The organism is Micromonospora sp. NPDC048040 (genome assembly GCF_055587185.1).
Map to the genome: position 1 here is coordinate 110,503 of NZ_JBVJGT010000005.1, position 111,202 is coordinate 221,704.

At 74.1% G+C, this 111,202-nt stretch carries 108 protein-coding genes and 2 pseudogenes (2 of these 110 running past the window's edge); 55 read left to right on the forward strand and 55 right to left on the reverse strand.

Annotated elements, in window-relative coordinates; translation table 11 throughout:
• A protein-coding gene (locus ACZ6O2_RS08505) for an ATP-dependent DNA helicase (RefSeq protein WP_466022442.1) crosses the window boundary here: on the reverse strand, positions 1 to 319 show its 5' portion. 1,874 nt of this gene lie to the left of the window's left edge; only the first 319 of its 2,193 coding nucleotides appear in the window; it begins with the start codon at positions 317 to 319; its stop codon lies beyond the left edge, outside the window.
• Positions 320 to 456: 137 nt separating this feature from the next.
• Between ACZ6O2_RS08505 and ACZ6O2_RS08510 the strand changes: the two genes are divergently transcribed.
• A complete protein-coding gene (locus tag ACZ6O2_RS08510) occupies positions 457 to 963 on the forward strand; it encodes a DUF402 domain-containing protein (RefSeq protein WP_350706906.1) in 507 nt (168 codons plus the stop codon).
• A 119-nt stretch (positions 964 to 1,082) separates the two neighbouring features.
• Here ACZ6O2_RS08510 and sigJ read toward each other — a convergent pair whose 3' ends face one another.
• The gene (gene sigJ / locus ACZ6O2_RS08515; RefSeq protein WP_350706908.1) at positions 1,083 to 2,048 is read right to left on the reverse strand and encodes an RNA polymerase sigma factor SigJ; all 966 of its coding nucleotides are present in this window, start codon (positions 2,046 to 2,048) and stop codon (positions 1,083 to 1,085) included.
• A gap of 392 nt (positions 2,049 to 2,440) precedes the next feature.
• On the opposite strand from sigJ, the gene ACZ6O2_RS08520 reads away from it, so the two are divergent.
• Together ACZ6O2_RS08520 and ACZ6O2_RS08525 are read left to right on the forward strand one after the other, a co-directional pair.
• Entirely contained in the window at positions 2,441 to 3,067 is a 627-nt protein-coding gene (locus tag ACZ6O2_RS08520) for a DUF47 domain-containing protein (protein WP_350706910.1), read from the forward strand.
• A gap of 4 nt (positions 3,068 to 3,071) precedes the next feature.
• Positions 3,072 to 4,076, forward strand: a complete 1,005-nt coding sequence (locus ACZ6O2_RS08525) for an inorganic phosphate transporter (RefSeq protein WP_350706912.1) — start codon at positions 3,072 to 3,074, stop codon at positions 4,074 to 4,076.
• A gap of 57 nt (positions 4,077 to 4,133) precedes the next feature.
• Here ACZ6O2_RS08525 and ACZ6O2_RS08530 read toward each other — a convergent pair whose 3' ends face one another.
• On the reverse strand, positions 4,134 to 5,102 hold the full coding sequence (locus ACZ6O2_RS08530) for a Gfo/Idh/MocA family protein (protein ID WP_350706914.1): 969 nt from the start codon (positions 5,100 to 5,102) through the stop codon (positions 4,134 to 4,136).
• 71 nt (positions 5,103 to 5,173) lie between these two features.
• Here ACZ6O2_RS08530 and ACZ6O2_RS08535 point away from each other — a divergent pair, with 71 nt between their 5' ends.
• Positions 5,174 to 6,007: an NUDIX hydrolase gene (locus tag ACZ6O2_RS08535; RefSeq protein WP_350706916.1), complete on the forward strand. Its 834-nt coding sequence runs from the start codon at positions 5,174 to 5,176 to the stop codon at positions 6,005 to 6,007.
• Positions 6,008 to 6,175: 168 nt separating this feature from the next.
• Here ACZ6O2_RS08535 and pstB read toward each other — a convergent pair whose 3' ends face one another.
• From pstB to ACZ6O2_RS08570, 7 genes are all read right to left on the reverse strand, one after another.
• The gene (pstB, locus tag ACZ6O2_RS08540) at positions 6,176 to 6,952 is read right to left on the reverse strand and encodes a phosphate ABC transporter ATP-binding protein PstB (protein ID WP_350706918.1); all 777 of its coding nucleotides are present in this window, start codon (positions 6,950 to 6,952) and stop codon (positions 6,176 to 6,178) included.
• 20 nt (positions 6,953 to 6,972) lie between these two features.
• Positions 6,973 to 8,061, reverse strand: a complete 1,089-nt coding sequence (pstA, locus tag ACZ6O2_RS08545) for a phosphate ABC transporter permease PstA (RefSeq protein WP_466022443.1) — start codon at positions 8,059 to 8,061, stop codon at positions 6,973 to 6,975.
• Between the two features lie 76 nt (positions 8,062 to 8,137).
• Positions 8,138 to 9,229: a phosphate ABC transporter permease subunit PstC gene (pstC, locus tag ACZ6O2_RS08550; protein ID WP_350706922.1), complete on the reverse strand. Its 1,092-nt coding sequence runs from the start codon at positions 9,227 to 9,229 to the stop codon at positions 8,138 to 8,140.
• Between the two features lie 54 nt (positions 9,230 to 9,283).
• The gene (pstS, locus tag ACZ6O2_RS08555) at positions 9,284 to 10,390 is read right to left on the reverse strand and encodes a phosphate ABC transporter substrate-binding protein PstS (protein ID WP_466022444.1); all 1,107 of its coding nucleotides are present in this window, start codon (positions 10,388 to 10,390) and stop codon (positions 9,284 to 9,286) included.
• A gap of 394 nt (positions 10,391 to 10,784) precedes the next feature.
• Positions 10,785 to 11,711 carry a mycothiol synthase gene (gene mshD, locus ACZ6O2_RS08560; protein ID WP_466022445.1) on the reverse strand — a complete coding sequence of 309 codons (927 nt, stop codon included), beginning with the start codon at positions 11,709 to 11,711 and terminating at the stop codon, positions 10,785 to 10,787.
• Between the two features lie 118 nt (positions 11,712 to 11,829).
• Positions 11,830 to 12,726, reverse strand: coding sequence for a polysaccharide deacetylase family protein (locus ACZ6O2_RS08565; RefSeq protein WP_466022446.1), 897 nt, complete (start codon positions 12,724 to 12,726; stop codon positions 11,830 to 11,832).
• A 102-nt stretch (positions 12,727 to 12,828) separates the two neighbouring features.
• Positions 12,829 to 13,548 carry a winged helix-turn-helix transcriptional regulator gene (locus ACZ6O2_RS08570; protein ID WP_357457563.1) on the reverse strand — a complete coding sequence of 240 codons (720 nt, stop codon included), beginning with the start codon at positions 13,546 to 13,548 and terminating at the stop codon, positions 12,829 to 12,831.
• Positions 13,549 to 13,792: 244 nt separating this feature from the next.
• Here ACZ6O2_RS08570 and ACZ6O2_RS08575 point away from each other — a divergent pair, with 244 nt between their 5' ends.
• The 6 genes from ACZ6O2_RS08575 (at position 13,793) to ACZ6O2_RS08600 (ending at position 18,275) form a co-directional block, all read left to right on the forward strand.
• Positions 13,793 to 14,854, forward strand: coding sequence for a hypothetical protein (locus ACZ6O2_RS08575; RefSeq protein WP_350706928.1), 1,062 nt, complete (start codon positions 13,793 to 13,795; stop codon positions 14,852 to 14,854).
• 82 nt (positions 14,855 to 14,936) lie between these two features.
• On the forward strand, positions 14,937 to 15,725 hold the full coding sequence (locus tag ACZ6O2_RS08580) for an LmeA family phospholipid-binding protein (RefSeq protein WP_466022447.1): 789 nt from the start codon (positions 14,937 to 14,939) through the stop codon (positions 15,723 to 15,725).
• A 136-nt stretch (positions 15,726 to 15,861) separates the two neighbouring features.
• Positions 15,862 to 15,939, forward strand: a complete 78-nt coding sequence (locus tag ACZ6O2_RS08585; protein WP_311202345.1) for an Ms5788A family Cys-rich leader peptide — start codon at positions 15,862 to 15,864, stop codon at positions 15,937 to 15,939.
• 209 nt (positions 15,940 to 16,148) lie between these two features.
• Complete coding sequence (locus ACZ6O2_RS08590) at positions 16,149 to 16,997, forward strand: sulfurtransferase (RefSeq protein ID WP_350706932.1); 849 nt, start codon at positions 16,149 to 16,151, stop codon at positions 16,995 to 16,997.
• A gap of 3 nt (positions 16,998 to 17,000) precedes the next feature.
• A complete protein-coding gene (locus ACZ6O2_RS08595) occupies positions 17,001 to 17,324 on the forward strand; it encodes a DUF1416 domain-containing protein (protein ID WP_350684595.1) in 324 nt (107 codons plus the stop codon).
• 96 nt (positions 17,325 to 17,420) lie between these two features.
• Complete coding sequence (locus ACZ6O2_RS08600) at positions 17,421 to 18,275, forward strand: hypothetical protein (protein ID WP_466022448.1); 855 nt, start codon at positions 17,421 to 17,423, stop codon at positions 18,273 to 18,275.
• A gap of 9 nt (positions 18,276 to 18,284) precedes the next feature.
• Here ACZ6O2_RS08600 and ACZ6O2_RS08605 read toward each other — a convergent pair whose 3' ends face one another.
• Genes ACZ6O2_RS08605 through ACZ6O2_RS08615 form a run of 3 tightly spaced genes read right to left on the reverse strand, consistent with a single transcriptional unit; the run spans position 18,285 to position 21,148 of the window.
• The gene (locus ACZ6O2_RS08605; protein ID WP_466022449.1) at positions 18,285 to 20,342 is read right to left on the reverse strand and encodes an amylo-alpha-1,6-glucosidase; all 2,058 of its coding nucleotides are present in this window, start codon (positions 20,340 to 20,342) and stop codon (positions 18,285 to 18,287) included.
• A complete protein-coding gene (locus ACZ6O2_RS08610) occupies positions 20,339 to 20,719 on the reverse strand; it encodes an SCP2 sterol-binding domain-containing protein (RefSeq protein ID WP_466022450.1) in 381 nt (126 codons plus the stop codon). The genes ACZ6O2_RS08605 and ACZ6O2_RS08610 overlap by 4 nt, the downstream gene beginning before the upstream one ends.
• Positions 20,720 to 20,773: 54 nt before the next feature.
• Positions 20,774 to 21,148, reverse strand: a complete 375-nt coding sequence (locus ACZ6O2_RS08615; protein WP_350706940.1) for a DsrE family protein — start codon at positions 21,146 to 21,148, stop codon at positions 20,774 to 20,776.
• Positions 21,149 to 21,160: 12 nt separating this feature from the next.
• Between ACZ6O2_RS08615 and mtfM the strand changes: the two genes are divergently transcribed.
• A complete protein-coding gene (gene mtfM / locus ACZ6O2_RS08620; RefSeq protein WP_267897534.1) occupies positions 21,161 to 21,265 on the forward strand; it encodes a small membrane protein MtfM in 105 nt (34 codons plus the stop codon).
• Between the two features lie 182 nt (positions 21,266 to 21,447).
• Complete coding sequence (locus ACZ6O2_RS08625) at positions 21,448 to 22,041, forward strand: heme-binding beta-barrel domain-containing protein (RefSeq protein ID WP_350706942.1); 594 nt, start codon at positions 21,448 to 21,450, stop codon at positions 22,039 to 22,041.
• Between the two features lie 25 nt (positions 22,042 to 22,066).
• On the opposite strand, the gene ACZ6O2_RS08630 is transcribed toward ACZ6O2_RS08625, so the two are convergent.
• Positions 22,067 to 22,915: an aminotransferase class IV gene (locus ACZ6O2_RS08630; protein ID WP_466022451.1), complete on the reverse strand. Its 849-nt coding sequence runs from the start codon at positions 22,913 to 22,915 to the stop codon at positions 22,067 to 22,069.
• Between the two features lie 149 nt (positions 22,916 to 23,064).
• On the opposite strand from ACZ6O2_RS08630, the gene ACZ6O2_RS08635 reads away from it, so the two are divergent.
• The 4 genes from ACZ6O2_RS08635 (at position 23,065) to ACZ6O2_RS08650 (ending at position 26,591) form a co-directional block, all read left to right on the forward strand.
• A complete protein-coding gene (locus tag ACZ6O2_RS08635) occupies positions 23,065 to 23,493 on the forward strand; it encodes a Fur family transcriptional regulator (RefSeq protein ID WP_350706946.1) in 429 nt (142 codons plus the stop codon).
• On the forward strand, positions 23,490 to 24,602 hold the full coding sequence (gene ygfZ, locus ACZ6O2_RS08640) for a CAF17-like 4Fe-4S cluster assembly/insertion protein YgfZ (RefSeq protein ID WP_466022452.1): 1,113 nt from the start codon (positions 23,490 to 23,492) through the stop codon (positions 24,600 to 24,602). Before ACZ6O2_RS08635 ends, ygfZ begins: the two co-directional genes overlap by 4 nt.
• Positions 24,603 to 24,694: 92 nt before the next feature.
• Positions 24,695 to 25,537: a beta-keto acid cleavage family enzyme gene (locus ACZ6O2_RS08645; RefSeq protein ID WP_393457279.1), complete on the forward strand. Its 843-nt coding sequence runs from the start codon at positions 24,695 to 24,697 to the stop codon at positions 25,535 to 25,537.
• A 94-nt stretch (positions 25,538 to 25,631) separates the two neighbouring features.
• Positions 25,632 to 26,591, forward strand: coding sequence for an asparaginase (locus tag ACZ6O2_RS08650; RefSeq protein WP_466022453.1), 960 nt, complete (start codon positions 25,632 to 25,634; stop codon positions 26,589 to 26,591).
• A gap of 133 nt (positions 26,592 to 26,724) precedes the next feature.
• Here the strand turns inward: ACZ6O2_RS08650 and ACZ6O2_RS08655 are convergent, their stop codons facing one another.
• The gene (locus tag ACZ6O2_RS08655; protein ID WP_466022454.1) at positions 26,725 to 27,522 is read right to left on the reverse strand and encodes an alpha/beta fold hydrolase; all 798 of its coding nucleotides are present in this window, start codon (positions 27,520 to 27,522) and stop codon (positions 26,725 to 26,727) included.
• Positions 27,523 to 27,635: 113 nt separating this feature from the next.
• Here ACZ6O2_RS08655 and ACZ6O2_RS08660 point away from each other — a divergent pair, with 113 nt between their 5' ends.
• From ACZ6O2_RS08660 to ACZ6O2_RS08680, 5 genes are all read left to right on the forward strand, one after another.
• The gene (locus ACZ6O2_RS08660; protein WP_350706955.1) at positions 27,636 to 28,241 is read left to right on the forward strand and encodes a helix-turn-helix domain-containing protein; all 606 of its coding nucleotides are present in this window, start codon (positions 27,636 to 27,638) and stop codon (positions 28,239 to 28,241) included.
• A complete protein-coding gene (locus ACZ6O2_RS08665; protein WP_466022455.1) occupies positions 28,241 to 29,038 on the forward strand; it encodes a hypothetical protein in 798 nt (265 codons plus the stop codon). Before ACZ6O2_RS08660 ends, ACZ6O2_RS08665 begins: the two co-directional genes overlap by 1 nt.
• Before the next feature lie 71 nt (positions 29,039 to 29,109).
• On the forward strand, positions 29,110 to 29,424 hold the full coding sequence (locus ACZ6O2_RS08670) for a DUF2516 family protein (RefSeq protein WP_350706959.1): 315 nt from the start codon (positions 29,110 to 29,112) through the stop codon (positions 29,422 to 29,424).
• Positions 29,421 to 30,308: an alpha/beta fold hydrolase gene (locus ACZ6O2_RS08675; RefSeq protein ID WP_350706961.1), complete on the forward strand. Its 888-nt coding sequence runs from the start codon at positions 29,421 to 29,423 to the stop codon at positions 30,306 to 30,308. Before ACZ6O2_RS08670 ends, ACZ6O2_RS08675 begins: the two co-directional genes overlap by 4 nt.
• A gap of 11 nt (positions 30,309 to 30,319) precedes the next feature.
• Positions 30,320 to 31,057, forward strand: a complete 738-nt coding sequence (locus ACZ6O2_RS08680) for an alanyl-tRNA editing protein (RefSeq protein WP_350706963.1) — start codon at positions 30,320 to 30,322, stop codon at positions 31,055 to 31,057.
• Between the two features lie 45 nt (positions 31,058 to 31,102).
• On the opposite strand, the gene ACZ6O2_RS08685 is transcribed toward ACZ6O2_RS08680, so the two are convergent.
• Together ACZ6O2_RS08685 and ACZ6O2_RS08690 are read right to left on the reverse strand one after the other, a co-directional pair.
• A complete protein-coding gene (locus tag ACZ6O2_RS08685; RefSeq protein WP_466022456.1) occupies positions 31,103 to 32,005 on the reverse strand; it encodes a GNAT family N-acetyltransferase in 903 nt (300 codons plus the stop codon).
• Positions 32,006 to 32,364: 359 nt separating this feature from the next.
• Complete coding sequence (locus ACZ6O2_RS08690; protein ID WP_466022510.1) at positions 32,365 to 33,060, reverse strand: nucleotidyltransferase domain-containing protein; 696 nt, start codon at positions 33,058 to 33,060, stop codon at positions 32,365 to 32,367.
• Between the two features lie 77 nt (positions 33,061 to 33,137).
• On the opposite strand from ACZ6O2_RS08690, the gene ACZ6O2_RS08695 reads away from it, so the two are divergent.
• The gene (locus ACZ6O2_RS08695) at positions 33,138 to 34,052 is read left to right on the forward strand and encodes an SDR family oxidoreductase (RefSeq protein WP_350706967.1); all 915 of its coding nucleotides are present in this window, start codon (positions 33,138 to 33,140) and stop codon (positions 34,050 to 34,052) included.
• Here ACZ6O2_RS08695 and ACZ6O2_RS08700 read toward each other — a convergent pair.
• Positions 34,043 to 35,059: a helix-turn-helix transcriptional regulator gene (locus tag ACZ6O2_RS08700; protein WP_466022457.1), complete on the reverse strand. Its 1,017-nt coding sequence runs from the start codon at positions 35,057 to 35,059 to the stop codon at positions 34,043 to 34,045. The two genes, ACZ6O2_RS08695 and ACZ6O2_RS08700, sit on opposite strands and share 10 nt — an antisense overlap.
• 74 nt (positions 35,060 to 35,133) lie before the next feature.
• Between ACZ6O2_RS08700 and ACZ6O2_RS08705 the strand changes: the two genes are divergently transcribed.
• The gene (locus ACZ6O2_RS08705; protein WP_466022458.1) at positions 35,134 to 35,925 is read left to right on the forward strand and encodes an EI24 domain-containing protein; all 792 of its coding nucleotides are present in this window, start codon (positions 35,134 to 35,136) and stop codon (positions 35,923 to 35,925) included.
• Between the two features lie 16 nt (positions 35,926 to 35,941).
• Here ACZ6O2_RS08705 and ACZ6O2_RS08710 read toward each other — a convergent pair whose 3' ends face one another.
• The 8 genes from ACZ6O2_RS08710 to ACZ6O2_RS08745 all read right to left on the reverse strand — a co-directional run bounded on the left by ACZ6O2_RS08710 (position 35,942) and on the right by ACZ6O2_RS08745 (position 43,986).
• Positions 35,942 to 36,838, reverse strand: a complete 897-nt coding sequence (locus ACZ6O2_RS08710; protein ID WP_466022459.1) for a GNAT family N-acetyltransferase — start codon at positions 36,836 to 36,838, stop codon at positions 35,942 to 35,944.
• 1 nt (position 36,839) lies between these two features.
• Positions 36,840 to 37,253: a RidA family protein gene (locus ACZ6O2_RS08715; RefSeq protein ID WP_466022460.1), complete on the reverse strand. Its 414-nt coding sequence runs from the start codon at positions 37,251 to 37,253 to the stop codon at positions 36,840 to 36,842.
• 55 nt (positions 37,254 to 37,308) lie between these two features.
• Positions 37,309 to 38,316 (reverse strand): LacI family DNA-binding transcriptional regulator, encoded by a 1,008-nt coding sequence (locus ACZ6O2_RS08720; protein ID WP_466022461.1) that lies wholly within the window; start codon positions 38,314 to 38,316, stop codon positions 37,309 to 37,311.
• A 19-nt stretch (positions 38,317 to 38,335) separates the two neighbouring features.
• Positions 38,336 to 39,706: a GH1 family beta-glucosidase gene (locus ACZ6O2_RS08725; RefSeq protein WP_466022462.1), complete on the reverse strand. Its 1,371-nt coding sequence runs from the start codon at positions 39,704 to 39,706 to the stop codon at positions 38,336 to 38,338.
• Positions 39,703 to 40,536 (reverse strand): carbohydrate ABC transporter permease, encoded by an 834-nt coding sequence (locus ACZ6O2_RS08730; RefSeq protein WP_466022463.1) that lies wholly within the window; start codon positions 40,534 to 40,536, stop codon positions 39,703 to 39,705. Before ACZ6O2_RS08730 ends, ACZ6O2_RS08725 begins: the two co-directional genes overlap by 4 nt.
• Positions 40,533 to 41,543, reverse strand: coding sequence for a carbohydrate ABC transporter permease (locus ACZ6O2_RS08735; RefSeq protein ID WP_466022464.1), 1,011 nt, complete (start codon positions 41,541 to 41,543; stop codon positions 40,533 to 40,535). Before ACZ6O2_RS08735 ends, ACZ6O2_RS08730 begins: the two co-directional genes overlap by 4 nt.
• Before the next feature lie 76 nt (positions 41,544 to 41,619).
• Positions 41,620 to 42,924, reverse strand: a complete 1,305-nt coding sequence (locus tag ACZ6O2_RS08740; RefSeq protein ID WP_350706985.1) for an ABC transporter substrate-binding protein — start codon at positions 42,922 to 42,924, stop codon at positions 41,620 to 41,622.
• A 300-nt stretch (positions 42,925 to 43,224) separates the two neighbouring features.
• Positions 43,225 to 43,986, reverse strand: coding sequence for a maleylpyruvate isomerase family mycothiol-dependent enzyme (locus tag ACZ6O2_RS08745; protein ID WP_466022465.1), 762 nt, complete (start codon positions 43,984 to 43,986; stop codon positions 43,225 to 43,227).
• 70 nt (positions 43,987 to 44,056) lie between these two features.
• Between ACZ6O2_RS08745 and ACZ6O2_RS08750 the strand changes: the two genes are divergently transcribed.
• A complete protein-coding gene (locus tag ACZ6O2_RS08750) occupies positions 44,057 to 45,148 on the forward strand; it encodes a UDP-N-acetylmuramate dehydrogenase (RefSeq protein ID WP_466022466.1) in 1,092 nt (363 codons plus the stop codon).
• Positions 45,149 to 45,173: 25 nt separating this feature from the next.
• Here ACZ6O2_RS08750 and ACZ6O2_RS08755 read toward each other — a convergent pair whose 3' ends face one another.
• On the reverse strand, positions 45,174 to 45,971 hold the full coding sequence (locus ACZ6O2_RS08755) for a class I SAM-dependent methyltransferase (protein ID WP_466022467.1): 798 nt from the start codon (positions 45,969 to 45,971) through the stop codon (positions 45,174 to 45,176).
• A gap of 19 nt (positions 45,972 to 45,990) precedes the next feature.
• Positions 45,991 to 46,755 carry an SDR family NAD(P)-dependent oxidoreductase gene (locus ACZ6O2_RS08760; protein WP_350706993.1) on the reverse strand — a complete coding sequence of 255 codons (765 nt, stop codon included), beginning with the start codon at positions 46,753 to 46,755 and terminating at the stop codon, positions 45,991 to 45,993.
• A gap of 182 nt (positions 46,756 to 46,937) precedes the next feature.
• Here ACZ6O2_RS08760 and mshA point away from each other — a divergent pair, with 182 nt between their 5' ends.
• From mshA to ACZ6O2_RS08775, 3 genes are all read left to right on the forward strand, one after another.
• Complete coding sequence (mshA, locus tag ACZ6O2_RS08765) at positions 46,938 to 48,293, forward strand: D-inositol-3-phosphate glycosyltransferase (RefSeq protein WP_466022468.1); 1,356 nt, start codon at positions 46,938 to 46,940, stop codon at positions 48,291 to 48,293.
• A 73-nt stretch (positions 48,294 to 48,366) separates the two neighbouring features.
• A complete protein-coding gene (locus ACZ6O2_RS08770) occupies positions 48,367 to 48,945 on the forward strand; it encodes a type III secretion system chaperone family protein (protein WP_350706996.1) in 579 nt (192 codons plus the stop codon).
• A gap of 190 nt (positions 48,946 to 49,135) precedes the next feature.
• Complete coding sequence (locus ACZ6O2_RS08775; RefSeq protein ID WP_466022511.1) at positions 49,136 to 50,026, forward strand: hypothetical protein; 891 nt, start codon at positions 49,136 to 49,138, stop codon at positions 50,024 to 50,026.
• A gap of 447 nt (positions 50,027 to 50,473) precedes the next feature.
• On the opposite strand, the gene ACZ6O2_RS08780 is transcribed toward ACZ6O2_RS08775, so the two are convergent.
• Both ACZ6O2_RS08780 and ACZ6O2_RS08785 read right to left on the reverse strand, forming a co-directional pair.
• Positions 50,474 to 51,799, reverse strand: coding sequence for an MFS transporter (locus ACZ6O2_RS08780; RefSeq protein ID WP_466022469.1), 1,326 nt, complete (start codon positions 51,797 to 51,799; stop codon positions 50,474 to 50,476).
• 120 nt (positions 51,800 to 51,919) lie between these two features.
• Positions 51,920 to 53,302, reverse strand: a complete 1,383-nt coding sequence (locus ACZ6O2_RS08785) for an MDR family MFS transporter (protein ID WP_466022470.1) — start codon at positions 53,300 to 53,302, stop codon at positions 51,920 to 51,922.
• A gap of 151 nt (positions 53,303 to 53,453) precedes the next feature.
• Here ACZ6O2_RS08785 and ACZ6O2_RS08790 point away from each other — a divergent pair, with 151 nt between their 5' ends.
• Positions 53,454 to 54,221 (forward strand): phosphoglyceromutase, encoded by a 768-nt coding sequence (locus tag ACZ6O2_RS08790; RefSeq protein WP_350707001.1) that lies wholly within the window; start codon positions 53,454 to 53,456, stop codon positions 54,219 to 54,221.
• Positions 54,222 to 54,271: 50 nt separating this feature from the next.
• Here the strand turns inward: ACZ6O2_RS08790 and phoU are convergent, their stop codons facing one another.
• Positions 54,272 to 54,928, reverse strand: coding sequence for a phosphate signaling complex protein PhoU (phoU, locus tag ACZ6O2_RS08795; RefSeq protein ID WP_466022471.1), 657 nt, complete (start codon positions 54,926 to 54,928; stop codon positions 54,272 to 54,274).
• Positions 54,929 to 55,126: 198 nt separating this feature from the next.
• Here phoU and ACZ6O2_RS08800 point away from each other — a divergent pair, with 198 nt between their 5' ends.
• On the forward strand, positions 55,127 to 56,413 hold the full coding sequence (locus ACZ6O2_RS08800) for a sensor histidine kinase (protein WP_466022472.1): 1,287 nt from the start codon (positions 55,127 to 55,129) through the stop codon (positions 56,411 to 56,413).
• Between the two features lie 23 nt (positions 56,414 to 56,436).
• A complete protein-coding gene (locus ACZ6O2_RS08805) occupies positions 56,437 to 57,120 on the forward strand; it encodes a response regulator transcription factor (RefSeq protein WP_350707007.1) in 684 nt (227 codons plus the stop codon).
• 64 nt (positions 57,121 to 57,184) lie between these two features.
• Here the strand turns inward: ACZ6O2_RS08805 and ACZ6O2_RS08810 are convergent, their stop codons facing one another.
• A complete protein-coding gene (locus ACZ6O2_RS08810) occupies positions 57,185 to 57,994 on the reverse strand; it encodes a DUF3109 family protein (protein WP_350707009.1) in 810 nt (269 codons plus the stop codon).
• A gap of 74 nt (positions 57,995 to 58,068) precedes the next feature.
• On the opposite strand from ACZ6O2_RS08810, the gene ACZ6O2_RS08815 reads away from it, so the two are divergent.
• Positions 58,069 to 59,013, forward strand: coding sequence for a Ppx/GppA phosphatase family protein (locus ACZ6O2_RS08815; RefSeq protein ID WP_466022473.1), 945 nt, complete (start codon positions 58,069 to 58,071; stop codon positions 59,011 to 59,013).
• A gap of 61 nt (positions 59,014 to 59,074) precedes the next feature.
• Positions 59,075 to 59,881, forward strand: a complete 807-nt coding sequence (locus tag ACZ6O2_RS08820) for a sugar phosphate isomerase/epimerase family protein (RefSeq protein ID WP_466022474.1) — start codon at positions 59,075 to 59,077, stop codon at positions 59,879 to 59,881.
• 149 nt (positions 59,882 to 60,030) lie between these two features.
• Here ACZ6O2_RS08820 and ACZ6O2_RS08825 read toward each other — a convergent pair whose 3' ends face one another.
• Genes ACZ6O2_RS08825 through ACZ6O2_RS08835 form a run of 3 tightly spaced genes read right to left on the reverse strand, consistent with a single transcriptional unit; the run spans position 60,031 to position 62,063 of the window.
• Positions 60,031 to 60,603: a CGNR zinc finger domain-containing protein gene (locus ACZ6O2_RS08825; RefSeq protein ID WP_350707015.1), complete on the reverse strand. Its 573-nt coding sequence runs from the start codon at positions 60,601 to 60,603 to the stop codon at positions 60,031 to 60,033.
• Between the two features lie 19 nt (positions 60,604 to 60,622).
• A complete protein-coding gene (locus tag ACZ6O2_RS08830; protein WP_350707017.1) occupies positions 60,623 to 61,789 on the reverse strand; it encodes a glutathionylspermidine synthase family protein in 1,167 nt (388 codons plus the stop codon).
• A gap of 1 nt (position 61,790) precedes the next feature.
• Positions 61,791 to 62,063 carry a hypothetical protein gene (locus tag ACZ6O2_RS08835; RefSeq protein WP_350707019.1) on the reverse strand — a complete coding sequence of 91 codons (273 nt, stop codon included), beginning with the start codon at positions 62,061 to 62,063 and terminating at the stop codon, positions 61,791 to 61,793.
• 132 nt (positions 62,064 to 62,195) lie between these two features.
• Here ACZ6O2_RS08835 and ACZ6O2_RS08840 point away from each other — a divergent pair, with 132 nt between their 5' ends.
• Positions 62,196 to 63,116: a proline dehydrogenase family protein gene (locus ACZ6O2_RS08840; RefSeq protein WP_466022475.1), complete on the forward strand. Its 921-nt coding sequence runs from the start codon at positions 62,196 to 62,198 to the stop codon at positions 63,114 to 63,116.
• Here the strand turns inward: ACZ6O2_RS08840 and ACZ6O2_RS08845 are convergent.
• A complete protein-coding gene (locus tag ACZ6O2_RS08845) occupies positions 63,103 to 63,252 on the reverse strand; it encodes a hypothetical protein (protein WP_466022512.1) in 150 nt (49 codons plus the stop codon). The genes ACZ6O2_RS08840 and ACZ6O2_RS08845 overlap by 14 nt on opposite strands.
• Before the next feature lie 57 nt (positions 63,253 to 63,309).
• Here ACZ6O2_RS08845 and ACZ6O2_RS08850 point away from each other — a divergent pair, with 57 nt between their 5' ends.
• From ACZ6O2_RS08850 to ACZ6O2_RS08880, 7 genes and pseudogenes are all read left to right on the forward strand, one after another.
• The gene (locus ACZ6O2_RS08850) at positions 63,310 to 63,645 is read left to right on the forward strand and encodes a YrdB family protein (RefSeq protein ID WP_466022476.1); all 336 of its coding nucleotides are present in this window, start codon (positions 63,310 to 63,312) and stop codon (positions 63,643 to 63,645) included.
• A 119-nt stretch (positions 63,646 to 63,764) separates the two neighbouring features.
• On the forward strand, positions 63,765 to 65,255 hold the full coding sequence (locus ACZ6O2_RS08855; protein ID WP_466022477.1) for a hypothetical protein: 1,491 nt from the start codon (positions 63,765 to 63,767) through the stop codon (positions 65,253 to 65,255).
• A gap of 86 nt (positions 65,256 to 65,341) precedes the next feature.
• Positions 65,342 to 65,634, forward strand: a pseudogene (locus ACZ6O2_RS08860) (hypothetical protein); the annotation flags it as partial.
• 206 nt (positions 65,635 to 65,840) lie between these two features.
• Positions 65,841 to 66,050, forward strand: coding sequence for a helix-turn-helix domain-containing protein (locus tag ACZ6O2_RS08865; RefSeq protein ID WP_007465625.1), 210 nt, complete (start codon positions 65,841 to 65,843; stop codon positions 66,048 to 66,050).
• A gap of 219 nt (positions 66,051 to 66,269) precedes the next feature.
• Complete coding sequence (locus ACZ6O2_RS08870) at positions 66,270 to 66,371, forward strand: 30S ribosomal protein bS22 (protein ID WP_007465623.1); 102 nt, start codon at positions 66,270 to 66,272, stop codon at positions 66,369 to 66,371.
• Positions 66,372 to 66,491: 120 nt separating this feature from the next.
• Complete coding sequence (locus tag ACZ6O2_RS08875) at positions 66,492 to 67,565, forward strand: NAD-dependent epimerase/dehydratase family protein (RefSeq protein WP_466022478.1); 1,074 nt, start codon at positions 66,492 to 66,494, stop codon at positions 67,563 to 67,565.
• A gap of 257 nt (positions 67,566 to 67,822) precedes the next feature.
• A complete protein-coding gene (locus ACZ6O2_RS08880; RefSeq protein WP_393265031.1) occupies positions 67,823 to 68,704 on the forward strand; it encodes a lysophospholipid acyltransferase family protein in 882 nt (293 codons plus the stop codon).
• 18 nt (positions 68,705 to 68,722) lie between these two features.
• Here the strand turns inward: ACZ6O2_RS08880 and ACZ6O2_RS08885 are convergent, their stop codons facing one another.
• The 3 genes from ACZ6O2_RS08885 to ACZ6O2_RS08895 form a co-directional block, all read right to left on the reverse strand.
• The gene (locus ACZ6O2_RS08885) at positions 68,723 to 69,598 is read right to left on the reverse strand and encodes an HAD family hydrolase (RefSeq protein ID WP_350707028.1); all 876 of its coding nucleotides are present in this window, start codon (positions 69,596 to 69,598) and stop codon (positions 68,723 to 68,725) included.
• 120 nt (positions 69,599 to 69,718) lie between these two features.
• Positions 69,719 to 70,594, reverse strand: a complete 876-nt coding sequence (locus ACZ6O2_RS08890; RefSeq protein WP_350707030.1) for a DUF5667 domain-containing protein — start codon at positions 70,592 to 70,594, stop codon at positions 69,719 to 69,721.
• A 289-nt stretch (positions 70,595 to 70,883) separates the two neighbouring features.
• A complete protein-coding gene (locus ACZ6O2_RS08895; RefSeq protein WP_350707032.1) occupies positions 70,884 to 71,843 on the reverse strand; it encodes an ECF subfamily RNA polymerase sigma factor, BldN family in 960 nt (319 codons plus the stop codon).
• Between the two features lie 600 nt (positions 71,844 to 72,443).
• Between ACZ6O2_RS08895 and ACZ6O2_RS08900 the strand changes: the two genes are divergently transcribed.
• From ACZ6O2_RS08900 to ACZ6O2_RS08910, 3 genes are read left to right on the forward strand one after another with little or no spacing between them, the layout of a single operon-like run.
• Complete coding sequence (locus ACZ6O2_RS08900; protein WP_466022479.1) at positions 72,444 to 74,177, forward strand: AMP-binding protein; 1,734 nt, start codon at positions 72,444 to 72,446, stop codon at positions 74,175 to 74,177.
• Positions 74,170 to 74,421 carry a glutaredoxin family protein gene (locus ACZ6O2_RS08905; protein ID WP_350707036.1) on the forward strand — a complete coding sequence of 84 codons (252 nt, stop codon included), beginning with the start codon at positions 74,170 to 74,172 and terminating at the stop codon, positions 74,419 to 74,421. The genes ACZ6O2_RS08900 and ACZ6O2_RS08905 overlap by 8 nt, the downstream gene beginning before the upstream one ends.
• Before the next feature lie 60 nt (positions 74,422 to 74,481).
• Positions 74,482 to 75,132: an HAD family hydrolase gene (locus ACZ6O2_RS08910; protein WP_350707038.1), complete on the forward strand. Its 651-nt coding sequence runs from the start codon at positions 74,482 to 74,484 to the stop codon at positions 75,130 to 75,132.
• A gap of 9 nt (positions 75,133 to 75,141) precedes the next feature.
• Here ACZ6O2_RS08910 and ACZ6O2_RS08915 read toward each other — a convergent pair whose 3' ends face one another.
• Positions 75,142 to 75,795, reverse strand: coding sequence for a response regulator transcription factor (locus ACZ6O2_RS08915; RefSeq protein WP_350707040.1), 654 nt, complete (start codon positions 75,793 to 75,795; stop codon positions 75,142 to 75,144).
• Positions 75,796 to 75,820: 25 nt separating this feature from the next.
• Entirely contained in the window at positions 75,821 to 77,122 is a 1,302-nt protein-coding gene (locus tag ACZ6O2_RS08920) for a sensor histidine kinase (protein WP_350707042.1), read from the reverse strand.
• A gap of 461 nt (positions 77,123 to 77,583) precedes the next feature.
• Here ACZ6O2_RS08920 and ACZ6O2_RS08925 point away from each other — a divergent pair, with 461 nt between their 5' ends.
• The 5 genes from ACZ6O2_RS08925 to hemB are packed head-to-tail and all read left to right on the forward strand — an operon-like array spanning position 77,584 to position 83,320.
• Positions 77,584 to 78,354: a redox-sensing transcriptional repressor Rex gene (locus ACZ6O2_RS08925; protein ID WP_466022480.1), complete on the forward strand. Its 771-nt coding sequence runs from the start codon at positions 77,584 to 77,586 to the stop codon at positions 78,352 to 78,354.
• Complete coding sequence (locus ACZ6O2_RS08930; protein WP_466022481.1) at positions 78,351 to 79,745, forward strand: glutamyl-tRNA reductase; 1,395 nt, start codon at positions 78,351 to 78,353, stop codon at positions 79,743 to 79,745. Before ACZ6O2_RS08925 ends, ACZ6O2_RS08930 begins: the two co-directional genes overlap by 4 nt.
• Positions 79,742 to 80,737 (forward strand): hydroxymethylbilane synthase, encoded by a 996-nt coding sequence (gene hemC / locus ACZ6O2_RS08935; protein ID WP_350707047.1) that lies wholly within the window; start codon positions 79,742 to 79,744, stop codon positions 80,735 to 80,737. Before ACZ6O2_RS08930 ends, hemC begins: the two co-directional genes overlap by 4 nt.
• On the forward strand, positions 80,734 to 82,314 hold the full coding sequence (locus tag ACZ6O2_RS08940) for a bifunctional uroporphyrinogen-III C-methyltransferase/uroporphyrinogen-III synthase (RefSeq protein ID WP_350707049.1): 1,581 nt from the start codon (positions 80,734 to 80,736) through the stop codon (positions 82,312 to 82,314). The genes hemC and ACZ6O2_RS08940 overlap by 4 nt, the downstream gene beginning before the upstream one ends.
• Before the next feature lie 22 nt (positions 82,315 to 82,336).
• Complete coding sequence (hemB, locus tag ACZ6O2_RS08945; RefSeq protein WP_350707051.1) at positions 82,337 to 83,320, forward strand: porphobilinogen synthase; 984 nt, start codon at positions 82,337 to 82,339, stop codon at positions 83,318 to 83,320.
• Between the two features lie 477 nt (positions 83,321 to 83,797).
• Here the strand turns inward: hemB and ACZ6O2_RS08950 are convergent, their stop codons facing one another.
• From ACZ6O2_RS08950 to ACZ6O2_RS08960, 3 genes are all read right to left on the reverse strand, one after another.
• Complete coding sequence (locus ACZ6O2_RS08950) at positions 83,798 to 87,076, reverse strand: lamin tail domain-containing protein (RefSeq protein ID WP_466022482.1); 3,279 nt, start codon at positions 87,074 to 87,076, stop codon at positions 83,798 to 83,800.
• 97 nt (positions 87,077 to 87,173) lie between these two features.
• Positions 87,174 to 88,190: a GNAT family N-acetyltransferase gene (locus ACZ6O2_RS08955; protein WP_466022513.1), complete on the reverse strand. Its 1,017-nt coding sequence runs from the start codon at positions 88,188 to 88,190 to the stop codon at positions 87,174 to 87,176.
• A gap of 72 nt (positions 88,191 to 88,262) precedes the next feature.
• Positions 88,263 to 89,747 carry a lytic transglycosylase domain-containing protein gene (locus ACZ6O2_RS08960; RefSeq protein WP_466022483.1) on the reverse strand — a complete coding sequence of 495 codons (1,485 nt, stop codon included), beginning with the start codon at positions 89,745 to 89,747 and terminating at the stop codon, positions 88,263 to 88,265.
• Positions 89,748 to 89,785: 38 nt separating this feature from the next.
• Here ACZ6O2_RS08960 and ACZ6O2_RS08965 point away from each other — a divergent pair, with 38 nt between their 5' ends.
• Positions 89,786 to 90,007 carry an FmdB family zinc ribbon protein gene (locus ACZ6O2_RS08965; protein ID WP_350707057.1) on the forward strand — a complete coding sequence of 74 codons (222 nt, stop codon included), beginning with the start codon at positions 89,786 to 89,788 and terminating at the stop codon, positions 90,005 to 90,007.
• A 173-nt stretch (positions 90,008 to 90,180) separates the two neighbouring features.
• Positions 90,181 to 93,009, forward strand: coding sequence for an ATP-binding protein (locus ACZ6O2_RS08970; protein ID WP_466022484.1), 2,829 nt, complete (start codon positions 90,181 to 90,183; stop codon positions 93,007 to 93,009).
• A gap of 85 nt (positions 93,010 to 93,094) precedes the next feature.
• Here ACZ6O2_RS08970 and ACZ6O2_RS08975 read toward each other — a convergent pair whose 3' ends face one another.
• The 7 genes from ACZ6O2_RS08975 to arfA form a co-directional block, all read right to left on the reverse strand.
• Entirely contained in the window at positions 93,095 to 93,631 is a 537-nt protein-coding gene (locus tag ACZ6O2_RS08975) for a phospholipase (protein WP_350707059.1), read from the reverse strand.
• A gap of 176 nt (positions 93,632 to 93,807) precedes the next feature.
• Positions 93,808 to 95,469, reverse strand: a complete 1,662-nt coding sequence (locus ACZ6O2_RS08980) for a glycoside hydrolase family 10-like protein (protein ID WP_466022485.1) — start codon at positions 95,467 to 95,469, stop codon at positions 93,808 to 93,810.
• A 283-nt stretch (positions 95,470 to 95,752) separates the two neighbouring features.
• Positions 95,753 to 96,769 carry a glycoside hydrolase family 43 protein gene (locus ACZ6O2_RS08985; RefSeq protein ID WP_466022486.1) on the reverse strand — a complete coding sequence of 339 codons (1,017 nt, stop codon included), beginning with the start codon at positions 96,767 to 96,769 and terminating at the stop codon, positions 95,753 to 95,755.
• Positions 96,766 to 97,665 (reverse strand): carbohydrate ABC transporter permease, encoded by a 900-nt coding sequence (locus ACZ6O2_RS08990; RefSeq protein ID WP_350707064.1) that lies wholly within the window; start codon positions 97,663 to 97,665, stop codon positions 96,766 to 96,768. The genes ACZ6O2_RS08985 and ACZ6O2_RS08990 overlap by 4 nt, the downstream gene beginning before the upstream one ends.
• A gap of 10 nt (positions 97,666 to 97,675) precedes the next feature.
• On the reverse strand, positions 97,676 to 98,641 hold the full coding sequence (locus ACZ6O2_RS08995) for a carbohydrate ABC transporter permease (protein ID WP_466022487.1): 966 nt from the start codon (positions 98,639 to 98,641) through the stop codon (positions 97,676 to 97,678).
• 6 nt (positions 98,642 to 98,647) lie between these two features.
• A complete protein-coding gene (locus ACZ6O2_RS09000; protein ID WP_466022488.1) occupies positions 98,648 to 99,976 on the reverse strand; it encodes an ABC transporter substrate-binding protein in 1,329 nt (442 codons plus the stop codon).
• A 59-nt stretch (positions 99,977 to 100,035) separates the two neighbouring features.
• Entirely contained in the window at positions 100,036 to 101,550 is a 1,515-nt protein-coding gene (gene arfA / locus ACZ6O2_RS09005; RefSeq protein ID WP_466022489.1) for an arabinosylfuranosidase ArfA, read from the reverse strand.
• 137 nt (positions 101,551 to 101,687) lie between these two features.
• Between arfA and ACZ6O2_RS09010 the strand changes: the two genes are divergently transcribed.
• Positions 101,688 to 102,695, forward strand: a complete 1,008-nt coding sequence (locus tag ACZ6O2_RS09010; protein ID WP_357692710.1) for a LacI family DNA-binding transcriptional regulator — start codon at positions 101,688 to 101,690, stop codon at positions 102,693 to 102,695.
• 23 nt (positions 102,696 to 102,718) lie between these two features.
• Here ACZ6O2_RS09010 and ACZ6O2_RS09015 read toward each other — a convergent pair whose 3' ends face one another.
• From ACZ6O2_RS09015 to ACZ6O2_RS09025, 3 genes and pseudogenes are all read right to left on the reverse strand, one after another.
• The gene (locus tag ACZ6O2_RS09015; RefSeq protein ID WP_350707074.1) at positions 102,719 to 103,444 is read right to left on the reverse strand and encodes a methyltransferase domain-containing protein; all 726 of its coding nucleotides are present in this window, start codon (positions 103,442 to 103,444) and stop codon (positions 102,719 to 102,721) included.
• 151 nt (positions 103,445 to 103,595) lie between these two features.
• Positions 103,596 to 103,841 (reverse strand): annotated as a pseudogene (locus ACZ6O2_RS09020) (hypothetical protein); the annotation flags it as partial.
• A 38-nt stretch (positions 103,842 to 103,879) separates the two neighbouring features.
• Entirely contained in the window at positions 103,880 to 105,517 is a 1,638-nt protein-coding gene (locus ACZ6O2_RS09025) for an ABC-F family ATP-binding cassette domain-containing protein (protein ID WP_466022490.1), read from the reverse strand.
• A 174-nt stretch (positions 105,518 to 105,691) separates the two neighbouring features.
• Here ACZ6O2_RS09025 and ACZ6O2_RS09030 point away from each other — a divergent pair, with 174 nt between their 5' ends.
• From ACZ6O2_RS09030 to ACZ6O2_RS09040, 3 genes are all read left to right on the forward strand, one after another.
• Positions 105,692 to 106,462 (forward strand): ROK family protein, encoded by a 771-nt coding sequence (locus ACZ6O2_RS09030; RefSeq protein WP_350707078.1) that lies wholly within the window; start codon positions 105,692 to 105,694, stop codon positions 106,460 to 106,462.
• 94 nt (positions 106,463 to 106,556) lie between these two features.
• On the forward strand, positions 106,557 to 106,925 hold the full coding sequence (locus ACZ6O2_RS09035; RefSeq protein ID WP_466022491.1) for a tetratricopeptide repeat protein: 369 nt from the start codon (positions 106,557 to 106,559) through the stop codon (positions 106,923 to 106,925).
• A 195-nt stretch (positions 106,926 to 107,120) separates the two neighbouring features.
• Positions 107,121 to 107,375 carry a Smr/MutS family protein gene (locus ACZ6O2_RS09040; RefSeq protein WP_013736060.1) on the forward strand — a complete coding sequence of 85 codons (255 nt, stop codon included), beginning with the start codon at positions 107,121 to 107,123 and terminating at the stop codon, positions 107,373 to 107,375.
• Between the two features lie 21 nt (positions 107,376 to 107,396).
• On the opposite strand, the gene ACZ6O2_RS09045 is transcribed toward ACZ6O2_RS09040, so the two are convergent.
• A complete protein-coding gene (locus ACZ6O2_RS09045) occupies positions 107,397 to 109,772 on the reverse strand; it encodes a M28 family peptidase (RefSeq protein ID WP_466022492.1) in 2,376 nt (791 codons plus the stop codon).
• Positions 109,773 to 110,005: 233 nt separating this feature from the next.
• Between ACZ6O2_RS09045 and ACZ6O2_RS09050 the strand changes: the two genes are divergently transcribed.
• Positions 110,006 to 111,202 carry the 5' portion of a PP2C family protein-serine/threonine phosphatase gene (locus ACZ6O2_RS09050; RefSeq protein ID WP_466022493.1) on the forward strand. 48 nt of this gene lie beyond the right edge of the window, so 1,197 of the gene's 1,245 nt are visible here — the first part of the coding sequence; the start codon lies at positions 110,006 to 110,008; the stop codon falls past the right edge of the window.

A 111,202-nucleotide genomic window follows, 5' to 3' on the forward strand; every position in this document is an offset into this window, starting at 1 on the left:
GGTCGTGGTCGACCAGTTGGGACTGCAACGCCAGGGTGGCCGTGGAGACCACCACCGGGCCGTCCACGGTCAGCGCCGGGGTGAGGTAGGCCAGCGACTTGCCGGTGCCCGTGCCGGCCTGCACGAGCAGGTGCTCGCGCGCCTGCACGCACTCCTCGATGGCGGTGGCCATCTGCTGCTGGCCCGGGCGCGCGGCGCCGCCGGGCACCGCGCCGACCGCGGCGGCGAGCAGCTCCGCCCCGCTCGGCCGGGAGCCCCGCCGGCGGCCTCCGGTGCGGGGCGAGGGGGCAGCGGAACCGGTGGCGAGGCGCGGAGTCACCGTGCGACGGTACCCGCCGGCGCCGACACCGGCCGCGCCGATCCGGGCGTGGCGTCGTCACGGTACGGAATCCCACGGGCCGAGTCCGGTAATTTCCGTGCGGCGACCGATGGGCGGTATCGGTTAGGGTGCGACTCATGCCGAGCGACGTGGTCCGCGTGATCTACCGCAAGTACGACGGCAGCGCCCACCGCGACTACCCGGCCCGCCGGCTGGCCGAGGACGACCTCGGCGTCTGGCTCGGCGTCACCGAGGGCACGAAGTCGGTCTACCACGGCCGGCCGTCGGTCGAGCAGATCCCGTTCGTGCTCCTGGTGCCCCACCAGGGCTGGTGGACCGGCATGTTCAACCCGCCGCCGCGCACCAGCGAGGTCTACTGCGACATCGCCAGCCCGGCCCGCTGGGAGGACGACCACACCGTCCACCTGATCGACCTGGATCTGGACGTGGTGCGCCGCCGGGCCACCGGCGCGGTCGAGCTGCGCGACGAGGACGAGTTCGCCGAGCACCGGGCCCGCTTCGGCTATCCGGACGACGTGGTGGCGGAGGCCGAGGCGGCGGCCCGGTGGCTCCTCGGCGCGCTCGGCGACGGCACCGAGCCGTTCGCCACGTCGTACCGGAAGTGGCTCGCCCTGGTGGTCTGAGCCGGCGCGGCCGGGCGCGCCCGAGCGCCGCCAGCCGACGCGGCGGCCCACGGGGCACCGACGCGGCGTCCGGGCGTCGGTGACGCGGCGCCTGGATGTCGCCGCCGCAGCGCCGGGGGTCACCAGCGTGGCGGCCAGCCGTCGTCGGCCCCCAGCGGCGGCACGTCGCGCAGCTTCTCGGGGTTGAGCTGGTGGAAGATCCCGGTCACCCGGCCGCCGTCCACGGCCAGGGCGGCGACCACCCGCAGCGGCCGGCCGTCGGAGTGCACCGTCTCCATCTGCATCCCCAGCGTGCCGTCGACGAGCACCGGGCGGGCGCGCAGCGTGGCGCCGTAGCGGCCGGCCCGGCCGAAGAGGCCCAGGACGAACCGGGCCACGGCGTCGACGCCGACCACCGGGCGGCGGGCCGCCGGGAAGTGGCCGCCGCTGTCGCCGATGAGGACCACGCCCGGGGCGAGCACCCGCACCAGCGCGTCCAGGTCGCCCGACTCGACGGCGGCGACGAACGCGGCGACGACCCGGCGCTGCTCGGCCGGGTCGGCGGTGTCCCGGGGCGCGTCGGGCGCCTGCACCGCCCGGCGGGCCCGGGAGGCGAGCTGGCGGGCGGCGGCGTCGGTCGTGCCGAGCGCCTCGGCGATCCGGGGGAAGGGCACGGCGAAGACGTCGTGCAGCACGAAGGCGACCCGCTGCTCCGGCGTGAGCCGTTCCAGCACCACCATGAGCGCCGTGCCGACCTGGTCGGTGCGGACCGCGCGCTCCGCCGGGTCGGGCGCGAAGCCGTCGGTGCGCGGGCCCTGGTCGAGCGGGGTCACCACGGGCTCCGGCAGCCACTGGCCGGGGTACGCCTCCCGCCGCACCCGCGCCGAGCGCAGCACGTCCAGGCAGATCCGGGCGCAGGCGGTGGTCAGCCAGGCGCCGAGGTGCCTGATCTCGGCGCGGGCCGCCGGGTCGGCGAGCGCGGCGGCGTACCGTAGCCAGGTCTCCTGCACGGCGTCCTCGGCCTCGCCGCGGCTGCCGAGCATCCGGTACGCGACCGCCAGCAGCCGCCCCCGCTCGGCCTCGAACTCCGTCGCCAGATCCCGCACCCGAACCTCCCAGCACCGGCCTTCGCCCATTCTCCCGCCGCCCCGACCCACCCGCCGTCCCGCCTTGACGGGCGGACGGGGCGGGGGCTGGTACGTGCTGCCGGCGGACCGCTGGTGGTACCGCGACCGGGTGGTCGCGCACCTGCTCAGGGAGACGTTCGGCACCCCTCCATCGGGGGTATCCGCCTGCCGGTTTCGACGTCCGGCGGGAACAGGAGCGGCTGCTGGGATCTGAGGGAAACGTCGTAGGTGAACGACAGGTGAACGACCGATGAATGTGGCCTGACCAGGGGGAGGCCGCGGAATTCCCGCTTCCGTCGTTTCCTAGCATTCCCAGTCGGGCATCCCTCCGGGCGGCCGTACCCTTCCACCGACACGACGAGGTCCGTGCTGTGAAGTTTTCCTTCCGCCCGAACGAGGGCGCCTTCTACGAGCTCTTCACCAGGGCCGCGCAGAACCTGGTGAAGGGCACCGAACTGCTCAACGAGCTGGCCCTGCCCGGTGTGGAGGTGCAGTCGGTCAGCGAGCGGCTCACCGAGGTGGAGCACGACAGCGACCAGATCACCCACGAGCTCTACAAGAAGATCAACTCCACCTTCATCACGCCGTTCGACCGGGAGGACATCTACCGGCTCGGCTCGCTGCTGGACGACGTGATGGACCACCTCGAGGCGGTCGGCAACCTGCTCTACCTCTACGGGCTCACCAAGATCCCGTCGCTGCCCCGGGAGATGCACGAGCTGATCAACGTCCTCGACGCGCAGGCGAAGCTGACCGCCGAGGCCATGCCGCGGCTGAAGTCGATGAAGGACCTCGAGGACTACTGGATCGAGTGCAACCGGCTCGAGAACGACGGCGACCAGGCGTACCGGATGCTGCTGGTCCGCCTCTTCTCCGGCGAGTACGACGCACTGACCGTGCTGAAGATGAAGGAGGTCGCCGACGAGCTGGAGGCCGCCTGCGACTCCTTCGAGCACGTGGCGAACACCGTCGAGACCATCGCGGTCAAGGAGTCCTGATCCTGTGAGCCCCGAACTCATCGCCGTGCTGGCGGTGATCGCGGTGGCGTTGGCGTTCGACTACACCAACGGCTTCCACGACGCCGCCAACGCGATCGCGACCAGCATCTCCACCCGGGCGCTCACACCCCGGGTGGCCCTGGCCATGGCGGCGGTCGGCAACTTCATCGGCGCCCACTTCGGCGCCGAGGTGGCCAAGACCGTCGGCAGCGGCCTGGTGAAACTACCCACCGGGCAGGCCAGCCTCGGCATCGTCTTCGCCGGCGTGATCGGCGCGATCGTGTGGAACCTGATCACCTGGTACTTCGGCCTGCCGTCGTCCTCGTCGCACGCGCTGATCGGCGGACTGGTCGGCTCGACCGTCGCCGCGTCCGGCACCGTGCTCTGGAGCGGCATCGGGGAGAGCGTGATCATCCCGATGGTCCTCTCGCCGATGGTCGGCTTCCTGCTCGGTTACATCGTCATGATCGCCGTGCAGTGGATCTTCCGGAAGGGGCACCCCGGCAAGCTCAACCGAGGCTTCCGCTGGGCGCAGACCGCGTCGGCCGCCGCGATGTCGGTCGGTCACGGCATGCAGGACGCCGCCAAGACCATCGGCATCGTGGTGCTCGCCCTCTACGTGGGCGGCTACCAGGACGACCCGAGCTTCATCCCGGAGTGGGCGTTCTGGACCTCGGCGGCCGTGCTGGCCGCGGGCACGTACGCCGGTGGGTGGCGGATCATCCGGACGCTCGGCCGGAAGATCATCGACCTGAAGCCGCCGGAGGGTTTCGCGGCCGAGACCGTGGCCAGCTCGGTGCTCTACTTCAACGCGCTGGTCCTCGGCGCCCCGATCTCGACCACCCACACGATCACCTCGGCGATCATGGGTGTCGGCGCCACCAAGCGGCTCTCCGCCGTGCGGTGGGGCGTGGCCGGCAACATCGTCGGCGCGTGGATCCTCACGTTCCCGGCCGCCGGCTCGATCGGCGCCCTGATGTACTTCCTGGCCCGCCCGCTCTTCAGCTGACGGCCGACCCGGAGGGCCCTCGCCGACCGGCGGGGGCCCTCCGCGCGTCCGGGGGCGTCAGGAGTAGTCGACGCCGATCCGGGCGCGGATCCCGTCGAGCAGGGCCATCACCTCCAGGGTGGCCGAGTGCGGGACCAGGGGGCTCTCCGGCAGGCCCTCGGCCAGGCAGCGCTGGACCTCGGCGGCCTCGTACTGGTAGCCGCCGCCGACCAGCTCGCCGGTGATCGTCTCCGGCTCGGCGCCGGCCCGGTGCAGGGTCACCGAACCCGGGCGGAAGAACGGCTCCGGCAGGTCGATCCGGCCGGTGGTGCCGGTGACCGAGGCGACCAGCGGGGTCGCCCCGACCATGCCGCAGCTCAGCGTGGCGACGGCGCCCGAGTCGTACCCGAGGACGACGCCGGTGTTCTCGTCGACCCCCTCGGGGCTCAGCTTCGCCCAGGCCCGGACGTGGTCGGGCACCCCGAGCAGCAGGTGGGCCAGGCTGACCGGGTAGACGCCGAGGTCGAGCAGGGCGCCGCCGCCGAGGGTGCGGGCGCGCATCCGGTGCTCGGGCGGGAACGGCCCGGCCACCCCGAAGTCGGCCCGCACGCCGGTCACCGTGCCGATCGCGCCGTCCGCCACCAACTCGCCGAGGCGGCGTACGAGCGGGTTGGTCCGCATCCACATCGCCTCCATCAGGAAGACCCCGGCCGCCCGCGCGGTCTCGACCAACTCGGCGCTGGTCGTCAGGTCGAGCGTGAACGGCTTCTCCAGCAGCACCGCCCGGCCGGCCGCGAGACAGGTCAGGGCCGCCTCGTGGTGCGCGGCGTGCGGGGTGGCGACGTAGACGACGTCCAGGTCGTCGTCCGCGGCGAGTTCCGCCCAGGAGGCGTACGCCCGAGGCACGCCGTGGCGGCGCGCGAACCGCTCCGCGCTCTCGGCGGTCCGCGAGCCGACCGCCGTCAGCTCGGCGCCCGGCACCAGCCGGAGGTCCTCGGCGAAGCGGGCGGCGATGTGGCCGGTGGCCAGGATGCCCCAACGAGTCATGGCGGCCACGCTAGTGCGGATCACCGGACCGCAGAGCGGGCGATCCACCGGTCGGGAACTAGGCTCGGCGCATGACGATCCACGCCGACGGCTTCCCCGCACCCCCGGCGCTGGTGGAGCACGCCCGCCGGTTCCGCGCCGAGGGTGGCGTCCCGGCGGCGCCCCGGGTCGCGGCCACCGTGCTGCTGCTGCGCCCGGCCGGCGACGACTTCGAGGTGTACCTGATCCGGCGGGTCGCCGCGATGGCCTTCGGCGGGATGTACGCCTTCCCCGGCGGTGGGGTCGACCCCTCGGACTCGCAGGCGCACCTGGACTGGGCCGGCCCGACGCCGGCCGGCTGGGCCGAGCGGCTGGGGCTGACCCCGGCGGCCGCCCAGGCGGTGGTCTGCGCCGCTGCCCGCGAGGTGTTCGAGGAGGCCGGGGTCCTGCTCGCCGGCCCCGACGCCGGGACCGTCGTGGGCGACGTGAGCGGCGACGACTGGGAGGCCGACCGGGTGGCGCTGGAGCAGCGCCGGGCCGGCTTCGCGGACCTGCTCGCCCGGCGCGGGCTCACCCTCCGGTCGGACCTGCTGCTGCCGTGGAGCCGGTGGATCACGCCGGAGTTCGAGCCGCGCCGCTTCGACACGTACTTCTTCGTGGCCCTCCTGCCCGAGGGGCAGCGGACCCGGGACGTCTCCGGCGAGGCCGACCACACCCTGTGGATCCGCCCGGCGGACGCCCTGGCCCGGGCGGAGGCGGGCGAGCTGACCATGCTGCCGCCGACCCTGGTGACCCTGGCCCAGGTGGCGGCCGGCGGCGACCTGGCCGGCGTCGCCGCGGCGGCGGCGACCCGGGACGCCGCCACCCCGGTCACCCCGCGCCTCGACCTGCCCGACGACGGCGAACCCCGCTTCGTGCTGGCCTGACCGCCGTACCCGCGCCGCCGTCTGCCGGCGCTGCCGTGCGCCCCGGTCGGGGACGGTCGGGGCGGGAGTCGGCCGACGGCCGACGCGGTCGGGAGCCGGGCCGCAGACGCCGACGGCGCCCCGCCCGGGACGGGGGACGGGACGCCGGTGGGCGGGGACGGGGCCGGCTCAGCCGAAGCGGCCGGTGATGTAGTCCTCGGTCTTCTTCACCCCGGGGTTGCTGAAGATCTTCTGCGTGTTGTCGTACTCGATCAGCCGGCCCGGGTCGCCGGTCTTCTCGATGGAGAAGAAGGCGGTCCGGTCCGAGACGCGGGCGGCCTGCTGCATGTTGTGCGTGACGATGATGATGGTGAACTTGTCCTTGAGCTGGAACATCAGGTCCTCGATGGCCAGCGTGGAGATCGGGTCGAGCGCCGAGCAGGGCTCGTCCATCAGCACCACCTGCGGCTCGACCGCGATGGTCCGGGCGATGCAGAGCCGCTGCTGCTGACCGCCGGAGAGGCCGGCGCCGGGCTTGCCGAGCCGGTCCTTCACCTCGTCCCAGAGGTTGGCCGAGCGGAGTGCCTTCTCGGCCGCCTCGTCCAGGATCGACTTCTTGCGGACCCCGTTGAGCCGCAGGCCGGCCACCACGTTCTCGAAGATGCTCATGGTGGGGAACGGGTTCGGCCGCTGGAAGACCATGCCGATCATGCGGCGGACGGCGGTGACGTCGACGTCCCGGTCGTAGATGTCCTGGTCGTCGATGGTGAGGCTGCCCTCGACCCGGGCGCCGGGAAGCACCTCGTGCATCCGGTTGATCGACCGGAGGAAGGTGGACTTGCCGCAGCCGGACGGGCCGATCAGGGCGGTCACCGTCTTCGGCTCGACGGTCAGGTTGATGTTCTCGATCGCCTTGAAGCCGCCGTAGTAGGCGGTCACGTTCGAGGCTTCGATGCGCTTGGCCATGGTGGTGGTACCTCCGGGGTTCATCGGCCGAGCCGGTTGCGGCGGGCCAGCAGCTTCGCCGCGACGGTCAGGATCAGCACGAGGGCGACCAGGGTGAGTGCCGCGGTCCACGCCCGCGCCGGCGCGTACCGGGACGCGTCGCCCGCCTGCTGGTAGACGAAGAGGGCCAGCGACGACTGGTTGTTCTCGAACGGGTTGAAGTTGATCGCCGCGCCGCCGCCGGCGACGAGCAGCACCGGGGCGGTCTCGCCGGCCGCGCGGGCGATGGCGAGCATGACGCCGGTGACGATGCCCGGCAGCGCGGTGGGCAGCACGACCCGCAGGATGGTCTTCCACTTCGGCACGCCGAGGGCGTACGCCCCCTCGCGCAGCGGCGCCGGGACGAGACGCAGCATCTCCTCGGTGGAGCGGACCACGGTGGGCAGCATCAGCACGCTCAGCGCGAGCGCGGCGGCGAAGCCGGAGAAGCTCGGCCGGCCGTCGTTGAACCACGGCGAGACGATCAGCACCCAGAACGCCAGCACGAACAGGCCGGCGACGATCGACGGGATGCCCGTCATGACGTCCACGAAGAACCGGATCGCGAAGGCGAACCGGCCCCGGCCGTACTCGACGACGTAGATGGCGCAGAGGATGCCGAGCGGGACGGTGATCAGGGCGGCGATGCCGACCTGCTGCAACGTGCCGACGATCGCGTGGTACGCCCCGCCGTTCGGGTCGCGGGCGCCGATGTTGTTCATCGAGGTGAGGAAGAAGTCGCCGTCCAGCCGCTCGGCGCCCTTGCTGACCAGCGTCCAGACCACCGAGGCCAGCGGCAGGACGGCCAGCACGAAGGCGGAGTGGATCAGCGCGCTCCAGGTGCGGTTGCGCGCCGACCGGCGCCCCTCGACCGCGTTCGCCGCCGCGAAGAGGCCGACCAGGTAGAGCACCGCGCCGAGCACCACGACCAGTACCGGGCCGCCGATGCCGGCGCCGTACACGACCGCGGCGGCGACCAGCAGCGCGGCCGCCGCGACGGCCGGCGCGGCGTACTTCGGCAGCCGCCGGGCCTTCAGGGTGGGCGGCTGGGCCGGTGGGCGGGTGCGGTGCGACGTGACTGTGGTGCTCATGCCGCCACTCCGCTTCGCTCCGTGGCGCCATGAGGCACCGATGCGCTGTGACGATGGTTCGCTCGCTGACGCTCGCTCATGCGGCCGACTCCGTGAACTCCCGGCGGCGGTGGATGATCGCCCGCGCCGTGATGTTGACGATCAGCGTGATGGCGAAGAGCACCAGACCGGAGGCGATCAGCGCGCCCCGACCCGTGTCGTTCGCCTCGCCGAACGTGTTGGCGATGTTGGCGGCGATGGTGTTGCCGCCGCTCTCGATGAGGTTGAACGAGATGTTGAAGGTGATGCCGAGGGTCATCGCCAGGGCGATGGTCTCGCCGAGCGCCCGGCCCAGCCCGAGCATCACCGCGGCGACGATGCCGGGGCGGCCGTACGGCAGCACCGCGGTGCGGATCATCTCCCAGCGGGTGGCGCCGAGGGCGAGGGCGGCCTCCTCGTTGGCGGTCGGGGTCTGCAGGAACACCTCGCGGGAGAGCGACGTGATGATCGGCAGCACCATGATCGCCAGGACCAGCGCGCCCAGCATGATGGACTTCCCGAACGGGCCGTCGCCGCCGAAGATCGGGATCCACCCGAAGTACGTGTTCAGCCAGGTGGAGAAGTCCCGGACCGGGTTGATGAAGACGTCCCGGCCCCAGAGACCGAAGACCACGCTCGGCACCGCGGCCAGCAGGTCGATCAGGAAGCCCAGCGTGGTGCCGAGCCGGCGCGGCGCGTAGTGGGACAGGTAGAGCGCGATCCCCAGGGCCACCGGCACCGCCATCAGCAGGGCCAGGGCGGAGCTGAGCACGGTGCCGAAGGCGAGCGCCCCGATGCCGAACTTCGGTTCCGCGTCGTTCGGGAACCAGCCCTCGAAGGTCCAGAAGCCCTCGGTGTTGGCCCGCAGCGCCGGCACGGCCTTGGCGATCAGGAAGACCGCGATCGCGGCGATGATGACCAGGACGGCGACGCCGGCGGCCAGGGTGAGGCCACGGAAGGCCCGCTCTGCGCCGAACGCCCGGGCCCGGGGCAGCGCGCCGCCGCCGCCCAGCCCGGCTCCGCCCGGGATGCGGGTGCTGACTGGTGGCTCGGCCAGACGCGCCGAGGCACCGGCGGGCCGCTCGTGACCTTCGGTCACGCGGGTCCCGCCGGTGCCGGCGTCGGCCGAGCGCTGAGGGGTTTCACCCATCTGCTCGCTCGCTTCGAGTTGAGGTGGTGGTGGTGATGGTGTCGGTGAGGCGGGTCAGGCGAGGTTCTTGACCGCGGCCTCGACCTTGGTGCGGACCGACTCGGGCAGCGGGGCGTAGCCCAGTTCGGTGAGGTCGGCCTGGCCGGCGGTGCTGGCGGCGTGGCCGAGGAAGCCCTTGACCAGCGGCAGCTTGTCGGCGGGCAGGCCCTTCGAGCAGACGATCTCGTAGGTCACCAGGACGATCGGGTAGGCCCCGGCCTCCTTGGTGTTGTAGTCGATCTTCATCTTGAGGTCGTCGCCCTGGCCGACCACCTCGGCGCCGGCGATGGTCTTACCGGCCGACTCGGCGGTCAGCTCGGCGAACTCGCCGGCACCGTTGCCGATCTTGGCGGTCTTCAGGCCACCGTTCTCGGCGTACGACCACTCGACGTAGCCGATGGTGCCGTCCTGGTTCTTGATGGCGCTGGCCATGCCGTCCGACTTGGCCGCACCGGTGCCGCCCGGGGCCTTCCACTCCTTGGCCTTGCCGAAGGTCCAGTCGGACGCGGCGGTCTTGGAGAGGAAGTCGGTGAAGTTGTCGGTGGTGCCGGAGGAGTCCGAGCGGTGCACCGCGTTGATGGCGGTCGACGGCAGCGTGGTGCCCGGGTTGTCGGCCTTGATGGCCGGGTCGTCCCACTTGGTCACCTTGCCGGCGAAGATCTTCGCCAGGGTGGCCGGCTTGAGCTGGAGGTTGTCCACACCGTTGACGTTGTAGGCGATGGCGACCGGGCCGATGACCATCGGCAGGTTGATCGCGGCGCCGCCGACGCACTTCGCGTTGGCCTGCGGCTGCTCCTCCTCCTTAAGGGCGGAGTCCGAGCCGGCGAAGTCGGCGGTGCCGGCGATGAAGGCCTGGATGCCGGCGCCCGAGCCGGACGGCTCGTAGTTGATCTTCGCACCGGAGCACTTCTGCTGGTACGCCTTGATCCACTCGTCCATGGCGTTCTTCTGCGCCGACGAGCCCTGGGCGTTCAGCGTGCCGGTGGCGCAGTCGGCGGCGGCGGCCGACCCGGAGGCGGAGGCGCTGCTCGCGGGCTCGTTGTTGTCCGAGCCGCATGCGCTGAGAGCGAGCGTCGCGGTAAGAGCGAGGCAGGCGAGAGTGCCGTGCCGCTGGAGCTTCACCTGAGGGGTTTCCCTTCACGTCTGACTTCGCACCCGGATTGGGGGCCCGGGGTGCCGGCGCTGACCGGCTGGTCCAAAAGTTAGGAGTGCCAGGTAGCCGGTTCGCCGGTCGCACATGAACGCGAGGTGAACAGGTGCGGCAGTGCAGGTGACCGCTCGCTGAGGGTGAGTTGTCCGTTAAGTGAACTCGGATGCCCCTGTCGGAAGTATGGGCATTTTTCCGGTAGGCCGTTATCTGGCCGACGCGCTGCCGTTATCCGCCGGTGACCCGCCGGCCCGGCCGTGTCGGCCCGGCCGCCGGGTGTGCCGGCGCGGGCGTGCCGGCCCGGGCGTGCCGGCCCGGCCGGGTCGGCCCGGGGCCGTCGCCGGGGCGGCGGCCCCGGGCCGGTGTCGGTCAGGCCGACTGGTAGTTCACGTGCGCGGACCAGCGGGCGAAGCCGAGCCGCTCGTAGAGGGCCACCGCCGCGGTGTTCGACTCGTCGACGTAGAGCATGACCCGGTCCAGGCCCCGTCGGTCCCGCAGGTACGCCAGGCCGGCCGCCGTCAGCGCCCGACCCAGTCCGCCCCGGTGCGTCGCCGGGTCCACCCCGAGGACGTAGACCTCGCCGATCCGGGCCGAGCCGGGGCGCTCGTGGACCTTCGTCCAGTGGAAGCCGACCAGCCGGCCGGTGGCCTCCTCGACGGCGAGCAGGAAGCCGTCCGGGTCGAACCACGGCTCGGCGAGGCGCACCCGCAGGTCGGCGGGGGACCAGCGGCCCTGTTCGGGGTGCTCGGCGAAGGCCCGCGCGTTGAGGGCGAGCCAGGCGGCGTCGTCGTCGCCCGGCCGGAACGCGCGCAGCGTCACCCCGTCCGGCAGTCGGGGCTCGGGGATCGGCGCGGTCAGCGGCCGGCGCAGTTGCCAGAGCACCCGTGCCCGGCGCAGGCCCAGGTCGACGGCGAGCGCGGCGGCGGACGGGTGGTCGCCGTGCGCCCAGACCCGCAGCGGACCGCCGGCCGCCGCCAGCACGCCCCGGGCCAGCGCCCGTCCCGTCCCGCGCCGCCGGTACGCCGGGTGCACCGCCAACTCCACGCCGGTCCCGGCCTCGCCGTCGGTGGTGTCCAGGTGGGCGTACCCGGTCAGCGTCCCGTCGGCGGCCTGGGCGGTCAGGTGCACCGCGGCGGCGTCCGGGTCCCGCAGCCGGAGCAGGACGTGCTCGTCGAACGGGTCCGCCCCGTCGGCGTCGCCGGCGGCCCCCGCGAGGGCCAGCACGTCGGCGATCTGCGCGGGGCTGAGGCGGTCGGTCCGGGTCACCTGCTGGCTGGTCGGTGCGGCGCTGCTCATGTCGTCACCGTAGTCCGGTCGGCCGCCGGTCCCGCCGTCCTTCAGTCGGCCCGCCGGGCGGTGTAGCAGGGGTCACGTCGGCGGGCCGGGCGGGCGACCACGGGCGGTTCGCCGCGCCTCACGTCGCGCCGTTGGGCAGCGCCGCCAGCTTGAACCGGCTGGTCAGGGCCGGCAGGATCTCGTACAGCGCGTCCACTGTGCCCTGCCGGTCGCCGCCGGCGTCGTGCAGCAGCACGACCGAGCCGGGTTCGACGTTGGTGAGGACCATCCCGGCGATCCGGCTGGCCCCCGGCGTCTCCCAGTCCGCCGGGTCGACTGTCCAGTGCAGCGAGGTCATCCCGAGTTCCCGGGCCACGGACACCACCGAGTCGGTCCAGGCGCCGCCGGGTTGGCGGTAGTACGCGATCGGGGCGTTGGGCACCGCCGCCCGGATCGCCTCGCTGGTGCGCAGCAGGTCCGCCCGGATGGTCTCCGGCGACTGCTGGCCGAGGGTGACGTCGTGGTTCCAACTGTGGTTGCACAGGGTGTGCCCGTCGGCCACTATCGCCCGGATCAGGTCGGGGTGGCTCTGCGCGTTCTCGCCCACCACGCAGAAGGTGGCCCGGACGTGGTGCTCGCGGAGCAGGGCGAGCACCTGCGGGGTGTACTGCGGGTCCGGCCCGTCGTCGAAGGTCAGCGCGACCTGCGACGTGCCGCTGGTGGTCTGCGTTCCGTACGGCCCGTCGGTCGCGGTCGGGGTGCCGCTCGGGTCGGCCACCGCGGGCCCGGTGCTCCGGTCGTCGCCGGGCGTGGGCCGGTCGGGGTCGTCCGTCGGCGCCTGGTCGGCGTAGTGCTGGCCGGTGCTGGTCACGTCGGAGGCGGGCCGGTCGGGGATCAGGCTGCGGCCGAGCGCGTACGCCGTGCCGAGCAGGGCGATCACGATCAGCGCGACGATGCCGACGGCGCGCGCGGTGGAGGGGTCCCGGATCGTCGTGCCCGTCCGTGCCGAACCGTCGCCCCCGTGGTCGATGTGCACGCCGCCGCCCCCCTTTGTCAGCAAACCTGAGGGCCAGATTAGAACCGACAAGTCGGGCCAAAAGGGGCGTATGCGAAAGAGTCCCGGAAAGGGGGATCAGGGTCAGACGGGCAGCGGGGAGTGCTCCGACTCCGGCAGCGACCGGGACGGCGGCACGACGAACTTGTAGCCCACCTGCCGCACCGTGCCGATCATCGACTCGTACTCGGAGCCGAGCTTCGCCCGCAGCCGCCGGACGTGCACGTCGACCGTGCGGGTGCCGCCGAAGTAGTCGTAGCCCCAGACCTCCCGCAGGAGCTGGTCCCGGGTGAACACCCGGCCGGGGTGCTGCGCCAGGAACTTCAGCAGCTCGAACTCCTTGTAGGTCAGGTCGAGCGGCCGGCCCTTCAGCTTCGCGGCGTACGTGTCCGGGTCGATGGTGAGCTCGCCGGCGCGGATCGAGCCGCCGGCGCCGGACGTCGCGTTGCTCAGCCGGCCGACCGCCAGCCGCAGCCGGGCCTCCACCTCGGCCGGGCCCGCCGAGGCGAGGATGACGTCGTCGACGCCCCAGTCCGCGTTGAGCGCGATCAGCCCGGCCTCGGTGACCACCGCGACCAGCGGCACGCCGAGCCCGGTGGCGTGCAGCATCCGGCAGGTGGCCCGGGCCTCGCTCAGCTCGGAGCGGGCGTCGACCAGCACCGCGTCCGGGCTGGGGCCGGCCACCAGGGTGCGGACGTCGCGCGGCGCGGTGCGGACCGAGTGCGGCAGCAAATCGAGTGCCGGCAGCACGGCGGATGCTTCGCCGGCGCGTGCGGTCACCAGCAGCAGGATCTCCACGATCACCTCCGTCCCGGCGGCCGTCGGCCGCGCGCGACCAGCGCTTTCCGCAGGGGGTGTGGCGCTGATGAACTTGCGTGGGTCCCGGCGTCGCTGACGGGCGGGTAGCGGCTTGAGCGTAACTGATGGCCCCGGCGTCACCTCCGCGTCCTTTCCCGTTTGCCCGGCTTGCCCATGATCGCGCCTCAGGTTTTAACGTTGCCGAAACCGTGACCTCCGCGCCGGCCGGCCGGTCTGGCACGATCGGGGCGTGTTTCCCTCCAGCTCGCCCGAGACCGGCCGCGACCCGTGGTCCGACGGGCCCCGCCCGGGGCCGTCGGGCCCGTCCCGTGGCCAGCCGCCGGCGCCGCGCACCGGGCCGGCCCCAGACGACGACGGCGCCCGCCGCGAGCGCGGCGGACCGCGTCGCGCCCGTCGCGGTGGCGAGCCGCCGCGCCGGCCCGACGACGAGGCGGACGCCGAGCCGGACGAGGAGGTGATCGAGCCGGTCGAGGTGCGCCGCCCGCTCGCGCTGGCCGTCGCCGGGTTCGCGGTCCTGCTCGGCATCGGCCTGGTGCTCGGGGCGCAGACCTCCGGCCCGGGTCACCGGCTGCCGTTCGCGGGCATCGTCCTCGGCGTGCAACTGCTCTTCGTGCTGGCCTGGACGATGGCCATGCGGCCGCCGGCGCTGCTGCTGGTCGCCCTGGTCAGCGTGGCCGCCGCGGTCGCGGCCGACGCCGCCGCCGTGCAGACGGACGTCGCCGGGCTGGCGCCGCTGGGCTACGTCGCGGCGGGCGCCTTCCTCCTCGGGGTGCTCGGCCAGCTCGTCCGGCGGGTCGACCGCGTGCGGGTGACCGACTCCCTGGGCGGCACCCTGCTGATCGTGGTGGGCGTCGTCGCCTTCGCCACCCTGATCACGCTCAGCCGGATCCCGGCCGGCACCCAGGCCATCACCGTCTGCCTCACCGCCAGCGGGGTCGCGCTCACCGTCGCCCGGCTCACCGACGCGGTGGCGCCCTGGCCGCGGCTGGCGCCGCAGGTGCCCCGGGGCGCGGCCGGCGTGGTCGGCGGCGCCATGGTCGGCACGCTGGTCAGCGCCGCCCTCGGCAGTTACCTGGTGGCACCCTTCACCCCGACCAGGGCCGCGATCATCGGGCTGGTCGCGGCCGTCGCCGCCGTGCTGGCCGACCTCGCCGTGGGGTACGCGGAGGCGGGCCGGCTGATGGCGGGGGAGCCGCCGACCATGTGGGTGGCCCGGCACATGCAGGGGCCGCTCGGCGGCTTCGCCCTCGCCGCGCCGGCCGCGTACGCCATGTGCAAGCTGGTCCTCTGACGCGCGGTTGAGGATTTCCCCGTCCGGGTAACCACCGAAAGGCCGCTTCGCGGCACCCCGGGCACTCACGACAGGAGGCGGCGTGGCGCAGGATCACACGTACGAGGAGCGGCCCCGTCGACGCGGGCGCAAGGTGCTCGTCACCCTCGTCGTCCTGCTCCTGGTCCTCGGCGGCCTGCTCGTCGTGGCCGACCGGGTCGCGGCCGGGGTGGCCGAGCGCGCCATCGCCGACCAGGTCCGGCAGGAGGTCGCCAAGCAGGGGGCGCAGTCCTCGGCGCCGGAGGTCGAGGTCGGCGGCTTCCCGTTCCTCACCCAGGTGCTCGACGGCCGGTACGAGCGCATCTCCATCGGGCTGCGCGACGTGCAGGGCTCGGTGCAGGGTGACGTGGTCGCGCTGCCGAAGCTCGACGTGGACGCCCGCAACGTCCGCGCGTCGCTGGACACGATCCGCTCCGGGCAGGGTGACGTGGTCGCCGAGACGGTCGACGGCACCGGCACCATCAGCTACGACAGCCTCGCCAAGCTGCTCGACCGGCCCGGGTTGACCCTCGGCGAGCAGGGCGGCCGGCTCGCCGTCACCGCCCCGGTCGACATCCTCGGCCAGCGGCTCACCGTGACCGGCACCGCCGACATCACCGTCGGCAAGGCGGGGCAGGTGGCGCTGCGCTTCAACGACCTGAACGCCGAGGGGCTGCCGAACGTGCCGCTGGCCCGGACGATGCTCAACAACTACGCCAGGAGCATCTCGGTCGACGTGCCCCTGCCCGAGCTGCCGTTCCAGCTCGCCGTCCGGGAGGTCCGGCCGCTGCCCGAGGGGCTGGCGGTGACCGCGGACGCGAAGAACGTGCCGATCAACTCCGCCGTCGGCTGAGCCGCCGGCGGTCCGCCGGTCGGCGCGAGCGCGGAGGCGACGCGACCGGGGGTGACGGGCCGGTGGCGCGGCGGCGCGTCCCGGATGCTGGTCGGGCCGGTGGCGTCATCGGGCGTGGCTGGTAGGCTCCCTGCTCATGGGGACGCTCCTCACCAAACGGCGCGCGGTCGACCTGTGCCGCGTGGCCACCTGTCTGTGTCGCCCCGTCATCTGACGGCGGGGCTGTCCTCGGCTGCCTGACGCAGCCAGTGGCACTCAGGGTCCGCGTACCCCCGGTGCTCTCCCACCGAACGCCCGGCAGCGGCGCCGTCGCACGAACCCGTGATCCGTTTCCTCGCTATGGGTCCCGCGCGTGGTGCGACAGTTATGTTCATCGATCTCCGCGCGCTGGCTCACCATCCATCCTCACCAGGGAGTGATCTGATGAGTCGCGACACCGCACTCGTCTCGGCCGAGTGGGCCGAGAAGAACATCGACGCCCCGGGCGTCGTCTTCGTCGAGGTCGACGAGGACACCTCGGCCTACGACACCGGCCACATCGCCGGCGCGATCAAGCTGGACTGGAAGACCGACCTGCAGGACCAGGTGCGCCGGGACTTCGTCAACAAGAGCCAGTTCGAGGCCCTGCTCTCCGAGCGCGGCATCGGCAACGACGACACCGTCATCCTCTACGGCGGCAACAACAACTGGTTCGCCGCGTACGCCTACTGGTACTTCAAGCTCTACGGCCACCGCGACGTGAAGCTGCTCGACGGCGGTCGCAAGAAGTGGGAGCTGGACGCCCGCCCGCTGGTGACCGACGCGGTGACCCGCCCGGCGACGCAGTACGTGGCGCAGGAGCCGGACACCTCCATCCGGGCCTTCCGCGACGAGGTCGTGGCCGCGATCGGCACCAAGAACCTGGTCGACGTGCGCAGCCCCGACGAGTTCGCGGGCCGGCTGCTCGCCCCCGCCCACCTGCCGCAGGAGCAGGCGCAGCGGGCCGGGCACATCCCCACCGCGATCAGCGTGCCGTGGTCGAAGGCGGCCAACGAGGACGGCACCTTCAAGTCCGACGACGAGCTGCGCAGGATCTACGCCGCCGCCGGGCTGGACGACAGCAGGGAGACCATCGCGTACTGCCGGATCGGCGAGCGCTCCTCGCACAGCTGGTTCGTGCTCCAGGAGCTGCTCGGGCACCGCAACGTGAAGAACTACGACGGATCCTGGACCGAGTACGGCTCGCTGGTCGGCGTGCCGGTCGCGCTCGGCGACGAGCCCGGGGAGGCCTGAGCCATGACCGCACCCACCGCTGCCGGCTGCGCCGCTCCCGACCAGGCCGCCCCGCTGCCCGCGAGCCTCGACCTGGAGAAGGAGACCGTGATCACCGGCGTCGTCCGGTCCGACGCGGGCGAGGCCGTGCCGGGCGCGTACGTCCGGCTGCTCGACTCGACCGGTGAGTTCACCGCCGAGGTGGTGACGTCGCCGGCCGGCCAGTTCCGGTTCTTCGCCGCGCCGGGCACCTGGACCCTGCGGGCGCTCTCCCGGCACGGCAACGGCGACACCGCCGTGACCGCCGGCCGGGGCATCAACGAGGTCGCCGTCACCGTCGCCTCCTGACCCACGCTCTGATCGGCCCGTGGCCCGCCCCCCTCGCCGAGGGGGCGGGCCACGACCGTCTCCGGGCGCGTTCCACCGGCGTGACACGATGGCGTCGTGAACGGTGTCGTAGCGACGGGGCAGGCCCCGCCCACCGGTCCCGACCGGCCGGCGTCCCGGCGGTGGCTGCCCTGGCTGCTCGCCGCCACCGTGGCCTGGGCGGTGCTGCTGACGGTGCTCACCTGGACGTCGGTGCGGGACGACCCGCCGACCGTCCGGGAGCAGCGCAGTCTGGCCGAGGCCGGCCCGGTCGTCGACCGCGCGGTCGGCGAGTTGGTCGCGGCGGCCGGCGACACCGCCGTGCTGACCCCGCCCGAGATCGAGCGGGGCTGCCGGGTCACCCCGTTCGCCGACGGCGCCGTCCTGACCCGTGGGGTGGACGTGTTCGTCCCCGCCGGCCAGGAGCGGGCACTGCTGGAGCGGGTCGCGGAGCGGCTCCCGGGGCACTGGCGGGCCGGGGTCCGGGTGACCTCGGATGTCGGCCCGCGGCTGCGCGCCGACGCGGGCGAGTTCGTCACCGTCGAGGGCACGGTCGCCGGGGACGGCCGGGTCCGGCTGGCGGCCGACACGGGCTGCCGGCCGGTCGGCGACGGCTACGCCGCGCCGGCGACCGGCGCCACCGGCGCGGAGACCGAGGCCCTGGCGGCGGCGCTGCGGGCCCTCGGCGGCCCGGCCGGAGCGGCCCCCGAGGTGGTCGTCGCGCCCTGCCCCGCCGGCGGCGCCGCCCGCACCGCCCGCGCCGAGGTCGTCCCGGCCCCGCCGTCCCCGGCCGCCGCGCTCGCCTCCGTCGCCCGTGTCCCGCTGCTGAACACCTCCCAGGCGTACGCCTACCGGAGCGGCGGCGTCATGGTCGTCGCCGGTCTCTCGGGCGACCGGGTCGCCCTCTCCGCCACCACCGGTTGTCCGGCCTGAGGCCGACGGTCAGTGGCCGGGGGCGTGGTCGTGCGGGGAGCGGCTGCGCCCGAGCGCGTCGACGTGACCCCAGCGGCCGGGGATGTCGAGCAGCTCGACCCGCCCCATCCCCTCGGGCACGGCGGGATCGATGATCAGGTGCTCGCCCTGCGGCTCCAGCCCCAGCATCACCCGTAGCAGCAGCAGCGGGGTACCCGCCGACCAGGCCTGCGGGCTGCACGCGGTCGGGTACTCCACCGGGTACTCGGTGAGGCTCCGCTCGTAGCCGGCGAAGGCCTCCGGCAGCCGCCCCCCGAAGAACCGGGACGCGGCAAGCATCGCCTCGCAGATCTGGCTGGCCTCCCGGCGGAACCCGTACCGCCACAGGCCCCAGGCGATGATCGAGTTGTCGAACGGCCACACCGTCCCCACGTGGTAGCCGACGGGGTTGTACCGCCCCTGGTCGTCGGCGAGGGTCCGGACGCCCCAGCCGGAGAAGAGCCGCGGGCCCAGCAGGTGCTCGGCGACCCGGCCGGCCCGCGACTCGTCCACGATGCCGCTCCACAGCAGGTGCCCCATGTTGGAGCTGAGCGCGTCCACGTGCCGGCCGTCGGCGTCGAGGGCGAGCGCGTAGAACTCCCGCTCCGGGATCCAGAAGTCCCGGTTGAACCGCATCTTCAGCTCGGCCGCCTCCCGCTCCAGCCGGTCGGCGTACGCGGGGTCGCCCCAGAACGTCCGGGCCAGCCGCGCGCCGCGGATCTTCGCGTCGTACGCGTACCCCTGGAGTTCGCAGGTGGCGCGGGGGAAGCCGGGCAGCCGGCCGTCGTGGTAGGAGATCGAGTCCCAGGAGTCCTTCCAGCACTGGTTCTGCAGCCCCGTCTGCGGGTTGCGCGTCTGGTACCACAGGTATCCGGTCCCGAGCAGGTCGCCGTACGTGTCGATCCAGGCGAGCGCGGCGCGGGTCTGGGCCTCCAGCTGCCGCACCAGCCCGGCGTCACCGGTCCACCGCTCGTACTCGTCGAGCAGGATGACGAACAGCGGCGTGGAGTCCGCCGACCCGTAGTACGGCGAGTGGGGCTGCTCCTCGAAGCCCGCCGTCTCGCCGTAGCGCAGCTCGTGCAGGACCTTGCCCGGCTCCTCGTCCCGGAAGTCGTCGATCCGGTGACCCTGGAGGCCGGCCAGCATCAAGATGGTCGCCGGGATCAGCTCCGGCAGGAAGGGCACCACCTGGAGCGAGGTGATGATGCTGTCCCGACCGAACAGGGTCATGAACCACGGGAGCCCGGCGGCCATCAGCCGCACGCCGAGGGTGATCGACTCGTAGCGCAGCGCCGCCAGGTCGGCCACGCTCTGCCGGTACGCCCCGGCCAGCGGCTGGCAGTCGCAGCCGAGCTTCGGCGCCCGGGCGATCAGCTCGTCGTGCTCGGCCCGGATCGCATCCGAGGTGCGACTGCCGCCGTACAGCGGCAGGTTGGCCCGGATGTCCTCGCCGCGCGCCCCGTAGATGACGGTGGCCACCTTCAGCCGGGTGCGCCACTCGCCGTGCGGGCCGAGGCGGATCCGGAAGGTCATACCGGACACCTCGACGTGCGCGGGCGCGCTGGAGCTGATCACCGTCTCGCGGTGGAAGTTCTCCCGGCGGTAGGTGAGGCGCAGCTCGCCGTCGCCGACGGTGGCGGTGCTGTGACCGTGCTTCTGCCGGACGTGCTTGATCTCGAACAGGTCCGCGAAGTCGGCGCCCATGTCCAACCGGACGGTGAACTCCGTCTCCGTCCCGGCGTGGTTGAGCAGCGTCAGTTCCTCCTCGAAGCTGGCGCCGATGGACCGGCGCCGGATCACCGACACCTTCGCGTCCAGGTAGTGGGTCGGCTCGCCCGGGACGAGGAAGAAGCGGGTGCGGAAGGAATCCGCGTCGTCGACGCTGAGCGCGTGCAGCCGCTCGCCGTCGAGGGTCAGCACCCAGGTGGAGAGGAACCGGGTGTCGAAGGAGAAGAGCCCCGTCGGGAAGTCGAGGGACGGCTCGATGTCGCCGTGCCGGTCGCTGACCAGGAAGGTGTTGCCGTCCAGGATGCTGACCGACTCCCTCACCGCAGCCGTCCGGCCTGCTCGCGGGCGACCTCGCGGGGATCCCGGGTGCCGGGCGGGTCGGGGAAGAACCGGCGGAACGCCAGGAAGAGCACGACGTCGCCGCTGAAGCTGCTCTCGTTGCGCAGCACGCTCGAGATCGCCTGGGCCCGGCCGGTGACGAGCCGGTCGAACAATTCCTCGCTCGTGTACCAGATCGCGTCGGCCGGCCCCCGGTTGCGGCTGACGTCGATCGCGCCCGGCTGAAGCCGGACCAGCCAGTGCGCCGTCTGGTTGCCCCGGGCGAGGTCGATCTGCATCGTCCCGCTGACCGGACTGCGCAGCACCTGCGGGGCGCGCGCCGGCAGTGATTCGAAGAACCGCTCCGTCGCCTCGGTCACATTCCGAATCGTAGGCATCCGCCCGAAGTGTCGGGACGGTATCGAGGGGCGAGGTCAGTAGACCAGCGCCTGCGCCCCCTCGGCCATCGCCTCCTCGACGAAGACCGCCGCGCCGGCGATGCGGACGCCCGGCAGCACGTCGTCCGGGCCGATGTCCCGACGGGCGGCGCACTGGGTGCAGGCGGTCACCGTGCCGGTCGTGAGGATCACGTGCAGCAGCTCGGCCAGCGGGGCCGAGTGCGGCAGCTCGAACTCCTGCGCCCGGCCGGGCAGCGCGAACCAGGTCGACTCCCCGGTCAACCAGAGCGACACGTGCACCCCGGCGGCGGCCGCGGTGGCGGCGACGGTGAAGGCCTGGGCACACCGCTCGGGGGCGTCCGCGCCGGCGGTGGCCTTGACGACGAGAGTGCGGGCCATGGGGCCCAGCATAGGATGGTCGCGATGGTTACCGAGATCGGGTTCGTCAGCCTGCTGGTCGCCGGCCTGGGCGCGCTCGCCGGTGGCCTGGTCTACCTTGCCGTACGCATATCGAGAGGACGTTGGTGAGCGCGAGGAGTGAGCCGGTCTTGCGAGCCCCGCAGCCGCGAACGAAGGTGACACGGTGAGCGCGAGGAGTGAGCCGGTCCTGCGAGCCCCGCAGCCGCGAACGAAGGTGACACGGTGAGCGCGAGGAGTGAGCCGGTCTTGCGAGCCCCGCAGTCGCGAACGAGGAGAGGCGGAGTGAACCGGTGAGCGACGAGAACCCCCTGCAGCCGCCGCCGTGGCTGAACGCGCCGCCGGTCGACCCGTACCCCTACGAGGAGAGCCACGACCTGCGGGTCGGCCCGAAGCTGCACCCGTCGCTGGACGGCCTGCTGCCGTACGTCGGGGTGTGGCGCGGCCGTGGCCGGGGCGGCTTCCCGACGATCGAGGACTTCGACTACGCCCAGGAGATCCGGATCAGCCACGACGGCCGGCCGTTCCTGTTCTACGAGTCGCGCGCCTGGATCCTGGACGAGCAGAGCCGGCCGGTCCGCCCGGCGGGCCGTGAGGTCGGCTGGTGGCGGCCGGTGATGGACGGCGAGCGGGTCACCGACGAGCTGGAGGCGCTGATGACCACGCCGACCGGGGTCATGGAGCTGCACATCGGCAAGCGCAAGGGCACCCAGCTCGAGTTCGTGACCGACGCGGTGGTCCGGACGGCGACCGCCAAGGAGGTCACCGCCGGTCACCGCCTCTTCGGCATCGTCGAGGGCGCGCTGCTCTACGCCCAGGAGATGGCCGCCGTCGGTCACGGCCTCTCGCCGCACCTCTCCGCCCGCCTCACCCGCGTGGCCGGCTGACCCGCCCGACCCGCCCCCTCCCCGGTCAGGGGAGGGGGAAGCCGAGCAGGGCCCGGAGGGCCGGCGTGTGCGGGGAGCGGCGCAGCGGGACGGCGTCCAGGGTGCGGACCTCCGCCAGGCCACGGACGGACGAGGTGAGCCAGACGCCGTCGGCGGAGTGCAACTCGGCCGGGGTGACGAGGCGCTCGTCGGCGCGCAGGCCCAGTTCGTGGGCGTGGGCGAGGAGCCAGGCGGCGGTCACGCCCGGCAGCACGCCCGTCTCGGCGGCGGGCACGGTGCGGAGGGTGTCGCCGGCCAGCCAGACCAGGTTGGCGGTCGGTCCCTCCAGGGCGTACCCGTCGGTGGAGACCCAGAGCGCGTCGTCCACCCCGCTGCGGGCCGCCCAGCGGCGGGCGGCGGTGCTCACCGCGTACGACGTCGACTTGACCCCGGCGGGCAGCCAGTCGAGTGCGGCGCGGGCCCGCGCCGCGACGCCGAGCGGCAGGGTGGCGACGGTGATCCCGTCCCGGCGGGCCGCCCGGGTCGCCGCCGGCACCTCGCCCAGCGTGGCGTGGACGCTCGGCGGGCCGCCGTCCTCCGGGCCCCGGGTGCAGACCAGCCGCAGCGCGCCCTCGACCTCGGCCGGCCAGCCGGCGCTCACGGTCTCCAGCAGGCCGACCAGCACGTCGGTGGGGGGCAGGGGGAGCTCGACGGCCGTCGCCGCCCGGGCCAGCCGGGCCAGGTGGGCGTCGCGCAGCCACGGCCGCCCGCCCCGCAGGTGCATGGTCTCGAAGAGCCCGTCGCCGTGCAGCACCCCCCGGTCGTCGCCGCGCAGCACCGGCTCCCCGGGCGGCACCAGCCCGCGCCCCGGCACGGCGATCCTCGACGCCACCATGACCGCCGAGCGTAGCGGCGGGCCTGCGCACCCGCTGCCGCCCGGTGCGGGGAGGCCGTCGCCCGCCCGACGCCGTCACCGGTGGCACGGGAACTCGACGGGCCGCTCGACCCGGCGGCCGGGGCGGTCGGGCGAACTATGATCGGACGGTGTCCGAATCCTCCCTCGCGGAAATGCTCCGCGCCCGTGGGCTGCGGCTGACGGCGCAGCGGCAACTGGTCCTCCAGGCCGTGCTCGACCTGGGGCACGCCACCCCGGAGCAGGTGCACACGGCCGTCCGGGAGGTGGCCGCGGGGGTCAACATCACCACCATCTACCGCACGCTGGAGCTGCTGGAACGGCTCGGCCTGGTCACCCACACCCACCTCTCGCACGGCTCGCCGACCTACCACGCGGCCGGCGAGGACCAGCACGTCCACCTTGTCTGCCGGGAGTGCGGCGCGATCGACGAGATCGATCCGGAGCTGCTGCGCCCGCTGGCCGACCGGTTGGCGCAGCAGCGCGGGTTCCGGGTGGACATCGGCCACGTCTCCCTCTTCGGCGTCTGCGACCGCTGCGAGAACGGGGACCGGAAATGATCGACATCGCGGGCGCGGTGAGCGTCGAGAGCATCGACGAGGCCAGCCGGGACCAGCCCGAGCCGGCGCACGTGGCGGCCGGCGTCCGGGGGGTGGCCGCGCACTACGGCGACCCGATGCGCGAGCAGCGCAGCCTCGAGACCGCGGTCGGTCTGGTCGACCGCTCGCACCGGGGCGTCGTCGCGGTGCCGGGCGAGGAGCGGATCGGCTGGCTGCACACCCTCACCACCCAGCACCTGGCGCAGCTCGCCGCCGGTCAGGGCACCGAGCTGCTGGTGCTCTCGCCGCACGGGCACGTCGAGCAGCACGCCATGGTGGCCGAGGACGGCGTGACCACCTGGCTCGACACCGAGCCGGGCGCCACCACCGGCCTGCTGTCCTACCTGGAGAAGATGCGGTTCTTCAGCCGGGTCGAGCCGCGCGACGCGACCGCCGAGCACGCGCTGCTCTCGCTGGTCGGGCCGGAGGCCCCCGCCGCGGCCGGGACGCTCGGCGTGACCGGGCTGGCCGTACCCGACGTGGTCGCGGTGCCCGGCCCGAAGTTCCGCGCCGGCGAGGTGCCGCCCCGGCCGACCGCGCTGTACGACGTCAGGCCGCTCCCGGTCGGCGGGTGGGCGCGACGCGGCCCGTTGGGCGTGGACCTGCTCGTGCCCCGGGCCGCGATGGAACAGGTGGTCACCGAGCTGCGCGGCAACGGGGTGCCGGTGGCCGGGCTGTGGGCGTACGAGGCGGTGCGGGTGGCCGCCCGGCGGGCCCGGGTCGGGGTGGACACCGACCACCGCACGATCCCGGCCGAGGTGGACCTGGTCGCCCCCGCCGTGCACCTCGACAAGGGCTGCTACCGGGGCCAGGAGACCGTGGCCCGGGTGCACAACATGGGCCGGCCGCCGCGTCGGCTCGTCCTGCTGCACCTGGACGGGATCACCACCGACCAGCCGCCGGTCGCCGGGACGCCGGTGACCCTCGACGGCCGGGCGGTCGGCTTCGTCGGCACCGCCGTGCACCACCACGAGCTGGGCCAGGTCGCCCTGGCCGTGGTCAAGCGCAACGTCGCCGACGACGCCCGCCTGCTCGTCGGCGAGACCGCCGCCGCGATCGATCCGGCCTAGCGCTCCGACGGCGAAAGAATCTCTCCTTTGCGGCGCTGAGGCCGGAAAAGTTCCGGTCGACTGGCTCCCTGACCTCGGTCTAGGATCCGGGCATGACGACAGGGACGTTGATCACGGTTGCCCCCACCGGCGCGGAGTCGGCCAAGGCGGAGGTGCCGGCGCTGCCGGTGACGCTCGACGAGCTGCTGCTTACCGCGAAGGAGTGCGAGGCGCTCGGCGCCGCCGTGATCCACGTCCACATCCGCGACGACGAGGCGAAGCCGACCCTGGACCAGGGGCGGCTGCGGGAGACCGTGGCGGCACTGCGGGAGAGCACCGACCTGATCGTGCAGCTCTCCTCCGGCGGCGCGGTGACCGACCCGGAGGCCGACCGGCTCGCCGTGCTCGACGCCGGGCCCGACATGGCCTCCTGCACGATGGGCACGCTCAACTTCGGCGACGACGTCTTCCTCAACCGTTGGGAGTTCATCGTCGACCTGCACACCCGGATGCAGGAGCGCGGCATCGTGCCGGAGTACGAGATCTTCGACCTCGGTCACCTGACGGCCCTGCAGCGCCTGCTCGGCAAGTACGGCCTGCCGGCCGGCGGGCACGTGCACGTCGACTTCGTGATGGGCGTGCCGGGCGGCATGCCGGGCACCACCTCGGCGCTGGTCGCCGCCCACCAGGCGCTGCGCGACCTGCCCGAGGGCACGACCTTCTCGGCCACCGGCATCGGCCGCAGCACCATCCCGGTCATGCTGGCGTCGCTCTCGGCCGGCGGGCACCTTCGCGTCGGCATGGAGGACACGGTCACCTACGCCAAGGGCCGCCCGGTGGAGTCCAACATGCAGCTCGTCGCCCGGGCGGTCGGCTTCGCCCAACTCGCCCAGCGGCCGCCGCTGACCACCGCCGAGGCGCGTGGGCTGCTCGGCGTACCGGCCGCCGGGCGGTAAGCGGCGGCTCCGCCGGCACTCCTGTACGCCCGGACGCCGACTGCCTGGTCACCCGCCCGCCGGGGGTGGCCGGGCGGTCGGTACCGTCCACACCGTGGGAAAGACGTACGAGGGCGGCGTGCCGCTCGCCGAGGTGGTCCGGTCCGGGTTCGTCGAGGGCGTGCACCGGGGTTCGGTGGTGGTGCTCGACGCCGACGGCGCGTCGGTGGCCGGTGCCGGGGACGTGACCTCCCCGGTCTTCCCTCGCTCGTCCAACAAGCCGATGCAGGCGGTCGGGATGCTCCGCGCCGGACTGTCGCTGACCGACCCGGCGGACGTGGCGATGGTCGTGGCCAGCCACGCCGGGGAGGACTTCCACCTGGCCCGGGTCGGCGCGCTGCTGGCCGGCGCGGGGCTGGACGAGTCGGCCCTGCACTGCCCGCCGGAGCTGCCGGTGGGCGAGGACGCGCGGGCCGCCGTGCTGCGCGCCGGCGGCGGTCCCACCCGTACGCAGATGAACTGCTCCGGCAAGCACAGCGGGATGCTGCTGACCTGCCTGGCGGCCGGCTGGCCGCTCGACGGGTACTGGCGCCCGGAGCACCCGTTGCAGCAGCGGCTCCGCGACGCGGTCGAGGAGTTCACCGGTGAGCGGGCGGCGGCGGTCGGGGTCGACGGCTGCGGCGCTCCCGTGCTCGCGGTGTCGCTGACCGGCCTGGCCGGGGCGTACCTCCGGCTGGTCTCGGCGGAGCCCGGCTCCGCGCCCCGGACGGTGGCCGACGCGATGCGCGCCCATCCGGAGATCGTCGGCGGCACGCAGGCCGACGACACCCGGCTGATGCGCGGCGTCCCCGGGCTGCTCGCCAAGGTGGGCGCCGAGGGCGTCATCGCCGTCGCGGTGCCCGGGACCGGCGCGGTCGCCCTCAAGATCGACGACGGTGCGGGCCGGGCGCGGATGCCGGTGCTGGTCTCCGCCCTGCGCCGCCTCGGCCTGGACGCCCCGGTGCTGGCCGAGTACGCCGAGGTGCCCCTCTTCGGCGGCGGCCTCCCGGTCGGCGCCGTACGCCCCGTCTGGTAGCCGCCGCCGCTGCGGCGACCTGCCCCGCCACGCCGCGACCCCCTGCTCGGCGACGCCGCGACGCCCAGCCCGGCGATGCCACGACGGTCAGCGCGCCGACGGCCCGGCGCCGGGCGCCGGGCCGGGTCGGGCGTCAGGGCAGGAAATCGAGCAGGGCGGCGTTGACCGGGGCGGGACGCTCCAGCGGCAGCAGGTGGGCCGCGTCCGGCACGTCGGGCAGGCGGGTCGCGCCCGGCGCCTCGGCCGCGATCCGGTCGGCGAGCCGGTTGATGTCCGGCACGTCCGCGGCGCCGGCGGTGACCAGGACCGGCACCCGCAGCTCGCCGAGGCGCCCGATCGCGGGCGGGTCGAGTTCGGCGACATCCACCGCGCTGAGGGCCTGCTCGGCGGCGAGCGCCCGCTGGTCCATCTCGACGGCGAACGCGACCAGCTCCGGGTCGACGTCCTCGGGGCGGCGTCCGGGGCCGACCACCCAGAACCGCACCTCACCGGCGGCGCTGGCGGCGAAGTCCTCCGGGTCGACCTCGCCCACCAGGGTGTCCCAGAGGCCGTTCGCCTCCTCGGACCACTCGTGTCCGGAGACGGCGCTGCCGAGCAGGGCGAGCGCGGTCACCCGGTCGGGGTGGGCCAGCGCGGTGTCGATGGCGACCGCGCCGCCGAACGAGCAGCCGACCAGGGCGGCCCGGGGGAGGTCGAGCGCGTCGAGCAGCCCCGCCACGTCGTCGTGGTGGGCGAACGGGGCGGGTGGCAGCTCCGAGTCGCCGTAGCCGCGCAGGTCCAGGGCGATCACCCGGTGCCGCTCGGCCAGCGGGCCGATCTGTCCCCGCCACATCCGGCGGTCCGCGATCCCCGCGTGCAGCAGGACGACGGGGGAGCCGCTGCCGGTGTCGTCGTACGCGAGCACCGCGCCGTTCACCTCGATCTTGGTCATCGCAGGAAGGTACGCAGGTGACGATCGGGCACGCAACTTGCATACGTGAGACCTCGCTAACTCCGGTTAGCACTTTGCTTGCAGGAGCTAGCAGGGCGGGCTACCGTCGGGGTATGGCCACTGGTAAAGACCTTCCCGACGTCGGCGGGTTCATTCGCGACCTGCGCCGCAACGCGAAGATCTCGCTCCGACAGCTCGCCGAGCAGGCGGGGGTCAGCAACCCGTACCTCAGTCAGATCGAGCGCGGCCTGCGCAAGCCGAGCGCGGAGGTGCTCCAGCAGCTCGCCAGCGCGCTGCGGGTCTCCACCCCGGCGATGTACCTGCGCGCCGGGCTGCTCGACGACAAGGAGGGCCAGGGCGTGCTCGCGGCCATCGCGGTCGACCCCGACCTGACGATGGCGCAGAAGCAGTCGCTCACCCAGATCTACGAGACGTTCCGGCGGGAGAACGCGCGGCTCGCCGAGGCGACCGCTGCGGCCGCCGGCGCCACGCCGGACGGTGCCGCCCCGGGCGCGCCCGGGGCCGCCGAGGCGCCGGACCTGGCCAACCTCGCCGCCACCGGACCCACCACGCCGGAGGGGACCCCGACCGAGGCCGTCCTCGAGTCGGTCGCCGTCACCGAGGCCGGCCCCGCCCCCGCTCCGACCGACACCCCCGCGAAGAAGGCCGCCCGCAGGGCGGTCCGGAAGGCCGCCGACGCGGCCGAAGAGGAGAAGTGATGACCCAGCCGAAGACCCACCGCATCCCGGCCCCGATCTACGCCGCCGCCGGCGCGGGCGAGCTGGCCCTCCAGCAGCTCCGCAAGCTTCCCGCCGTGGTGACCGAGGTCGTCGCCGACCTGGGCGGCAAGGCCGTCGTGACCGGCTTCGAGCTGCGGCAGAAGGCCAACGACACGTTGCGCACGGCGAACCTGACCGCCAGCGGCCTGCGCGAGAAGGCCGCCTCGTCCGACCTCGACCTGAAGCGCCTCCGCGAGGCGGCCGACCTCGACAAGCTGCGCGAGGTCGCGGACCTCGACAAGCTCCGCGAGGTCGCGGACCTGGACAAGCTGCGCGAGGTCGCGGACCTCGACAAGCTGCGCGAGGTGGCGACCCGCAACGCCGCCGTGGTGGTCGCCGGCGCCCAGGCCGCGCAGGAGCGGGCGCAGGCCGCGTACGTCGCGCTGGTCGCCCGGGGTGAGCGGGTCGTCGGCGCCGGCGTGCTGGAGGCCGCCGAGACCGTGAACGCCGACATCGAGGCCACCGAGGCCGAGGTCGAGCCGGCCGGGACCGCCGCGACGACGCCGGCCGTCCCGACCGCCGCCGAGGTGCCGACGCCGGCCGCCCCGACCACCGTCGAGGTGCCGACGCCGGCCGACGTGGCCGAGGTCGTGGAGGCCAAGCCGGCCGCCGCCAAGACCGCCGCCAAGAAGGCGACCCGGGCGCCCCGGGCCACCAAGACCGCCGCCAAGCCGGCCGCCACGCCGTCGGCGAAGCTGCCCCGGGCCACCAAGCGGACCCGCCCGGCCGCCGAGTAGTCCCGCTGCGCCGGCGACCCCGGAGGCGTCCTGTCGGACGTTTCCGGGGTCGCCGGCATAAGCTTGCCGTCATGGCCCACGCCGCGCCGCTCTTCGCCTTCGAAGTCCGCTACGTGATCGAGCTGATCCTGCTCGTGTTCGCGTTGATCGTGCAGGGCGTCGCCCTGGTGCACGCCATCACCCAGCGCTCCGACGCCTTCGCCGCCATCGGCACCCTGCCCAAGGGCGGCTGGGTCGCCATCCTGGCCGTCTGCCTGGTGCTGACCCTGCTCGGCTTCGGGCCGATCAGCCTCTTCGGCCTGATCGGCATCGCGGCGGGCCTCATCTACCTGCTCGACGTCCGGGTCGGCCTGCGCGACCTGAGCGACGGCAGAGGGTCCTGGTGAGAGGTTTCCGCTGGCCGCCCCCGCCGGACGGCGGGCCCCGCACCTGGGGGCCCGGCCCCGGTGCCCCGCGCACCGGCAGGCCGGCCCTGCCCGAGCCGGAGACCGAGCTGGTCGCCACGCCGCACGGCGTACGGCTGGAGCAACTCGTCACCGGGGCGGGTGACCCGACCACCGTGTTCGCCCACGGGCTGGGCAACGGCATCGCCACCACCCGGCCGTTCGGCAGCGGGGTGACCGGCCGCAAGCTCTTCTTCCAGTTCCGCGGGCACGGCCGCTCCGACGCGCCGCCCGGCCCGTGGAGCTACCTGGACCTCGCCCGCGACCTGCGCGCGGTCGCCGACCTGGGCGGCGCCACCCGGGCCTTCGGCGCCAGCCTCGGCGCGGGTGCGCTCTGCCGGCTGCTCGCCGAGAGCCCCGAACGCTTCGAGCGGCTGGTCTTCTTCCTGCCGGCGGTGCTGGACCGGCCGCGTGGCGAGGTCGCCCGATCACGGCTGACCGAGCTGTTCGACGCCGTGGAGAGCGGGGACGCCTCCGCTGTCGCCGACGTGGTCCAGGCGGAGTTGCCGCCGGCGGTGCGCAACACCCCGGCCGGCTGGGCCTACCTGCGCCAGCGGCTCGACCAGCTCCTCCGCGACGGGCTCGCCCCCGGGCTCGCCAGCCTGCCCGAGCAGGCGCCGCTGCGCGACGCCGGGTCGCTGGCCGCGGTCACCGCGCCCGCCCTGGTGATCGGCTGCGCCGGCGACGACCTGCACCCGGCCGAGGTCGCCGAGCAGCTCGCGGCCGCGCTGCCCCGGGCCACCCTGCACGTGTACGACCGGCCCGGCGTCCTCTGGACCGAACGCGCCGACCTGCGCAGCCGGATATCCGCCTTCCTCAACGAGTAGTGTGCCCTGACATGGGCGTCACACACCACGGTCGTACGCACCGGCTGGACCTCGCCGACCCGACGCTGCGGGAGTGGGAGTGCACCGTGTTGCACGCCGACCCGGAGCAGGGCATCGTGCTGGACCGGTCGGCGTTCTACCCGGGCGGTGGCGGACAACCGCCGGACCACGGCGTACTGCTCTGGCAGGGGGTGCAGACCCGGATCGTCGGCACCCGCAAGGGCGACGACCTCTGGCTGATCCCGGCCGAGGGCGACCCGCTGCCACCGGCCGGCACCGCGGTGACCGGTGCTGTCGAGGACGAGCGGCGCACCCGGCTGATGCGGACCCACTCCGGGCTGCACGTGCTCTGCGGAGTGGTGTTCCGCGACTTCGGCGCGCTCGTCACCGGCGGCAACATGGAGCCGGGCGAGGCCCGGATGGACTTCAACCTGCCCGAGGTGCCGCCCGACTTCAAGAGCCGCATCGAGGAGCTGGTCAACGCCGAGGTGGCCGCCGACCGGGCGGTCGCCGTGCGGGTGCTGCCCCGGGCCGAGGCGCTCGCCCTGCCGGACATCATCCGGACCCAGTCCAACCTGATCCCGCCCGACGAGCAGGAGGTCCGGATCGTCGACATCGTCGGGCTGGACGTCCAGGCCGACGGCGGCACGCACGTCGCCTCCACCGCCCAGATCGGCAAGGTGCAGGTGGTCAAGGTGGAGAGCAAGGGCCGCGCCAACCGCCGCGTCCGCGTACGGCTGACCGACTGACCCGGTGGCTCCCGGCGCCGGACACCGACGCCGGGAGCCGAGCCGTCACACCAGGTCGATCCGTTCCCGCTCGATCGGGTAGCCCGCCCTGGCGAAGGTGGCGGCCATCGGGTGGTTCGTCTGGTCGGTGGCCGCCACGATCCGGTCCACCCCCTCCTCCACGAGCAGGTGGGTGGCCTCGACCAGCAGGTCGTACGCGTACCCGTGCCCGCGCTGCTCGGGCACCACGCCGACGAAGCCGACGATGGGGTCGCTGTGGTTGCGGGCCGGCACGGTGACGCCGACCAGTTCGCCGTCGGGCGTCCAGGCCAGCCGCCACCAGTCGCGCGGGCTCGGCAGCCAGCGCAACAGGTCGAGTTCCTCCTGCGCCGCCGCGTCCGGCCCGTGCTCGGCGGTGGTGTGCCGGGTGTGCGCGTCGAGGCTCTCCTCGCCCACCCGGCGCAGCACGTCGAGGATCACGGCGTCGTCCGGCTCCGGTCGGAACTCCAGCCGGCCGGGGCGGGCGGGCAGCCCGCACTCCGGCTTCCAGCGGTAGCGGTACCGCTCGACGAGCACCGACATGCCGGCTGCCGTCGCGGCGTCGATCCGGGCCCCGGCCTGGGCGCGGACTGCCGGGTCGTCCCGCCAGCCGGGCGGCACCGAGAGCGAGTACTCGGCCCGCAGCGGCGCGGTCCGGAGCAGCCGGACCGCCGCCTCCCGGTCGGTGAAGTCGAACCAGTCGAGGGCCAGCGGCGCGACGTCGTCCGGCCCGCCCCACCAGGCGGCGCGGGCCACCACCACGTCGCCGCGCAGGGCCACCCAGCTCCACTCGGGACGGTACTGGCCGTCGGCGGCCATGTCGGAGTAGTTCTCGCCGAACGCGGCGCGGCCCACCAGCCCGGGGTCGGGCAGCGAGTCGAACAGTTCTTCCTCGCCCACGGTGAGCGGGCGGATGACCAGGTCGGTCATGGGGATCCTTCCGGGTGCGACGTGCTCCCGGGTCAGGACCGTGGCGTCCTCGCGGCCGGGTGGGAGCAGAGCGATGTCGTGATGGACACGGTGCCCACCTCCCTTCCAAGATCGAGGACGCCCGAGCAGACTAACAGCGCGCTCCGGCCGGCCCAACCGTATTGCGGCCCGGTCCGGCGGCCGGCCAGATCCTCCGTGCGGCGGGGTTTCCGGTGGGGCTCAGCGCGGGGCGCGGTGGTCGGCCAGCTACGCAGACCCGTCCTGCCGCGCCCTGTCGAGCTGCCCCACGAACGGGGGCAGGCCCGGCGGCGCATCCAGGTCGTCGATCCGCCGCCCGCCGACCTTTCGGGGGGCGCGGGTCAGGGCGCGGTCAGCCCGGGCGGCAGGTGGGCGGCGCGGACGTCGAGCAGCCAGCGTTCCCCGGTGGCCTCGTCCGGGCGGTCCGGCAGCGGGGAGCGGGCGCGGTCGAAGTCGCGTTCCGCCTCGGCGAGCAGCGTGCGCGCCTCCTCCAGTTCGCCGTCGGCCACCCGATCGCCGAATGCCCGGAACCACCCGGGGTCGGCGAGCCGGATCTCCAGCACGCCGGTCGTGTAGAGCAGCCGGCCCTGGTGCACCAGCCGGGCCAGGTGCCGGGCGTGCTTGGCGGTCCGCCGCCGCGTGTCGGCCGAGAACGTGCCGTCGCCCCGGGACTCCAGCTTGCGGAACTGCTGGCCGGCGTAGCCGAGGTAGGCGTCGCGGACGCGGGGTGCGCTGAGGAACGCCGACCGGATGGCGATCAACCGGTCGCCGAACTCCGTCCGGGTCTCGTAGCAGTCGTCCGGCAGCCAGGCCAGCTCGGTGGCGGTCGGGTTGCCGCTCAACGCGAGCCGGCACCATTTCGCGGCCTCGTGCAGGGTCGTGTCGGGGTCGGTGGTCACCACCGACTCGCGGGGCGGGCGCAGGCCGTGGAACGCGACGGTGGGCGCGGCGAAGACGCCGATCCGGTCGACGTCGGAGCCAGGACCGGCCAGCCCGTACGCGACCGAGCCGACGATGCCGGAGAGCAGCAGGTGCATGCCGTCGAGCATGACGCACGGCCCGGGTGCGGAAAACCGGACTTCCGCTGTCAGGTATCGCTGACAGGCTGGCGGGCATGACGACACCGCTGACAGGGAAGATCGCGCTCGTCGCCGGGGCGACACGGGGCGCCGGCCGGCAGATCGCCGTCCAGTTGGGCGCGGCCGGCGCCACCGTCTACGCCACCGGCCGCAGCACCCGGGCCGGCCGCTCCGAGATGGACCGGCCGGAGACCATCGAGGAGACCGCCGAGCTGGTCACGGCGGCCGGCGGCACCGGCATCGCCGTCCGGGTCGACCACCTCGTCCCCGAGCAGGTGCGCGACCTGGTCGCCCGGATCGACGCCGAGCAGGGCCGGCTCGACGTGCTGGTGAACGACATCTGGGGCGGCGACCCGCTGATCACCTGGGAGAAGCCGGTCTGGGAGCAGCCGCTGGACGCGGGCTTCCGCACCCTGCGGCTGGCGGTCGACACGCACATCATCACCAGCCACTTCGCCCTTCCGCTGCTGGTCCGCCGCCCCGGTGGCCTGGTGGTGGAGGTCGGCGACGGCACCAGGGAGTACAACGACGCCAACTACCGGCTCTCGGTCTTCTACGACCTCGCGAAGGTCTCGGTGAACCGGCTCGCGGCGAGTTGGGCGCACGAGCTGAAGCCGCACGGGTGTACCGCCGTCGCGCTGACCCCGGGCTGGCTCCGGTCGGAGGCGATGCTGGAGCTCTTCGGGGTCACCGAGGAGAACTGGCGGGACGCCCTGGAGAAGGAGCCGCACTTCGCCATCTCGGAGTCGCCGGTGTTCGTCGGGCGCGCGGTGGCCGCCCTGGCCGCCGACGACGACCGGGCCCGCTGGAACGGGAAGTCCGTCTCCAGCGGCGAGCTGGCCAAGGTGTACGGCTTCACCGACCTCGACGGCAGTCGCCCGGACGCCTGGCGGTACATAGTCGAGGTGCAGGACGTCGGCAAGCCGGCCGACGTCACCGGCTACCGCTGACCGTCGGCGTCGGTCCGCGCCGTCCCGGGCTGGGGCCGTGTCGCGTAGAGCGTGGCGGCGCGGGACGTGGCCTCGGCGAGTCGCGCCCGCAGCCCCGGCGGGTCGAGTACCTCGACCTCCGGCCCCAACCCCAGCAACTGGCTGTACGCCACGTCGACGGACTCGACGGGCAGCCGGGTCGTCACCCAGCCCTGCCCGTCGGGACCGTCGGCGGCGGCGACCGCCTCGTCGTACGCGAAGGGGGCGTCGGCCAGGTGCCGGAGCTGGCGCAGGCCGGCGGGGCTCAGCCGGACGGTGACCTGGTCCCGCAGCATGCCCCGGAGGAACGCCTCGGCCTGCTCCCGCCAGTACCGGGCCAGGTCGAAGCCCTCGTCCCGGGCGAAGGTCTCCCCGCTCACCGCGACGTCGGTCACCCGGTCCACCCGGTACGTGCGCACGTCGTCGCCGACCCGGCCCACCAGGTACCAGACGCCGCTCTTGAGCACCAGGCCGTACGGGGACACCTTCCGGGTGACCTCGCGGTCCCCGCGCCGGTAGCGCAGCTCGACCACCCGGTCCCGCCAGACCGCCCCGGCCAGGTCGGTCAGCCACGGCGGCGGCCCCACCTCCCGGAACCAGCCCGGCACGTCCAGGTGGAACCGCTGCCCGGTGCGGGCCGGCGCGTCGCGCAGCGCGGGCGGCAGCGCGGCCAGCACCTTCAACTCGGCCGAGGCCACCGCGTCGGCGAGCCCCATGTCGCCGGCCGGCCCGCGCAGTCCGGCCAGGAAGAGCGCCTCCGCCTCGTCCCGGGTCAGCCCGGTCAACCGGGTCCGGTAGCCGCCGAGCAGCCGGTAGCCGCCGGCCCGCCCCCGGTCGGAGTAGACCGGCACCCCGGCGGCGGAGAGCGCCAGCACGTCCCGGTAGACGGTCCGCTCGGACACCTCCAACTCCCGCGCCAGCTCGGCCGCGGTCATCGTCTCCCGCGCCTGGAGCAGCAACACCAACGAGATCAACCGGGCCGCCCGCACCCGTCCATCCTGCCCCGATGCCGTACGGCCGCTGTCGGGGCGTCGGCCGACGGCGACCACTAGGCTCTGCGGTCGTGAACGCACCCCGCATCGCCGCGCCCGTGACCAGCGCCGCCGGCCGGTTCTTCACCGGCGTGGGCCTGCTCCTGCGCGGCCTCGGCCTCTACGTCCGCAGCCCCGGGCTGATGCTGCTCGGCATCGTGCCGGCGCTGATCTCCGGTGTGCTCTTCGTGGCCGCGTTCGCCACCCTGGCGTACTTCGTCGACGACCTGGCCGCGCTGGTCACGCCGTTCGCCGACGACTGGGCGGCCACCTGGCGCAACCTGGTCCGGGTGGTCGCCGGGCTGGCCTTCCTCGGCATCGGCGGCCTGCTCGCGGTGGTCAGCTTCACCGCGGTCACCCTGGTCATCGGCGACCCGTTCTACGAGAAGATCTCCGAACGGGTCGAGGAGCGCCTCGGCGGCACGCCCGGCGCGGTCGACGTGCCGTTCTGGCCGTCGCTGCGGCGCAGCCTCGCCGACTCGGTACGGCTGGTGGGCCTGTCGGTGCTGTTCGGCATCCCGCTCTTCGCCGCCGGGTTCGTCCCGGTGGTCGGCCAGACCGTGGTGCCGGTGATCGGTGCGGCGGTCGGCGGCTGGCTGCTCGCCGTGGAACTGGTCGGCGCCCCCTTCTACCGGCGCGGGATGCGGCTGCCGGAGCGCCGGTCGATCCTGAAGGCGGACCGGCCGACCACGCTCGGCTTCGGGGTGGCGGTCTTCGTCTGCTTCCTGATCCCGCTCGGCGCGGTGCTGGTCATGCCGGCCGCCGTCGCCGGGGCGACCCTGCTGGCCCGCCGCGCGCTCGGCCAGCCCATCACGGCGGGCTGATCCACCGGCGGGGCCGTCAGGACAGCTCGCGCAGGCAGGACCAGCTCGATCCGACCGGGCGGTAGCCGAGCCGGACGTTGACCGCCAGCATCGGCGCGTTCGCCTCGTCGTTCGAGGTGTAGGCGACGCGTACCCCGGTGGCGGCGGCGCGGTGCAGCGCCGCCGTCTTGGCCAGGCGGGCGAGCCCGCGCCCCCGGTGCGCCGGCAGCGTGCCGGTGTAGTCCGACCACATCCGGTCGCCGTCCCGCTTGACGAGGCTGAACGCCACCACCTCGCCGCCGGCCTCGGCCGCCGTGCTGGCCGCACGGTCCAGGCCCAGGTTGTCCCAGACCTCGGAGCGCCAGCTCTCGTAGCTGATCGAGTCGGCCGGCACGTCCCCCGGCTCGTCGGCCGCCGCCGCCAGGTTGGCCAGGTGCACCCGGCGCGGGTCGACGTCGGTCAGCGGGAGCAGCCGTACGCCCGGCGGCGGCTCCGGCATCGGCGGGGCCGGTCGCAGGTCGAGTGCCGAGTAACGCAGCTCCCGGCTCGGCGTGAACCCGTGCCGGCGGGCGAACGGCAGGGACTCCGGCAGCGCCCAGGTACGCACCCGGCGCGCCCCGACGGCCCTGAGGTGCCCCAGCGCGGCGGTCAGCAAGGCGGTGCCGGCGCCCCGGCCCCGGTGCCCGGGGTGGACGTGCAGCGTCGAAACCTCCCCGACGTCCGGTTCCGACGTCCGGTCGTTGCGGTACGCCGACGCCCAGCCGACCACCGTGTCGTCCACCTCGACGACGTACGCGGTCCAGTCCTCGCCGGGCGGAGGCTGGGCGATCATGCGCCGGGTCGAGTCGACGCCGCGCACCAGGTAGGGATGCACGAGCGCGCGCAGCGCCACGACGGCCGGCGCGTCGTCGGGGCGGGCGGTCCGGACCCGCACCTCAGGCCGCTCCGCGTACGGCGGCGACGGCCTCGACCTCGACGAGCTGGTCGGTGTAGCCGAGCACGGCCACCCCGAGCAGGGTGCTGGGCGGCTCGTGGTCGCCGAACGCGTCCCGGACCACCTCCCACACGGCCACCAGGTCGGCCTGGCGGGACGACGCCACGTAGACGGTGGTCTTGACGACGTCGGTGAGTCGGGCGCCGGCCGCCGCGAGGGCGGTCTCCAGGTTGGCCATCACCTGCCGGGCCTGGCCGACCGGGTCGCCCGGCGCGACGGTCCGTCCCTCGGCGTCGAGCGGGCAGGCGCCGGCGGTGAAGACGAGCCGGGCCGGCGGCTCGACCGTGGCCGCGTACGCGTACTCGGCGACGTCGGAGAGGGCGGGCACGGGGATCAGCCGGGTCGGTGAGGTCACGGCCGCGACGCTACCGCCGGATTCCGGGCGGCTCGACCGGATATTCGCCGACCGGTCAGGCCGACTCGCGGACCACCAGCTCGGTGGGGAGCACGACGGCCCGCTCGATCGCCTCCCCGGCGGCCAGCCGCAGCAGCAGCCGGGTCATCCGCCGGCCGAGCTCCACGATCGGCTGGCGGACGGTGGTCAGCGGGGGCTCGGTGTACGCGGCCGTCTCGATGTCGTCGAAGCCGATCACCGCCACGTCGTCCGGCACCCGCCGCCCCGCCTCGCGCAGCGCCCGCAGGGCGGCGTGCGCCATCAGGTCGGAGGCGGCGAAGACCGCGTCCAGGTCGGGGTGCTCGGCGAGGAGCTGCCGCATCGCCGTCGTCCCGGACTCGCGGGTGAAGTCGCCGGTCGCCACCAGCTCCGGCAGCCCGGCCTCGGCGACCGTGTTCCGGTAGCCGGTGAGCCGCTCGATGCCGGCCACCATGTCCTGCGGGCCGGCGATGGTGGCGATCCGCCGGCGACCGCCCGTGATCAGGTGCCGGACCGCCGTGGTCACCCCGCCGACGTGGTCGACGTCGACGTACGGCACGTCGGCGCCGTCGAGCGGGCGACCGCTGCACACCACCGGGATGCCCAGCCGGGCGAGCCGGCCGGGCAGCGGGTCCTCGCCGTGCAGCGAGGCGAAGAGCACCCCGTCCACGTGCCGCCCGGTGGTGTAGCGCTCCACCCGGTCGTGCCCGGCCGGCGAACCGGCCAGCATCAGCACGAGCTGCTTGTCGGCGGCCTCCAGCTCCTGGGCGGCGCCCCGGATGATCCCCGGGAACACCTGGTCGTCGGAGAAGACCCGGGTGGCGGCCTCCGGCAGCACCAGGGCGACCGAGTCGGTCCGCTGGGTGACCAGGCTGCGGGCGGCCAGGTTCGGCACGTACCCCAGCTCGGCCACCGCCCGGCGGACCGCCTCCTGGATCGGCTCGGCGACGGTCGTGGAGCCGTTCACCACCCGGGAGACGGTCGCCCGCGAGACCCCCGCCCGCCGGGCCACCGCCTCCAGTGTCGGCCGCTGCGCCGTCGTCATCCCCGTTACCACCGCCTCGTCACAGCCCGTTCCGGGAGATCACCTCCTGGTACCACCGGGCGCTCGACTTCGGTGTGCGTCGCTGCGTCAGGTAGTCGACGTGGATGATCCCGAACCGTCGACGGTAGCCCTCGGCCCACTCGAAGTTGTCCAGCAACGACCATACGAGATAGCCCCGGAGGTCGACTCCCCGGGAGATCGCCTCGTGCACGGCGCGCAGGTGCCCGTCGAGGTAGGCGATCCGGTCCGCGTCCATCACCTGCCCGGCGCCGCCGGCGTCGGCCTTGTCGGGGAACGCCGCGCCGTTCTCGGTGACCATCAGCGGCACGCCGGGATAGTCGGTGGCGAGCCGCTCCAGCAGCCGGGTCAGCCCGGCCGGCTCGATCATCCAGCCCATGTCGGTCAGCGGCCCGGCCGGCGGGAGGAACTCCACCGCGCCCTCGGTGCCCGGGTAGGCGCTGCCGCCCGCGCCGTCCGGCCGGCCGGCGACGTAGGTGGGGGCGTAGTAGTTGACGCCGAGCAGGTCGATCGGGGCGGCGATCAGCTTCTCGTCGCCGTCGCGGACGAACGTCGGCTCGACGATGCGGGCCACGTGTTCCAGCACGTCGTCGGGGTAGGCCGCCCGCAGCAGCGGGTCGAGGAAGATCCGGTTGTGCAGGCCGTCCACCAGGCGGACCGCCGCCGCGTCGGCGGCGCTGCCGGGGTCGGCGGGGCGCACGTCGGCCGGGTTGACGGTGATCCCGACGGTCTCCGCGCCGGCCGCGCGCAGCGCGCGGGCCGCCAGGCCGTGCCCGAGCAGCAGGTGGTGTACGGCGGCGAAGGCCGCGCCCGGGTCCCGCTCGCCGGGGGCGTGCACCCCGTTGCCGTAGCCCAGGTACGCCGAGCACCACGGCTCGTTGAGCGTGGTCCAGGTGCGTACCCGGTCGCCGAGCCGGGCGTGCACCGCCGTGGCGTACGTGGCGAGGTGCTCGGCGGTCTCCCGGTTGGTCCAGCCGCCCCGGTCCTGGAGGGTCTGCGGCAGGTCCCAGTGGTAGAGCGTGACGATCGGGTCGATGCCCCGGTCCAGCAGCGAGTCCGTGAGCCGGTCGTAGAAGTCCAGGCCGCGCGGGTTGACCGGGCCGGTGCCGTCGGGCTGGATCCGCGGCCAGGCCACCGAGAAGCGGTACGCCCGCAGCCCCAGCTCCGCCATCAGCGCCACGTCGTCGGCGTACCGGTGGTAGTGGTCGCAGGCCACGTCGCCGGTGTGCCCCTGGTGGACCTTGCCCGGCGTACGGCTGAAGGTGTCCCAGATCGACGGGCCGCGACCGTCGGCGGTGGCCGCGCCCTCGATCTGGTACGCGGCGGTCGCCGCGCCCCAGACGAAGTTCTCGGGGAATCGCAGAGTGCTCACGCCTTGACCGCACCTTCCATGATGCCGCCGATGATCTGGCGGCCGAACAGGACGAAGACCAGGAGCAGCGGAAGGGTGGCGATGGCCGTCCCCGTGAACACCTGGGACATGTCGGTGTAGTACCCGTCGGAGAGGGTGCGCAACGCGAGCTGCACGGTCGGGTTCTCCGGATCGTTGAGGACGGCGTACGGCCAGAGGAAGTCGTTCCAGGTCGTCATGAAGGTGAGCAGCCCGAGCACGGCGGCGGCCGGGCGCAGCGCCGGCAGCACCACGTTCCAGTAGATCCGCGCGGTGTTGCAACCGTCCATCCGGGCCGCCTCGATCAGCTCGTTGCTGACGGCCTGGCCGGCGTACTGCCGCATCATGAACACCCCGAAGCCGGTGACCAGGGCCGGCACGATCACCGCCGGCAGCCGGTCGTTCCAGTTCAGCCTGGTCATCAGCAGGTAGAGCGGGATGACACCGAGCTGGGTGGGCACCATCATCGTCGCGATGATCACCATGAGCAGCGCGTTGCGGCCCCGGAACCGCAGCTTGGCGAAGGCGAACCCGGCCAGCGTGGAGAAGAAGACCACCGAGACGGTGACCGTGGTCGCCACGATCGCCGAGTTGACCAGGCCGGTGACGAAGTACGCGTCGGTGTTGCCGAGCAGGCGGGAGACGTTCGCGCCCAGGTTGCCGCCGGGGGTGACCGGGGGCGGGAGCTGGCCCATCGCGTCGTTGGAGCGGCTCGCCACCACGAACATCCAGTAGATGGGGAAGATCGACAGAACCCCGGCGGCGATCAGCGCGGCGTAGGTGAGCCGGCTGGCGGCCCAGAGGCGGGTCATCGGGGTCCCTCCTTCGGCCTCGCGTCCACCTTCGGGGGCCGTGCGGCACCGAGCCGGCGCAGGAGCAGCACGTTGACCGCCGCGACGACCGCGATCAGCGCGAAGAGCAGCCACGCCACCGCCGAGCCGTACCCGAAGTTGTAGTGGGGCGCGAAGGCGTTCTCGAACATGTACATGGTCACGGTCTGCGACTCCCGTAGCGGTCCCCCACGGATCGGGTTGGTCCCGGAGTGGAAGAGCCGGGGCTCGGTGAAGAGCTGGAGCCCGCCGATGGTGGAGATGATGACGGTGAAGATGATCGTCGGCTTGAGCAGCGGCACGGTGATCGACCAGAACTGCCGGGCCCGGCCGGCGCCGTCGATGGCGGCCGACTCGTACAGGTCGCGCGGGACGGCCTGCATCGCGGCCAGGAAGATCAGCGCGTTGTAGCCGGTCCACCGCCAGTCGACCATCGCCGAGATGGCCACCCAGGACGCGAACCGGTTGGACTTCCACTCGACGGCGTCGATCCCGACCAGGTCGAGCAGCCAGTTGACCATGCCGAACTCGCGGCCGAAGAGCACCCCGAAGACGATCGCGACGGCGGCGGTCGAGGTGATGTTGGGGATCAGCACCGCCATCCGGAACGTCGTCCGGGCCCGCAACCGCCGGTTGAGCAGGTTGGCCAGCCAGAGCGCGGCCAGCAGTTGCGGGACGGTGGAGATGACGAAGATGCCGAGGGTGTTGACCACCGCGTGCCAGAAGTCGGTGTCCGCCAGCAGGCGGCTGTAGTTGTCGAGGCCGACGAACGGGTGGTCGCTGCCGAGCAGGTCCCAGTCGTGCAGCGAGACCCAGAACGTGTAGGCCAGCGGGTAGACCCCGAACACCGCGAAGAGCACGAAGAACGGGGCGATGAACAGGTAGGGCGAGAACCTCGTGTCGAGGCGGCTGAGCCGCATTCCCGGCGTACGCCGGCCGGTGCGGGGCGCCGGTGCCACCGGCGGGCGCGCGTCGAGCTGGGCGGTCATGCCCGAACCACTCCTTTCCCGGGTGCGGGCGGGACCGGCGCCCCGGCGCCCACCCGCCCGCAAATCCCGGCCCGGGCTACTTGGCGGCGGCCTTCTTCGCGTTGTTCACGGCGTCCGTCCAGCCCTGTTCGGGGCTGCGCTGACCGAGTTCGACCGTGCGGACGGCGTTCTCGACCTCGGTGCGGACGGCCTGGTTCTTCGGCCCCATGTAGACCGGCTTGAGGGTCTTGGCGCCCTCGCCGAAGATCCGCCCCACCGGGGCGTCCGAGAAGTACGCGTTCGTGGCGTCGACGATCGCCGGGTCGGCCAGCGCCTGCGGCGAGGAGGGCAGCGGGCCCTTGGCCTTGAACGCCCCGATCTGGCCCTTGGCGCTGGTCAGGAACTTCGCCAGCTCGATCGCCTCGGCGCGGTGCTTGCTCTGGGCGGGCACGGCGAGCCACGACCCGCCCCAGTTGCCGCCGTTGCCGGGCACCCGGGCGATGTCCCACCTGCCCTTGGCCTCGGCGCCCGCGTTGCCCTCGATGACGCCGGTCATCCACGCCGGGCAGGCGATGGTGGCGAACTTGGCCTGCTTGAAGGCCGAGACCCACTCCTCGGACCAGGAGCCGTACCTGCCGGACAGCCCGGAGTCGACGATGTCCATCGTGGTGTCCCAGGCCTGCCGGACGGCCGGGTTGCTGTCCACCACCAGGTTGTCGGCGGTGTCGTAGTAGTGGTAGCCCTGCGCGTTGCCCGCCGTCTGGAGCACGATGGTGTTGAAGATGTTGGTCGCGGCGTCCAGGAACGAGGCGCCGGTGTTCTTCGCCTTGAACTGCTCGCCGACCCTGATGTAGTCCTGCCAGGTCGGCCAGAGCTTCGACACCTCGTCGCGCTCGGTGGGCAGGCCGGCCTTGGCGAACAGGTCCTTGCGGTAGCACATCGCCATGCCGCCGACGTCGGTGCCCAGGCCGATCAGCTTGCCGTCCTGGGTCATCCCGCCCTTCCACTTCCACTCCAGGAAGTTGCCCTGGAGTTCGGCCCCGCCGTGGTCGAGCAGGTTGACGAAGTTGTCGGGGTTGGCCTTGTACTCGACCATCAACCCCTCTTCGATGGCGACGACGTCGCCCGCGCCCTTGCCGGCGGCGAGCCACTGGGTCAGCTTCGGTGAGTAGTCGTCGAGGTTGGTGCCGGTGCCCCGCTCGACGATCTTCACGCCGGGGTGGCTGGCCATGTACTCCTTGTAGAGCTCCTCGTAGCCGAACTGGCTGAACACGTCGACCGTCAGCGTGATCTGGCCGTCGTCGGCGGGTTCGTCGCCGCCGGCGCAGCCGGCGGTGGCGAACAGCGCGGTGGCGGCGACGAGAGCCACCGCCGCCAGGCGGCGGCGCGGAAAGACACCCATTTCTGTCGGACCCCTCTCAGGTCGTCTGAGGTGGTGAGGCAGGTGGTGGAACGGAGCTGAGAGAGCGCTCTCACGACAGGGTGGTGCCTGGTGGGGGCGGTGTCAAGAGAGCGCTCTCAATGCCGTACGGAGACCGCCGCCGCCGGGCCGGCCACGGACCGGGCGGCCGGGCCGGAGCTGGCCGCCGACCGGAGCCGGCGAGGGCTGCGACGCCAGTGGCCGCCCCCGGGACGGGGACGGCCACTGGCGGACGTGCGGCGGGACCGCGCGGAGCCCTCGGGCCCCGGCTCCGCGTGGCGGTCAGCCGACGCGCAGACCTTCGAGCAGGGCGGGATCGCCGGCCACGTCGAGCGTGTCGAAGCTGACCCGGCCCCAGAGCGCGAGCAGCAGGTCGCTCGCCGTGCCGCTGACCTGCACCCGGGCGTGGTGGTCGTCGTGGTCGAAGATGGTGGCGGTGTCCAGCAGGGCGACCCCCTCGCCGCGCAGCCGGAGGAACCACTGCTGGGCGGCGTCGACCGCGGAGAGCTGCACCACCCCGTGCCACCGGCCGGCGGTGCGGCGCCGGCCGGCGGGCAGCCAGGTGTCCAGCACCTCGCTCACCCCGTCGGCGGCGAGCTTGGCCTCGACCGGCTCACCGGCGGCGATCGCGAGCTGGGCGTCCCAGCGGTGCACCGCGGTCTCGTGCACCATCCGGCGCGGCCAGAAGCCCGCCTTCTTCGGCTGGGGGGCCCAGTTCCAGGCCGGGGCCTCCGGGTCGAGGGCGTCGAAGAGGGTCATCAGCTGGTCGTACTCCTGCTGCCAGAGCCGGAGCGGGGCGACGCCGGCCTCCGGCTCGATCCGCTCGGCCCGGCCCGGCGGCCGGGTGGCCGCGCCGGCGCCCGCGAACGAGCGCACCCAGCGGTAGATGGCGGCGAGGTGCAGGGTCAGGTCGGCGACGGTCCAGCCGGGACAGGACAGCACCGGGGTCTCCGGTGGCGCCTCCGCCACGGCCGCGGCGAACGCCGGGCCCTCCGCCCGGAGCGCACCGATCCAGAAGTCCTTCGTGCCGTGCAGTCTGCTCATCGCCATCCTCCCGGGGGTGACCGGGCCACCAGTGGGCGCCGCGGCTACCCCTCAGCCTAGGGTGAAAGGCGTGTCTGACGTCTACGCCCAGCCGACAACCGGCACCGAACCCGCCGCTACGTGCGAACTGGCGCGATACACCACATTGCGCCTGGGTGGACCGGCCGGACGCGTCGTGGCCGGCACCGACGCGGACGAGATCGTCCGGGCGGTGCGGGAGGCGGGCGAACGGGACGAGCCCGTCCTGGTCCTCGCCGGCGGCAGCAACGTGGTGATCGGCGACGCCGGCTTCCCCGGCACCGTGGTCCTGGTCCGCTCCCGGGGCCTCCGGGTGGTCGACGAGGACGCCGCGACGGTCACCGTACGCGTCGAGGCCGGCGAGCCCTGGGACGACCTGGTCGCCGCCACCGTGGCCAACGGCTGGTCCGGCCTGGAGTGCCTCTCCGGCATCCCCGGCTCGACCGGCGCCACCCCGATCCAGAACGTCGGCGCGTACGGGCAGGAGGTCGCCGAGACCATCACCGGCGTGCGGGTCCACGACCGGGTCGACGGGACGGTCGGGCGGATCGCCGCCGCCGACTGCGGCTTCGCCTACCGCTCCAGCATCTTCAAGTACAGCGACCGCTGGGTGGTGCTGTCGGTCGACTTCCGGCTGGCCCGCTCGCCGCTGTCCGGCCCGGTGCGCTACGCCGAGCTGGCCCGGGCGCTCGGCGTGGAGGTGGGGGACCGGGTGCCGCTGGCCGACGCCCGGGCCACGGTGCTGCGGTTGCGCGCCGGCAAGGGCATGGTGCTCGACGCGGCCGACCCGGACACCCGGTCGGTCGGCTCGTTCTTCACCAACCCGGTGCTGGACCGCGTGGCGTACGAGCTGCTGCGCGAGCGCGCCGCGGAGCTGGGCGAGCCGCCGTCGTGGCCCTGCCCGGGGGACATGGTGAAGATCAGCGCGGCCTGGCTGATCGACAAGGCCGGCTTCGGCAAGGGCCATCCGGGCCCGGAGGGCACCGCCATCTCCGGCAAGCACACCCTCGCCCTGACCAACCGCGGCGGCACCGCCAGCACCGCCGCCCTGGTCGAGCTGGCCCGGGAGATCCGCGACGGCGTCCACCGCCGCTTCGGCGTCACCCTCCACCCCGAACCCGTCCTCGTCAACTGCACCATCTGATGCTCGCCCCCGGCGGCTGGAGAGGTCAGCTGGGGGAGACGGCGGGCCAGGGGAGGGTGAGTTCGCCGTGGCGCCAGCGGCGGGGGCCGTCGAGGACGGGCCAGCCCGCCCCGCGTACGGCGGACACCGCGTGGAGCCAGCGCTGGCGGGGGCCGAACGGGGCGTAGCCGGCGGCGGCGTGCCAGGCGTCGTCGAGCGCCCCGATCAGGTCGTGGATCCGCTCGCCGGGGACGTTGCGGTGGATGAGCGCCTTGGGCAGCCGTTCGGCCAGTTCCGCCGGGGTGCCCAGGGTGGTGAGCTTCGCGGCCAGGGTGAGCGTCTTCGGGCCGTCCGCGTCGAGCAGCACCCAGCCGCCGAGCCGGCCCAGCTCGTCGCAGGTGCCCTCCACCAGCAGCCCGCCCGGGGCCAGCGCGGCGGTCATCGTCCGCCAGGCGTCGGCCACCTCGCGCTCGTCGTACTGGCGCAGGACGTTGAACGCGCGGACCAGGGCGGGACGCAGCCCGGCCAGCTCGAACCCGCCCCGGGCGAACGTCAGCCGGGGCGGGTCGGCGGCGGGCTGGGCGGCGGCCACGCGGACGGGATCGATCTCCAGCCCGACCACCCGCACGTCGGCGCGGACCCCGGCGGCGAGCCGGGCGCGCAGCTCGACGGCGGTGACCGGGGTGGCGCCGTAGCCGAGGTCCACCACCAGCGGGTCGGCGGCGTCGCGCAGCGCCTCCCCGCAGGTCTCGACGATCCAGTTGTCCACCCGGCGGAGCCGGTTGGGGTTGGTCGTCCCCCGGGTCACCACGCCGAGCGGCCGGTGCCGCGCCGTGCCCGCCATCGTCGACCGCCGGCCCGGCTCAGCCGACCCGGTGCACCTTGTGCTGGGCGGCCTGCGCCAGCGGGCGCACCACGAGGCGGTCGACGTTGACGTGCTGCGGGCGGGTCGCGCACCAGGCGACGCAGTCGGCGACGTCCTCGGCCACCAGCGGCTCGGCGACCCCGGCGTAGACCGCCGCCGCCTTCTCGGCGTCCCCGCCGAAGCGCACCAGCCCGAACTCGTCGGTCTTCACCATGCCGGGGTCGATCTCCACCACCCGGACCGGGCGGCCGCACAACTCCAGGCGCAGGGTGCCGGCGACGGCCGTCTGCGCGTGCTTGGCGGCGGTGTAGCCGCCACCGCCCTCGTACACGGTGAAGCCGGCGGTCGAGGAGACGATCACGATGGTGCCGGCCCCGGACGCCTCCAGCGCGGGCAGCAACGCCTGGGTGACGCGCAGCGTGCCGAGCACGTTGACGTCGTACATCCACTGCCAGTCGCCGACCGACCCGGACTCGACCGGGTCCAGGCCGCGCGCGCCGCCGGCGTTGTTGACCAGCAGGGTGACCGGCCCCGGCGCAGCGGCCGCGGCCTCGGCGAGCCCGGCCACCGACTCGTCGGAGGTGACGTCGCAGGGCACGGCGGTGGCCGCGCCCCCCGCTGCCTCGATCTCCGCGATCAGTCCGGCCAACCGGTCGGTACGCCGCGCGGCGGCGAGCACGTGGAACCCCTCGGCGGCGAGCCGGCGGGCGGTGGCCGCGCCGATCCCGCTGGACGCTCCGGTGACGACGGCGACAGAGGTCATCCGGCCATTCTCACCCGGCCGGCCGCGCCGGGCGCCCTCGGCGCGGTGATGAGGTCCGTCACGCCCGGGGGTCGCCCCCGCGCATCAGCGGGGCGGGATCGGGAAGATGACATCCGGCGAGGACGTTGTCCGAAAAGCGCCGGGCGTGCGGGACGGCATAAACCGTGACAGAGGGAGCGGACGTGGCGGAAGTGCACACCGGTGTGGGTCGTCAGCGCGGTGCGCGTCCGTGGCCCCGCCCCCGGCGGATCGCCACGCTCTCGGTGCACACCTCGCCCCTGCACCAGCCGGGCACCGGCGACGCGGGCGGCATGAACGTCTACATCCTGGAGGTCGCGCGGCGGCTCGCCGAGGCGGACGTCGAGGTGGAGATCTTCACCCGGGCGACCTCCGGCGACCTGCCCCCGGTCGTCGAGACGGCCCCCGGCGTGCACGTCCGGCACGTCACCGCCGGCCCGCTCGAAGGGCTCACGAAGGAGGAGTTGCCGGGTCAGCTCTGCGCCTTCACCGCCGGCGTGCTGCGCGCCGAGGCGTCCCGCCCACCGGGCCACTACGACCTGATCCACTCCCACTACTGGCTCTCCGGCCAGGTCGGCTGGCTGGCCAAGGAGCGTTGGGGCGTGCCGCTGGTGCACACCGCGCACACCCTGGCGAAGGTCAAGAACGCCCAGCTCGCCGCCGGGGACCGGCCGGAACCCAAGGCCCGCGTCATCGGCGAGGAGCAGGTGGTCACCGAGGCCGACCGGCTCGTCGCGAACACCGCGGTCGAGGCCCGGGACCTGATCGACCGGTACGACGCGGACCCGACCCAGGTGGCAATCGTCGAGCCCGGCGTGGACCTGGACCGGTTCTGCCCCGCCCCAGAGGGGCACAAGCGCGCCGCCCGTCGCCGGCTCGGGCTGCCCGCCACCGGGTACGTGGTGGCCTTCGTCGGCCGCATCCAGCCGCTGAAGGCCCCGGACGTGCTCGTCCGCGCGGTGGCCGCGCTGCGCGAGCGCGACCCGGCGCTCGCCGACGAGGTGACCGTGGTGATCTGCGGCGGCCCCAGCGGCAGCGGCCTGGACCGGCCGACCGCCCTGATGGAGCTGGCCGCCTCGCTCGGCGTCGCCGACCGGGTGCGGTTCCTGCCGCCGCAGACGGGTGACGACCTGCCCGCCCTGTACCGGGCGGCCGACCTGGTGGCCGTGCCGTCGCACAACGAGTCCTTCGGGCTGGTGGCGCTGGAGGCCCAGGCCTGCGGCACGCCGGTGGTGGCCGCCGCCGTCGGCGGGCTGGTGACCGCGGTCCGGGACCAGGTCAGCGGCCTGCTCGTCGACGGCCACGACCCGGTCGACTGGGCCCGTACGCTCGGCCGCCTGCTGCCCGACCGGCTCCGCCGGGCCGAGCTGTCCCGGGGCGCGGCCCGGCACGCCCGCGCGTTCTCCTGGCAGCGGACGGCCTCGGGGCTGCTCGCCGTCTACGGCGAGGCGATCGCCGACCACCGGTCCCGGCTCGCCTCCGAGCTGGCCGGCGACGCGGCGATGTCCTGCTCCTGGTGACCGGCCCGGTCGCCGGTGGCGGGCCGTCCGCCGCCACCCCGTGCCGGCGCGTGGGCGGCCGTAGAGTGGGCCGATGAGCGCGAAGGACGATCTGGCGGCCCTGATCGAGGCGGTCTGCGACGAGCGGGAGCTGGCCTGGGAGTCGACCGGCCCGGGCTCGTACGCGGTGACGCTGCCGGGCACCCACAAGCTGAAGACGGTCTGCAACCTGATCGTCGGTGAACACGCGCTGCGGATCGAGGCGTTCGTGATGCGCCAGCCGGACGAGCGGCGCGAGGAGCTGTGGGCCTGGCTGCTGCGACGCAACGCCCGGATGTACGGGGTGTCCTTCTCCGTCGACGCGGTCGGCGACGTCTACCTGACCGGCCGGGTCAACCCGGCGGGGATCGACGCCGACGAGCTGGACCGGCTGCTCGGCGCGGTGCTGACGTACTCCGACGAGTCCTTCGACACGATGCTGGAGATCGGCTTCGGCAGCTCGATCCGCCGGGAGTGGGAGTGGCGGGTCAAGCGGGGCGAATCCACCGCGAACCTCGCGGCGTTCGCGCACCTCTTCGAGCCGTCCCCGGCCGCCGCCGGCGCGGGGGCCGCCGGCACCGGGGGCGGCGCTCCCGGTGCGGGTGCCCCGGCGGGAGGTTCGGACCGGTCCTGACGGGTATGCCGCACCGCGCGGCGCGGCACTGGGACCCGCCGCGCGCCGAGGACCAACTGTCGAGGAGCGTGAGCGTCCCATGGCTCAGCGGAACAGCTCAGGTCGCGGCGGGACTGCGACCAGGACGAAACGGCAGGCGGGCAACCAGACCCCGAACACGCCGGGGATCTCCGAGTCCGACATCTCGCGGATGAAGGTGGACGAGATCCGGGGGCAGTTGCGCCGGCGCGGGGTCTCCGGGATCTCCGCGCTGCGCAAGCCGGAACTGGTGAAGACGCTGGTGCGGACCCTGCGTGCGGAGCGCCCCGCGGGCGGCGCCGCCCGCCGCAGCACCGGGCCCGCCGGCCGCGCGACGGGGACCAAGGCATCGGCCGGCCGGGCCGCCGCCACGAAGAAGGCGGCTGCCGGACGGGCCGCGGGCAAGGCCGCCCCGAGCCGGGCGAAGGCCGCGAACAAGACCGCGCCGGCCAAGAAGGCCCCGGCCCGGAAGGCCGCCGCGAAGGCGGCCCCCGCCAAGAAGACGGCCCCTGCCAAGAAGGCGGCCCCCGCCAAGAAGGCGGCGGCGAAGAAGACCGCGCCCGCGAAGAAGGTCGCGCCGGCCCGGAAGACCACCACGGCGGCGGCCCGGAAGACCACGGCGGCGGGGAGGACCGCGCCGGCTCCGTCGCGTGCCGGCGCGGCGCGCGGCGGTACGGCGACGCAGGCCACCCCCGTCCGGACCGGCCGTGCCACCGGGCGGTCGGTACGTTCGTCGCAGGCGATCACCTCGACCGCCGACCGGCCCGAGCGCCCCGGCCGCAGTCTGGTCACCGCGAACCACGACGTGATCCGGCGCTGGGCGCGGGAGCGCGGCGCGAAGCCGGCGACGATCGCGGGCACCGAGCGGGAGGGCCGGGCCGGCGTGCTCACGTTCAACATCCCGGGCTACCGGGAGAGCAGCCGGATACGCGAGATCACCTGGGACGAGTGGTTCCGCACCTTCGACGATCGCAAGCTGAACCTGATCTACCAGGAGCAGCTCCGCGACGGCCGGCCCAGCAACTTCTTCCGTACGGAATCCCCGGATCGTGAGGACGCCTGACGTGTTTGGGGGAATGGCCGACGGGTATGCGCTGTTGGCGACGACGGAGGACCGAGACAGCGGCATCCGGGTGGGACACCGGGTGCTGTGACCGGCGAGACAGCCGATCCAGCTTGAATCGGGAATCCGGGCGAACTAACTTTATTGCACCGCGCCACGCTCGGAAACGTTCGGGGGAGCGGCGGATCGATCAGATCCGTGCACCGAGCGAGGCGCAGGGGACGGGTGGAACAACACCGTTGGGGGACGGTGGCCACCTGTTTGGACCGGCGGCGCGAGCGGGCGACGCCTACGGGGGTGGGTATCGCCCGCCGCCGCCGGTCATACCGTGCGAGCGCCCATCACGACCACAGGTCGTGATGGGCGCTCGGCTTTCCCGGGAGCGCCCGCCCGCCTATCGCCGGGTGCACGGCTGCCGGCCTTCCTGACCGCCGCCGGCCGTACGGGTCAGCGCGCCGGCGCGGGAGCCCGGGCGGGGGTCGCGGGCCGGAGGCGGGCCTCGGTGTGGGCGGCGCGGAGGGCGGCCACCCGGCGGTCGCGGGACGGGCCCGTCAGCAGATGGCAGCCGGCCGCCAGCAGCCCCAGCCCGCCGACGACGAGCCAGTGCCCGTCCCCGAGGTACTGCAGGCTCATCCCGCCGAGCGTGGGCGCCACGAACGACGCAGCCGGGAACGCCAGGTAGAACACCGACTGGTAGCGGGCGCGCAGCTCGGGCGGGGCGAGGTCGGCGTTGATCTGGGCGTTCGGCGGGGCGGCGAGCATCTGGCCGACCGTCCAGACCACCGCCGCGGCCAGGTACACCGCCAGGTCGTCGGCGACGGCGAGGACGGCGAAGCCGGCCGCCAGCAGCACGGTCGACACGGCCAGGACGTGGTGCTTGCGGTGCCGCTCGATCAGCCTCGGCACGAAGAGCTGCCCCACCACGATCAGCACCCCGCCGAGCGCCACCACCACGCCGTACGCCGACGGGCGCAGCCCGTCCGTCCGCATCGCCAGCGGCATGATCGTCGAGGTCTGCATGGTCAGCACTGCCAGCACGAAGGTCAGGCCCACGAAGGTGAGGAAGGTGCGGTCCGTCAGGGCCGTGTGCAGCCCGGGCGGGCGCGGACGCGTCCGCCGCCGTGCCGCCCGCTCCCGGTGGCCCGCCACCGCGGCGGCACCCGCGGCCCGGCCGACCCGCACCCGCGCAAGCGTTTCCGGGACCTTCCAGGCGATCACCAGGGCCGCGACCAGGGTGGCGGCGGCGTCGACCAGGAAGAGCGCGAGGAAGCTGGCCTCGGCGAGCAGGCCGGCCAGCAGCGAGGCCACCGCCATGCCGAGGTTGAACGCCCAGAACTGGAGGTTGAACGCGCGGGCGCGGCGCCGCTCGGGCACCACGTCGACGATCGCCGCGACGAAGGCGGGGCTGGGCATCGAGTGCGCCACCCCGACCAGGGCGGCGAGCGCAGCGATCACCACCAGGTGCCGACTGAAGGCCAGCGCGACCATGAGCCCAGCGGTGACCAGGTGGGCGGCGAGCAGGGTGGATCGGCGTCCCCACCGGTCGGCCAGCACCCCGCCGAGCAGCACGCCGCCCGCCCCGCCCAGCCCGTACGCCCCGACCACCGCGCCCGCCAGGGCCTCGCTCGCGCCGCGCGCGTCGGTCAGGTAGAGCGACAGGAAGAGCATCGCGAAGGCGCCGGCCCGGTTGATCAGCAGGCCGGCCCAGAGGTACCAGAAGGTGGCGGGGAGGCCGCCCGTGGTGTCGTCCAGCCAGCGACGCAGGGCCCGCACCCGTCCCTCCAGACAGTTGTGTTTGTTAACAGTTCAGGCTCGACCGTAGGAAGCCAATGTCCGGCGCGCCAGCGTGTCGCTGATCACCACACTCCCGGGTCGGGCCCACCCATGCTCGACTCACCGCACGCCGGTCGACTCGGCTGCCCGCCGCGGGCCGGTGGGCGGGCCGGCGTCGACGCCGGGCGCCAGCGGCTCGGCGGGCGCGGTGGCCGCCGCCTCGGCCGCCTCCGGCGCGGGCGGTCGGACCGCCACCACCGGCACGACGGTCTCGGTGGCCCCGCGCAGGGCGACGGCCCGCCGCTCCCGGGCCGGGCCGGAGACCAGGTGGGCGATCGCCATCAGCCCGCCGATCAACGCGCAGCCGAGCCAGAGCTGGCCGTTGCCGGCCTGCTCACGGACCAGGCCGCCGAGGACCGGCGCGACGGCGCCGGCGACCTGCCAGGAGAGCGAGAACACACCCTGGTAGCGGCCGCGCAACTCGGCGGGGGAGAGCTCGGCGATCAGGGTGGCGTTGGACGGCGAGTTGAGCATCTCGCCGACGGTCCAGATCAGCACGGTCAGGCCGTAGAACCAGGCCGCGTCCGCGAACGCGGTGAGACCGAACCCGACGCCCATCACCACGGAGGCGAGGGCTAGCACGTGCGACCGGCTCCGGCCCTTGATCAGCCGGGGTACGAAGAGCTGGCCGACCACGATCAGCACCCCGTTGAGCGCGATCACCGAGCCGTACGTGGCGGGGCTCAGGCCGGAGTCGCCCATCGCGATCGGCAGCATCGAGATGTGCTGGAGGAAGACCAGCGCGCCGAACAGGTTGAGCGCCACGAAGCCCAGGTAGACGCGGTCGGTCAGGATGGTGCGCAGCGCCCCGGCCGGCGCCCCGGGGCCCTTGTGGCGGGCGCCGACGGCGGGGGCCCGCCGGGTCTCGCCGACCTTGGCGAAGATGATCAGCGCGGTGATCACGGTGGTGGTCGCGTCGACCACGAAGAGCAGCAGGTAGCCGGCCTCGGCGGCGAGGCCGGCGAGGACCGCGGCGCAGGCGAAGCCGAGGTTGATCGCCCAGTAGTTCAGCGAGAAGGCGCGCAGCCGGTCCTTCTCCGGCACCACGTCGATCATCATCGCGCCGAACGCCGGGCGGGCCGCCTCGGCGAACATGCCGAGCAGCAGCGCGCCGAGCGCCACCGCCCAGAGTTCCCGGGCGAAGCCGAGCGCGAGCATCATGGTGGCCGCGCCGAGGTGCGCGGTGAGCAGGGTCGGCCGGCGGCCCCAGCGGTCGGTCAGGGTGCCGCCGACGGTGGTGCCGACCGCGCCGCCGACACCCCACAGGCCGATCACGAGACCCGCCTGCGACGCGGAGAAGTCGCGCTCCTGGGTGAGGTAGATGGCGAGGAAGACCAGGACGAACGAGCCGAGCCGGTTGATCAGCGTGCCGGCCCAGAGGTACCAGAAGGTGACCGGCAGGCCACCTGTCGTGTCCTGGAACCAACCCCGCATCGTCCGCACGTCGGCGCCCCCGCTCGCGTAATGACCGTCCTGATTGTTGCGCCTTACAACCTAGTGGCGGGCCGGTTTTCCGGTCATCGTCTTTTCCACGTGGTGGTCGTCACGACCACTGCCCGCGTGTCCCCGCGCCGGGTGCGGCAGGATGATCCGCATGACTGCGAGCGAGGGGCCCACCGTCGGGACGCTGGTCCTGCTGCGGCACGGCGAGAGCGACTGGAACGCCAAGAACCTCTTCACCGGCTGGGTCGACGTCGACCTGACGGAGAAGGGCGAGAACGAGGCGCGCCGCGGCGGCGAGCTGCTGCGCGAGCACAGCCTGCTGCCGGACGTGGTGCACACCAGCGTCATGCGCCGCGCGATCCGCACCGCCGAGCTGGCGCTCAACGCGGCCGACCGGCACTGGATCGCCGTGCGGCGGTCGTGGCGGCTCAACGAGCGGCACTACGGCGCGCTGCAGGGCAAGAACAAGAAGCAGACCCTGGAGGAGTACGGCGAGGAGCAGTTCATGCTCTGGCGCCGCTCGTACGACACGCCGCCGCCGCCGATCGCGGACGACGACGAGTTCTCGCAGGTGGGCGACCCGCGCTACGCGCTGCTGCCCAGCGAGCTGATGCCGCGCACCGAGTGCCTCAAGGACGTCGTCGAGCGGATGCTGCCCTACTGGTACGACTCGATCGTGCCGGACATCCTGGCCGGTCGGACGGTGCTGGTGGCCGCGCACGGCAACTCGCTGCGCGCCCTGGTCAAGCACCTGGACCAGATCTCCGACGAGGCGATCGCCAAGCTCAACATCCCGACCGGGATCCCGCTGCGCTACGACCTCGACCCGCAGCTGCGCCCGCTGACGCTGGGCGGCACCTACCTCGACCCGACCGCCGCCAAGGCGGCCGCCGCCGCCGTGGCCAACCAGGGTCGCTGACCGGCACGACGACGGCCCCCGGGTGCCCCGGGGGCCGTCGTCCGTCCGCCTCAGGCCGCCGAGGGAGGCGGGGTCTGCCCGGTGATCAGGTAGACCACGTGCTCGCCGGAGTTGACGGCGTGGTCGGCGAAGCGCTCGTAGAAGCGGCCGAGCAGGGTGGCGTCGATCGCGGTCTCCACGCCGTACGGCCAGTCCTCGCCGAGCAGCACCCCGAACAGGCTCCGGTGCAGGTCGTCCATGGTGTCGTCGTCGCGGTCCAGTTCGGCGGCGAGGTCGGCGTCGGGCTTGGCGAGCACCGAGCCGATCTTGACGGCCATCCGGTCGGCGGTGGCGGCCATGTCGGTGAAGATCGGCCGCAGCTCGGCCGGCACGGCCGGCGACGGGTGCCGGCGCAGGGCCGTCTTGGCGACGTGGTCGGCCAGGTCGCCCATCCGCTCCAGGTCGGCCGCGACGTGCAGCGCGGTGATCATCGCGCGCAGGTCGGAGGCGACCGGCGCCTGCCGGGCGAGCAGGTCGCAGACCCGCTCCTCGACGTGCCGGTAGAGGTCGTCGATCTCGGCGTCCCGCTCGATCACCGTCTCGGCCGCCCGGCGGTCCGCGGTGAGCAGGGCGCGGGTGGCCTGCCGCATCGCGGCCCGGACCCCCTCCGCCATGTCCACCAGCAGTTGGCTGACGATCTGCAGGTCAGCCCGGAACTCGTCGCGCATTGTCACGTCCTGTGGTCGGTGGTCGCCGCCGGAGGGCGGCGAGGGAGCAGGTGCGCCGCCCACGGTAGGTCGGACGGACGGACCGCAGATGAACCACGGTGAACGACGCCGGACGCGGGAGTGAACTTTCCCGGAAGTGAGCGTGATTCGCCCCATTTGTATTGGTTGCCAGGTTAACAATCGCCCTACGATCGCCGGGTGGAGTGGGCGGTGACGGTCGCGTTGGCCGTGGGGCTGGTGGCCGGACTGGTCGCCGGGGTGCTGCTGCCCCGGTTCGTGCCGGGGCCGGGCGGGCGCTCCACCTCGACGGGGAGCCGGCCGGGCTTCCCCCTCACGCGTGGGAGGCTCCCGATAGCCGAGGATCCGCAGTCCGGGCTCGGCCGCCGGACCATCGACTCGCTCCGCGCCGGCGTGGTGGTGCTCGACCCCGACGACCTGCCCGTCCTGGTCAACCCCGCCGCCCGCGCGATGGGGCTGCTCCGCACCGGCCCGACCCCCGGCTCGATCGCCGCCCACCCCCTGATCCGTACGCTCGCCGGGCAGGTCCGGCGCACCGGCGTGCGGCGCGAGATCGAGCTGGACCTGCCGCGCGGTCGCGACAACACCGGGGTGAACCCGCTCGGGGTGCACCTGCGGGCGATGGGACTCGGCGCGGGCTACATCGCGGTGGAGGCGGCGGACGTCACCGAGTCGCACCGGCTGGCCCGGGTGCGCCGGGACTTCGTGGCCAACGTCAGCCACGAGCTGAAGACCCCCATCGGCGCCCTGCAACTCCTCGCCGAGGCGCTGCTCGACGCCACCGAGCCGGCCGGCGCGGGCGCGCCCGACCTCTCCGAGGACCTGGTCGCCGCCCGGCGCTTCGCCGAGCGGATCCAGCACGAGTCGACCCGGCTGGGCCGCCTGGTGCAGGAGCTGCTGGAGCTGACCCGGCTCCAGGGCGCCGAGGCGCAGCCGCCCCCGGAGCCGGTCGCCGTCGACTGGGTGGTCGCCGAGGTGGTCGACCGGACCCGCACCTCCGCCGCCGCCCGCCGTATCGACGTGGTCGTCGAGGGGGAACGGGGGCTCACGGTCCACGGCAGCGACACCCAGCTCGCCACGGCGGTGTCGAACCTGGTCGAGAACGCCATCAACTACTCGGCCGAGGACACGACCGTCCGGATCACCGCCCGCGCCGACGACGAACACGTGGAGATCGCCGTCGCCGACCAGGGCATCGGCATCGCCCCGACCGACGTCGACCGGATCTTCGAGCGCTTCTACCGGGCCGACCAGGCGCGGTCCCGGTCGACCGGCGGCACCGGGCTGGGGCTGGCCATCGTCAAACACATCGTCGGCAACCATGGCGGGCGGGTCGAGGTGTCGAGCACTCTTGGTGGTGGGTCGACGTTCACCCTGCGGCTGCCCGCCCGTCCCCCCGACGAGATCCTGGCGACACTGCCGTCTGCTGGGATCGAGGCCGGCCCGGCCGAGCTCCGGCAGGTCTGACAGCAATGGAAAGGAAATCCCCGTTGAGCCGCGTTCTGGTGGTCGAGGACGAGGAGTCGTTCTCCGACGCCCTGTCGTACATGCTCCGCAAGGAGGGCTTCGAGGTGTCCGTCGCCGCGACGGGCCCCTCCGCCCTCACCGAGTTCGACCGGACCGGCGCCGACATCGTGCTGCTCGACCTGATGCTGCCCGAGATGTCCGGCACCGAGGTGTGCCGGCAGCTCCGACAGCGCTCGCACGTGCCGATCATCATGGTCACCGCGCGGGACAGCGAGATCGACAAGGTGGTCGGCCTGGAGATCGGCGCCGACGACTACGTGACGAAGCCGTACTCGCCGCGGGAGCTGGTCGCCCGGATCCGGGCGGTGCTGCGCCGGCAGAGCTCCGAGGTCGCCGAGTCGGGCGCGCCGACGCTGGCCGCCGGCCCGGTCCGGATGGACATCGAGCGGCACGTGGTGACCGTCGACGGCGCCCCGGTGCAGCTTCCGCTCAAGGAGTTCGAGCTGCTGGAGCTGCTGCTGCGCAACGCCGGCCGGGTGCTGACCCGGGGGCAGCTCATCGACCGGGTCTGGGGGGCCGACTACGTCGGCGACACCAAGACCCTCGACGTGCACGTCAAGCGGCTGCGTTCCAAGATCGAGCCGGAGCCGTCCGCGCCGCGCTTCATCGTCACCGTGCGGGGCCTGGGCTACAAGTTCGAGCCCTGATCGGCGTACGCGCGAAAGGGGCCCGCGCCGGCGCGGGCCCCTTTCGCGCGTGCTGCGGTGGCGGTCAGGCGCCGTCGGCCGGGTGCGGGGCGACCATGCCCTGCCGGCTGCGCGCCCCGCACAGCTCGGCCAGCTTCGCGTACGCGGGCGCGCCGATCAGCGCGGTCAGCTCCGGGCCGTACGAGACGTACATCGGCTCGGCGCCGACGTGCGCGTCGGTGGAGGAGGTGCACCACCAGTCCAGGTCGTGCCCGCCGGCGCCCCACCCCCGCCGGTCGAACTCGGACAGCGTGGAGACCAGCACCTTGGTGTTGTCCGGCCGCTTGACCCACTCCTGGTCGCGGCGGATCGGCAGCTGCCAGCAGACGTCCGGCTTGTATTCCAGCGGGTGCACCCCGTCGCGCAGCGCCTGGGCGTGCAGCGCGCAGCCGGCGCCGCCCGGGAAGTCGGCGTCGTTGAGGAAGACGCACGGACCGTCCTCCGCCTGGGTGGCGGTGCGGCGGGCCGGGTTCTTGCCGTCGATCGTGTCGTTCTCGGTCCAGTTCTTGAACCCGCGACGGAAGTGCTGCCACGTCGCCGGGCTCAGCCGCTTCACCGCGGCCCGGACCCGCTGCTCGTCGTCGGAGTCGGTGAAGAACGCGCCGTGCGAGCAGCAGCCGTCGGCGGCCCGGCCGGCGACGATGCCGTGGCAGCCCCGGCCGAAGACGCACGTCCAGCGGGAGAGCAGCCAGGTCAGGTCGGCCCGGACCAGGTGGTTCTCGTCCGCCGGGTCGGCGAACTCGATCCACTCCCGCGGGAAGTCCAGCGGCACCTCGCGGCTGCGGGGGTCGTCCGGGTCGTCGACCAGCACACGGAGTTCGATCTGCCCTGTCACCCGGCCCAGCGTACGCGGGGAGCACGGCCCGGTCCGCCGAGCCGCGCAAACCGGTTGCCCCTAGGGTCGTCAACATGCGACTGGGTGTCCTCGACGTCGGTTCCAACACGGTGCACCTGCTGGTGGTCGACGCCCACCACGGCGCGCACCCCTGGCCGGCGCACTCCGAGAAGGTGGTGCTGCGGCTGGCCGAGCAGATCGGCCCGGACGGCGCGCTCACCGAGACGGGCGCGGACGGCCTGGTCAAGGCGGTCAGCATGGCCAGGGCGGCCGCCGACGGGCTGGACGCCGACGACCTGATCGCGTTCGCCACCTCCGCCGTGCGGGACGCCACCAACGCCCCCGAGGTGCTCGCCCGGGTCCGCGAGGAGGCCGGCGTACGCCTGGAGGTGCTCCCGGGCGCGGACGAGGCGCGGCTGACCTTCCTCGCGGTGCGGCGCTGGTTCGGCTGGTCGGCGGGGCGGCTGCTGGTGCTGGACATCGGCGGCGGCTCGCTGGAGATCGCGGCCGGCATCGACGAGGACCCGGACGAGGCGGTGTCGCTGCCGCTCGGCGCCGGCCGGCTGACCCGGGACCGGCTCCGGGTGGCACCGGACAGCGCGGCGCCGCCGCCGGCCGAGGCGGTCGACGAGCTGCGGGCGTACGCCGACGGCCTGCTGGAGCCCGTCGTCGCGCGGATGACCGCGGTGGGCTGGGAACGCCCCGTGGCCACCTCGAAGACGTTCCGGACCCTGGCCCGGCTGGCCGGTGCGGCCCCCTCCGGCGCGGGCCTGTGGGCCCCCCGCCGGCTCACCCGCCGCGGGCTGCGGCAGGTGCTCGGGTTCATCCGGCACATCCCGCCGGCCCAGCTCGCCGAGCTGGAGGGGGTCAGCGCGGGCCGGGCCCACCAGTTGCTCGCCGGGGCGGTGGTCGCCGAGGCGGCGATGCGCCGGCTGGACGTGGAGGCGCTGGACATCTGCCCGTGGGCGTTGCGCGAGGGCGTGATCCTGCGCCGGCTCGACCAGCTCGGTTCCGGGTGATACGGGCGCTTTGCGGGTTCTCGTCATGAGGTGTCAATCGACCCCGGCTACCCTCGATGGTGTGACTTCCCGCGTCCCCGTGCTCCTGTCCAGTTCCTCGGTCTTCCCTGAGCGGACCGCGGCGGCGTTCCAGCTGGCCGCGGCGCTCGGCTACGACGGCGTCGAGGTGATGGTCTGGACGGACGCCGTCAGCCAGGACGTCGGCGCGCTGCGCGGGCTCGCCGAGCACTACGGCGTCCCGGTGCTCTCCGTCCACGCGCCCTGCCTGCTGGTCACCCAGCGGGTGTGGAGCCCGGACCCGTGGGAGCGGCTGCGCCGGTCCGCGGAGATGGCGGCGACGCTCGGCGCGCCCACCGTGGTGGTCCACCCGCCGTTCACCTGGCAGCGCGACTACGCGCGCAACTTCGCCGACGGGCTGGCCAGGATCGCCGGCGAATTCCCGGAGCTGCGCCTCCCGGTGGAGAACATGTACCCGGTCCGGATGGCCGGCCGGCAGTTCGTCCCGTACGTCCCGGGCTGGGACCCGACCGAGACCGGCTACGCCTCCTACACGCTCGACCTGTCGCACTGCGCCGCCTCGCACACCGACTCGATGGCGATGGCCGACCGGATGGGCGCCGGCCTGGCGCACGTGCACCTCGGCGACGGCACCGGCGAGGGGCGCGACGAGCACCTCGTGCCCGGGCGCGGCAACCAGCCCTGCGCCGAGCTGCTCTCCTCGCTCGCCGGGCGGGGGTTCACCGGCTCGGTCGCCGTGGAGGTCACCACCCGGGGCGCGAAGAGCCGCGCGGTGCGGGAGGCCGACCTGCGCGAGGCGCTGGAGTTCGCCCGCCAGCACCTCGGCACCCCGTCCCCCGTCGACGCCTGACACGCCGACCCTCGACGCGGCACCCGAACCACGCGGGTCGGGCGGGGCCGCGGCGGGAGACCGGGCGCGGCGGGCCGCGCCGTGAGCCGGTCGAGGGCGCCGGTCGACGGCCGGCCCGGCCCGGGCCGGTGGCCGACCCGGGCCGGGCGTCAGGCGACCGTGGTGAGGGATTCCTTGCTGGCGGCGCCGGCCTGCTCGCCCACCGCGGCGCGCTTGCGGGCCCGGTGCGCGGCCACGTGCGAGCGGGTGGCGCAGCGCTCCGAGCAGAACCGCCGGCAGCAGTTGGACGAGGTGTCCAGGTAGACGTTGCCGCAGCGTTCGTCGGCGCAGACCCCGAACCGGGCGCTGCCGTACTCGCAGAGCCAGACCGAGAGGCCCCAGACCGCGCCCGCCAGGTATTCGGCGCTCACCGAGGCGCCCCGGCTGGTCACGTGCATGTGCCAGTCGCTGGAGTCGTGCCCGGAGATGCGGGGCTGCACCGGGAACGCCTCCAGCAGGGCGTTGAGCTCGGCCACCGCCTGGGCGTCCCGCCCGGAGGTGCCGTACTCGAAGACGTCGCGCAGGCGCTTCTGCGCCCGCCGGAAGGTCGCGAGGTCCCGCTCCGCCACCTCGTCACGCATCCACGCGTTGTCGTCGGGGAAGAGGGCCCGCAGGTCGTCGAGGTCGTCCAGGCGGGCGTTGACGAGGTCAACGCCGGTCCGGGCGTACGCGTCGAAGTTCACGCCCCCAACGGTAGACGACTCAGGAGCCGCGTGGTGCGTCGATGTAGTGCGGCAGGAACCGCGCGTAGCCGTCGGTGATGAGGCTCGCGCTCTCCCGCACCCCCGCACCGGCCGACTCGCCGTCGACCACCCAGCTGCCCAGCACCATCCGGTTGCCCTCGAACTCCGGCAGCGCGCGGAACTCCTGGTAGCAGAATCCCTCGTCGCCGTAGATCCCCGGATTGGTGATCTCCCCGGCGCCGGTGACGATCCGCACCGAGCCGCCCTCCCGGCCGAGCAGCGGCTTGGCGACGTACTCGGGCATGCCGCGCGGCGAGTCGAGGTACGCCGGCAGCAGCAGCTCGTGGCCGGGGTACAGCTCCCAGAGCACGGCGAGCAGCGCCTTGTTCGACAGGAGCAGCTTCCACGCCGGCTCGATCCAGGTGGTCGGGGTGCCCGGCCGCAGCGCCAGCGACCCGTACGGCTCGGCGAGCATCCACTCCCAGGGGTAGAGCTTGAAGCAGGTGGTGACCGGCTGGTCCGCCGCGTCGACGAAGCGCCGGCCGTCCCAGCCGATCTCCTGGACGGGCTGGAACACGACGTCCAGCCCGGCCTGCCGGGCGGTCTCGGCGAGGTAGCCGGCGGTCATCTGGTCCTCGCCGGACTCCTCCTCGTTCGACCAGACCACGTGCACCCGCCGGTCGTGCAGGCCGGCGCCGATCTTCGCCCAAGCGCCGACGAGGCGCTCGTGCAGGCTGTTCCACTGGTCCAGCTCCGGCCGGGTGTGCTCCAGCCAGTACCACTGGACGATGCTCGCCTCGACCAGGGCGGTCGGGGTGTCGGCGTTGTACTCCAGCAGCTTCGGGGGCCAGCTGCCGTCGTACCAGAGGTCGAAGCGCCCGTAGAGGGTCGGCGGCGACTCGCGCAGCGACCGGGCCACGGCCTCGGCCGCCCAGTCCGGGATGCCGAACTCGGCGTGGCGGCGGCGCGCGACGACGTGTTCGGCGGCGGCCACCGACATCCGGTGCAGCTCCTCCGTCGCCTCCTCCAGCCGCAGCACCTCGTCCAGCTCGAAGGCGTACGCGGCGGTCTCGTCCCAGTACGACATGATCCCGCCGTCGGGCAGCTCCGTGTCGACGTACACCAGGCCCTGCGAGCGGATGGTCGCGTCCCAGCCGGGGCGGGGGGTGACGGACTCCCGGCGCACGTCAGCCGCCGCAGGCGGCGAGGTGGGTGCCGAAGCCGCCCCGGTCGGGGACGGCCGCGGTGACCGGTTCCGGCGCGGTGCCGCCGGCGGTGACCTCGGGCACCCGCAGCGCGACGGCCACGGTGCCGCCGCCGCCGACAGGCCCGAGGGCGCAGTCGTCGTCATCGTCGTCGTCGGAGGTCGTGTTGCAGGCGGAGAGGGCGAGCGCCAGTGCGGTGAGCGCGCCGAGCTGCACGGAGGCCGACCGGAGCCGGCGGCGGGGGCGATGTTCCACGTCATGGTTGTAACCGATGGACACCAGTGCCGTCCGCCCCCGGGTAAGGCATGTGATGCGGTTGGGACCTGGGCGCGGGGTACTGCCGCCGCCGCCCGGCGCGCGGGCGTCGTCGGGCGTTACGCTCGGTCCATGCTCCGTTCCGTCATCCTCGCCGCCTCCCGGTCATCCCAGGTCGAGCGGCTCGTCGCGACGGCCCCGGTCACCCGGGACCTCGTCCGCCGGTTCGTGGCCGGCGCCAAGACCGACGACGCGTTGCGCGCGACCCGCGAACTCGTCGACGACGGTCTCGCGGTCACCCTCGACCACCTCGGCGAGGACACCGTCACCCCCGAGCAGGCCAACGCCACCCGGGACGAATACCTGCGGCTGCTGACGCGGCTCTCGGGCGCGGGGCTGACCCCGGCGGCCGAGGTGAGCGTCAAGCTCTCCGCGCTCGGCCAGGCGTTCGACGAGCAGCTGGCGTATGACAACGCACGGGCGATCTGCCTGGCAGCCGACGAGGTGGGCACCACGGTCACCCTGGACATGGAGGACCACACCACCACCGACTCGACCCTGGACATCCTGGCCAAGCTGCGCAAGGACTTCCCGTCGACCGGCGCGGTGCTCCAGGCGTACCTGCGGCGGACCGAGTCGGACTGCCGCGAGCTGGCCACGGCCGGGTCCCGGGTGCGGCTGTGCAAGGGCGCGTACAAGGAGCCGGAGTCGGTGGCCTACCAGTCCGCCCGCGAGGTGGACAGGTCGTACGTCCGCTGCATGAACATCCTGATGTCCGGCGACGGCTACCCGATGCTGGCCACCCACGACCCGCGCCTGATCGCCATCGGCGAGGACCGGGCCCGCTGGTTCGACCGCGGCCCCGAGCGGTTCGAGTTCCAGATGCTGTACGGCATCCGGCCGGAGGAGCAGGCCCGGCTGGTCGGCGAGGGCTACACCGTGCGCACCTACGTGCCCTACGGCGACCAGTGGTACGGCTACCTGATGCGCCGCCTCGCCGAGCGCCCGTCCAACCTGGTCTTCTTCGGCCGGGCCGTGCTCAGCAGGAAGTGACTCGGACGTTCGACCGGCCGCGGGTGCCCCGCACCAGGCGGTAGCCGTCCGGATCGACCACCGTCACCCCCCAGCGGTCCCAGTACGGGCCGGCGGAGCCCCTCGTCCCGCCGGCCCGTTCCAGTTCCCGGACCAGCTCGTCGTCGACCGCGCCGAGCGGCGCGTCCGGTCCCGAATCCCGGGAGGAGCGCCGATGTACGCCCTGCTCTTGCTGCTGCTCTTCCTGCTCGAACTGGCCGTGCTGGCGATCGGCGGCTGGTGGGGCTGGTCGTGGGACGCCGGGACGCCCGCCCGGCTGGCCGCCGCCGTCGCCGTGCCGCTGCTGCTGGCCGCGCTCTGGGGCGTCTTCGGGTCGCCGAAGGCCCGGGTGCCGCTGCCGGCGGCGGGCAAGCACGCGTTCCAGGCCGCCTGGTTCGTGGCCGGCGGCAGGATGCTCGCCCTGCTCGGGCGGCCGCTGGTCGGCGTCGCGCTGGTCGTCGTCTGGGCACTCACCGTCGCCCTGCTCCGGCGGTCGGGCCGCCCTGCCTGAGCCCGCCCCGGCGGCCCGCCGGTCCGGGCTGCCACGGGTGCCGGCGCGACCCGCCCGGGTGCGGCGTCGGGCCGTGGCGGTGGTCGCCGGGGCGACCGGATGGTCGTACCCTTCGCCGGGTGACTGACGGGCAGCCCGGGGCGGACGGTCGGCCGGCGACGGACGACGCGCGGGCCATCGCGACGACACCACCCGCCGCATCGTCCACGCCCACCGAGCCGCCCACGCCGGCCACGTCCCCCACGCCCAGCGGGCCGGCCACGTCGCCCGCGCCCGTCGGGCCGGGCCTGCCGACCGTGCCCACGGCGTCGGCCGAGCCCGGTCCCGTCGCGGTGCCGGTGGTGCCGCCGGAGCGGGTGTCACGGCGGCTGTGGCCGCTCTGGGCGGCGCTCGCGGCGGTCGTGGTGATGGTCACCTGCGGCCTGTCCACGGCGTTGCTGGCCGGCCTCGCGCGCGACGACGCCGGGCCGGTGCCGGGGGCCTCCGGCACCCGGGCCGACGACCCCGCCACGAGGGCCGCCCGCCAACTCGGCGAGCGGATGACGGCGGAGCTGGCGCGGCAGTCGGCCGCGCTGCTCGCCGGGGACCGGGCCGGGTTCCTGGCCGTCGCGGAACCCGTCGCGCACCCGGACCTGCGCCGCCGGTACGCCGCGCTGCGGGCGCTGCGGGTGACCACCTGGCAGGCCGAGGCGACCGGCCTGCCCACCCCGGTCGACGGCCGGCCCGGCGAGTGGCGGTTGCCGGTCGAGTTTCGGTACTGCTTCGTCGTGCCGGACTGCCGCACCAGCCCGGTGCTGACCGGCACCCGCTGGCGGGCGGGGGACCGGCCCCGGCTGCTCGCCGTGGAGCCGTCCCGATCGGCGGAGACCGGCACCCGGCCCTGGGAGGTCAGCGAGCTGGCCGTCGCCGTCGGCCCGCGCACCCTGGTGGCCACCACCCCCGCCCTGCGCCGGCAGCTGCCCGGCCTGCTCGCCCAGGCCGAGGCGGCCGCCACGGTCGCCGACACGTACGCCGTCGGCGGCCGGCCGCCCGACCGGTACCGGGTCTTCTACGCGGGCCGCGCGGAGTGGCAGCGCTGGTACGGCGGTGACCGGCCGAAGTGGACCGGCGGGTACGCGGTCGCCGTCGGCGGCGGCCACCACGAGGTGGTGCTCAACGCCGACGGGCTGGTGTCCAGCGGGGTGGACGACCTCCTCCGGCACGAGCTGACCCACGCCGCCTCGCTGCCCGAGCGGGGCTACCCGGGCAAGGGCATCTGGTGGCTGGTCGAGGGGCTGGCCGAGCACGCCGGCGCCGACGGCCAGCCGGTCGACCGGTACGAGGGACTGGCCGAGGTGCGGCGGCTGACCGGCGGCTGGGACGGCCGGCTCGACGGCCTCACCCCGGCCGACGACGCGCCGGCCGAGCGGGTCAGCGGCAGCTACGGCATCTCCTACCTGGCCGTCCGGCACCTGGTCGACCGGTTCGGCCCGGAGCGGCTGCTGGCCTTCTTCGCGGCGGTGGTGCACGAGCGTCGCCCGGTGGCCGACGCGGCCGAGGCGACCTTCGGCGAGCCGTGGAGCGCCCTGCACGACGAGTGCGTCGCGTACGTCCGGGCCGTGGCCGCCTGACCGGCGCGTCGTCCGACGCCGCCTGACCGGCGCACCCGAACGTCGCCCGGGCGGTGCGTCGTCGGGCGTCGACGTGGGCTCGTGGCGCGGGCCGCGCGCCGCACCGGCCGGCCATGCGCGACGGCGTGGTGGTCGGCGACGGCGCAGCCCAGGGGGCGGTCGGGTGCGTTCATGATCGACCGCTGTCGGGCGGCGCCGGCCGACCTGACACACTGGTGCCGCTCCCAGCGCGGAGCCCCGGTCCGCGTCCGGAAGCGGCCCGGGGCGCCCGCCCGGTGGTTCCGGTGGCGCCGCCGGAACCACCGGGCGCCTTCCGCGGCGGGGCGGCCGGTCACCGCCCCTGACCGGCTCGGCTCCCGGTGGTCGCGCGGCGGAATGAGGACCGACCGGACGCCGGGCGCAACAGGTTCGACAACCACGTAGCCGGTCGGGTGGACCGGCCCCGCGAACCATGATCAGTTGTACGAAGGGATCGCGCCGGTCACAGCCGCCCCGCTACCGTACTGGTAACACGCGCGTCGCCGGTCCGGGCGGGGAGGATCCCGTCCGGTGGCACGCGCCGGGCATGGGATGGGTCGGTGAGCCATGGCCGGGTCGCAGTCCGACGGTCGGCTGTCGGAGGTCAAGTTCCTGACCGTCGCCGAGGTGGCGACGGTCATGCGGGTGTCGAAGATGACGGTCTACCGCCTGGTGCACAGCGGTGAGCTCACCGCGGTCCGGGTCGGCCGGTCGTTCCGGGTTCCCGAACACGCGGTGCACGAATACCTGCGGGGTGCCTTTCAGGAGACCGCCTGAGCCGCCCGCGGGCCACCCGTCGAGTGCGACGTAACGGGCATCGACGGGGGCGCGTTGGTCCTGTTGACGCTCTCCAGCTACCCTGGACCCCGACCGTGACCGCAGATGCGCCCCGCCGCATGTCCCGCTGGCCCGGTCCGCTGTCCGCACGCGGTCGTCGACGGCACCCGATGGTGGTGTCATCCGGTCGCCCCGCATGTTGCATCGAAAGGCTGTCGTATGGGCTCGGTGGTCAAGAAGCGCCGCAAGCGCATGGCTAAGAAGAAGCACCGCAAGCTGCTGCGCAAGACCCGCGTCCAGCGTCGCCGTCTCGGCAAGTGACCGGGGCCGGGCCGCTGCCCGGCACCTGTCGTCACTTGCCAACTGTCGACCCTCGGAGGCTCAGGTGATCAGGCCGTGGATGTCCCGGCTCGATCCCGCCTGCCGAGGGAGGTGCGCGACATGACCCCCGGTGGCACCCCAGGTGCCCCGGGGGTCGTCGTCGTGACCGGGGTCAGCCGCTACCTCGGCGCGCACGTCGCCGCCCGGCTCGCCGCCGACCCGCGCATCGAGCGGGTCATCGGCGTGGATCCGTCGGAGCCGGCCGCCGAGTTCACCGACCTGCTCGACCGTGTCGAGCGCGTCCGCGTCGACGCCGGCTCGCTCGGCGGTCTCCTCGCCGACCTCGACGTCGACGCCCTGGTCCACCTCGCCCTCGTCACCGCCCCGGACCAGCAGCACGGCGGTCGCGCGGCGATGAAGGAGCAGAACGTCATCGGCACGATGCAGCTCCTCGCCGCCTGCCAGCGGGCGCCCCGGCTGCGCAAGCTCGTGGTCCGCTCCTCGACGGCCGCGTACGGGGCGTCGTTCCGCGATCCGGCCGTCTTCACCGAGGAGACCGAGCCGCGCGAGGTGCCGCGCGGCGGCTTCGGCCGCGACATCCTCGACATCGAGGGGTACGTCCGCGGCTTCCGTCGCCGCCGGCCCGACGTCACCGCCACGGTGCTGCGCTTCGCGCCCTTCATCGGCTCGACCGCCGACACCACCCTCACCCGCTACTTCTCCCAGCCGGTCGTGCCCACCGTGTTCGGCCGCGACCCCCGGCTGCAGTTCCTGCACTTCGACGACGCGCTGGAGGTGCTGCACCGGTCGATCGTCGAGGACCATCCGGGGACGTACAACGTGGCCGGTCCCGGGGTGCTCTCCCTCTCCCAGGCGATCCGCCGGGCCGGCCGGGTCGCCGTGCCGGTGCTGGAGCCCGGCCTCTCCGGGGCCGTCGCGTTCGCCCGCAACCTCGGCTTCGGCCGCTACGGCCTCGACCAGGTCGACCTCTTCGTGCACGGCCGGGTCGTCGACACCACCCGCCTGGAGCGGGAGTACGGCTTCACGCCCCGCACCACCGCCGCCGCGTTCGACGACTTCATCCGCGCCCACCACGGTGGCGTCGTGGTGACCCGGGACCAGTTGGCGGCCGCGGAGCACCTCGTGCTGGAGGGGATCCGGCAGGTCCGGGCCGCCGTGCGGGAGCGCTCGTGAGCGAGCCGGAGGAGCGGCGCGACGGCCGCTACGACGTACCGCTGACCGTCGCCGAGCCGGGCGCGGAGCCGGCGCGGGCGAACGGGCGCCGCCGGGCTGCCACGGCCGACGAACCGGACACCGCCGCCACCGACGAGCCGGTAGCGGCCACTGCTGGCGACAGGGACGAGCCTGGCGGGCCTGTCGCGTCGGGCGCCACGGACGAGCCCGACGAGCCGGCCGCGACGGAGGCCGACCGGCCGGGCGGGGCCGGGGACGTGCCGGCGACGACCGGGCCGGCGGTGCCGGACCGGCCGGGCGACCACTGGGACCGCCGGGTCGCCAAGGGGCTCGCGTTCCTGCGCCGCCGGCTCTCCGGCGACTACGAGGTCGACGAGTTCGGCTTCGATCCGGAGATCACCGAGGCGGTCTTCCACCCGCTGCTGCGGGTGCTCTACCGGGACTGGTTCCGCACCGAGGTCACCGGCCTGGAGCACGTGCCCGCCGAGGGCGCCGGCCTGGTCGTCGGCAACCACTCCGGCACCGTGGCGCTGGACGCGCTGATCCTCTCGGCCGCCCTGCACGACCAGCACCCGGCTCACCGTTACCTGCGCCTGCTCGGCGCGGACCTGGTCTTCCGGATGCCGGTCGTCTCCGAGCTCGCCCGCAAGACGGGCGGGACGGTCGCCTGCAACCCGGACGCGGAGCGGCTGCTCGGCAACGGCGAGCTGGTCGGCGTCTTCCCGGAGGGCTTCAAGGGCATCGGCAAGCTCTACGCCGAGCGCTACAAGCTGCAACGCTTCGGCCGGGGCGGGTTCGTCTCGGCGGCGCTGCGCACCGGCACCCCGATCGTGCCGGTCGCCATCGTCGGCGGCGAGGAGATCTATCCGATGCTCGCCGACATCAAGCCCCTGGCGCGGCTGCTCAAGCTGCCCTACTTCCCGGTCACCCCGACCTTCCCGTGGCTGGGGCCGCTGGGCATGGTGCCGCTGCCGAGCAAGTGGCTGATCGAGTTCTGCCCGCCGATCCCCACCGCGCACCTGACGGACTCCGCCGACGACCCGCTCGTGGTGTTCAACCTGGCCGACCAGGTGCGGGAGACGATCCAGCAGACCCTGCACAAGCTGCTCGAACGCCGGCCGGACCCGTTCGGCCCGTGACGCGGGCGGCCGGCGACGTCAGCCGTTGCGGCGGCGCCGGTGCAGCGCCATGCCGGCGGTGACCGCCCCGGCCAGCAACCCGGCGGCGGCGGTGGACGGCACCACGATCTTCACGGCGCGCCGGCCGGTGCGGAAGTCGCGTACCTGCCAGCCGCGCTGCCGGGCCTCCCTGAGCAGGGCGGCGTCGGGGTTCACCGCCACCCCCCGACCCACCGTGGAGAGCATCGGCAGGTCGTTGCAGGAGTCGCTGTAGGCGGTGCAGCGGGCCAGGTCCAGCCCCTCCACCGCGGCGAGCTGGGTGATCGCCTCGGCCTTCGCCGGGCCGTGCATCAGGTCGCCGACCAGCCGGCCCGTGTACGCCCCGTCGACCACCTCGGCGACCGTGCCGATCGCGCCGGTCAGGCCCAGCCGGGCGGCGATCACCCGGCCGATCTCCACGGGCGCGGCGCTGACCAGCCAGACCCGTTCGCCGGCGTCCAGGTGCCGCTGGGCCAGCTGGCGGGTGCCGCCCCAGATCCGGGGGGCCATCAGCTCGTCGAAGATCTCCTCGGCGAGGCGCTCCACGTCGTCCACCCGCCAGCCCTCGACGAACGCGAGGGCGGCCTCCTTGGCCTGCGACATGTCCCCGGCGTGCTCGGTGGCGAGCAGCCGGAAGCGAAGCTGCTGCCACGCGAACCGGGCCAGGTCGGTCGTGGTGAAGTACTTGCGCGCGGCGAGGCCCCGGGCGAACCAGTAGATCGACGCGCCCTGCATCATCGTGTTGTCGACGTCGAAGAAGGCCGCCGCGGTCGGATCCGGCTGCGGCGGAGCCAGGGGCGCCAGGTCCGTCTCCGCCCAGCCGGCGGTGTGGCCGTGGACGTCGGTGCTGACCGTCACCTTGCGGCTGCGGGCCACGCGACCTCCCTCTGCTGACCGGGCGCGGCGTGCGCCTGCCACTGGTCGAGGGTAGCCGGGCGACGGTTGCCGACGGCCGCCCGGCGGGTGAACTGTGGCGTGGACGGCGCGCCGGGCAGGTCAGCGGTCGCCGGGGCAGGTGGCGGGGGCCGGGCCGAGGGAGTCGCTGCCGACGGGGGCGGGCAGGCCGCAGGAGATCGCCGCGCGGAGCGCGTCGGAGCGCTTGCGGACCGCGTCCAGCAGGGCCAGCGAGCGGCGGGTCCGGTCCCGGTCGGCCCGGGTGCCGGCGTCGAGGAGGTCCCCGACCGCCCGCCGCTGCCCGGTGAGGAAGGAGTTGACCGCGTCCAGCGCCGCCAGGTCGGAGCGCTGCACCGCGGCGGTGGTCAGCAGGCGTACGCCCTGGCGGGTGCCCGCGTCCATGTCGTCCAGCACGGCGCTGTAGCCGTCCCGGTCCCCGCGCAGCGCGGCGGCCTCGGCCAGCCGGGTGCGGGCGAAGTCCAGGAAGAGCTGGCCTCGGCTGATGTCCGAGCTGGCCAGCGCGAGCTGGGCCCGTTCCGTCGAGCGCTTCATGCCGTACAGCGCGTCACCGGGCACCGCGTTCTCGCTCGCGGCGGAGATGCCGGAGAGGGCGACCGCGCCGGCCGCGACACCGACCAGGATGGCGCCGCGGGCGCGGGCCCGGCGGGCGGTGACGGCGGGCAGCAGGCGGCTGCGACCGGTGTCGGCGGCGGCCGGCTCCGGCGCGGCGGCGGTCGCCGGGGCGCCGATGCCCTCGCGTTCGGCCGTGGCCAGCAGCATGGCGCGCAGCCCGGTGCGGAACTCCGGGTCCACCTCGACGGCCGGCGGGGCGGCGCCGAGCCGCTGCCCGACGGCGACGAGCGCGGCGAGCTGGTCGTCGGCGCGGGAACGGACGTGGTGTCGCCGGCCGCCGTTGGCCTCGTCGAGAAGCTGCGCGAAGCGCTCCGCGCGCCGACGGGAGAAGAGGTCACTGTCCACCGCAGGCACCTCCTCTCGCTGGTCACGGCCGGTCGGCCGCTGTCGTCGCCGGCGACCGGTGACGGCGTGACACCACGGACGAACGTCGTGGCCGGCCACGCTGCCGGACCTCGGAACCCGGGGGGATGCCGGGGCTACCACCGGTCGCACCCGGAGAAACGGTCCGCACCAGGCATGGGTTACGGGCCCGCCGGGGGCGAAATCACGGAAAGTGATTGCCGTCACGGCGCAGAGAGGGCGGTGAGCTGGGCGGACGGGGATCGGCGCCCGTCGGTCCCCGTCGGCCGGACTACGGTTGGAAGCCGTCCGGCAGCAGCCGCGCCAGCGCCCGTACCGCGCGGTACTGCAACGCCTTGATCGCGCCCTCGTTCTTGCCCATCGCGCGGGCTGTCTCGGCCACGGAGAACCCCTGCAGGAAGCGGAGCACGATGCACTCCTGCTGCTCGGGGTTGAGCTGCTTGACGGCGCCGAGCAGGGCCACGTTGGTGATGTGCTCGACGACCGCCGCCTCCGGGCTGCCCTCCGGGCCCCGGTCCTCGCGATCGGCGTCCAGCACGTCGCCGGTGGTCACCTCCAGGCGGTAGCGGCCGGACTTGAAGTGGTCGGCCACCAGGTTGCGGGCGATGGTGACCAGCCACGCGCCGAGGTCCCGGCCCTGCCAGGTGAAGCTGCCGATCCGCTTGAGGGCGCGCAGGAAGGTGTCGGAGGTGAGGTCCTCCGCGAGCTGGCGGTTGCCGACCCGGAAGTAGACGAACCGGAACACCGTGTCGACGTACCGGTCGTAGATCAGCCCGAACGCCTCGGACTCGCCCGCCTGGGCGCGCTCGACCAGGGCCCAGACCTCGGTCGCCGGGTCGGACGGGTCCGGTCGGCTGGGGAAGCCCGTCGAGGCGGCGGGGGCGGCGGCGGTCGCCGGCACCGCCGGGATCACGGCCGTCTCCGCGGCCGACTGCTCGGACGCCGTCGACGGTTCCGTCGTACGGCGGCCCTGCGCCGGCATGGTGGGCCGGGCCGGCACGGCCACCCGGCCCCCGGCCGGCTTGGCGTTGCCCCCCGGTGTCGCGGGACGCGGTGGCGGCTCGTTGTGGTGCGGCCGGTGGCGGATCCGGCTCGACGTGCCGTCGCCGCGGACCGCGAGGCTGCCCGTGTCGTCCAGCGGGCCCCGGATGGCGGGTCGCTCGTTGAGCGGGGCGCGGGTCGCGGGGTTGGTCAGGCCGAGCGGCCGTTCCGCGTAACCGAAGGTCGTCACCGCGCCGCCTCCGTCCCGCCGGCCGCTGGCCGCGCCGGTCGGCGCGTCGCCGTCGCGCCGCCACCCGGGCGGTCGGGCAGGGCTGGCTCGGGGCGTGCCGACGGGCGGCAGATCCCCTTGAGGTGCTGGTCCAATGCGCTCACAGGCACGGGGGCCTCCTCGGGCTGAGGGGTGTCGACTCACGGCAAATGGGGTGAGCCGACCCGAGTGATGATAGGGCCAACGTCACCCGCGCGTGGCAAGTCCGTTACACAGGGCGGAAGTATTTCCCGCCGCGTCGCACAAATGGCGGACCGGTTGTCCGTCGCGTGCGGTTGACATTCGGATTGCCGCGTGATCCTGAAGGGGTTTCCAGCTCAGCGGGCACGCCGGCCGACGCGGGACGGACGGGTGACGCGGGGGTCGACTCAGGAGGGTCGCGCGTGCCGCGGCCCGCCGGCGTGTCCCGTACACGGGACTGGATCCGTCTCGTCCGCGCGCCCCGGGCGTCCTGCCGGCGGGACTCGCCGCGGCGCCGGCGCGCCCGACGGCCCCTCGGCCGCGGCCTTGGGCCGTCGCGGGCATGGCCCGAGACCCGGCGCTGTGCCAGACTCAGCCACCGTGCAGGACGCATCCGACAGCATCGCGTCGAACCTCGCCGACCGGGTCCGCCGGGCGGCCGCCGCCCACGGCGACCGACCCGCGCTGCACTGGCGCGAACGGACCCTGACCTGGTCCGAACTGGACGCCTCGGTGACCGCCGCCGCCCGGGCCCTGGCGGACCTGACCGGGAATCCGCCCGCCGGGACGGCGCCGACCGAGGCCCGGGCCGCCGGGCGGACGGCGGGCCCGTCCGCCGCCGTCGACCGGCACCCGCCCCGGGTCGCCATCGCGCTGGGCAACTCGCCGGACTTCGTGGTCGGCTACCTGGGCGCGCTGCGCGCCGGGCTGGTGGCGGTGCCGGTCAACCCCGGCCTCACCGCCCCCGAGCTGCGGCACGTGCTGGCCGATTCCGGCGCCTCGGTCCTGATCGGCACCGAGCGGGTGCGCGACCTCGTCGCCGGCGTCGCCGGGGAGCTGCCCGCGCTCACCGCCGTGCACGGCGCCCCGCCGACGGCGGACGGCGGGGGCGGCGGCCCGTTCCCCGGCCGGGGCGGCGACGACCTGGCGGTGCTGCTCTACACCTCCGGCACCGAGGGGCGGCCGAAGGGCGCGATGCTCACGCACCGGGCGCTGGCGGCCAACCACGAGCAGGTGGACCGCATCGACCCGCCGGTCGTCGGCCCGGGCGACACCGTGCTGCTCGCGCTGCCGCTGTTCCACGCGTACGGGCTGAACTCCGGGCTGGGCGCGGTCGTCCACCATGGCGCGACCGGGGTGCTGGTCGACGACCTCGGCCCCGACGCCGGGCTGGCCGAGATCGCCCGCCGCCGGGTCGGCGTGCTGGTCGGCGTACCGTCGATGGTGGCCGCCTGGGCCACGGCGGACGCCGGCGCGCTCGCCGCGGCCATGGCGTCGGTGCGGCTCGTGGTCTGCGGCGCGGCGCCGCTGGAGCCGGCCGTCGCGGCCCGCTTCGCCGAGGTCGCCGGCCGCCCGGTGCACGTCGGGTACGGCCTGACCGAGACCGCGCCGGTGCTCACCTCCACCCTCGTCGGCGGCGAGCCCAAGGCCGGCTCGATCGGCCGCCCGCTGCCCGGCGTCGAGTTGCGCCTGGTCGGGACGGACGGGGCCGACCTGTGGCGCGACGGCGTGGCCGAGCCGGACGAGGACGCCGACGAGCTGGACCTCTCCGACGCCGCGCCGGGCACGGACCCGGGCCAGATCGTGGTGCGCGGGGCGAACCTCTTCTCCGGGTACTGGCCGGACGGCCGGGGCGGGCCGGACGCCGACGGCTGGTGGGCCACGGGCGACGTCGGGTACGCCGACTCCGACGGCGATCTCTTCCTGGTCGACCGGGTCGGCGAGCTGATCCTGGTCAACGGGTTCAACGTGTACCCGCGCGAGGTCGAGCTGGTGCTCTCCGCCCATCCCGGCGTGGCCGAGTCGGCGGTACTCGGTGTGCCGCACCCGCGGACCGGCGAGACTGTTCGGGCGTACGTGGTGCCGGCGCCGGGGCGCCCGGTCACGGGCGAGGAACTGCTCGCCCACTGCGCCCGCAACCTGGCCCGGTTCAAGTGCCCGACCGCCGTCGAGTTCGTCGACGAGCTGCCGCACTCGGTGATCGGCAAGGTACGCAAGACCCTGCTCCGGCCGGCGTCGTCCCCGGCGGCACCGGTGCCGTCGCCGGCGGCGTCGCCGGAGAACCGTCCGCCGGCCCCGGCCGGCACCAGCACCACGGAGGAGACCGATGCGTGAGCCCCGACTCACCCTGATCACCCGGCCCGGCTGCCACCTCTGCGAGGACGCGAAGGCGGCGCTGGACCGGGTGGTGGCGGTCACCGGGGACCGGTGGACCGAGAAGGACGTCACCGACGACATCGAGCTGGAACGCGAGTACGGCGACCGCCTGCCGGTGGTGCTGCTCGACGGCAAGGAGCACGGCTACTGGCGGGTGGAGGAGGAACGGCTGCTGCGGGACCTGACCACCCCGCAGTTGTAGCGCCGCCGGGACCGCCGGGCCGACCACGGCGGGCCGGTGGCGCCGGTTTATGGTGCTGCGATGACCCCTGCGCACCGCCACCTGGTCTGGGACTGGAACGGCACCCTGCTCAACGACCTCGACCTGGTGGTCGCCTCCACCAACGTCGCCTTCGCCAGCGTCGGCGGGCCCACGGTGACCGCCGACGAGCACCGGGTCATGTTCCGCCGGCCGATCGCCGACTACTACGCCGAGGTGCTCGGCCAGGCGGTCGACGACGACGAGTTCGGCCGGCTGGACCGGATCTTCCACGACGCGTACCGGGCCGGGCTGACCACCTGTGAGCTGGCGCACGACGCCACGGTCGCGATGGCGGCGTGGCGGGGCAACCAGTCCCTGCTCTCGATGTGGTTCCACGAGGAGCTGGTGCCGACGGTGCGGACGTACGGGCTCAGCGGGCACTTCGTCCGGGTGGACGGGCTGCGGGCCACCGTCGGCGGCGACCGCAAGGCCGAGTCCCTCCGCAAGCACCTGGCCGAGCTGGGCGTGGCCGGCCCGGACGTGGTGCTGATCGGGGACTCCGTCGACGACGCCGACGCCGCCCTGTCGGTGGGCGGTCGCGCCGTGCTCTACACCGGCGGGTTCACCGACCCGGCCCGCCTGCGCGCCTCCGGCCACCCGGTCGCCGACACCCTCACCGAGGCCGTGGCCCTGGCGGCCGCCCTGCCCTGACCGGCGGGGTCAGTTGCGCAGGTAGGCGAGGACGGCCAGGACCCGGCGGTGCTGCTCCGTGTCGGGCGGGAGCTGGAGCTTCGTGAAGATGTTCCGGACGTGCTTCTCGACGGCGCCGTCGGTGACCACCAGGGTGCGCGCGATCGCCGTGTTCGAGCGGCCCTCGGCCATCAGGGCGAGCACCTCGCGTTCGCGCGGGGTGAGCTCGCGCAGCGGGTCGTCGCGGCGGCGCCGGGCGAAGAGCTGGCCGACCACCTCGGGGTCGAGCACCGTCCCGCCGGCGGCCACCCGGTCCAGGGCGTCGAGGAACTCGTCGATCGCGGCCACCCGGTCCTTGAGCAGGTAGCCGATACCGCCCCCGCCGCCACCGGTCGTGGCGAGCAGGTCGTCGGCGTACGACACCTCGACGTACTGGGAGAGGACCAGGATCGGGGTGCGGGGCACCAGCCGCCGGGCCTCCACCGCCGCGCGCAGCCCCTCGTCGGTGTGCGAGGGCGGCATCCGGACGTCGACGATCGACACGTCCGGCCGGTGCGTGACGACCGCCGCCACCAGCGCCTCGCCGTCGGCGACGGCGGCCACCACCTCGTGCCCCCGCTCGCTGACCAGCCGGACCAGCCCTTCCCGGAGCAGCACGGCGTCATCCGCGATCACGATTCGCATGGTTGAGTTGTCTACCACGTCGGGATCACAGCGGGAGTTCGGCGCGGATTTCGGTGGGCCCGCCGACGGGGCTGACCACGTCCAGCCGGCCACCGGCGGCGCGCACCCGGTCGGCGATGCCGACCAGCCCGTGCCCCTTGGCCAGGTGGGCGCCGCCCTGACCGTCGTCGCCGACGCCCACCTCCAGCCGGCCGTCGCGCCGGGCCACGATCACGTGGCACTCGGTCGCCCGGCTGTGCTTGGCGACGTTGGTCAGCGCCTCGGCCACGACGAAGTACGCCGTGCTCTCCACCGCCGGGTCGAGCCGGCCGGCGGGGCTGCCCAGCTCCGGGTCCACCCGCAGCTCGATCGGGATCAGGCCGCGCCCGGCCAGCGCCGCCAGGGCGCTGGGCAGGCCCCGGTCGACCAGGATCGGCGGTGCGATGCCCCGGGACAGGGCGCGCAGTTCGGCGAGCGTCTCCCGGGTCTGGGTGACCGCCTCGTCCAGCGTCCGCGCCGCGGCGTCGGGGTCGGAGGCGAGCTGCTGGCGGGCCCGGCTGAGGTCCATGGCGAGCCGGACCAGGCGCTGCTGCGGGCCGTCATGGATGTCCCGCTCCAGCCGGCGCAGCGCGCTCGCCTCGGCGGATACGGCGGCCCGCTTCTGCTCCTCCAGCACGGTGATCCGGTTGCGCATCTCCGCCACGCCGGTGAGCATCGCCCGGCCGAAGCTCGCCTGGAGCAGCGCGCAGCCGCGGGCCACGATCGGCAGGGTGATCAGGAAGAACAGCCCGATCGCGGTGTGCAGCCCGATCCGGGCGATGGTCGAATCGCCCAGGCCGAGGAGTTGGGGGAGGCCGACGTCCTCCGGGTCGCCGTGCGGCAGCGCCCAGTCGTACGCCCAGTAGAGCGATCCGGCGACGGCGCCGGCCCACCAGACCAGCGTGACCGCGAAGGTGGCGACGGCCACGACCAGCTTGAGGATGCCGTGCGCCAGGTCGAGCCAGGACTGCGCGTCCCCCATGGGCACGAAGATCCGCCGCCAGGCGCTGGCTCCGGGCTCGGGGAGCCGGTACTGCGGGCGGATCCGGGACTGGTGCAGCACGGCGGGGAGGCGGAGCCGCTCGATGTCGGCCAGCCCTCGGGCGGCGTACAGGGTGCCGCTGAGGACGGGCAGGCCGATCACCGTCACCACCAGCCCGAGGCCGGCCGCGAGGCCGGCCAGCAGGACCACGAAGCTGGCCAGGGCCAGGGGGAGGCCGAGCAGCACGTAGCCGGAGTCCAGGAGGAGCTGACGGGAGATGGTCGGCGCCGGCGCGGGCGGGGCGGCGGCGACGGGTGCGGCGGTCATACCACGAGGCTAGGCAGCGCGGGGGTGATCGACCCATCCCGTCGGCCGGCCTCTCCGGCGTAGGGCTGTCCCTACCGTGACCCTCCGGGCGGCGCCGGCCGCGACGGGTGCCCCGGAGCCCGACCGGCGGTGGGCCCCGGTGCCGACGGTCGGGCCCCGCCGGCACCGGCGTGACGAAATCGGCGGCGAGCCGCGCTCGCGCGATTGGTCAGAGAAGTCGTAATTGAGCAATAATCGCCGAGCGGCGCCGGCGGAGGCCGCTGTATCGATCTTGCGGGATGGAGGGCCAGGTGGAGCCGCGTCGCGAGCTGTCAAGATCGCGATTTGTGCACGCCTTCACAAGCGCCTACTCTGTAGTTCCGACGCGCCCTGCTAGCACAGCCGGCAATCTCGGTCGCCAGCGGGAGTCCCGAAACGGCCGGCCGCTGGAGCTGGCCGAGGATCGCACCGCACGGAGTCTCATGAGTCAGCACCGTCACCCTGGCGCGCCCGGCCGCGCCGGTGCCGTACCGGCGCTCCCGGACCTGCCCGAGGCGACCGTCGCGCGGCTCCCCGAATACCTCCGTGCCCTGCACAACCTGGCCGAAAGCGGTCACGAGACCGTGTCCAGCGAGGGGCTGGCGAGCGCCGCGGGGGTGAACTCGGCGAAGCTCCGCAAGGACCTCTCGCACCTCGGCTCGTACGGCACCCGGGGCGTCGGCTACGACGTGGCGCTGCTGGTCGACCAGATCGAGTTCGTGCTCGGGCTCACCCAGCGCCGTGCGGTCGCCCTCGTCGGCGTGGGTAATCTCGGTCACGCCCTGGCCGGCTACGACGGCTTCGCCAGCCGCGGCTTCCGGATCGCCGCGCTCTTCGACGCCGACCCCGAACGCGTCGGCGAGGAGATCAGCGGGCTGGTCGTCCGGCACATCGACGAGCTGCCCCGGGTCGCCGTCGAGGAGTCCATCGCCATCGGCGTGATCGCCACCCCGGCCCCGGCCGCCCAGGCAGTCGCCGACCAGCTCGTGGCCGTCGGTGTGACGAGCATCCTGAACTTCGCTCCGTGCGTACTCTCGGTTCCGGAGGGGGTCGACGTGCGCAAGGTCGACCTGGCCATAGAGCTGCAGATCCTGTCCTTCCACGAGCACCGCAAGGCATCGCTGACCGCGCTTCCCGCCACCGGCGGGTCCGCCCTCGCCGCCCTGCCCGGCGGGCTCGCGGTCACCGACCCTCAGGAGGCGATCGGCACGTGAAACTGCTCGTCGTCGGTGCGTCCTACCGCACGGCTCCCGTCGCCACGCTGGAGCAGCTCGCGGTCGCCCCCGCCGAACTCACCCGCACCCTGGACCGCCTGGTCGCGCAGCCGTACGTGACCGAGGCCGTGCTCGTCTCCACCTGCAACCGGGTGGAGGTCTACGCCGCCGTGTCCGGATTCCACGGCGGTCTCGGCGACATCTGCGCCGTGCTGGCCGAGCATGCCGGGTGCCAGCCGGCCGGGCTCGCCAACCACCTCTACGTGCACTTCGACGCCGCCGCGGTGGACCACGTCTTCCGGGTCGCCGCCGGGCTGGACTCGATGGTCGTGGGCGAGGCGCAGATCCTCGGCCAGCTGCGCGACGCGTACCACTCGGCGACCGGGGCCGACACCGCCGGGCGACTGCTGCACGAGCTGATGCAACAGGCGCTGCGGGTCGGCAAGCGCGCCCACGCGGAGACCGGCATCGACCGGGCCGGTCAGAGCGTGGTCACCGCCGCGCTGGAACTGGCCGCCGAGCACCTCGGCAGCGACCTCGCCGGCCGCCCGGCGCTGGTGGTCGGGGCGGGCGCCATGGGCTCGCTGGGCGTGGCCACGCTGTCCCGGCTGGGTGCCGGGCCGCTCACCGTGACCAACCGGGGCGCCGACCGGGCCGTCCGGCTGGCCGAGGCATACGGGGCCAGCGCGACGCCGATGACGGAACTCACCACCGCGCTCTCCACAGTGGACATCGTAGTGGCCGCCACCGCGGCCACGGAAGCGGTCCTCACCCGCGAGGTGGTCACTTCGGCGCTCGCCGGGCGCGACCCCGGGCGGGGGCCGCTGGTCCTGCTCGACCTGGCCGTGCCGCGCGACGTGGCGGCCGGCGTCGCCGAGCTGCCCGGCGTCGAGGTGATCGACATCGACCGGATGGCGGCGCTGCTCGCCGACGGTCCCGCCGCCGCCGACGCCGCCGCCGTCGAACGGATCGTGGCCGGCGAGGTCGAGGCCTTCCTCACCTGGCTGCGCGGGGCCGACGTCGCGCCGACCGTGGCCGCCCTGCGTGGCCGCGCCGACGACGTGGTCACCGCCGAGCTGCGCCGGCTCGCGCAGCGCCGCCCGGACCTCACCGACGACCAGCGCGCCGAGGTGGCCCGGACGGTGCACCGGGTGGTCCAGCGGCTGCTGCACCAGCCCACCGTGCGGGTCCGCCAGCTCGCCGCGGAGCCCGGCGGCGACCAGTACGCGGCCCTGCTGCGCGAGCTGTTCGACCTCCAGGTGCCGCAGACGTCGCCGGTCGACACCGTCCCCGACGTCGTGGACAGCGACGTCGTACCGCCGTTCGGCCTCGCCGACTTCCCGTCGTCGGCCGGCCCGGCCGACGTCCCGCCCACCGGAGGTGAGCGATGAGCACCCCCCTGCGCCTCGGTACCCGGGGCAGCAAACTGGCGATGGCCCAGTCCGGCCACGTCGCCGAGGCCCTGACCGCCGCCACCGGCCGCCCGGTCGAGCTGGTCGAGGTGATCACCGCCGGCGACCGATCCGCCGCGCCGGTGCACCGGCTCGGCGTCGGCGTCTTCGTCTCCGCCCTGCGCGACGCGTTGACCGCCGGCACCATCGACTTCGCGGTGCACTCCTACAAGGACCTGCCCACCGCCACGGCGGCCGGGCTGCACATCGCGGCGGTGCCGATCCGGCAGGACCCGCGGGACGCGCTGGTCGCCCGCGACGGCCGGACGCTCGCCGAGCTGCCGCCCGGCGCGACCGTCGGCACCGGCGCGCTGCGCCGCATCGCCCAACTGCACGCCCTCGGGATGCAGCTGGAGGTCGCCCCGATCCGGGGCAACGTCGACACCCGCCTCGCCCGGGTGCTCGGCCCGGAGGCCGACCTGGACGCCATCGTCCTGGCCCGGGCCGGGCTGGCCCGGCTGGGGCGGACCGAGGTGATCACCGAGACGCTCGACCCGATGCTGATGCTGCCCGCGCCCGCCCAGGGCGCGCTGGCGGTGGAGTGCCGGATCGACGACCCGGACATGGTCGAGCTGCTCGCCGTGCTCGACCACGCACCGTCCCGCGCCGCGGTCGTCGCGGAGCGGGCGCTGCTGGCCACCCTGGAGGCCGGATGCTCCGCTCCGGTCGCCGCCTACGCCGTCGTCGCCGAAGGCGAGCCAACCGGCTCGGGTGCCGAGGGCGATGTTGTCCAGGAGATCTACCTGCGCGGGGCGGTGATCAGCCCGGACGGCTCGCGAGACCTCCGGCTGTCCCGCACCGGAACGCTCGCCGACGCGGCGGAGATCGGCAAGGCACTCGCCGCCGAACTCCTCGACCTCGGCGCCGACTCGATCCTCGGCCAAGAAGGACACGCCGGCCCGGGGACCCAGCAATTTGGGAGCACAGAATGACCCGCACCCGTAAGCCCGTAGGCCGTATCGCGTTCGTCGGGGCCGGTCCCGGCGACCCGGGCCTGCTGACCCGCCGGGCGCACGACGCCCTGGTCGACGCCGACCAGGTGGTGTACGACCGGGGAGTCCCCGAGTCGCTGCTCGACGCCGTCCGTGCCCAGGCCAAGTCCGACGCCCAGTTCACCCCGGCCGAGGGCGCGCCGGGCGACGTGGCGAAGGTGCTGATCTCGGCGGCCCGGTCCGGGCTGAACGCGGTGCACCTGGTCGCCGGCGACCCGTTCGGCCACGAGTCGGTGGTCCGGGAGGTGCAGGCGGTGGCGCGTACCGCCGCGCACTTCGAGGTGGTCCCCGGCGTCGGCCAGGCGGAGGGTGTGGCGACCTACGCGGGTGTGCCGCTGCCCGGCGTACGCACGGCGGCCGACGTCGAGGACGTCAGCACGCTGGACTTCGACGCCCTCGCCGCGGCCGTCGGCCGGGGCTCGCTGGCCCTGGCCGTCGACGCCGGCGACCTCGCCGCGATCCGGGACGGGCTGCTCGCCGCCGGGGTGGACGGCGCCACCGGCGTCGGGGTGACCGGGGACGGCACCGGCGAGACGCAGTACACCACCACGTCGACCGTGGACTCCTTCGTCGCGGCGGCGCTCGGCTTCACCGGCCGGGTCGTGCTCACCATCGGCGAGGGCGTCGGCCAGCGGGACAAGCTGAGCTGGTGGGAGAACCGGCCGCTGTACGGCTGGAAGGTCCTCGTGCCCCGCACCAAGGAGCAGGCCGGCGTGATGAGCGCGCGGCTGCGCGCGTACGGGGCCATCCCCTGCGAGGTGCCGACGATCGCGGTCGAGCCGCCGCGGACCCCGGCCCAGATGGAGCGGGCGGTCAAGGGCCTCGTCGACGGCCGGTACGCCTGGGTGATCTTCACCTCGGTCAACGCGGTCCGCGCCGTCTGGGAGAAGTTCGCCGAGCACGGCCTGGACGCCCGGCACTTCGGCGGCGTCAAGATCGCCTGCATCGGCGAGGCGACCGCCGACGCCGTCCGCGCGTTCGGCATCCAGCCCGAGCTGATCCCGTCGGGGGAGCAGTCCTCCGAGGGGCTGCTGGCCGAGTTCTCGCCGCACGACGAGATCCTCGACCCGGTCGGCCGGGTGCTGCTGCCGCGCGCCGACATCGCCACCGAGACCCTCGCCGCCGGGCTCACCGAGCGTGGCTGGGAGGTCGACGACGTGACCGCGTACCGGACGGTCCGGGCCGCCCCGCCGCCCGCCGAGATCCGGGACGCGATCAAGTCCGGTGGCTTCGACGCGGTGCTCTTCACCTCGTCCTCCACGGTGCGGAACCTGGTCGGCATCGCGGGGAAGCCGCACGCGCGTACCGTTGTTGCAGTGATCGGGCCCAAGACGGCGGAGACGGCGACGGAGTTCGGCCTGCGGGTCGATGTCCAGCCGCCGCACGCTTCGGTTCCCGACCTGGTGGAGGCGCTCGCCGCCTACGCCGTCGAGCTGCGCGAGAAGCTCGCCGCCATGCCGGCTAAGCAGCGCCGCGGCTCGAAGGTCCAGGGGCCGACCGCCCTGAGGTTCCGGTAGTCGTCGTAGCAGGAGGCCCGTGATGCCGTACCCCGAGATCCGGCCCCGCCGGCTGCGCCGCAACGCGGCGCTCCGGCGGCTGGTCGCCGAGACCCGCGTCGACCCGGCCGAGCTGGTCGTGCCGATGTTCGTCAAGGAGGGGCTGACGGAGCCGCGGGCGATCGCGTCGCTCCCGGGGGTGCTCCAGCACTCCCGGGACTCGCTCCGCAAGGCCGCGGTCGAGGCCGTCCAGGCGGGCGTCGGCGGCATCATGCTCTTCGGGGTGCCGGCGCGGCGGGACGCCACCGGGTCCGGCGGGATCGACCCCGATGGCATCCTCAACGTCGCGATCCGTGACGTGGTGGCCGAGGTGGGCGACGCCACGGTGGTGATGAGCGACCTCTGCCTGGACGAGTTCACCTCGCACGGGCACTGCGGCCTGCTCACCCCCGACGGCGGCGTGGACAACGACGCCACGCTGGCGGCGTACGCCGAGATGGCGGTGGCCCAGGCCGCCGCCGGGGTCGGGGTGGTCGGGCCGTCCGGGATGATGGACGGCCAGGTCGGCGTGGTGCGCCGGGCGCTCGACGCCGCCGGCCACCAGGACGTGGCCGTGCTGGCGTACGCCGTCAAGTACGCCTCGGCCTTCTACGGCCCGTTCCGCGACGCCGTGGAGTCGGCCCTGGAGGGCGACCGGCGCACCTACCAGCAGGACCCGGCGAACCTGCGGGAGTCGCTGCGCGAGGTCGAGCTGGACGTCGCCGAGGGCGCCGACATGGTGATGGTCAAGCCGGCACTGCCGTACCTCGACGTGGTGTCGGCGGTCCGCGCGGCGGTCGACGTCCCGGTCGCGGCGTACCAGGTCTCCGGCGAGTACGCCATGGTCGAGGCAGCCGCCGCGAACGGCTGGATCGACCGGGAGCGGGTGATGCTGGAGACGCTCACATCGATCCGCCGGGCCGGTGCGCAGATCATCCTCACCTACTGGGCGGTCGAGGCCGCCCAGCTCCTCCGCCAGCGCTACTGAAGCCCGACCGAAGCCCTACTGACGCCCCCGCCCAGCGTCCCGTTCACGGCACCACCTGGATCCCCTGCACCCTGGGGGCGGGCAACGGCGTCACAGACGCCACGCCGCGCACGGCCGGACAGAGAACTCGGCACGGACCGGTCCCGGACCGGTCGCGCTGGACGCGGCCCCTGCCCGACGACTCACGACCCACGACCCATGACGGCACGCCAATGCCGGCTCACTCATGCGTGCCTGGTCCACGCATGCTGTGTCCGTCACCCAGAGCGATCAATCCAAGCGAGTCGCCAACCCCTCTCGGGGCGTTCTCTGGACATGTGCTGGTCAGGGCGGTGATTAGTCGGATCGTCGGCCGCGAAGGTCGGTCGGACGGCGTCCGCGCCTTCGCCCCGTGAAAGAGCCGACGGCCCGCCCGCCAGGTGCTTCCTGGCGGGCGGGCCGTCGGTACGCGCAGCCGGAGAGGCTGTCCGGGCGACGTCAGTCGTCGTCGGCGATGGTGCCCACCGCGACCGGGTCGGCGAGGCGCAGCCCCGGCACGCCCGTCACCAGCAGCGTCAGCTTCTCGTCGGCCTCCCGCTTGCGGTCACCGCGCACAGTCACCGGGAAGGTCAGCGAGGTCTGCCCGGCGGCCAGGACCTTGCAACCGACGTAGGGGTCGTAGTCGGCGCCCGCCTGGGCCGTGGTGCCGTACGTGGCGGCGCAGAGCAGCACCGGCTGGGACAGCGGTCGCGAGACGGTGACCGTGAAGGTCAGCGGGTGGGTGCCCCGGTCGCCCTCGGCCACCGACACGTCCCCGACGCTGAGCGAGGCCCTTGACCGGAACCGGGCCACCTGCGGGTCGTGGTCGCTGGAGCCACGCGTGCCGTCAGCGGCGTGCTCGGCCGGCCAGTCGGCGTTGATGTGCGCCGCCCGCATCTGGATCAGGTCCCGGTGCAGCGTGCCGTTCACGAACAGGTGGTCCAGCGTCTGCGCCTGCCCCTCGAAGCTGTACGAGTAGGCGGACGACGGGGCGTCGGCGAGCAGGTCGTCCCAGAGGTTGCGCATGCCGGCTTCGTACAGCGGCCCGAGCTGGTCCGACGGGGTGGGCTCCGCGGCCGTGGCGATCGGGTCGTCGGGGCGGGGGAAGACGTTCAGGTCCCCGCCGTACACCACCCGCGCGTCCGGGTCCGACGCCTCGATCGCCGTGACGATCGCGGCCCCGTACGCGGCCTGCTCCCGGCGCTGCCCGACCCGGCTGTCCGGCCCCGAGGAGTAGTGGTTGCTCGCGGCCCACAGGGTGTACCGCTCGGTCGACCCGGGCGCGGCGGCCACGGTGAACTTGCCGAGCTGCGGAGCACGGGTGAAGACGTTGTCGCCGTCCTTGCCGGTGGAGGTGTCCACGTCGGCGGGAAGCACCGCGTTGAGCGCCTTCGGGTTCTGCACGTCCGCGTTGCCCGGCAGCCCCGCGCCGCGGTACTGCACCGTCGGCGCCGAGCCGAGCAGCGGGTCGCCGGCGGTCGCCTCGGCCAGCGACACCCGGTCGGTGCGGTACAGGAACGCGGCGGTGATGCCCCGCGCGTCCGCGCCGCTGCGGTCGTACGCGGCCGCGTAGGCCGGGCCGCCGCTCGCCGCGATGGTCAGCGCCAGGTCCTGGAGGGTGTCCGGCGCGCCGTCCGCGTTGTTGGTGGTGCCGCACACCAGCTCGCTGCCGGAGACCGCGCAGATGTCCTGGTCCTCCGCCTCCTGCACGAGGATCAGGTCGGGCGAGTGCAGGTCGGTGGTGATCTGGTCGGCCAGCGCGGCGAGCTGGTCGCGGTACTCCTGCTCGCTGCCGGGGACGTAGTCGAACGGCGGGCGCACCCCGGTGCAGCCGGCGTTGCCGGCGAAGTCGCAGCCGTCGAACGGGTCGTCGCGGTAGTCGTACAGGTTCTCGACGTTGTAGGTCGCGACCGCGACCTCCTCCGACCGCTTGGCCGGCTGCGGCGGGTTGTTCGTGGACGGGTCGGTCCCGCCGGTGAACTCGGCCCGCTCGACCTGCACGCCGTACTTCTCGAACGAGTAGTAGAGGCCGCCGACCGCGTCGGCGGTCAGCGTGTCGAAGGTGCGGGCGGGCGGGAGCAGCGCGCCGCTGTCGCCCGTGGTGCCCTTGACGCCCATGCTGCCGAGCATGATGCGCTGGCCGTTGCCGTCGTCGAAGCGGCGGCCCGGGTCGTTGTCCAGCGGGTGCGCGTCCCGGAACACCCGGCGGGCGTACGGGTCGGCGCGATCCAGCAGCGGGTCGTCCCGGTCGATCACGAAGATCTCGCCGTCGGCGGTGGAGGCGAAGACGTTCCGCCCGCTCACGGCGCCGCTGCCGGCCCGCACCCGCAGCCGGGCCCCCTCGTGCCGCTCCCAGAACCGCTGCGCGTCGGCCAGCTCGACCGGCGGCACCGCGTCGGTCACCTCGACCTCGGCGTTCACGTCGACGCCGGAGGCGAGCTTGCGCACCAGCGACGCGCCGGAGAGCTGGGTGAAGTTGAAGTACTCGGAGACCCGGGCCCGGAGCACCACCTCGTCGCCGACCGTCGGCACGTAGCCGCCGATCAGGGAGGTGAACGAGCCCATGAAGACGAAGATGCCGTCCGAGCTGGTCGGGTCGCCGTCGGTGGCGCCGGACCGGCTCTGCAGGAAGAAGCCGCGCTGGTCCCGGCCCGACGAGTCACGCGCCAGGGTGAGCTGGGTGATCACGCCGCGCACGTCGTACAGCGTGCTGCTGGTGCCGTTGCCGGACGCCGGCGCGAGCGGGGACCGGTCGGCCGGGCCGGACTCGCCGTCGGCGGTCGGACCCTGCACCTCGCCGACCGTCAGCTCGCGGGTGACCTGCACGGCGAGGGTGCAGGTGGCGGTGCCGCCGTCCGCGTCGGTCGCGGTCAGCACCACCGTGTACGCCCCGGCGGCCAGGTCGGCGCTCGCGCCGACCGTGGCCCGGGCGGTGCCGCCGACCGCGTCGGCCGGGGTGACGGCCGTGCGGCTGACGGAGCCGGTGGCCGGGGTCGGGCTGACCGAGGTGACCGCCAGGTCGACGATCCGGTCGTCGGTGTCGGTGGCGGTGACCTCCCGGCTCGCCGCCGTGCCGGCCGGGGTGACCAGCGCCGGCCCGCAGGTGAGCGTCGCCGGCGCGTCGACCGGGCCGCCCCCGTCGACGGTGTGCGCGCCGAGCCCGTCGAACGTGTCGACCGGGAAGCCGGCCCACTGGGCGGCCGGGTCGAACGCGTCCGAGGGGTCGGTGTCGCCGGACGTCACGGTGGGCAACCGGCGCAGGGTGTTGTTCTCGGTGCTGGTGACGCCGGTGCCCCACTCGGTGCCCGGGTCGACGCCGACCTGGCCGATCGAGTCGAGCACGGTGCCGCCCCGGCGCAGCACGATCGCGTCGTCGCCGTTGAACAGGCCGGCTGTCGTGGTCTGATCGGCCCGGTCCAGGATCGCCGGCGCGGCCGAGGCGGAGGCGAAGACGAAGACGTCGCCGGCCGCGACGGTCCCGGTCAGCGCCACGTTCGTCGGGGTGGTGGAGCCGTTGAAGTGCAACTGGAGCTGGTAGCCGTTGGCGGCCAGGTCGACGGCGGCGCCGGTGCCGTTGAACAGCTCGATCGCCTTGTTGTTCGACGAGCCTTCGACGTACTCCGAGATGAACAGGTCGGTGGGCGCGGCGCTGGCCGCGGTGGGTGCGACGCCGACAGCCGCGACGGTCACGGCGGCGGTGGCGGTCGCGAGCGCGGCAAGAGTGCGGCGCGGGCGCATGGGGCCTCCACGATGGGTGGACGGGGAACTAACGCACGTTAAGGGGCTCCGCTGACCGTCGTCCATCCCCCACCGGTCGGTTTCGTGAACTCTCCGGTCAGCGTCCGGTGTCGAGGCGGTGCACCAGCTCGGCCACGTCGACGCTGTATTCACACCACTCGCGGTCGGCACGGTAGCCCAACTCGGCGTTGACCTTGAGCATGGCCTCGTTGGCCTGTGCGTTCCAGGTCTGCACCTCGGTCAGCTTCGGCTCCGCCGAGCGCAGCTCCAGCAGCATCCGCGCCTTGATCGCCCGGTCGATGCCGTAGCCCCGGTGGTCCTGCACGACGATGGTGTCGTACTGGTCGGCGCGGGTGGGGTGCTGGGCGGGCACCACCACCTCGGTCAGGCCGGCCACCTCCCCGGTCTGCTCGTGGAGGGCGAGCACGATGTAGGGCTTCATGCCCCGCCGGTGCAGGCAGTCCAGGCTGTCCCGCAGCCGCTGCGGGTCGTACGAGCTGGGGCGCAGCTCGCCGTCGTCGACGTCGCGCACCTCCGCCTTGGCCCGGGCGTACGCGTCGATCAGGTCGTCGGGCGGGCCGCCGGGGCAGAACTCCAGGTGGTAGCCCGCGCCGATGCCGGTGGCCATCTCGGACAACTCGACCCAGTCCACCGCGGACAGGTCGAGCACGCTTCGGGTCTCGACGTATTCCTTCGAGAAGCCGAGCGACTCGTAGAAGGCGACGGCCGGCGTGTCGCCGACCACTTCGACCCCGATCGACTGGAAGCCCTCCTGGTAGGCCCGCCGGGCGGCCACCAGGACCAGGTCACGGCCGAGCCCGCTGCGCCGCCGGGAGGGGTGCACCAGCACCTCCAGCACGCCGATGTCGCCGAGCAGGAGCACGTTCACCTGGCCGAGGATCGGCCCCGGCGCCCCGCCGCCGGCCGGCTCCGCCTGGGCGACCCAGGAGATCCGCCGCTCGCCGGGCATCACCTCGGAGAGGTATTCCCGCAGGGAACTCTCCCGCCACGGTGGATCCCGCGGCAGATCGACTGCCAGGACCGCGTTGAGCGTGTCCAGCAGCGACGCGATCTCGGCGGACGACGCGGTCCTGGGGTCCCACTCGCGCACCATCACCTGTATAGCTTGCCGCTAACCGCTGCCCGGGGGAAGTGTCCGGTTCTCCAATGTATGCGGACGATCACTTCACGTGCGGCTGGCCTGTCCGTACCGGTTGGCGGTGTCGAAGACGTCCTGGGCGTACTGGCGGACGTCGTTGTACGACAGGATCGCGTTCCACCAGTCGGCCGGGATGGTGAGGTTCCGGCTGCCCTTGCAGAGGTAGTTGCCGGCGGCGAGCGCGGCGTCGTCCAGGTCGTGCGGGTCCTTGACGCCGTCGTTGTCGGCGTCCGCCCCGATCTCCTGCCAGGTGGTGGGGATGAACTGCATCGGCCCGATCGCGCGGTCGAATGTGGTGTCCTTGTCCAGCCGGCCGCCGTCGGTGTCGGGGATGCGCATCCGGTTGCCCTGCCCGTCCAGCGGCAGGCCGATGATCTCGGGCAGCGCCTTGCCGTCCTGCCCGAGCCGGGCGTTGTTTGCCTGGCCGTGCCCGGACTCGACGAAGCCGATGGCCGCCAGCGTGGTCCAGCTCAGGCCGCAACTGCGGTTGGTCTGGGCGAGCACCAGCTCGGCGTAGCCGTACGCCTGCATGGCCACCGGCGAGATGCCGACCTTCGGCCCGACCTGCGCGGCCCAGCCGGCGAGGGCGTCCGACGGCCGGCCGGTGGTCACCCCGCCGCCGGCCGGGCCGGTCGGCACCGTGCCGAGCGGTGGCACCGTCTGGGTGGGCAGCGGCAGCCCGCCGGGCAGCGGCTCCTGCGGGCCGGCCGTCGGCGCGACGGAGGCGGCGTCGGCGACCGGACGGGGCGCGCGGACCGTCGCGGGCACCAGCAGCGCGCCCGCCGCGGCGGTCGCCGCGACCAGGGCGAGCAGGAACACCCCGGGCAGGGTGAGCCGCCCGCTGGGGCGCCGCGACCAGTCCCGGGTCGCCCGGACCGCGGCTGCCGCCGCCTGGCGAGGTGGCGGCAGGCGTACGGCGTGCGCGAACGGCACCCGGCGCCGCCGGGCTCGCGCGGCCGGCCCGTTGGTGAGCACGTCCACCTTCGTCGCCGCGAGGTCGCTCTTCCCCGCCGACGTCGGCGCGGCCGAGCCGCCCCCGGCGCCGCTCCCGGAGTCGTCGGGCTTGGTGTCGCCGGGCTTGGTGTCGGCGGCGGACGTGCCACCGGGCTTGGTGTCGGTGGTCGACGTGTCGGCGGCGGACGTGCCGGCGGGCTTGGTGTCGGCGGTCGACGTGTCGGCGGCGTCACCGGGCTTCGTGGCGGCCGGCGGCTCGGTGTCGGCGCTCGGCTTCCCGGCGGCGGCCGGTGCCGCCCCGGCCGGCGGGACGTCCGGGGCGGACGGTGCGGCGGGGGTGGCCGACGGGCCGGTCGGCGTCGGAGCGGGCTCGGCGGGTGCCGTCGTCGGGGTGCCGGCGCCGGCGGGTGCCTCGGACCTCAGCCAGGGGCGGCGGGGACGGGGTAGGCGAGTTGACGACCCCGGTGCGACCCCGGAGCCGTCGGGCGGCACGGCCGGTCGCAGGGGCCGATGGGTCGATCTGTCCTCGCCGTCCACCACAAGTTGAGTATCACCCATGTCTCCTCGGGCGTCAGGCCCGGCCGTACCCTGGAGTCATGCCCCGGTACGAGTTCCGTTGCCGCGCCTGCGGCGACACCTTCGAGGTCAACCGTCCGATGTCGCAGGCCGGCGAGCCGGCGCCCTGCCCGTGGGGACACGCGGACACCGTCAAGCTCCTCTCCACCGTCTCGGTCACCGGCCGCGGTGGTGGAGCGGTCGGCGGCGCGGCCGCTCCGGCCGGCGGTGGTGGCTGCTGCGGTGGTGGCTGCGGCTGCTGAGTGGTGGCGACGGCTGCTGACTCGTCGGCCTCCGCCCGCCCGTCGGCCGGCCCCGTTCGTCCGCGCCGAGGCCGCCGGGCCCCTTGAGTCCGAGCCCGGCCGGCCGTTCTCACGATGCGTGACGATCCAGTATCCGGCAGCATGAGTCCGACGTCACGGGGGAGGTCCCACGCATGTCGCCACGGATCCACCTCCCCAGCGGGTGGGTGACCTTCGTCTTCACCGACATCGAGGGCTCGACCCGGCTGGCCCAGCTCCTCGGGCCGGACTACCGGCCGGTGCTGCGGGAGCACCGCCGCCTGCTGCGCCGGACGATCGCCGCCACCGAGGGCGCGGAGCTGCTGACCGAGGGGGACTCGTTCTTCCTCGCGTTCGGCGACGCGACCGCCGGGCTGACCGCCTGCCTCACCGCGCAGCGGGCGCTGGCCAGCCACCAGTGGCCGACCGCCGAGGCCGCGCCCCGGGTCCGGATGGGGCTGCACACCGGCTGGGCCGAGCCGCGCGACGGCGAGTACGCCAGCCCCGAGGTGCACCGGGCGGCCCGGGTGGCCGCTGCCGCGCACGGCGGGCAGGTGCTCTGCTCGGCGTCGACGGCGCGGCATGCCGACCCGCTGCCGGCCGGCGCGTCCCTGCTCGACCTGGGCCTGCACCGGCTGCGCGGCTTCGACGACCGGGAACGGCTCTTCCAACTGGTCGCCCCGGGCATCGAGCGGCAGTTCCCGCGGCCACGTACGGCCGACGCGGTCGCGCACAACCTGCCCACCCAGGTGACCTCGTTCGTGGGCCGGCAGGCCGAGCGCGCCGAGCTGCGCCGGCTGGTGGAGGCGCACCGGCTGGTCACCGTGCTCGGGGCGGGTGGGGCGGGCAAGACCCGGCTTGCCGTGGAGCTGGGCACCGACCTGGTGGAGTCGTACCCGGACGGGGTCTGGTTCGTCGACATCGCCGCGGTGACCGACCCGGGCCTGGTGGCGTTCGCGGTCGCCGCCGTGCTCGGCCTGCGTCCCGAGCCCGGCCGCCCGATGGTCGAGACCCTGGTGGAGTACGCTGCCGCGCGCCGGATGCTGGTCGTCCTGGACACCTGCGACGCCCAGCCGGCCGCCTCGGCCGAGGTGATCTCGCGGCTGCTTGCCGGCGGAATGGGCGTGCGGGTGCTCGCCACCAGCCGGGAGTCGTTCGGCCTGCCCGGCGAGGTGGTCTGGCGGATTCCGCCGCTGTCGGTCGACCCGCCGGCGGACGGGGCGGAGAGCGACGCGGTCGCGCTGCTGCTGGACCGGACGGCGGCGGCCCGGGGCGGCCGGCAGCCGGACCCGGCCGAGTCGGCCGACCTGCGCCGGGTCGTGCAGCGGTTGGACGGGTTGCCGCTCGCCATCGAGCTGGCCGCCGCCCGGCTGCGGGTGCTCTCGGTCGGCCAGCTCGCCGAGCGCCTCGACGACGTGCTCGGCACGCTGGACGCGGGCCGGGAGAACCCGGAGCCGCCCCCGGTGGAGCGGGCGTGGACGGGCAACCAGCACGACACGGTGGACCTGGTCGCGGCGGCCGTCGGGGTGCCGCCGCCCACCCCGGCGACCCGGGCGGTGCAGCGGTCCGCCACCGAACGGCACCTCACCATGCAGGCCACGGTCACCTGGTCGTACCGGACGCTGGGGCCGCGCGCCGCCCGGTTGCTGCGCTGGCTGGCGGTCTTCGCCGGCCCGGTGGACCTGTCGACGGTGGAGTGGCTGCTCGGCACCGACCCGCTCGACCCGCTCTCCGTGCTGGTCGACAAGTCGATGGTGCTGGCCGAGCCGCACGCCTCGGGCAGCACCTACCGGATGCTCGACCCGATCCGGGCGTACGCGGCCCGGCGGCTGGCGGAGGCGGGGGAGGAGCGGGCCGCCCGGGACCGGCACGTTGCCTGGTCGGCGCACGCGCTGGAGCGGGCGCACCTCGGCCCGGACGGGCAGCCGGTCACGCTGTCGCTCTACGCCCTCGACCCGCTCGCCGGCGAGCTGCGCGCCGCGCTGCGTTGGTGCGCGACCGGCGGCAGCGCCCGGGCGGGGCTGCGGCTGGCCGGGGGCCTGGACCAGTGGTGGCGGGAGCGGGGGCTGGCCCGGGAGGGGCGGCTCTGGCTGTTCCGGCTGTACGGACGGATCGCCGAGACCGGGGAGCGGATCCCGGAGGCCGAGCTGGCGGCGGCGTACCACATGCACTCGCTGCACGCCGGCGCGGACGGCGAGTTCGCCGAGGAGCTGCGGTTCTCCCAGCGGGCGGAGGCGGCGGCCCGGCAGGCCGGCGACACCGGCCTGCTCGCCCGGGTCCTCGCCGGGCGGGCGGCCCCGCTGGTCGACATGGGACAGTTCGCGGAGGCCGAGCGGGTCTGCCGGGAGGTCATCGACTGGGCGCACGACCAGGAGGTGATCGGCGACGCGCTGTTCGCCGTGTTCAGGCTGGCCGAGCTGCTCTGGCGGCGGGGCGCCCTGGACGAGGCCGCCGAGCTGTTGGGTGCGGCCCGCCCGGTCGAGGCGGCCCGCCCGGTCGAGCGGGGGCGGCGCTCGATCGACATGCTGCTCGGGATGGTGGCCCTGGCCCGCGGCGACCTGGTCGCCGCGCACGAGCACCTCCAGGTGGCGCTCCGATCCCGGATGAGCCACGGCTTCCACGGCCGGGCCTGTGACACGCTCAACGCGATCGCGGTGCGCTGCGCCGGCGGGGGCGACGGGCCGACGGCCGCCCGCCTCTTCGGCGCGGCGGGGGCGACCCGGGCGAGCATGCGCTGCACGCCGGGCATCTACGGGGCGTACTGGGCGCAGCGGCAGGGGGAGCTGCGCCGGGCGCTGGGCGACGCGGTCTTCGACGCCGCGTACGGGGAGGGGACCGAGCTGGGGCTGGAGGAGGCGGCGGCGCTGGCGCTCGGCGTGGAGCATCCCGACCTGGCGGCGGATTCGACGAGGTTCGGCGCGGACCGGGCCCGCCCGGCTCCCCGTCGCCCCGTGACACCCGACCGCCGCACCGAGCACGCCTGACCGACGGGTCGGGTCGGGCGCGGCGTCGACCGGGCGGTCCCGTCCCGCCCTGGGGAGGCGGGACGGGACCCCGGGTCGACCCGCCTCAGCGGAGGGCGGCGCGGCGCTCGGCGTCGGCCTTCATCCGGGCGGCGCGGTCGATGTCGGCCTGCTGCACGGCGGCGACGGAGCCGAAGGCGCTGACGGCCTGGTAGTACGTCCAGGCGAGGCTGTAGCAGGCCGGCCGGACGATGGTGCTGTACGTGGCGCAGACCCGCTTCAGGTCCTCGTAGAAGGCGCTGTCCAGGCGGGACTTGTTGGCCGTGAACTGGCCCATCGCCTTGTAGTTGCGGTAGCCGAAGTCGTGCCGGTAGCAGGAGAGGGTGAAGTTGAAGCCGAGCGGGTTGTCCGGGCTGGACGAGCAGTAGTCGGTCGACCAGTCGAAGGCGTAGTCGGCCCAGGCGGCCTTGTTCAGCCGGGCGGAGTTCCAGGCGTTGTAGCTGGTGGCGCTGGTTTGGGTCCAGCTCGACAGGACGGACAGCTTCTGCGTGGGCGTGACGGCGGCGGCGGGGGTGGCGACGCCGAGCAGGACGAGCAGCGCGAGCGCGCCCGAGGCGAGCAGGGCGGTGAGGCGTCTGGGCACGGTTACCTCCGCGGGGGTCGGCGGGTGGGACGGGGTTACCGGCGGGTCACCGGATGTCGATCAGTTTCGATCAATGACCGTTCCCGGAGGTGTCGTGCCCGTCGACAATTGGTGACAGATGCCGAAACAGACGAATGCCCCGGGTGCCAGGGGCACCCGGGGCATTCGGTGGTACGTCAGCGGACGAACGCCGGCGGGCTGGCCGGGCTCTCGTTCGCCAGCCGGTCGAGCGCGGTCACGTAGTACGTGTACCGCTTGCCCGCCTCGGCGGTGGTGTCCACCCAGGACTGCGTCTGCGAGTCGCCGTCGGCGCGGACCGTGTCGACCAGGTGCGCCGCGTCGGCGAAGTCGCACCGGCCGGCCAGGCCGACCCCGTCGAACCGGTAGATCGCGTACGACGTGGCGGCGCCGAGGGGGCCCTGGCCGTCGGCCGGCTGGAGCCAGTTCAGCCGGACCCCGTCGTCCTGCCGCGCGGCCTTCGTGACCACGGGCATGAGCAGCGGCTTCGACGGCAGGTGCGACATGGTCGGGATCAGCGCCGGCCGCGAGTAGTGCTCGGCGGCGTAGATGTCGGTCGCGCCGAGCCGGTTGGCCCGGACCTGCACGGCCGAGAAGTGGACGTTGCCCAGCACCTCGGGGTGCGCCCGGTTGAGCGTCAGGTGGTCGGAGAGCTCGCGCGGGTTCATCCAGAAGGAGCCGTAGGCCGGGTCACCGCTCTTGTAGTCGGCCTGCCCGATGTAGAGCTGCACCCGGGTGCCCTTGACCACGTCCGCCCACCACGGCACCAGCCGGGCGTAGTCGGCGGCCGGGTACTGGCCGATGTACCAGTAGAGCTGCGGCACGATGTAGTCGATCCACTCCTCCTTGACCCACTTGCGGGTGTCGGCGGAGATGATGTCGTACGACTGGCTGCCGGTGGTGTCCGAGCCCAGCGGGTCGGCCGACTGGTTGCGCCAGATGCCGAACGGGCTGACGCCGAACTTCACCCAGGACTTCTCGGCCTTGATCTTGGCGTTCATCTCCTGGATGAGCAGGTTGATGTTGTCCCGCCGCCAGTCGGCCTTGTTGGTGAAGCCCCGGTTGTGCGCCGCGAAGGTGGCGTCGTCGGGCACCTGGTGGGTGCCGCTCGGGTAGGGGTAGAAGTAGTCGTCGAAGTGCACGCCGTCGACGTCGTACCGCTTGACGGCGTCCATCATCGCGGTCTGGACGAACTCGCGGACCTCGGGGATGCCGGGGTTGTAGTAGAGCCGGCTGCCGGCCACCCCGGCCGGCGGGTAGGCGAAGGTCCACTCCGGGTGCTCCCGCGCCGGGTGGTTCGGCGCGAGCTTGCTGATGTCCGCGCCGGCGCCGCCCGGGGCCGGCATCGAGATGCGGTACGGGTTGAACCAGGCGTGGAACTCCAGGTTCCGCTTGTGCGCCTCCTCGACCACGAACTTCAGCGGGTCCCAGCCCGGGTTCTCGCCGCGGACCCCGGTCAGGTACTCCGACCAGGGCTCGTACGGCGACGGCCAGAACGCGTCGGCGGTCGGCCGGATCTGGACGACCACCGCGTTGTGGTTGAGCCGCTCGGCGAGGTCCAGCAGCTCGCGGTACTCGGCCTGCTGGGTGGCGATGCGGTCGGGCGAGGTCTGGGACGCCTTGGTCGGCCAGTCGATGTTGACGACCGAGGAGATCCACATTGCCCGGAACTGCCGCTTCGGCGTGGCCGGGTCGGTGACGCAGGTGGTGGTGGAGGCGGTGGTCGCCGCGTCGGGCGCCGCGCTCGCGGGGGTGGCGGCGACGAGCGCGCCGAGCAGTGCGGCGGCCAGCCCGGCGGCTCCGAGCCGAGTTGCCTTCATGCGGTGTGTCCCTTCGTTGGGGCTCCCGTGTCAGGGGTCGATCGCGGCACTATCGGCAAGATTCGCCGTTGACAATCTGCCGCTGGTAGGAAATTTTCACACTCCTGGGTCCGGCGCAAGGGTCTGCGCGGGATCGGTCCGTCCGTCGGGTTCGGCTCCGCCGTGCGGCCGGGCCCATCGGGCGCACCGTGACGACCCGCACACGGCAGGTCGTGACCCGAACGGGTCGGGAAAGTGGCGGTCGAGCCCCGGTCCGTTGCTTCCCGCCCGGCGGAGTTCCGCGTCAGGGACGGGGCTGGGGCGTGCCCGTGGGGCCCTTGACCACCGGCCTGCCGCCGTCCCAGACGACCTCGTCGAGCCAGATCCGGCGGCCCGGGTCGACTGTGCCCTCCCGACCGGGCGGCCAGGCGTGGTAGAGCAGCCAGGTGCGACCGTCCACCACCACCATCGAGGCGTGCCCCGGCCCGGAGGCCGCCCCGTTGGTCGCCAGGATCGGGTTCTCCGGGGCCTTCACGCAGGGGCCGGTCGGCGACTCGCAGACCGCGTAGCCCTCGGCGTACTCGGCGCGGTCGTAGGCGTTGGCGGCGAAGAACAGGAACAGTTCTCCGTCGTGCCGGTGGAAAAACGGCCCCTCGACCAGGTTGCCCTCCCACGGCTTGGTCTGCTTCAGCAGCCTCACCGGCTCGCCGACCAGGCGCAGCCCGTCGTCGGAGAGGCGCTGCGACCAGATCCAGGTGTCCACCCCGACGGCGTTGCCGTCGTTCTTCCACAGCAGCCACAGGCTGCCGTCGGCGTCCCGGAACGGGCTGGCGTCGATCGCCCCACCCAGCTCCGCCTGGCAGATCAGCGGAGCGGCCGAGTCGTCCCGGTACGGCCCCTGCGGGGCGCTCGCCACCGCCCGGCCGACGCACTGCCGCCCGGACTCGCGCCCGGCGACCGTGTAGTAGAGCAGGAACCGGTCCGGGGCCAGCTCGATCACCTCGGGCGCCCAGTTCCTCCCGGGCTCCGCCCACGCGGGCAGCTCCGGCAGCGCGTCCCCGGCCGGCGTCCAGTCGACCAGGTCGGGGGAGGTGAGCACCGGGACGTTGCGGCCGGCGGCGTTGGTGTGGAAGAGGTACCAGGTGTCGCGCACCCGGATCGCCTGCGGATCCGGGGCGTCGGTGCGTACGACCGGGTTGGTGAACATGCGCGCGTCGGTCTCCCTGCTCGTGGGTCTCGGGTCGTCCCCGCAGCCGGCGGCGAGCAGCGCGGCGGCGAGCACCGCCGCCGCGCCGCGCCGCCGGGTCGTCCCGGCCGTCACCCCTTCAGGCCGCTGCGGGAGACGCCCTGGATGACGTGCCGCTGGGCGAGGACGAAGAGGACCAACACCGGCAGGCTGGCCAGCATCGCCCCGGCCATGAGCACCGGGTAGTCGGTGTTGTAGGCGCCCTGGAGCAGGCCCAACCCCGGCGGCAGGGTGAGCATCTCCGGGCTGAACAGCACGAAGATCGGCCACAGGAAGTCGTTCCAGTTGGTCAGGAACGACAACACGGCCAGGGTGGCCAGCGCCGGCCTGGACAGCGGCAGCACCACCTTCCAGAAGATCTGCCACTGGTTGGCGCCGTCCAGCACCGCGGCCTCCTCCAGCTCCCGGGGCAGGGAGAGGAAGAACTGCCGCAGGAAGAACACCCCGAACGCGCTCGCCGCGCCGGGCACGACCACGACGGCCAGGGTGTCGATCCAGTTCAGCTCGTCGACGATCAGGAAGTTCGGGATGATCAGCGAAGTCGGCGGGATGAACAGCGTTCCGACGATCAGCGCGAAGAGCACCCTGCGGCCGCGGAACCGCATCCGGGCCAGGGCGTACGCGGCCGCCGAGGCGGTCGCCAGCACCAGCAGCGCGTGCGCCGTGGCGGCCAGCATGCTGTTCGCGAACCAGCGCAGCACGGGGTTCGCGGAGTTGTCGAGGACCTGCTCGTAGCCGTACCCGGAGATCGGGTCCGGCAGCCAGGTCGGCGGGATCCGCTGGGCCCCGGTGTAGGTCTTCAGCGAGGTGATGACCATCCACACCAGCGGCGTCAGGAAGACCAGGGCGAGCCCCACCAGGGTGGCGTAGAGCGCGGCCCGGCGCAGCCCGGTGGCCGGTGCGCGGCCGGCCGCCGGGGTCCTGCCGCGGATCGGCGCGGGGGCGCGCCCGGTGCGCGTGGGCGTCGTCATGGCGGTCCCCTCAGTCTTCGCGGTAGCGGAAGAGGCGGAAGTTGGCGATGCTCACCACCGCCAGCATCAGGGCGAACACGATGCTCATCGCGGCGGCGCGGCCGGCGTCGTTGTCCCGCAGCCCCTCCTCGACGATGAACCAGACCACGGTGCGGGTCTCCGTTCCCGGCGCGCCCTGGGTGATCAGGAACGACTGCCCGAACACGTTCGCCGAGGCGAGCACGGTCGTGGTGATCACGAACAGCAGGACCGGGCGCAGCCCGGGGAGCGTGACGTGGCGGAACCGTTCCCAGGCGCTCGCGCCGTCGACCTTCGCCGCCTCGTACAGCTCCGGCGGGATGTCCTGGAGCCCGGCCAGGTAGATCACGGCGTTGAAGCCGGAGGTCCACCAGACGGTCACCCCGACCAGCGACACCCAGGCCCACGGCACGTCGGTCACCCACGGGGTGTCGGCCGGCAGCCCGACCGTCCCGGCGAGCCGGTTGACCAGGCCGAGGTTGGCGTCGAGCAGGAACCGCCAGAGCAGGCCGATCACCGCCACGCCCAGCACGTACGGCGCGAAGTAGACCGCCCGGAAGAAGGTCCGGCCGGGGAACGAGCGGTTCAGCAGCAGTGCCAGCCCGAGCGGGACGACCACCAGCAGCGGCACCGACAGGACGGTGAAGATCCCCGTCGCCCGTACGCTCTGCCACCAGTCGCCGTAGACGGCCGAGTCGCCGGAGAACAGTTCCCCGTAGTTGTCCAGCCCGACGAAGGGCCGGTGGAGCAGCTGGAAGTCCCACTGGTGCACGCTGAGCCAGAGGCCGAGCACGATCGGCAGCAGGCCGAAGACCCCGAACAGGACCAGGTACGGGGCGAGGAAGAGGTACGGCGTCAACCGCCCCGTCCGGTCCGCCGCGGCGCCCCGGCGGGCGGTGCCGGCCGCCGGGGGCGACGTGCCGTCGCGCGCCGCCCCGACCTCGATCACGTCCGCCACGGGAGATCAGCTCCCGTACTTCTTGCGGTTGTCCTCGAGCTGCTTGTTGGCCTTGGCCGCGCCGTCGTCCAGCGCCTGCCTGGGCGGCTTCTTGCCCAGCGCCGCCTCGTTGAACGAGTTGTAGAAGGTCGTCATGACCTCGCCGAGGCCCGGGGCCGCCGGCGGGAAGGCCGCGTACTCGAGCTCGGGGGCGAGCGCGTTCACCTCGGCCAGCGCCTTGAAGTCGGCGCTGTCCCGGACGGTCTTGCGGGCCGGGACCTGGCCGCCCTTGGCCCAGTCCAGCGAGTGTTGGCTGAGCCAGTTGATGAAGACCTTCGCCGCCGAGACCTTGTTGGCGTCGTTGGCCCGCTGCTTGACGATCGTGAAGTTGTGCGAGTTGGCCCAGGCGGACGGCTGGCTGCCGATCTGCGGCAGGGGCGCCACCCCCCACTGGATCTCCGGGCTCTTCTTCAGGTCGTTGACCTGCCAGATGCCGTTCCAGTTGAAGGCGTTCCGGCCGCTCTTGAACGCCAGGTAGTCGGCGTCCTGGCCGACGTTGGCGGGGGAGTGGCCCTGCTTGATCAGGTCGACCAGCCAGGTGCACGCCTCGACGGCCTGGTCGGAGTTGAAGGTGGCCCTGGTGGCCTCGGCGTCGAAGACGCTGCCGCCCCACTGGTGCAGCAGGGAGTAGAAGGTCATGCCTCCGGTGAACTGGAACGGGCTGACCCAGAAGCCCTGCACGCCGGACTTCTTCAGCTCGGTCAGCGCGGCGGTGTACTCGTCCCTCGTCGTCGGCGGCTTGGCCGGGTCCAGGCCGGCCTTCTGCAGTACGGCCTTGTTGTAGTAGAAGCCGAGCGGGTGCATGTCCAGCGGGATGCCGTACCGCTTGTCGTTGTAGAGCCCGCCCTTCCAGACGGTGGGCGCGAAGTCCGCCTCGCTCAGCTCCAGCACCTTGGCCACGTCGTCCAGTTCGGTGATGACGCCACGGGCGGCGAAGGTGGCGAGCTGGTCCATGTGCATGACCGCGATGTCCGGCCCGTTGCCGCTGGAGGCGGCGCCCGGCAGCTTGGCGTAGTAGTCAGCCCACTCGTACGTCGCGATCGTGACGGCGATGTTCTGGTGCTCGGTGTTGAACTGGTTCACCAGCGCCTTGAAGATGTCGCCGTCACCGCCGGTGAACCCGTTCCACAGCTTCAGGTCCACCTTGGGGCCGGTGTAGTCCTTGCCGCCGTTGCCGGCCGCCGGGCCCGAGCTGTCGTCCTCGCCGCCGCAGCCGGCCAGGGTCAGCGAGGCGGCGGCGCCGAGCCCGAGGCCGAGGCCGAGCAGGCGCCGCCGGCTCATCTCGTTCTGCATCATGCGGGTGTCACTCCTTGGGGGACGGGGATGAATTGTGCCTGCCCAGAGCCGGTCCGGCGTCAGCCGACGGCGGGGGAGAAGCGCAGCACGTTCCAGGAGACGGCCGGCAGTCGCACGGCGCACCGGCCGCCGTCGGTGGTGGGGGTGGGCAACTGCCGGGGCGTCACCCGGTCGGGCTCCGCCTCCGTGTTCGTCGCCGTCGGGTCGTCCCCGGCGGCGAGGCTCAGGTGGGATTGACCGGATAGTCCTGCCAGGCCGCGCAGGTCGAGGTGCAGCTCCAGGTCCGTCTCGTCCCGGTTGACGGCGAAGACGGTCAGCCCGCCCGTCTCCTCGTCGTGCACGGCGACGGTGTCGAGCACGGGGACCGTGCCGTACCGCTTCGTCTCGTAGGCCGGGCCGACCGGCTCGGTGCGCAGCACCGTGCCCCGGGCGTGCCGGGCGGTCAGCGCGAACGGGTGGAAGATGCTCTGCCGCCAGGCCGGCCCGCCGGTGCGGGTGCGGATCGGGGCGATCACGTTGGCGAGCTGGGCCTGGCAGGCCACCCCGACCCGGTCGGCGTGCCGGAGCAGCGTGATCAGCAGGTCGCCGACCACCACCGCGTCGACGGCGGTGAAGTCGTCCTCGATCAGCGCCGGGGCCTCCACCCAGCCGCGCCGGGCCAGGTCGGCCTGGAGGCGGGACTCGTACCAGACGTTCCACTCGTCGAAGGAGACCTTGAGCCTGCGCCGGTCCCGCCGCTTCGCCGCCACGTGGTCGGCGGTGGCGACCACGTCCCGGATGAAGTTGTCCAGGTCGACGGCGGAGGCCAGGATGCTGGGCCGGTCGCCGTCGGACGGGTCGTAGTAGGTGTGCGCGGAGATGTAGTCGACGTGCTCGTAGGTGTGCTCCAGGACGGTCGCCTCCCAGGAGGCGAAGGTGGGCATCCGCCGGTTGGAGCTGCCGCAGGCGACCAGGCTGATCGAGGGGTCGATCATCTTCATGGCGCGGGCGGTCTCGGCGGCCAGCCGGCCGTACTCGTCGGCGGTCTTGTGGCCGACCTGCCACGGGCCGTCCAGTTCGTTGCCCAGGCACCAGAGCCGCACCCCGTACGGCTCCTCGGCGCCGTGCTTGCGGCGCAGGTCCGACAGCTGCGTCCCGCCCGGGTGGTTGGCGTACTCCAGCAGGTCGCACGCCTCCTGCACGCCCCGGGTGCCGAGGTTGACCGCCATCATCGGCTCGACCCTCGCCTCGGCGGCCCAGCTCATGAACTCGTCGAGCCCGAAGGCGTTCGTCTCGATCGTCTTCCAGGCCAGGTCGAGCCGGCGGGGACGGTCGCCCACCGGGCCGACGCCGTCCTCCCACCGGTAGCCGGAGACGAAGTTGCCGCCGGGATAGCGGACCACCGACACGCCCAGCTCCCGGGTCAGCTCCAGCACGTCGCCGCGCAGCCCCCGCGCGTCCGCCGCCGGGTGCCCCGGCTCGTAGATCCCGCCGTAGACGCAGCGGCCCATGTGCTCGACGAACGAGCCGAAGAGTCGCCGGTCGGCCGGTCCGATCGCGAAGGCCGGGTCGATCGTGAGCTGCGCGGTCCGCAAGGGGGTGCCACCTTTCCTCGTCGCGGTCCCGGGGTGACCGCGGTCACCCGGTGTCCCTGGTTTCTACAACGTTGTAAGCAACGTTGTAAAGGCCCGCCCACGAGGTAAAGTGCCCAGTCATGGCGGGAGGTGGCCCGGTGCGGCACAGGCTCAAGGACGTGGCGGAGCGAGCCGGAGTGTCGGTCAAGACCGTCTCCAACGTGGTCAACGGCTACGTGCACGTCCGGCCCGACACCCGGGCCCGGGTCGAGGAGGCCATCGCCGAGCTGAACTACCGGCCCAACCTCTCCGCGCGCAACCTGCGCAAGGGGCGCACCGGCGTGATCGCGCTGGCCGTGCCCGAGCTGGACATCCCCTACTTCGCCGAGCTGGCCCGGCACGTCGTCACGGCCGCCGCCGAGCTGGGCTGGACGGTGCTCATCGACCAGACCGGCGGCGGCCGCGAGCAGGAGCGGGTGGTCGCCTCCGGCATCACCGAGCACCTGATCGACGGGCTGATCTTCAGCCCGCTGGCGCTCACCGCGGAGGACCTGACCGGGCTCGACGGCACCCCGATGGTGCTGCTCGGCGAGCGGGTCGACCACGGCCCCGCCGACCACGTCGGCATCGACAACGTGGGCGCCGCCCGGGAGCTCACCGCCCACCTGGTCGGGCTCGGCCGCCGCCGGATCGCCGCCATCGGCTCGCAGCGCACCCCGGAGGGGGCGAGCGCCCGGCTCCGGCTCGCCGGCTACACCGCCGCGCTCGCCGACGCCGGCATCGACTACGACGAGGGGCTGGTGGCGCCCGCGTCGGCCTGGCACCGCGCGGACGGCGCCGCCGCGATGCGCGCGCTGCTGGCCTCCGGCGTACGCCCCGACGCCGTCTTCTGCTTCAACGACACCCTCGCCCTGGGCGCCCTGCGCGCCCTGCACGAGGCGGGACTGCGCGTCCCCGAGGACGTCGCGGTGGCCGGCTTCGACGACATCGAGGACGGCCGGTTCTCCGTGCCCACCCTGAGCACCATCGCCCCCGACAAGGAGCGCATCGCCCGGCTGGCCGTGGAGCTGCTCGCGGGCCGCATCGACGGCGACCGCACCGCGCCGCCCCGGGAACTCTCCGCCCCCTGGCGCCTCACCCCCCGCGAAAGCACCCTCGGCCGCTGACCCCGGCTGCCCGTCCGGCCGGGTCAGTCGAAGAAGCGGGCCAGGTGGGCGGGGGTGGGGCCGGCCGCGTCCGGGGTCAGCGGGGTGAGGTCGGCGAAGATCGAGGCGCCGTCGCAGCCGACGTGCAGCGGATACCAGCGCGGGGTGCCCGGCGTGCGCTGCAGGCAGATCCCCTTGACCGTCTGCACGTCGAGCAGCCGGACGTGGGTCGGGTCGGCGACGGCGTTCACGTGCCGCCACCACGGGCTCATCACGTGCAGCACGCCGCCCGGCCGGAGCACCCGGTGGCACTCGTCGACCAGCGGCAGGAAGTCGACCAGGTGCTCCAGGATGTGCACCGCGAACAGCACGTCCACCGAGTCGTCGGCCAGCGGCAGCGAGGCGGAGAGATCGGCCACCGCGTTCACCCCCGGGGCGGGGTAGATGTCCAGCCCCAGGTTGCCCGGCCACTGCTTGGTGGCGCCGCAGCCCAGGTCGACCACGACCGGGTCGCGCCCGCCGACGCGTACCCGGCACCAGACGCCGAACACCCCGTCGAGCCGGCCCACCCGCTCCCGGACCAGGCGCAGGTCGGACTGCTCCGCGACCTCGCCGCCGAGGTGGGCCACCCCCCGGTCGAAGCGCACCTCCACCGCGAGGTCGCGCAGCCGGTCGTCGTGGCGGGCCTGGTCGGCCCATGCCTCGGCGAGGAATACGTCGATCGCCCGCAGCCGCTCGGCCGAGGGCGGGGTCTGTCCCAGCGCGACCATCCGGGTCCACCTCCCGCGGGCCGATACCCGGATCTCCGCCCGATATGCCCCGCGACACGACGTGCGGTGAGCCGGGCGGTCAGCCGGTGATCGTCCGCCGGGGGCGACCGCCGCCGCGCATCCGCTGCCGGGGCGGCGGGGTGGCCGGCTTGGGCCGTTTGAGGTGGTAGCGGTGCAGCTCGTTGTTGCCGGGCAGGGACGGGTCCTCGCTCATGGCCACCAGCTCCCAGCCCTGGTCGCCGGCCCGGTTCAGGTGGGCCAGCGCGGTGTCGCCGTAGGGCGTCACGTCGACCATGGAGCCGTCCGGGCCGTACCAGACGAAGACGACCTCCCAGCCGATGTCGTTGGTGGCCGCCTGGCGACGGCGGACCAGCAGCGCGTACTCCCACTTGAGCATGGGGTCATTGTCACCCGCCGCGAGCGGGTCGGCACGGATCAATCCTCGGCGATCCGTCCGGCGGCCACCCGCAGCCTCCGGTTGGTCTGCACCGCGTCGAGCATCCGCCGGTCGTGGGTGACCAGCAGCAGCGTGCCCGGGTAGTTGGCCAGGGCGGACTCCAACTGCTCGATGGCCGGCAGGTCCAGGTGGTTCGTCGGCTCGTCCAGCACCAGCAGGTTCACCCCGCGCCCCTGGAGCAGCGCCAACGCCGCCCGGGTCCGCTCGCCCGGGGACAGGGTCGCCGCCGGGCGCAGCACGTGCGCCGCGCGCAGGCCGAACTTGGCCAGCAGCGTCCGCGCGTCCGCCGGCGACAGGTCCGGCACGGCGGCGCGGAACGCGTCGATCAGGGGCGCGTCGCCGAGGAAGAGCCCCCGGGCCTGGTCCACCTCGCCGACCACCACGCCCGGGCCGAGCGCGGCGTGCCCCTCGTCGAGGGGCAGCCGGCCCAGCAGGGCGGCCAGCAGCGTGGACTTGCCGGAGCCGTTCGCCCCGGTCACCGCCACCCGGTCCGCCCAGTCGACCTGGAGGGTCACCGGGCCGAGGGTGAAGCCGCCCCGGCGTACGACGGCGTCGCGCAGCGAGGCCACGACGGCGCCGGCGCGGGGCGCGGCGGCGATCTCCATCCGCAGCTCCCACTCCTTGCGCGGCTCCTCGACCACCTCCAGCCGCTCGATCAACCGCTCGGTCTGCTTGGCCTTGGCCGCCTGCTTCTCGGTCGACTCCGAGCGGAACTTGCGGCCGATCTTGTCGTTGTCGGTGGCCTTGCGGCGGGCGTTCTTCACGCCCTTCTCCATCCAGGCCCGTTGCGTGCGGGCGCGCGCCTCCAGCGCGGCCCGGGTGTCGGCGTACTCCTCGTACTCCTCGCGGGCGTGCCGGCGGGCGACCTCGCGCTCCTCCAGGTAGGCCGCGTAGCCGCCGCCGTAGTGCCGGATCTGCTGCTGGTGCAGGTCCAGCTCCAGCACCCGGGTCACCGTGCGGGTGAGGAACTCGCGGTCGTGGCTGACCAGCACGGTGCCGGCGCGCAGCCCGGTGACGAACTCCTCCAGCCGCTCCAGGCCGGCCAGGTCCAGGTCGTTGGTCGGCTCGTCGAGCAGGAAGACGTCGTAGCGGCTGAGCAGCAGCGAGGCCAGCCCGGCGCGGGCGGCCTGGCCGCCGGAGAGCCCGGTCATCGGGTGGTCCAGGTCGACCGTGAGGCCCAGTTCGGCGGCGACCTGTTCGGCACGCTCCTCCAGGTCCGCCCCGCCCAGGCCGAGCCAGCGCTCCAGCGCCTCGGCGTAGTCGTCGTCCGCGCCGGGCGCGCCGTCGGTGAGCGCCGCGGTCGCCGCGTCCAGCGCGGCCTGCGCGGCGGTGACCCCGGTGCGCCGGGCGAGGAAGTCGCGGACGGTCTCGCCGGCGCGCCGCTCCGGCTCCTGCGGCAGGTGCCCGACGCTCGCCGTGGGCGGGCTGAGCGCGATGCTCCCGGCCTCCACCGGCAGCAACCCGGCGAGGGTACGCAGCAGCGTCGACTTGCCCGCCCCGTTCGGCCCGACCAGCCCCACCACGTCCCCGGGTGCGACCACCAGGTCCAGCCCGGAGAACAGCGCCCGGTCCCCGTGCCCCGCGGCCAGCCCCTTGACGATCATCGTCGCGCTCATCAACCGCGACCCTATCCCGCCCCCGACCCCTGCCCACCCGCTCGCCCTCCCCGCCCCCACCGCCTCCGCGATCTTGCACTTCGTGCCCGGACGGGTGGGGCGAAAGCCGCGCACGTGGGGCCGAAAGTGCAAGATCGCGAACCAGGCTCGGGAGGCGCACGGCACACTGCTCAGGTGGTGACCACTCTGGCGATCGACTGTGGCGGCGGCGGGATCAAGGGTTCCGTGCTGGACGAGGCGGGCACGATGCGCGCCCGGCCGCTGCGGGTGCCCACGCCGTACCCGCTGCCGCCGGCCCTGTTCGTCAAGACGCTGCTCGACCTGGGCGGCCGGCTGCCCGCGGCGGACCGGCTGACCGTCGGCATGCCGGGGATGATCCGGCACGGCGTGGTGGTCGCCACCCCGCACTACGTGACCCGCTCCGGGCCCCGGTCGAAGGCCGACCCGGGCCTGGTCGCGGAGTGGTCCGGGTACGACGCGCGGACCGCGCTCGCCGAGGCGTTCGGCGTGCCGGCCCTGGTGCTCAACGACGCCGAGGTGCACGGCGCCGGGGTGGTCGCCGGGACCGGCTGCGAGCTGGTGCTGACCCTCGGCACCGGGCTGGGCAGCGCGCTCTTCGACGGCGGGGTGCTCGCCCCGCACCTGGAGCTGTCCCACGCCCCGGTGCGCTGGGGCACCACCTACGACACGTACGTGGGGGAGCCGGAGCGGCGCCGGCTAGGGGACGCGTTCTGGTCCCGCCGGATCCGGCAGGTCGTGGACGGGCTGCGCCCGGTGTTCCGCTGGGACCGGCTCTACCTGGGCGGCGGCAACTCGCGGCTGATCCGGCCCGAGCAGCTCGCCCGGATGGGCGACGACGTGGTGGTGGTACCCAACACGGCGGGCATCGTCGGCGGCGTACGCGCCTGGGATCTGGTCGCCGGCCGGCACGGCGCCCCCACCTGATCCCGCCCGCGTTCCGCCCGGGAACAGTCGCGGTACGCCGGGTGTTGTGCCAGCGTCGGGAGAAGTGGCGGCGTGACACGAGGGGGTGGGTCGAATGGATCTTCTGGCCGAGTACCGGCGGGCGACCATGTTCTTCGAGGCCGGTGACCCGACCGGAGCGGCCCGGCTGCTCGAACCGATCGTGGCGGCCGAGCCCGACAACTCGTCGGTGCGGCAGCTGCTGGCCCGGGCGTACTTCCAGTCGGCCCAGCTCAGCCGGGCCGAGGAGCAGCTCCGCGAGCTGGTCGACCGCGACCCCAGCGACCACTACGCCCACCACGTGCTGGGCCGGACGCTGGAGCGGCTGAACCGGCACGCCGACGCGCTGCGGCACCTGCGCATCGCGGCGGCGATGCACAGCGGCAACGACGACTACCGCACCGCCCTGGACCGGGTGCAGGCCCGGGTCGCGGGCGGTCGCTGACGGCGGACGACCCGACGCCCGGGGAAGTGGGCGCACGGACGGGGCAGCTCGACAGGGCTGCCCCGTCCGTACGGTCGTCACCGCGTGCAGCGCAACGCCGGGCGCCGCCCGTTCCACCCGTGCGGGGGGTGGGGCGGAGCGCGCCGGGCGGCCTACCATCGGCGGCATGGGACGTGACCTGCCGGTGGCTGCGCGATGAAGCTGAAGCTGGACCTGCACGACATCTTCAACAAGGGTCACGACATCGACCGGGCCCTGCGCGGGATCATGGACGAGGCGGTGGCGAAGAAGGCCACCCTGGTCGAGATCATTCCCGGCAAGGGCTCCGGCCAGCTCAAGAAGCGCGTGCTGCGCTTCCTCGACCAGAAGGACGTCAAGCAGCTCTACCACCGCGTCGAGAAGGACTCGAAGAACTTCGGTCGCCTCTTCGTGCACTTCCGCTGGAAATAGCGCCGGCGCGGCCCCGATCGGTCAGAGCGGATACGTGCGCGCGACCGCGAGCATCTCGGAGCTGTGCGAGCCGACCACCCCGACGTCCGGCGGGCGGGGCCGGAAGCCGGGCAGCGCGTCCAGACCGTCGCTGGCGTCCATCGCGCGCAGCGCCACCTGCCCCGCCTTCGGCGTGACGGTCAGGGTCACCTCGACGCCCTCCGGCGGCGGGGCGTGGAAGACCACGCCGAAGCCCCAGCGGCCCTCCCGGGCCTCCGCCGGCACCGCCCGGCCGGCCACCTCCGCGCGCAGCACCGTCGCGGTCGCCGAGTCGACGTGCAGGGTGGCCAGGCGGACCTGGCGCTGCGGGACGAGCCGCAGACGCAGGGTGCGCTCGGTGCCGGCGGTGGTGTCCGAGAGCACCTCCAGCTTCGGCGCGGGCAGGTTCGCCGCCTGCGCCGGACCGGCGCGCAGCTCGGCGTCACCCAGGCCGGGGAAGTCGGCGACCTCGACGACCCCGTCGACGTAGCCGTCGGTCCACGGCTGCGGGTCCTCCTCGTGGGAGAGCCAGCGGGCCTGCCCGGTGTCGGCGTCGAGGGCGTACATCAGGTGGGTGGGCGCGGGGTGCGCGGCGTCGAACCGGTCGACGGCGAGCCCGACCCCGGCGAACACCACCGCCGCCAGCGCGGCGGCTGCGGCCGGCAGCGCGCCGAGCCGGCGGGCGCGCAGGGCGACCATGCCCCGCTGGCCGCCGGCCTGCGGGTGCAGGAGGTCGACCACCGGCAGCGCGGCCAGGCCGAGCAGCACCGCGACCAGCGCCGCGACGCCGCCCATCGCCATGCCGAGCGCCGGGAACAGCAGTACGACGGTGGGCAGCAGCACCACCACGGCCACCGCGGCGGCCAGGGTCGCCGCGACCACCGGCCACGGGCCGTCGATCCGCGCGCCCACCGCGACCAGCCCGGCCAGCGCGCCGGCCAGGGCCGGCAGGGTGACCAGGTACGCCCCGCCGGGCACCAGCACGGCGAGCAGCACCCCGAGCAGGGCCAGCCAGCCCAGCGCGCCGATCGCGAGCGCGGCCGGGCCGACCCGGCGGCGGGTCAGCGCGTACCAGCCGAACAGGACGGCGGCGGCGAGCGCCACCACGGCCAGCCGGTACCAGGTGGGCCGGTACGGGTCGAGCAGTTCGGCGTAGCCGGGGCGGACCGCGGTGACCGCGGCCCAGAGCAGTTGGGCGGCGAGCGGGGCGACCACGATCGGTGCCAGCGCCAGCCCGAACCCGGCGGCGAGCCGGCCCCCGGTGACGCGGCCACGACGCCGGGCCAGCCAGCCGAGGGTCACCACGGCGGCGAGCGCGAGCAGCGCCAGCGGCAGGGTCAGCCAGCCGGGGTAGCGGACCAGCCCGCCGGGCACCGGGAAGTAGGTGGCGTCGTGCCCGGACCCCAGCGCCGTCAGGTCGACCCGGCCGAATTCGCGGGCGAGGCCGAGGGCGTTGTCGCCGTGGTGCTGGAGGCTGGCCCGGTCCATGGCCGCCGGGGTGTCCAGCGGGGTGTGGTAGATCGCCCCGCCGTCGATGTACGCCGAGTTCAGCCCGACGAAGTCGGCGTCGAGGAACGCGGTGAAGTCGGTGTCGTTGGGCAGCGCCCGGTAGATCTCCACCGCGAACGACGTGCCGACCGGGTGCGGCGCGCCCCGGCCGAAGGCCTCCACCAGCGCCGCGTTGTTCTGCGAGGTCTCGAACATGATCACCGGGCCGGTGGAGCCGCGCGCCTCCAGGTTGAGCACCACCCCGCCGTCGGCCGCCAGGGGGTGCCCCGACGCGAACGCCGACGCCCCGCACAGGCACGCCTCCTCGGCGTCGGTGAGCACGAAGACGATGTCGTTGCGCGGCCGGGGGCCGGCGGCCAGCGCGCGGGCCACCTCCAGGATCGCCGAGGTGCCGGCGGCGTCGTCGTTGCCGCCGGGCCCGGACTGGACCGAGTCGTAGTGCGCGACGAGGACGACCCGGCCGGTCGGATCGGTGCCGGGGAGCCGGGCCACCACGTTGCGGACCCGGGCCAGGGTGGCGCCGCCGGCCGCCCCGCTGAGCTGGCCGGCCTCGGGCGCGACGGTGTCCTGCACCTCCGTCTCCAGGCCGAGGCCGCGCAGCACCCCCTCGACGTGGGCGCGGACCTGGTCGTTGGCCGGGCTGCCGGCCACGTGCGTGCGCGCCGCGACGACCTTGACGTGCTCGTACGCCCGGCCCGCGCTGAACTCGCCGGGCGGCGCGTCGGCCGGTCGCGGCGCCGGGGTGCGCAGGTCGAGCAGCGTGCCGGCGCCGACGGCGACGAGCGCGACGAGCGCCGCCGCGGCGGCGGCCAACCGGCGGCGTGGCCGGGCGAGCGCGCGGTCGGCGGCGCGGGTGGTGGGTGCGCCCACGGGGACTCCTCGGGGGTGGGGCCAGGGGTGGCACCAATCCTGCACCGGGGCGGCGCCCGCGGGACTCCCCCGGACGGGCGGGGCAGCGCCCGGGCCGCCCGGCGGGCAGTGATCCGGCCCATGCCCGTGCCTGCGGCGCCCGTCGTGTTGTGTGCGAACGTTGTCTAATACAGGATCAGCAGGGCACTCGGAAGGAGCCCGACATCACCAGCGATCTCCCTCGTCTCGCGGCGGTGACCCGGTCGCACCGGGGGGCCGGCTCGGCCGGTTCTCCTGTCGTGCCGTACCCGCACGGCGGGATGGGGAGGCACCCCAACCTGCCTCCGGGTGAGCGGCTGCGGGTGCTGCTGGTCGAGGACGACGAGGGCGACGCCTTCCTGGTCGGCGAGCTGCTCGCCGAGACCAACTCCATGATCGAGCTGCTGGTGGCGACGAGCCTCAGCGAGGCCCGGCGGCGGGTGGTGGGCGTCGACTGCGTCCTGCTCGACCTCGGCCTGCCCGACGCGCAGGGCCTCGACGGCCTGCGCCAGGTGCTGGAGATGGCCAGCGGCGCCGCGGTCTGCGTGCTGACCGGCCGCTCCGACGAGCACCTCGGCATCGTCGCGGTCGCCGAGGGCGCGCAGGACTACCTGGTCAAGGGCGAGGTCGACGGGGTGCTGCTGACCCGGGCGCTGCGCTACGCGGTGGAGCGCAAGCGGGCCGACGAGAACGCGCGGCGGCTGCGCGAGGTCGAACTGCGCCAGGCCGAGTCCGCCCGCCTCGAACGGGGCCTGCTGCCGCAGCCGCTGATGACGACCGACGAGGTCGCGGTGCACACCTTCTACCGGCCCGGCCGGCACGCCGCCCTGATCGGCGGCGACTTCTTCGACGTGGTGCAGACGAGCCCCGACCGGCTGGAGCTGATCGTCGGCGACGTCTGTGGGCACGGCGTGGACGAGGCGGCGCTCGGCGTGGAGCTGCGGGTCGCCTGGCGGGCGTTGATCCTCGCCGGCGTGCCGGACGACGAGGTGCTGCCGGCGTTGGAGCAGGTGCTGATGAGCGAGCGCCGCCTCCAGGAGATCTTCGCGACCGTCGCCACCGCGCGGCTGGACCTCGACGCCAACCGGGCCACCGTCCGGCTGGCCGGGCACCCGCCGCCGCTGCTGCTCGCCGGCGGCAAGGTGGTGCCCGTTCCGGCGCCCGGCGGCCTGCTGCTCGGCGTACGACCCCGCCGGCCCGTGGCCTACGACCTGGAGTTCGACACCGATGACTGGTCCCTGTTGATGTACACCGACGGGCTGATCGAGGGGCGGGTCGGCGAGGGCGACGAACGCCTCGACGTGCCCGGCCTGGGCGGCCTGCTCGCCGACCCGGCGAGCCTCGACGTGCCGCTGGCCGGGCTGCCGGCCTGGCTGGTCGAGAGCGCCGAGCAGCTCAACGGCGGGCCGCTC

Coding starts and splice junctions, on each gene's coding strand:
- ACZ6O2_RS08730 (WP_466022463.1), bottom strand. CDS start 40,536: ATGACCCGCCTCTGGGCCGCCAGCCGGCTCACCTACGCCGCGCTGATC.
- ygfZ (WP_466022452.1), top strand. CDS start 23,490: ATGATCGACATCGCGGGCGCGGTGAGCGTCGAGAGCATCGACGAGGCC.
- ACZ6O2_RS08950 (WP_466022482.1), bottom strand. CDS start 87,076: ATGCGCCCGCGCCGCACTCTTGCCGCGCTCGCGACCGCCACCGCCGCC.
- hemB (WP_350707051.1), top strand. CDS start 82,337: ATGCCGTACCCCGAGATCCGGCCCCGCCGGCTGCGCCGCAACGCGGCG.
- ACZ6O2_RS08655 (WP_466022454.1), bottom strand. CDS start 27,522: ATGACCAAGATCGAGGTGAACGGCGCGGTGCTCGCGTACGACGACACC.
- mshD (WP_466022445.1), bottom strand. CDS start 11,711: ATGAGCAGCGCCGCACCGACCAGCCAGCAGGTGACCCGGACCGACCGC.
- ACZ6O2_RS08840 (WP_466022475.1), top strand. CDS start 62,196: ATGCTCCGTTCCGTCATCCTCGCCGCCTCCCGGTCATCCCAGGTCGAG.
- ACZ6O2_RS08815 (WP_466022473.1), top strand. CDS start 58,069: ATGCGACTGGGTGTCCTCGACGTCGGTTCCAACACGGTGCACCTGCTG.
- ACZ6O2_RS08925 (WP_466022480.1), top strand. CDS start 77,584: ATGAGTCAGCACCGTCACCCTGGCGCGCCCGGCCGCGCCGGTGCCGTA.
- ACZ6O2_RS08680 (WP_350706963.1), top strand. CDS start 30,320: ATGGGCGTCACACACCACGGTCGTACGCACCGGCTGGACCTCGCCGAC.
- ACZ6O2_RS08690 (WP_466022510.1), bottom strand. CDS start 33,060: ATGCACCTGCTGCTCTCCGGCATCGTCGGCTCGGTCGCGTACGGGCTG.
- ACZ6O2_RS08770 (WP_350706996.1), top strand. CDS start 48,367: ATGAGCGCGAAGGACGATCTGGCGGCCCTGATCGAGGCGGTCTGCGAC.
- ACZ6O2_RS09040 (WP_013736060.1), top strand. CDS start 107,121: ATGAAGCTGAAGCTGGACCTGCACGACATCTTCAACAAGGGTCACGAC.
- ACZ6O2_RS08665 (WP_466022455.1), top strand. CDS start 28,241: ATGACCCAGCCGAAGACCCACCGCATCCCGGCCCCGATCTACGCCGCC.
- ACZ6O2_RS08960 (WP_466022483.1), bottom strand. CDS start 89,747: ATGGGTGATACTCAACTTGTGGTGGACGGCGAGGACAGATCGACCCAT.
- ACZ6O2_RS08615 (WP_350706940.1), bottom strand. CDS start 21,148: ATGCTGGGCCCCATGGCCCGCACTCTCGTCGTCAAGGCCACCGCCGGC.
- ACZ6O2_RS08790 (WP_350707001.1), top strand. CDS start 53,454: ATGACTGCGAGCGAGGGGCCCACCGTCGGGACGCTGGTCCTGCTGCGG.
- ACZ6O2_RS08970 (WP_466022484.1), top strand. CDS start 90,181: ATGTCGCCACGGATCCACCTCCCCAGCGGGTGGGTGACCTTCGTCTTC.
- ACZ6O2_RS08940 (WP_350707049.1), top strand. CDS start 80,734: ATGACCCGCACCCGTAAGCCCGTAGGCCGTATCGCGTTCGTCGGGGCC.
- ACZ6O2_RS08990 (WP_350707064.1), bottom strand. CDS start 97,665: ATGACGACGCCCACGCGCACCGGGCGCGCCCCCGCGCCGATCCGCGGC.
- ACZ6O2_RS08745 (WP_466022465.1), bottom strand. CDS start 43,986: ATGAGCAGACTGCACGGCACGAAGGACTTCTGGATCGGTGCGCTCCGG.
- ACZ6O2_RS08875 (WP_466022478.1), top strand. CDS start 66,492: ATGACCCCCGGTGGCACCCCAGGTGCCCCGGGGGTCGTCGTCGTGACC.
- ACZ6O2_RS08510 (WP_350706906.1), top strand. CDS start 457: ATGCCGAGCGACGTGGTCCGCGTGATCTACCGCAAGTACGACGGCAGC.
- ACZ6O2_RS08595 (WP_350684595.1), top strand. CDS start 17,001: ATGACCGCACCCACCGCTGCCGGCTGCGCCGCTCCCGACCAGGCCGCC.
- ACZ6O2_RS08685 (WP_466022456.1), bottom strand. CDS start 32,005: ATGACCGACCTGGTCATCCGCCCGCTCACCGTGGGCGAGGAAGAACTG.
- ACZ6O2_RS08660 (WP_350706955.1), top strand. CDS start 27,636: ATGGCCACTGGTAAAGACCTTCCCGACGTCGGCGGGTTCATTCGCGAC.
- pstB (WP_350706918.1), bottom strand. CDS start 6,952: ATGGCCAAGCGCATCGAAGCCTCGAACGTGACCGCCTACTACGGCGGC.
- ACZ6O2_RS08965 (WP_350707057.1), top strand. CDS start 89,786: ATGCCCCGGTACGAGTTCCGTTGCCGCGCCTGCGGCGACACCTTCGAG.
- ACZ6O2_RS08850 (WP_466022476.1), top strand. CDS start 63,310: ATGTACGCCCTGCTCTTGCTGCTGCTCTTCCTGCTCGAACTGGCCGTG.
- ACZ6O2_RS08870 (WP_007465623.1), top strand. CDS start 66,270: ATGGGCTCGGTGGTCAAGAAGCGCCGCAAGCGCATGGCTAAGAAGAAG.
- ACZ6O2_RS08630 (WP_466022451.1), bottom strand. CDS start 22,915: ATGGTGGCGTCGAGGATCGCCGTGCCGGGGCGCGGGCTGGTGCCGCCC.
- ACZ6O2_RS08735 (WP_466022464.1), bottom strand. CDS start 41,543: ATGACCGCCCAGCTCGACGCGCGCCCGCCGGTGGCACCGGCGCCCCGC.
- ACZ6O2_RS08670 (WP_350706959.1), top strand. CDS start 29,110: ATGGCCCACGCCGCGCCGCTCTTCGCCTTCGAAGTCCGCTACGTGATC.
- phoU (WP_466022471.1), bottom strand. CDS start 54,928: ATGCGCGACGAGTTCCGGGCTGACCTGCAGATCGTCAGCCAACTGCTG.
- ACZ6O2_RS08590 (WP_350706932.1), top strand. CDS start 16,149: ATGAGTCGCGACACCGCACTCGTCTCGGCCGAGTGGGCCGAGAAGAAC.
- ACZ6O2_RS08760 (WP_350706993.1), bottom strand. CDS start 46,755: ATGACCTCTGTCGCCGTCGTCACCGGAGCGTCCAGCGGGATCGGCGCG.
- pstA (WP_466022443.1), bottom strand. CDS start 8,061: ATGAGCACCACAGTCACGTCGCACCGCACCCGCCCACCGGCCCAGCCG.
- ACZ6O2_RS08980 (WP_466022485.1), bottom strand. CDS start 95,469: ATGAAGGCAACTCGGCTCGGAGCCGCCGGGCTGGCCGCCGCACTGCTC.
- ACZ6O2_RS08645 (WP_393457279.1), top strand. CDS start 24,695: ATGACGACAGGGACGTTGATCACGGTTGCCCCCACCGGCGCGGAGTCG.
- ACZ6O2_RS08530 (WP_350706914.1), bottom strand. CDS start 5,102: ATGACTCGTTGGGGCATCCTGGCCACCGGCCACATCGCCGCCCGCTTC.
- ACZ6O2_RS09025 (WP_466022490.1), bottom strand. CDS start 105,517: ATGAGCGCGACGATGATCGTCAAGGGGCTGGCCGCGGGGCACGGGGAC.
- ACZ6O2_RS08905 (WP_350707036.1), top strand. CDS start 74,170: ATGCGTGAGCCCCGACTCACCCTGATCACCCGGCCCGGCTGCCACCTC.
- hemC (WP_350707047.1), top strand. CDS start 79,742: ATGAGCACCCCCCTGCGCCTCGGTACCCGGGGCAGCAAACTGGCGATG.
- ACZ6O2_RS08920 (WP_350707042.1), bottom strand. CDS start 77,122: ATGACCGCCGCACCCGTCGCCGCCGCCCCGCCCGCGCCGGCGCCGACC.
- ACZ6O2_RS08775 (WP_466022511.1), top strand. CDS start 49,136: ATGAAGGTGGACGAGATCCGGGGGCAGTTGCGCCGGCGCGGGGTCTCC.
- ACZ6O2_RS09015 (WP_350707074.1), bottom strand. CDS start 103,444: ATGGTCGCGCTGGGACAGACCCCGCCCTCGGCCGAGCGGCTGCGGGCG.
- ACZ6O2_RS09035 (WP_466022491.1), top strand. CDS start 106,557: ATGGATCTTCTGGCCGAGTACCGGCGGGCGACCATGTTCTTCGAGGCC.
- ACZ6O2_RS08585 (WP_311202345.1), top strand. CDS start 15,862: ATGGGGACGCTCCTCACCAAACGGCGCGCGGTCGACCTGTGCCGCGTG.
- ACZ6O2_RS09000 (WP_466022488.1), bottom strand. CDS start 99,976: ATGATGCAGAACGAGATGAGCCGGCGGCGCCTGCTCGGCCTCGGCCTC.
- ACZ6O2_RS08865 (WP_007465625.1), top strand. CDS start 65,841: ATGGCCGGGTCGCAGTCCGACGGTCGGCTGTCGGAGGTCAAGTTCCTG.
- ACZ6O2_RS08955 (WP_466022513.1), bottom strand. CDS start 88,190: ATGGTGCGCGAGTGGGACCCCAGGACCGCGTCGTCCGCCGAGATCGCG.
- ACZ6O2_RS08910 (WP_350707038.1), top strand. CDS start 74,482: ATGACCCCTGCGCACCGCCACCTGGTCTGGGACTGGAACGGCACCCTG.
- ACZ6O2_RS08915 (WP_350707040.1), bottom strand. CDS start 75,795: ATGCGAATCGTGATCGCGGATGACGCCGTGCTGCTCCGGGAAGGGCTG.
- ACZ6O2_RS08535 (WP_350706916.1), top strand. CDS start 5,174: ATGACGATCCACGCCGACGGCTTCCCCGCACCCCCGGCGCTGGTGGAG.
- pstC (WP_350706922.1), bottom strand. CDS start 9,229: ATGGGTGAAACCCCTCAGCGCTCGGCCGACGCCGGCACCGGCGGGACC.
- ACZ6O2_RS08720 (WP_466022461.1), bottom strand. CDS start 38,316: ATGACGACGGCGCAGCGGCCGACACTGGAGGCGGTGGCCCGGCGGGCG.
- ACZ6O2_RS08755 (WP_466022467.1), bottom strand. CDS start 45,971: ATGGCGGGCACGGCGCGGCACCGGCCGCTCGGCGTGGTGACCCGGGGG.
- mtfM (WP_267897534.1), top strand. CDS start 21,161: ATGGTTACCGAGATCGGGTTCGTCAGCCTGCTGGTCGCCGGCCTGGGC.
- ACZ6O2_RS08695 (WP_350706967.1), top strand. CDS start 33,138: ATGACGACACCGCTGACAGGGAAGATCGCGCTCGTCGCCGGGGCGACA.
- ACZ6O2_RS08740 (WP_350706985.1), bottom strand. CDS start 42,924: ATGGGTGTCTTTCCGCGCCGCCGCCTGGCGGCGGTGGCTCTCGTCGCC.